General features: G+C 72.8%; 119 protein-coding genes, 1 pseudogene and 1 riboswitch (2 of these 121 only partly in view). Of the genes and pseudogenes, 57 read left to right on the top strand and 63 right to left on the bottom strand.

Annotation, left to right across the window (positions count from 1 at the left end; all coding sequences use genetic code 11):
* Window positions 1-629, top strand: partial view of a PucR family transcriptional regulator gene (locus AC07AW_RS16340; RefSeq protein WP_478816098.1) — the 3' portion only. It extends 523 nt beyond the left edge of the window; only the last 629 of its 1,152 coding nucleotides appear in the window; its start codon lies beyond the left edge, outside the window; its stop codon occupies window positions 627-629.
* A gap of 1 nt (window position 630) precedes the next feature.
* On the opposite strand, the gene AC07AW_RS16335 is transcribed toward AC07AW_RS16340, so the two are convergent.
* The 3 genes from AC07AW_RS16335 to AC07AW_RS16325 all read right to left on the bottom strand — a co-directional run bounded on the left by AC07AW_RS16335 (window position 631) and on the right by AC07AW_RS16325 (window position 2,030).
* Window positions 631-1,083, bottom strand: coding sequence for a DUF5709 domain-containing protein (locus AC07AW_RS16335; RefSeq protein WP_478816097.1), 453 nt, complete (start codon window positions 1,081-1,083; stop codon window positions 631-633).
* A gap of 46 nt (window positions 1,084-1,129) precedes the next feature.
* On the bottom strand, window positions 1,130-1,297 hold the full coding sequence (locus AC07AW_RS16330; protein ID WP_478816096.1) for a hypothetical protein: 168 nt from the start codon (window positions 1,295-1,297) through the stop codon (window positions 1,130-1,132).
* A 205-nt stretch (window positions 1,298-1,502) separates the two neighbouring features.
* A complete protein-coding gene (locus AC07AW_RS16325) occupies window positions 1,503-2,030 on the bottom strand; it encodes a hypothetical protein (RefSeq protein ID WP_478816095.1) in 528 nt (175 codons plus the stop codon).
* Window positions 2,031-2,291: 261 nt separating this feature from the next.
* On the opposite strand from AC07AW_RS16325, the gene AC07AW_RS16320 reads away from it, so the two are divergent.
* Window positions 2,292-2,891, top strand: a complete 600-nt coding sequence (locus AC07AW_RS16320) for a TetR/AcrR family transcriptional regulator (protein WP_478816094.1) — start codon at window positions 2,292-2,294, stop codon at window positions 2,889-2,891.
* A 41-nt stretch (window positions 2,892-2,932) separates the two neighbouring features.
* Complete coding sequence (locus AC07AW_RS16315) at window positions 2,933-4,045, top strand: ABC transporter substrate-binding protein (RefSeq protein ID WP_478816093.1); 1,113 nt, start codon at window positions 2,933-2,935, stop codon at window positions 4,043-4,045.
* Between the two features lie 118 nt (window positions 4,046-4,163).
* Here the strand turns inward: AC07AW_RS16315 and AC07AW_RS16310 are convergent, their stop codons facing one another.
* The gene (locus AC07AW_RS16310; protein WP_478816092.1) at window positions 4,164-4,730 is read right to left on the bottom strand and encodes a GNAT family N-acetyltransferase; all 567 of its coding nucleotides are present in this window, start codon (window positions 4,728-4,730) and stop codon (window positions 4,164-4,166) included.
* A 53-nt stretch (window positions 4,731-4,783) separates the two neighbouring features.
* Window positions 4,784-5,167 carry a VOC family protein gene (locus AC07AW_RS16305; RefSeq protein ID WP_478816091.1) on the bottom strand — a complete coding sequence of 128 codons (384 nt, stop codon included), beginning with the start codon at window positions 5,165-5,167 and terminating at the stop codon, window positions 4,784-4,786.
* A gap of 403 nt (window positions 5,168-5,570) precedes the next feature.
* Here AC07AW_RS16305 and AC07AW_RS16300 point away from each other — a divergent pair, with 403 nt between their 5' ends.
* The 6 genes from AC07AW_RS16300 (at window position 5,571) to AC07AW_RS16275 (ending at window position 11,345) form a co-directional block, all read left to right on the top strand.
* Complete coding sequence (locus tag AC07AW_RS16300; protein WP_478816090.1) at window positions 5,571-7,064, top strand: IMP dehydrogenase; 1,494 nt, start codon at window positions 5,571-5,573, stop codon at window positions 7,062-7,064.
* A 99-nt stretch (window positions 7,065-7,163) separates the two neighbouring features.
* The gene (locus tag AC07AW_RS16295; protein ID WP_478816089.1) at window positions 7,164-7,667 is read left to right on the top strand and encodes a hypothetical protein; all 504 of its coding nucleotides are present in this window, start codon (window positions 7,164-7,166) and stop codon (window positions 7,665-7,667) included.
* Between the two features lie 10 nt (window positions 7,668-7,677).
* Window positions 7,678-8,253 carry an N-acetyltransferase family protein gene (locus tag AC07AW_RS16290; protein WP_478816088.1) on the top strand — a complete coding sequence of 192 codons (576 nt, stop codon included), beginning with the start codon at window positions 7,678-7,680 and terminating at the stop codon, window positions 8,251-8,253.
* Window positions 8,254-8,338: 85 nt separating this feature from the next.
* Window positions 8,339-8,884: a hypothetical protein gene (locus AC07AW_RS16285; protein ID WP_478816087.1), complete on the top strand. Its 546-nt coding sequence runs from the start codon at window positions 8,339-8,341 to the stop codon at window positions 8,882-8,884.
* Window positions 8,885-9,088: 204 nt separating this feature from the next.
* The gene (locus AC07AW_RS16280; RefSeq protein WP_478816086.1) at window positions 9,089-9,679 is read left to right on the top strand and encodes a hypothetical protein; all 591 of its coding nucleotides are present in this window, start codon (window positions 9,089-9,091) and stop codon (window positions 9,677-9,679) included.
* Window positions 9,680-10,094: 415 nt separating this feature from the next.
* Window positions 10,095-11,345, top strand: coding sequence for an MFS transporter (locus AC07AW_RS16275; protein ID WP_478816085.1), 1,251 nt, complete (start codon window positions 10,095-10,097; stop codon window positions 11,343-11,345).
* A gap of 52 nt (window positions 11,346-11,397) precedes the next feature.
* On the opposite strand, the pseudogene AC07AW_RS16270 reads toward AC07AW_RS16275, so the two are convergent.
* The 5 genes and pseudogenes from AC07AW_RS16270 to AC07AW_RS16250 form a co-directional block, all read right to left on the bottom strand.
* Window positions 11,398-11,796 (bottom strand): annotated as a pseudogene (locus tag AC07AW_RS16270) (Tn3 family transposase); the annotation flags it as partial.
* A gap of 32 nt (window positions 11,797-11,828) precedes the next feature.
* Complete coding sequence (locus AC07AW_RS16265; protein ID WP_478816084.1) at window positions 11,829-12,203, bottom strand: hypothetical protein; 375 nt, start codon at window positions 12,201-12,203, stop codon at window positions 11,829-11,831.
* On the bottom strand, window positions 12,130-12,783 hold the full coding sequence (locus tag AC07AW_RS16260; protein WP_478816083.1) for a DUF4158 domain-containing protein: 654 nt from the start codon (window positions 12,781-12,783) through the stop codon (window positions 12,130-12,132). Before AC07AW_RS16260 ends, AC07AW_RS16265 begins: the two co-directional genes overlap by 74 nt.
* Window positions 12,726-12,881 (bottom strand): hypothetical protein, encoded by a 156-nt coding sequence (locus AC07AW_RS16255; RefSeq protein ID WP_478816082.1) that lies wholly within the window; start codon window positions 12,879-12,881, stop codon window positions 12,726-12,728. The genes AC07AW_RS16260 and AC07AW_RS16255 overlap by 58 nt, the downstream gene beginning before the upstream one ends.
* Window positions 12,882-13,026: 145 nt before the next feature.
* Window positions 13,027-14,004: a quinone oxidoreductase family protein gene (locus AC07AW_RS16250; RefSeq protein ID WP_478816081.1), complete on the bottom strand. Its 978-nt coding sequence runs from the start codon at window positions 14,002-14,004 to the stop codon at window positions 13,027-13,029.
* A gap of 134 nt (window positions 14,005-14,138) precedes the next feature.
* Between AC07AW_RS16250 and AC07AW_RS16245 the strand changes: the two genes are divergently transcribed.
* Window positions 14,139-14,483, top strand: a complete 345-nt coding sequence (locus AC07AW_RS16245; protein WP_478816080.1) for an ArsR/SmtB family transcription factor — start codon at window positions 14,139-14,141, stop codon at window positions 14,481-14,483.
* A gap of 12 nt (window positions 14,484-14,495) precedes the next feature.
* Here the strand turns inward: AC07AW_RS16245 and AC07AW_RS16240 are convergent, their stop codons facing one another.
* The gene (locus tag AC07AW_RS16240) at window positions 14,496-15,377 is read right to left on the bottom strand and encodes a hypothetical protein (protein WP_478816079.1); all 882 of its coding nucleotides are present in this window, start codon (window positions 15,375-15,377) and stop codon (window positions 14,496-14,498) included.
* A gap of 359 nt (window positions 15,378-15,736) precedes the next feature.
* Between AC07AW_RS16240 and AC07AW_RS16235 the strand changes: the two genes are divergently transcribed.
* The gene (locus tag AC07AW_RS16235; protein ID WP_478816078.1) at window positions 15,737-16,930 is read left to right on the top strand and encodes an MFS transporter; all 1,194 of its coding nucleotides are present in this window, start codon (window positions 15,737-15,739) and stop codon (window positions 16,928-16,930) included.
* A 20-nt stretch (window positions 16,931-16,950) separates the two neighbouring features.
* On the opposite strand, the gene AC07AW_RS16230 is transcribed toward AC07AW_RS16235, so the two are convergent.
* The 4 genes from AC07AW_RS16230 to AC07AW_RS16215 all read right to left on the bottom strand — a co-directional run bounded on the left by AC07AW_RS16230 (window position 16,951) and on the right by AC07AW_RS16215 (window position 20,041).
* Window positions 16,951-18,030: a sensor histidine kinase gene (locus tag AC07AW_RS16230; protein WP_478816077.1), complete on the bottom strand. Its 1,080-nt coding sequence runs from the start codon at window positions 18,028-18,030 to the stop codon at window positions 16,951-16,953.
* Complete coding sequence (locus AC07AW_RS16225; RefSeq protein WP_478816076.1) at window positions 18,023-18,694, bottom strand: response regulator transcription factor; 672 nt, start codon at window positions 18,692-18,694, stop codon at window positions 18,023-18,025. The genes AC07AW_RS16230 and AC07AW_RS16225 overlap by 8 nt, the downstream gene beginning before the upstream one ends.
* A gap of 9 nt (window positions 18,695-18,703) precedes the next feature.
* Complete coding sequence (locus AC07AW_RS16220) at window positions 18,704-19,414, bottom strand: VanZ family protein (protein WP_478816075.1); 711 nt, start codon at window positions 19,412-19,414, stop codon at window positions 18,704-18,706.
* Window positions 19,415-19,507: 93 nt separating this feature from the next.
* The gene (locus AC07AW_RS16215; RefSeq protein WP_478816074.1) at window positions 19,508-20,041 is read right to left on the bottom strand and encodes a GNAT family N-acetyltransferase; all 534 of its coding nucleotides are present in this window, start codon (window positions 20,039-20,041) and stop codon (window positions 19,508-19,510) included.
* Between the two features lie 150 nt (window positions 20,042-20,191).
* Between AC07AW_RS16215 and AC07AW_RS16210 the strand changes: the two genes are divergently transcribed.
* Complete coding sequence (locus AC07AW_RS16210) at window positions 20,192-21,418, top strand: PP2C family protein-serine/threonine phosphatase (protein ID WP_478816073.1); 1,227 nt, start codon at window positions 20,192-20,194, stop codon at window positions 21,416-21,418.
* A 5-nt stretch (window positions 21,419-21,423) separates the two neighbouring features.
* On the opposite strand, the gene AC07AW_RS16205 is transcribed toward AC07AW_RS16210, so the two are convergent.
* Entirely contained in the window at window positions 21,424-22,389 is a 966-nt protein-coding gene (locus AC07AW_RS16205) for a restriction endonuclease (protein ID WP_478816072.1), read from the bottom strand.
* Window positions 22,390-22,520: 131 nt separating this feature from the next.
* Between AC07AW_RS16205 and AC07AW_RS16200 the strand changes: the two genes are divergently transcribed.
* The 3 genes from AC07AW_RS16200 to AC07AW_RS16190 all read left to right on the top strand — a co-directional run bounded on the left by AC07AW_RS16200 (window position 22,521) and on the right by AC07AW_RS16190 (window position 24,249).
* On the top strand, window positions 22,521-23,144 hold the full coding sequence (locus AC07AW_RS16200; protein ID WP_478816071.1) for a histidine phosphatase family protein: 624 nt from the start codon (window positions 22,521-22,523) through the stop codon (window positions 23,142-23,144).
* A 140-nt stretch (window positions 23,145-23,284) separates the two neighbouring features.
* Window positions 23,285-23,671: a VOC family protein gene (locus tag AC07AW_RS16195; RefSeq protein ID WP_478816070.1), complete on the top strand. Its 387-nt coding sequence runs from the start codon at window positions 23,285-23,287 to the stop codon at window positions 23,669-23,671.
* Between the two features lie 86 nt (window positions 23,672-23,757).
* Window positions 23,758-24,249: an SRPBCC family protein gene (locus AC07AW_RS16190; protein ID WP_478816069.1), complete on the top strand. Its 492-nt coding sequence runs from the start codon at window positions 23,758-23,760 to the stop codon at window positions 24,247-24,249.
* 24 nt (window positions 24,250-24,273) lie between these two features.
* Here the strand turns inward: AC07AW_RS16190 and AC07AW_RS16185 are convergent, their stop codons facing one another.
* Entirely contained in the window at window positions 24,274-24,828 is a 555-nt protein-coding gene (locus AC07AW_RS16185; RefSeq protein WP_478816068.1) for a GNAT family N-acetyltransferase, read from the bottom strand.
* Window positions 24,829-24,932: 104 nt separating this feature from the next.
* Here AC07AW_RS16185 and AC07AW_RS16180 point away from each other — a divergent pair, with 104 nt between their 5' ends.
* Together AC07AW_RS16180 and AC07AW_RS16175 are read left to right on the top strand one after the other, a co-directional pair.
* On the top strand, window positions 24,933-25,391 hold the full coding sequence (locus tag AC07AW_RS16180) for a PaaI family thioesterase (RefSeq protein ID WP_478816067.1): 459 nt from the start codon (window positions 24,933-24,935) through the stop codon (window positions 25,389-25,391).
* A 160-nt stretch (window positions 25,392-25,551) separates the two neighbouring features.
* Window positions 25,552-26,415: an MBL fold metallo-hydrolase gene (locus tag AC07AW_RS16175; protein ID WP_478816066.1), complete on the top strand. Its 864-nt coding sequence runs from the start codon at window positions 25,552-25,554 to the stop codon at window positions 26,413-26,415.
* Window positions 26,416-26,434: 19 nt separating this feature from the next.
* On the opposite strand, the gene AC07AW_RS16170 is transcribed toward AC07AW_RS16175, so the two are convergent.
* Window positions 26,435-27,397, bottom strand: a complete 963-nt coding sequence (locus AC07AW_RS16170) for an SMP-30/gluconolactonase/LRE family protein (protein WP_478816065.1) — start codon at window positions 27,395-27,397, stop codon at window positions 26,435-26,437.
* Window positions 27,398-27,526: 129 nt separating this feature from the next.
* On the opposite strand from AC07AW_RS16170, the gene AC07AW_RS16165 reads away from it, so the two are divergent.
* Window positions 27,527-28,561: an ArsR/SmtB family transcription factor gene (locus AC07AW_RS16165; RefSeq protein ID WP_478816064.1), complete on the top strand. Its 1,035-nt coding sequence runs from the start codon at window positions 27,527-27,529 to the stop codon at window positions 28,559-28,561.
* Between the two features lie 16 nt (window positions 28,562-28,577).
* Here the strand turns inward: AC07AW_RS16165 and AC07AW_RS16160 are convergent, their stop codons facing one another.
* The gene (locus AC07AW_RS16160) at window positions 28,578-29,252 is read right to left on the bottom strand and encodes a hypothetical protein (RefSeq protein WP_478816063.1); all 675 of its coding nucleotides are present in this window, start codon (window positions 29,250-29,252) and stop codon (window positions 28,578-28,580) included.
* Between the two features lie 61 nt (window positions 29,253-29,313).
* Window positions 29,314-29,745: a hypothetical protein gene (locus AC07AW_RS16155; RefSeq protein WP_478816062.1), complete on the bottom strand. Its 432-nt coding sequence runs from the start codon at window positions 29,743-29,745 to the stop codon at window positions 29,314-29,316.
* Between the two features lie 196 nt (window positions 29,746-29,941).
* Here AC07AW_RS16155 and sigJ point away from each other — a divergent pair, with 196 nt between their 5' ends.
* Window positions 29,942-30,895, top strand: a complete 954-nt coding sequence (sigJ, locus tag AC07AW_RS16150; RefSeq protein ID WP_478816061.1) for an RNA polymerase sigma factor SigJ — start codon at window positions 29,942-29,944, stop codon at window positions 30,893-30,895.
* Between the two features lie 4 nt (window positions 30,896-30,899).
* Here the strand turns inward: sigJ and AC07AW_RS16145 are convergent, their stop codons facing one another.
* The 4 genes from AC07AW_RS16145 to AC07AW_RS16130 all read right to left on the bottom strand — a co-directional run bounded on the left by AC07AW_RS16145 (window position 30,900) and on the right by AC07AW_RS16130 (window position 33,560).
* Complete coding sequence (locus tag AC07AW_RS16145) at window positions 30,900-31,337, bottom strand: glutaredoxin domain-containing protein (RefSeq protein WP_478816060.1); 438 nt, start codon at window positions 31,335-31,337, stop codon at window positions 30,900-30,902.
* 57 nt (window positions 31,338-31,394) lie between these two features.
* Window positions 31,395-32,255 carry a maleylpyruvate isomerase N-terminal domain-containing protein gene (locus tag AC07AW_RS16140; RefSeq protein ID WP_478816059.1) on the bottom strand — a complete coding sequence of 287 codons (861 nt, stop codon included), beginning with the start codon at window positions 32,253-32,255 and terminating at the stop codon, window positions 31,395-31,397.
* Between the two features lie 78 nt (window positions 32,256-32,333).
* The gene (locus tag AC07AW_RS16135) at window positions 32,334-32,927 is read right to left on the bottom strand and encodes an ankyrin repeat domain-containing protein (RefSeq protein ID WP_478816058.1); all 594 of its coding nucleotides are present in this window, start codon (window positions 32,925-32,927) and stop codon (window positions 32,334-32,336) included.
* A gap of 78 nt (window positions 32,928-33,005) precedes the next feature.
* The gene (locus AC07AW_RS16130; RefSeq protein ID WP_478816057.1) at window positions 33,006-33,560 is read right to left on the bottom strand and encodes a GlcG/HbpS family heme-binding protein; all 555 of its coding nucleotides are present in this window, start codon (window positions 33,558-33,560) and stop codon (window positions 33,006-33,008) included.
* Window positions 33,561-33,796: 236 nt separating this feature from the next.
* Here AC07AW_RS16130 and AC07AW_RS16125 point away from each other — a divergent pair, with 236 nt between their 5' ends.
* From AC07AW_RS16125 to AC07AW_RS16115, 3 genes are all read left to right on the top strand, one after another.
* Window positions 33,797-35,020, top strand: a complete 1,224-nt coding sequence (locus AC07AW_RS16125; protein ID WP_478816262.1) for a sensor histidine kinase — start codon at window positions 33,797-33,799, stop codon at window positions 35,018-35,020.
* A gap of 165 nt (window positions 35,021-35,185) precedes the next feature.
* Complete coding sequence (locus AC07AW_RS16120; RefSeq protein WP_478816056.1) at window positions 35,186-36,376, top strand: cytochrome P450; 1,191 nt, start codon at window positions 35,186-35,188, stop codon at window positions 36,374-36,376.
* Between the two features lie 14 nt (window positions 36,377-36,390).
* Window positions 36,391-36,600 (top strand): ferredoxin, encoded by a 210-nt coding sequence (locus AC07AW_RS16115; RefSeq protein WP_478816055.1) that lies wholly within the window; start codon window positions 36,391-36,393, stop codon window positions 36,598-36,600.
* 92 nt (window positions 36,601-36,692) lie between these two features.
* Here AC07AW_RS16115 and AC07AW_RS16110 read toward each other — a convergent pair whose 3' ends face one another.
* Window positions 36,693-37,706 carry a metallophosphoesterase family protein gene (locus AC07AW_RS16110; RefSeq protein ID WP_478816054.1) on the bottom strand — a complete coding sequence of 338 codons (1,014 nt, stop codon included), beginning with the start codon at window positions 37,704-37,706 and terminating at the stop codon, window positions 36,693-36,695.
* Window positions 37,707-38,181: 475 nt separating this feature from the next.
* On the opposite strand from AC07AW_RS16110, the gene AC07AW_RS16105 reads away from it, so the two are divergent.
* The 3 genes from AC07AW_RS16105 (at window position 38,182) to AC07AW_RS16095 (ending at window position 40,315) form a co-directional block, all read left to right on the top strand.
* Window positions 38,182-38,877, top strand: coding sequence for a type 1 glutamine amidotransferase domain-containing protein (locus tag AC07AW_RS16105; protein WP_478816053.1), 696 nt, complete (start codon window positions 38,182-38,184; stop codon window positions 38,875-38,877).
* 151 nt (window positions 38,878-39,028) lie between these two features.
* Window positions 39,029-39,439 (top strand): nuclear transport factor 2 family protein, encoded by a 411-nt coding sequence (locus AC07AW_RS16100; RefSeq protein ID WP_478816052.1) that lies wholly within the window; start codon window positions 39,029-39,031, stop codon window positions 39,437-39,439.
* 81 nt (window positions 39,440-39,520) lie between these two features.
* Complete coding sequence (locus AC07AW_RS16095; protein ID WP_478816051.1) at window positions 39,521-40,315, top strand: YqjF family protein; 795 nt, start codon at window positions 39,521-39,523, stop codon at window positions 40,313-40,315.
* Between the two features lie 46 nt (window positions 40,316-40,361).
* Here AC07AW_RS16095 and ligA read toward each other — a convergent pair whose 3' ends face one another.
* From ligA to AC07AW_RS16060, 7 genes are all read right to left on the bottom strand, one after another.
* Window positions 40,362-42,428 (bottom strand): NAD-dependent DNA ligase LigA, encoded by a 2,067-nt coding sequence (ligA, locus tag AC07AW_RS16090; protein ID WP_478816050.1) that lies wholly within the window; start codon window positions 42,426-42,428, stop codon window positions 40,362-40,364.
* 44 nt (window positions 42,429-42,472) lie between these two features.
* Entirely contained in the window at window positions 42,473-43,474 is a 1,002-nt protein-coding gene (locus AC07AW_RS16085; RefSeq protein ID WP_478816049.1) for a YwqG family protein, read from the bottom strand.
* A 34-nt stretch (window positions 43,475-43,508) separates the two neighbouring features.
* Complete coding sequence (locus AC07AW_RS16080; RefSeq protein WP_478816048.1) at window positions 43,509-44,075, bottom strand: DUF4291 domain-containing protein; 567 nt, start codon at window positions 44,073-44,075, stop codon at window positions 43,509-43,511.
* Window positions 44,076-44,267: 192 nt separating this feature from the next.
* Window positions 44,268-45,266, bottom strand: coding sequence for a type I glyceraldehyde-3-phosphate dehydrogenase (gap, locus tag AC07AW_RS16075; RefSeq protein WP_478816047.1), 999 nt, complete (start codon window positions 45,264-45,266; stop codon window positions 44,268-44,270).
* 133 nt (window positions 45,267-45,399) lie between these two features.
* Window positions 45,400-46,356: a GlxA family transcriptional regulator gene (locus AC07AW_RS16070; RefSeq protein WP_478816046.1), complete on the bottom strand. Its 957-nt coding sequence runs from the start codon at window positions 46,354-46,356 to the stop codon at window positions 45,400-45,402.
* A gap of 63 nt (window positions 46,357-46,419) precedes the next feature.
* Entirely contained in the window at window positions 46,420-47,769 is a 1,350-nt protein-coding gene (locus AC07AW_RS16065; RefSeq protein WP_478816045.1) for an FAD-dependent oxidoreductase, read from the bottom strand.
* 95 nt (window positions 47,770-47,864) lie between these two features.
* Entirely contained in the window at window positions 47,865-48,734 is an 870-nt protein-coding gene (locus AC07AW_RS16060; protein ID WP_478816044.1) for a poly(ethylene terephthalate) hydrolase family protein, read from the bottom strand.
* A gap of 327 nt (window positions 48,735-49,061) precedes the next feature.
* Here AC07AW_RS16060 and AC07AW_RS16055 point away from each other — a divergent pair, with 327 nt between their 5' ends.
* On the top strand, window positions 49,062-50,345 hold the full coding sequence (locus AC07AW_RS16055; protein WP_478816043.1) for a serine hydrolase domain-containing protein: 1,284 nt from the start codon (window positions 49,062-49,064) through the stop codon (window positions 50,343-50,345).
* A gap of 57 nt (window positions 50,346-50,402) precedes the next feature.
* On the opposite strand, the gene AC07AW_RS16050 is transcribed toward AC07AW_RS16055, so the two are convergent.
* The 3 genes from AC07AW_RS16050 to AC07AW_RS16040 form a co-directional block, all read right to left on the bottom strand.
* On the bottom strand, window positions 50,403-50,936 hold the full coding sequence (locus AC07AW_RS16050; RefSeq protein ID WP_478816042.1) for a GNAT family N-acetyltransferase: 534 nt from the start codon (window positions 50,934-50,936) through the stop codon (window positions 50,403-50,405).
* A gap of 64 nt (window positions 50,937-51,000) precedes the next feature.
* Window positions 51,001-51,429 carry a nucleoside deaminase gene (locus AC07AW_RS16045; protein WP_478816041.1) on the bottom strand — a complete coding sequence of 143 codons (429 nt, stop codon included), beginning with the start codon at window positions 51,427-51,429 and terminating at the stop codon, window positions 51,001-51,003.
* Window positions 51,426-52,289 carry an LLM class flavin-dependent oxidoreductase gene (locus tag AC07AW_RS16040; protein ID WP_478816040.1) on the bottom strand — a complete coding sequence of 288 codons (864 nt, stop codon included), beginning with the start codon at window positions 52,287-52,289 and terminating at the stop codon, window positions 51,426-51,428. Before AC07AW_RS16040 ends, AC07AW_RS16045 begins: the two co-directional genes overlap by 4 nt.
* A 94-nt stretch (window positions 52,290-52,383) precedes the next feature.
* On the opposite strand from AC07AW_RS16040, the gene AC07AW_RS16035 reads away from it, so the two are divergent.
* Entirely contained in the window at window positions 52,384-52,839 is a 456-nt protein-coding gene (locus tag AC07AW_RS16035; protein ID WP_478816039.1) for an Lrp/AsnC family transcriptional regulator, read from the top strand.
* Between the two features lie 77 nt (window positions 52,840-52,916).
* Here AC07AW_RS16035 and AC07AW_RS16030 read toward each other — a convergent pair whose 3' ends face one another.
* Together AC07AW_RS16030 and AC07AW_RS16025 are read right to left on the bottom strand one after the other, a co-directional pair.
* The gene (locus tag AC07AW_RS16030) at window positions 52,917-53,156 is read right to left on the bottom strand and encodes a hypothetical protein (RefSeq protein WP_478816038.1); all 240 of its coding nucleotides are present in this window, start codon (window positions 53,154-53,156) and stop codon (window positions 52,917-52,919) included.
* 76 nt (window positions 53,157-53,232) lie between these two features.
* Window positions 53,233-54,027, bottom strand: a complete 795-nt coding sequence (locus AC07AW_RS16025) for an alpha/beta fold hydrolase (RefSeq protein ID WP_478816037.1) — start codon at window positions 54,025-54,027, stop codon at window positions 53,233-53,235.
* A gap of 169 nt (window positions 54,028-54,196) precedes the next feature.
* Here AC07AW_RS16025 and AC07AW_RS16020 point away from each other — a divergent pair, with 169 nt between their 5' ends.
* Window positions 54,197-54,634 carry a nitroreductase family deazaflavin-dependent oxidoreductase gene (locus tag AC07AW_RS16020; RefSeq protein WP_478816036.1) on the top strand — a complete coding sequence of 146 codons (438 nt, stop codon included), beginning with the start codon at window positions 54,197-54,199 and terminating at the stop codon, window positions 54,632-54,634.
* 106 nt (window positions 54,635-54,740) lie between these two features.
* On the opposite strand, the gene AC07AW_RS16015 is transcribed toward AC07AW_RS16020, so the two are convergent.
* Both AC07AW_RS16015 and AC07AW_RS16010 read right to left on the bottom strand, forming a co-directional pair.
* On the bottom strand, window positions 54,741-55,574 hold the full coding sequence (locus AC07AW_RS16015) for a class II fructose-bisphosphate aldolase (protein ID WP_478816035.1): 834 nt from the start codon (window positions 55,572-55,574) through the stop codon (window positions 54,741-54,743).
* A 39-nt stretch (window positions 55,575-55,613) separates the two neighbouring features.
* Window positions 55,614-56,537: an SIS domain-containing protein gene (locus AC07AW_RS16010; RefSeq protein ID WP_478816034.1), complete on the bottom strand. Its 924-nt coding sequence runs from the start codon at window positions 56,535-56,537 to the stop codon at window positions 55,614-55,616.
* Between the two features lie 175 nt (window positions 56,538-56,712).
* Between AC07AW_RS16010 and AC07AW_RS16005 the strand changes: the two genes are divergently transcribed.
* Together AC07AW_RS16005 and AC07AW_RS16000 are read left to right on the top strand one after the other, a co-directional pair.
* Window positions 56,713-57,519, top strand: a complete 807-nt coding sequence (locus AC07AW_RS16005; protein WP_478816033.1) for a DeoR/GlpR family DNA-binding transcription regulator — start codon at window positions 56,713-56,715, stop codon at window positions 57,517-57,519.
* 166 nt (window positions 57,520-57,685) lie between these two features.
* On the top strand, window positions 57,686-59,710 hold the full coding sequence (locus AC07AW_RS16000) for a phosphocholine-specific phospholipase C (protein ID WP_478816032.1): 2,025 nt from the start codon (window positions 57,686-57,688) through the stop codon (window positions 59,708-59,710).
* A gap of 158 nt (window positions 59,711-59,868) precedes the next feature.
* Here AC07AW_RS16000 and AC07AW_RS15995 read toward each other — a convergent pair whose 3' ends face one another.
* Complete coding sequence (locus tag AC07AW_RS15995; protein ID WP_478816031.1) at window positions 59,869-60,471, bottom strand: DUF6197 family protein; 603 nt, start codon at window positions 60,469-60,471, stop codon at window positions 59,869-59,871.
* Between the two features lie 382 nt (window positions 60,472-60,853).
* Window positions 60,854-61,010, top strand: a riboswitch (cyclic di-AMP (ydaO/yuaA leader).
* A gap of 5 nt (window positions 61,011-61,015) precedes the next feature.
* On the opposite strand from AC07AW_RS15995, the gene AC07AW_RS15990 reads away from it, so the two are divergent.
* A complete protein-coding gene (locus tag AC07AW_RS15990; protein WP_478816030.1) occupies window positions 61,016-61,867 on the top strand; it encodes a LysM peptidoglycan-binding domain-containing protein in 852 nt (283 codons plus the stop codon).
* On the opposite strand, the gene AC07AW_RS15985 is transcribed toward AC07AW_RS15990, so the two are convergent.
* From AC07AW_RS15985 to AC07AW_RS15975, 3 genes are all read right to left on the bottom strand, one after another.
* The gene (locus AC07AW_RS15985) at window positions 61,851-63,155 is read right to left on the bottom strand and encodes a phosphoribosyltransferase family protein (RefSeq protein ID WP_478816029.1); all 1,305 of its coding nucleotides are present in this window, start codon (window positions 63,153-63,155) and stop codon (window positions 61,851-61,853) included. The two genes, AC07AW_RS15990 and AC07AW_RS15985, sit on opposite strands and share 17 nt — an antisense overlap.
* Window positions 63,156-63,289: 134 nt before the next feature.
* Window positions 63,290-63,886, bottom strand: a complete 597-nt coding sequence (locus AC07AW_RS15980) for an LURP-one-related family protein (protein ID WP_478816028.1) — start codon at window positions 63,884-63,886, stop codon at window positions 63,290-63,292.
* Window positions 63,887-64,054: 168 nt separating this feature from the next.
* A complete protein-coding gene (locus AC07AW_RS15975) occupies window positions 64,055-64,819 on the bottom strand; it encodes an alpha/beta fold hydrolase (protein ID WP_478816027.1) in 765 nt (254 codons plus the stop codon).
* Window positions 64,820-65,032: 213 nt separating this feature from the next.
* On the opposite strand from AC07AW_RS15975, the gene AC07AW_RS15970 reads away from it, so the two are divergent.
* The 3 genes from AC07AW_RS15970 (at window position 65,033) to AC07AW_RS15960 (ending at window position 68,950) form a co-directional block, all read left to right on the top strand.
* A complete protein-coding gene (locus AC07AW_RS15970) occupies window positions 65,033-67,612 on the top strand; it encodes a SpoIIE family protein phosphatase (protein WP_478816026.1) in 2,580 nt (859 codons plus the stop codon).
* A gap of 123 nt (window positions 67,613-67,735) precedes the next feature.
* Entirely contained in the window at window positions 67,736-67,984 is a 249-nt protein-coding gene (locus AC07AW_RS15965) for a type B 50S ribosomal protein L31 (protein ID WP_392151502.1), read from the top strand.
* 129 nt (window positions 67,985-68,113) lie between these two features.
* The gene (locus tag AC07AW_RS15960) at window positions 68,114-68,950 is read left to right on the top strand and encodes an NAD(P)H-binding protein (protein ID WP_478816025.1); all 837 of its coding nucleotides are present in this window, start codon (window positions 68,114-68,116) and stop codon (window positions 68,948-68,950) included.
* Window positions 68,951-69,064: 114 nt separating this feature from the next.
* Here AC07AW_RS15960 and AC07AW_RS15955 read toward each other — a convergent pair whose 3' ends face one another.
* The 3 genes from AC07AW_RS15955 to AC07AW_RS15945 all read right to left on the bottom strand — a co-directional run bounded on the left by AC07AW_RS15955 (window position 69,065) and on the right by AC07AW_RS15945 (window position 70,582).
* Window positions 69,065-69,568, bottom strand: coding sequence for a peptidylprolyl isomerase (locus AC07AW_RS15955; RefSeq protein ID WP_478816024.1), 504 nt, complete (start codon window positions 69,566-69,568; stop codon window positions 69,065-69,067).
* A gap of 123 nt (window positions 69,569-69,691) precedes the next feature.
* The gene (locus AC07AW_RS15950; RefSeq protein ID WP_478816023.1) at window positions 69,692-69,889 is read right to left on the bottom strand and encodes a hypothetical protein; all 198 of its coding nucleotides are present in this window, start codon (window positions 69,887-69,889) and stop codon (window positions 69,692-69,694) included.
* 45 nt (window positions 69,890-69,934) lie between these two features.
* On the bottom strand, window positions 69,935-70,582 hold the full coding sequence (locus AC07AW_RS15945) for a DUF6629 family protein (protein ID WP_478816022.1): 648 nt from the start codon (window positions 70,580-70,582) through the stop codon (window positions 69,935-69,937).
* Window positions 70,583-70,700: 118 nt separating this feature from the next.
* Between AC07AW_RS15945 and AC07AW_RS15940 the strand changes: the two genes are divergently transcribed.
* A complete protein-coding gene (locus AC07AW_RS15940; RefSeq protein WP_478816261.1) occupies window positions 70,701-71,222 on the top strand; it encodes an AMIN-like domain-containing (lipo)protein in 522 nt (173 codons plus the stop codon).
* 51 nt (window positions 71,223-71,273) lie between these two features.
* On the opposite strand, the gene AC07AW_RS15935 is transcribed toward AC07AW_RS15940, so the two are convergent.
* The 3 genes from AC07AW_RS15935 to AC07AW_RS15925 form a co-directional block, all read right to left on the bottom strand.
* A complete protein-coding gene (locus AC07AW_RS15935) occupies window positions 71,274-71,777 on the bottom strand; it encodes an NUDIX domain-containing protein (protein ID WP_478816021.1) in 504 nt (167 codons plus the stop codon).
* A gap of 131 nt (window positions 71,778-71,908) precedes the next feature.
* Window positions 71,909-72,589: a response regulator gene (locus AC07AW_RS15930; protein WP_478816020.1), complete on the bottom strand. Its 681-nt coding sequence runs from the start codon at window positions 72,587-72,589 to the stop codon at window positions 71,909-71,911.
* On the bottom strand, window positions 72,586-74,130 hold the full coding sequence (locus tag AC07AW_RS15925; RefSeq protein ID WP_478816019.1) for a sensor histidine kinase: 1,545 nt from the start codon (window positions 74,128-74,130) through the stop codon (window positions 72,586-72,588). Before AC07AW_RS15925 ends, AC07AW_RS15930 begins: the two co-directional genes overlap by 4 nt.
* Before the next feature lie 134 nt (window positions 74,131-74,264).
* Between AC07AW_RS15925 and AC07AW_RS15920 the strand changes: the two genes are divergently transcribed.
* Window positions 74,265-75,173 carry an ABC transporter ATP-binding protein gene (locus tag AC07AW_RS15920; protein WP_478816018.1) on the top strand — a complete coding sequence of 303 codons (909 nt, stop codon included), beginning with the start codon at window positions 74,265-74,267 and terminating at the stop codon, window positions 75,171-75,173.
* Window positions 75,170-76,021: an ABC transporter permease gene (locus AC07AW_RS15915; protein WP_478816017.1), complete on the top strand. Its 852-nt coding sequence runs from the start codon at window positions 75,170-75,172 to the stop codon at window positions 76,019-76,021. Before AC07AW_RS15920 ends, AC07AW_RS15915 begins: the two co-directional genes overlap by 4 nt.
* Before the next feature lie 3 nt (window positions 76,022-76,024).
* Here AC07AW_RS15915 and AC07AW_RS15910 read toward each other — a convergent pair whose 3' ends face one another.
* Window positions 76,025-76,882, bottom strand: coding sequence for a YhjD/YihY/BrkB family envelope integrity protein (locus tag AC07AW_RS15910; protein ID WP_478816016.1), 858 nt, complete (start codon window positions 76,880-76,882; stop codon window positions 76,025-76,027).
* A gap of 182 nt (window positions 76,883-77,064) precedes the next feature.
* Here AC07AW_RS15910 and AC07AW_RS15905 point away from each other — a divergent pair, with 182 nt between their 5' ends.
* Window positions 77,065-77,385: a hypothetical protein gene (locus tag AC07AW_RS15905; RefSeq protein ID WP_478816015.1), complete on the top strand. Its 321-nt coding sequence runs from the start codon at window positions 77,065-77,067 to the stop codon at window positions 77,383-77,385.
* Window positions 77,386-77,401: 16 nt separating this feature from the next.
* On the opposite strand, the gene AC07AW_RS15900 is transcribed toward AC07AW_RS15905, so the two are convergent.
* Complete coding sequence (locus tag AC07AW_RS15900; protein WP_478816014.1) at window positions 77,402-77,878, bottom strand: winged helix-turn-helix transcriptional regulator; 477 nt, start codon at window positions 77,876-77,878, stop codon at window positions 77,402-77,404.
* Window positions 77,879-77,985: 107 nt separating this feature from the next.
* Between AC07AW_RS15900 and AC07AW_RS15895 the strand changes: the two genes are divergently transcribed.
* Complete coding sequence (locus tag AC07AW_RS15895) at window positions 77,986-78,477, top strand: PaaI family thioesterase (protein ID WP_478816013.1); 492 nt, start codon at window positions 77,986-77,988, stop codon at window positions 78,475-78,477.
* A 21-nt stretch (window positions 78,478-78,498) separates the two neighbouring features.
* Here the strand turns inward: AC07AW_RS15895 and AC07AW_RS15890 are convergent, their stop codons facing one another.
* Window positions 78,499-78,864 carry a luciferase domain-containing protein gene (locus AC07AW_RS15890; protein WP_245727810.1) on the bottom strand — a complete coding sequence of 122 codons (366 nt, stop codon included), beginning with the start codon at window positions 78,862-78,864 and terminating at the stop codon, window positions 78,499-78,501.
* A gap of 136 nt (window positions 78,865-79,000) precedes the next feature.
* A complete protein-coding gene (locus tag AC07AW_RS15885; protein WP_478816012.1) occupies window positions 79,001-80,110 on the bottom strand; it encodes a PP2C family protein-serine/threonine phosphatase in 1,110 nt (369 codons plus the stop codon).
* A gap of 180 nt (window positions 80,111-80,290) precedes the next feature.
* On the opposite strand from AC07AW_RS15885, the gene AC07AW_RS15880 reads away from it, so the two are divergent.
* The 4 genes from AC07AW_RS15880 to AC07AW_RS15865 are packed head-to-tail and all read left to right on the top strand — an operon-like array spanning window position 80,291 to window position 83,473.
* Complete coding sequence (locus tag AC07AW_RS15880; RefSeq protein WP_478816011.1) at window positions 80,291-81,178, top strand: AAA family ATPase; 888 nt, start codon at window positions 80,291-80,293, stop codon at window positions 81,176-81,178.
* Window positions 81,175-82,581 carry a VWA domain-containing protein gene (locus AC07AW_RS15875; protein ID WP_478816010.1) on the top strand — a complete coding sequence of 469 codons (1,407 nt, stop codon included), beginning with the start codon at window positions 81,175-81,177 and terminating at the stop codon, window positions 82,579-82,581. The genes AC07AW_RS15880 and AC07AW_RS15875 overlap by 4 nt, the downstream gene beginning before the upstream one ends.
* A gap of 48 nt (window positions 82,582-82,629) precedes the next feature.
* On the top strand, window positions 82,630-82,839 hold the full coding sequence (locus tag AC07AW_RS15870) for a helix-hairpin-helix domain-containing protein (protein WP_478816009.1): 210 nt from the start codon (window positions 82,630-82,632) through the stop codon (window positions 82,837-82,839).
* 49 nt (window positions 82,840-82,888) lie between these two features.
* Complete coding sequence (locus AC07AW_RS15865; RefSeq protein WP_478816008.1) at window positions 82,889-83,473, top strand: nucleosidase; 585 nt, start codon at window positions 82,889-82,891, stop codon at window positions 83,471-83,473.
* Window positions 83,474-83,489: 16 nt separating this feature from the next.
* Here AC07AW_RS15865 and AC07AW_RS15860 read toward each other — a convergent pair whose 3' ends face one another.
* Window positions 83,490-84,662, bottom strand: coding sequence for an alpha/beta hydrolase family protein (locus AC07AW_RS15860; protein WP_478816007.1), 1,173 nt, complete (start codon window positions 84,660-84,662; stop codon window positions 83,490-83,492).
* Between the two features lie 456 nt (window positions 84,663-85,118).
* Here AC07AW_RS15860 and AC07AW_RS15855 point away from each other — a divergent pair, with 456 nt between their 5' ends.
* On the top strand, window positions 85,119-86,246 hold the full coding sequence (locus tag AC07AW_RS15855) for an LLM class flavin-dependent oxidoreductase (RefSeq protein ID WP_478816006.1): 1,128 nt from the start codon (window positions 85,119-85,121) through the stop codon (window positions 86,244-86,246).
* The gene (locus AC07AW_RS15850) at window positions 86,243-87,607 is read left to right on the top strand and encodes an NtaA/DmoA family FMN-dependent monooxygenase (RefSeq protein ID WP_478816005.1); all 1,365 of its coding nucleotides are present in this window, start codon (window positions 86,243-86,245) and stop codon (window positions 87,605-87,607) included. Before AC07AW_RS15855 ends, AC07AW_RS15850 begins: the two co-directional genes overlap by 4 nt.
* A 50-nt stretch (window positions 87,608-87,657) precedes the next feature.
* Here the strand turns inward: AC07AW_RS15850 and AC07AW_RS15845 are convergent, their stop codons facing one another.
* Together AC07AW_RS15845 and AC07AW_RS15840 are read right to left on the bottom strand one after the other, a co-directional pair.
* Window positions 87,658-89,538, bottom strand: a complete 1,881-nt coding sequence (locus AC07AW_RS15845) for an alpha/beta fold hydrolase (RefSeq protein ID WP_478816004.1) — start codon at window positions 89,536-89,538, stop codon at window positions 87,658-87,660.
* A 165-nt stretch (window positions 89,539-89,703) separates the two neighbouring features.
* Window positions 89,704-90,306, bottom strand: a complete 603-nt coding sequence (locus AC07AW_RS15840; RefSeq protein ID WP_478816003.1) for a TetR/AcrR family transcriptional regulator — start codon at window positions 90,304-90,306, stop codon at window positions 89,704-89,706.
* A gap of 136 nt (window positions 90,307-90,442) precedes the next feature.
* Here AC07AW_RS15840 and AC07AW_RS15835 point away from each other — a divergent pair, with 136 nt between their 5' ends.
* Both AC07AW_RS15835 and AC07AW_RS15830 read left to right on the top strand, forming a co-directional pair.
* Window positions 90,443-91,936, top strand: coding sequence for an APC family permease (locus AC07AW_RS15835; protein ID WP_478816002.1), 1,494 nt, complete (start codon window positions 90,443-90,445; stop codon window positions 91,934-91,936).
* A 5-nt stretch (window positions 91,937-91,941) separates the two neighbouring features.
* Window positions 91,942-92,811, top strand: a complete 870-nt coding sequence (locus AC07AW_RS15830) for a carbon-nitrogen hydrolase family protein (protein WP_478816001.1) — start codon at window positions 91,942-91,944, stop codon at window positions 92,809-92,811.
* On the opposite strand, the gene AC07AW_RS15825 is transcribed toward AC07AW_RS15830, so the two are convergent.
* Genes AC07AW_RS15825 through AC07AW_RS15815 form a run of 3 tightly spaced genes read right to left on the bottom strand, consistent with a single transcriptional unit; the run spans window position 92,808 to window position 96,035 of the window.
* The gene (locus tag AC07AW_RS15825) at window positions 92,808-93,920 is read right to left on the bottom strand and encodes a PP2C family protein-serine/threonine phosphatase (RefSeq protein WP_478816000.1); all 1,113 of its coding nucleotides are present in this window, start codon (window positions 93,918-93,920) and stop codon (window positions 92,808-92,810) included. The genes AC07AW_RS15830 and AC07AW_RS15825 overlap by 4 nt on opposite strands.
* Before the next feature lies 1 nt (window position 93,921).
* Window positions 93,922-95,433, bottom strand: coding sequence for an MFS transporter (locus tag AC07AW_RS15820; RefSeq protein ID WP_478815999.1), 1,512 nt, complete (start codon window positions 95,431-95,433; stop codon window positions 93,922-93,924).
* Window positions 95,430-96,035, bottom strand: a complete 606-nt coding sequence (locus AC07AW_RS15815; protein ID WP_478815998.1) for a TetR/AcrR family transcriptional regulator — start codon at window positions 96,033-96,035, stop codon at window positions 95,430-95,432. Before AC07AW_RS15815 ends, AC07AW_RS15820 begins: the two co-directional genes overlap by 4 nt.
* 298 nt (window positions 96,036-96,333) lie before the next feature.
* Between AC07AW_RS15815 and AC07AW_RS15810 the strand changes: the two genes are divergently transcribed.
* The 6 genes from AC07AW_RS15810 to AC07AW_RS15785 all read left to right on the top strand — a co-directional run bounded on the left by AC07AW_RS15810 (window position 96,334) and on the right by AC07AW_RS15785 (window position 101,875).
* The gene (locus AC07AW_RS15810) at window positions 96,334-96,918 is read left to right on the top strand and encodes a TMEM165/GDT1 family protein (protein ID WP_478815997.1); all 585 of its coding nucleotides are present in this window, start codon (window positions 96,334-96,336) and stop codon (window positions 96,916-96,918) included.
* Window positions 96,919-97,001: 83 nt separating this feature from the next.
* Complete coding sequence (locus AC07AW_RS15805) at window positions 97,002-97,520, top strand: hemerythrin domain-containing protein (protein WP_478815996.1); 519 nt, start codon at window positions 97,002-97,004, stop codon at window positions 97,518-97,520.
* 73 nt (window positions 97,521-97,593) lie between these two features.
* On the top strand, window positions 97,594-98,211 hold the full coding sequence (locus tag AC07AW_RS15800) for a TetR family transcriptional regulator (protein ID WP_478815995.1): 618 nt from the start codon (window positions 97,594-97,596) through the stop codon (window positions 98,209-98,211).
* On the top strand, window positions 98,195-99,853 hold the full coding sequence (locus AC07AW_RS15795; protein WP_478815994.1) for an acyl-CoA dehydrogenase family protein: 1,659 nt from the start codon (window positions 98,195-98,197) through the stop codon (window positions 99,851-99,853). Before AC07AW_RS15800 ends, AC07AW_RS15795 begins: the two co-directional genes overlap by 17 nt.
* 85 nt (window positions 99,854-99,938) lie before the next feature.
* Complete coding sequence (locus tag AC07AW_RS15790; RefSeq protein ID WP_478815993.1) at window positions 99,939-100,472, top strand: VOC family protein; 534 nt, start codon at window positions 99,939-99,941, stop codon at window positions 100,470-100,472.
* 92 nt (window positions 100,473-100,564) lie between these two features.
* Window positions 100,565-101,875 (top strand): M20 metallopeptidase family protein, encoded by a 1,311-nt coding sequence (locus AC07AW_RS15785; RefSeq protein ID WP_478815992.1) that lies wholly within the window; start codon window positions 100,565-100,567, stop codon window positions 101,873-101,875.
* Here the strand turns inward: AC07AW_RS15785 and AC07AW_RS15780 are convergent.
* Window positions 101,808-102,755, bottom strand: coding sequence for a LysR family transcriptional regulator (locus AC07AW_RS15780; RefSeq protein WP_478815991.1), 948 nt, complete (start codon window positions 102,753-102,755; stop codon window positions 101,808-101,810). The genes AC07AW_RS15785 and AC07AW_RS15780 overlap by 68 nt on opposite strands.
* Window positions 102,756-102,884: 129 nt before the next feature.
* Between AC07AW_RS15780 and AC07AW_RS15775 the strand changes: the two genes are divergently transcribed.
* From AC07AW_RS15775 to AC07AW_RS15765, 3 genes are read left to right on the top strand one after another with little or no spacing between them, the layout of a single operon-like run.
* Window positions 102,885-104,147: an MFS transporter gene (locus AC07AW_RS15775; protein ID WP_478815990.1), complete on the top strand. Its 1,263-nt coding sequence runs from the start codon at window positions 102,885-102,887 to the stop codon at window positions 104,145-104,147.
* Complete coding sequence (locus AC07AW_RS15770; RefSeq protein WP_086829565.1) at window positions 104,144-104,464, top strand: cupin domain-containing protein; 321 nt, start codon at window positions 104,144-104,146, stop codon at window positions 104,462-104,464. Before AC07AW_RS15775 ends, AC07AW_RS15770 begins: the two co-directional genes overlap by 4 nt.
* A gap of 51 nt (window positions 104,465-104,515) precedes the next feature.
* Complete coding sequence (locus AC07AW_RS15765) at window positions 104,516-105,136, top strand: TOPRIM nucleotidyl transferase/hydrolase domain-containing protein (RefSeq protein WP_478815989.1); 621 nt, start codon at window positions 104,516-104,518, stop codon at window positions 105,134-105,136.
* A 48-nt stretch (window positions 105,137-105,184) separates the two neighbouring features.
* Here AC07AW_RS15765 and AC07AW_RS15760 read toward each other — a convergent pair whose 3' ends face one another.
* The 3 genes from AC07AW_RS15760 to AC07AW_RS15750 are packed head-to-tail and all read right to left on the bottom strand — an operon-like array spanning window position 105,185 to window position 107,304.
* Window positions 105,185-105,688, bottom strand: a complete 504-nt coding sequence (locus AC07AW_RS15760; RefSeq protein ID WP_478815988.1) for a tetratricopeptide repeat protein — start codon at window positions 105,686-105,688, stop codon at window positions 105,185-105,187.
* 25 nt (window positions 105,689-105,713) lie between these two features.
* Window positions 105,714-106,499 (bottom strand): cache domain-containing protein, encoded by a 786-nt coding sequence (locus tag AC07AW_RS15755; protein WP_478815987.1) that lies wholly within the window; start codon window positions 106,497-106,499, stop codon window positions 105,714-105,716.
* Window positions 106,453-107,304 carry a FadR/GntR family transcriptional regulator gene (locus AC07AW_RS15750; RefSeq protein WP_478815986.1) on the bottom strand — a complete coding sequence of 284 codons (852 nt, stop codon included), beginning with the start codon at window positions 107,302-107,304 and terminating at the stop codon, window positions 106,453-106,455. The genes AC07AW_RS15755 and AC07AW_RS15750 overlap by 47 nt, the downstream gene beginning before the upstream one ends.
* Window positions 107,305-107,435: 131 nt before the next feature.
* Here AC07AW_RS15750 and AC07AW_RS15745 point away from each other — a divergent pair, with 131 nt between their 5' ends.
* On the top strand, window positions 107,436-107,570 hold the beginning of the coding sequence (locus AC07AW_RS15745; RefSeq protein WP_478815985.1) for an ABC transporter ATP-binding protein. Its footprint extends 903 nt past the window's final position; 135 of the gene's 1,038 nt are visible here — the first part of the coding sequence; the start codon lies at window positions 107,436-107,438; its stop codon lies beyond the right edge, outside the window.

Below are 107,570 nucleotides of genomic sequence, written 5' to 3'. Positions count from 1 at the left end.
CCGAGCACGGGCCCTACGCGGTCGCCGCGGCGAAGGCCGGCACTCCCGGCGAGGAACCGCTCACCGGGGCGGAGGCGGCGCTGCGCCAGGCGAACCTCCCGTCCGCCTGGAGGCTTCTGCCGGACCAGCAGCTCGCCCTGATCGCCCTGCCCACTCCGGCGGCGGAGGCCATCTGTCTGCGCATCCTGCGCCGGACGCGCGCCCGCGTGGGCTTCAGTCCGCGCTTCCAGTCGTTGCGGGACACGCCTCAGGCCCTGCGCTTCGCGCGTCTCGCCCTGGCCGGGCTCGAAGGCACCGGCCCCGGTGTGGCCCGCTTCGACGACAATCCGCTCGCCATGGTCGTCGCCGCGGCTCCGGCCGAGGCCGCGCACCTGATGGAGGTGGTGCTCCGGCCGGTGCTCGACCTTCCGGCCGCGGAACGATCCCGGCTGCTGCGCACCCTGGAGCACTGGTTCGCCGCCGCCGGCTCGGCCGCCGCCGCGGCCCGAAGCCTCTTCGTCCACCCCAACACCGTGCGCTACCGCCTGCGGCGCGTGGAGGAACTGACGGGCCGCTCCCTCTCCGACCCGCGCGCTGCCGCGGACTTCGGCGCGGCACTCCTCGCGGTCCGCGATCCGAAGGCCGGTTGAGTCACTCCACGTCGATGATGTGCATCGCGGCTTCCTCCGCGGACGCGGCGCCGCCGTCAATGCCGAGGTCCCGGGCGTTCAGCTCCGAGCTGATGGAGTGCGTGCCCTCGTCCTCGGACATCAGGCGGCCCGCGCGCGTGCCGCCGACCTGGTCGTCCAGGAGCTCCCCGTCGGTGTCCGTCGCGTCGCCGAGGCCGTCGCCGTCGAGGAGAGCCGGCTCCGGCTCCTCCTCCGCCAGGCGCTCGTCGAGGGACTCGCCCTGCTGCCGTTCGGCCGCGGTCACGCCCGTGTGCTCGGCCCCGAGAGGCCGCTCCGGTGGCGAGTACCCCGCGTCGAGCGGGTCGCCGGCCGGTCCCTCAAGGGTGTCCTCGTAGTCCAGGACACCTGCGTCGTCCTGGACTTCGCTGCCGTCGGGCTGGTAGACGTCATCGCCCCACGTTTCCGTATCGGTCATGTGGAACTCCGTTCCTCACCAGATCCACGACGGCTCTCGCCCGGCTTCACTCCTCCCGCTGGAAGTCGGCCTCCGCCCGCTCGTCGTCGAGATCGGACTGGGCCTGTGCGTACAGGTCGTGCACGAAACTCCGAGCGGCCTCGGGCGAGATGCCGACGCCGAGCCGGAGCAACCGACCCATCCACTGGCCGAGTGGGTCGTCGGGTTCGGTCATGACGCCTCCTGAAGGGGAGTGCGGTCGATTCCGGCTGCCGTATCGGATGCGTGGCGGGTCAGGACGAGGACCGGTGGGGCACATTCGACGGGCGTCGAATCCCTGTTCTCCCTTCCATGGTCCCCGCCTCGGGTGCAAACGCAACCCGATGCGGGGGCCTGTCCGGCGATCCCCGTCGGGTCCGACGGGAATCGCCGGACAGGTCCTAGTCGACCCACCGCCGCAGCAGCTCCTCGCGCTGCGCGGCGCGCGGCGACCCGCCTTCCCAGGCACGCCCCCACTCCGACATCGCCGCCAGCGTCGTGGCCATCGTCGCGGCGCCGTCCGTGAGGCGGGACAGGAGGACGCGGGAGAGCTCGACCTCGGTCGGCGAGTAACCGACGGCCGCGGCCACGTAGGCCTTCAGCTCGTACGCGCCGTCACCCGACTCCAGGCCCAGCGTCATCATCGGCGGGGCCTCGCCCGTGCGGCCCGGACCCAAGGTCATGGCCAGATTCATCACCACGTCCAGGGCCACGTCCGTGACGACGCCGACCTGCCGCTTCAAGGACTTCACGGGAACGTCCGCCACCGTGAGGGCGCGCACGTCCTCCCACAGGTGGAGGCCGGACTGTCCGTCGCCGAGGGCCACCACACCGTCGGGGGTCAGGCGGACCCCGGGGGCCAGTCCGGACGGCTTCGCGCCCACGTACACGTCGCCCTCGGCGATCCAGAACAGGCCCACCATGGCCATGGCTTGCTCACTTCCCCCGACGGCGCGCCCCGCCGCCGTGTCCCACGTCAAATGATCAGGTCGCCTTCCGGAACGCGTACGAAGACCGGGAAGTTCCCGCCTTACCGGCTCGTGGAGAGCCAGGTGAGGTAGCCGCGCAGGGCAGCGGTGAGAACAGCTCGCCGGTCATCTCGGTTTCCTCTTGCTTCTCCCCCGCCTACAATGTATGCATCACAAACATTGAGTTTCGATGCAAGCAGCACACACACAAGAGCGTCAGCTATGCCGCAAACCCGTACGTATCACCACGGCGATCTGCGCGCCGCCTGCCTGCGCGCCGCGCGTGAGCTCCTGGAGGAGGACGGCAGCGCGGGCCTTTCGCTGCGCGCGGTCGCCCGACGGGCGGGCGTGTCGGCCACGGCTCCCTACCGTCACTACGCCGACCGGGACGCGCTCGTCTCCGCGGTCGCCGCGGACGGTTACCGCGAACTCGCCCAGCACCTGACCGCGGCCCGCCCCGCGCCCTCGACGCCCGACGACCTGGCAGCCGTCGCCGTGGCCTACGTGCGGTTCGCCCTCGACCACCCCGCCCTGTTCCGAGCGATGTTCGCGGAGCCCTGCGATCCGACGAGCGAGGAGCGGGTCGCCGCGACCGCCGTCCTCACGGAGTACGTCCGCGGCATGGTCCGCGATGCGTTCCCCGGCGCGGACGAGACGGGCCCCCTCCCGACCACCGTGTGGGCCCTCGTCCACGGCCTGGCGTTCCTGCACCTCGACGGCAAGCTGGACACCTCTTCGCCCGAGGTGGTCGCCGGACAGGTACGGGCCGCCGTGTCCGCCCTGTTCACCGCCTCACCGGCCCTGCGGGCGGCGCAGGAATAAGGGCTTGCCGCGGGGCCGTGCGCATGGTTCCAATGACCGCCATGAACACGCCACCGTCTCCGTCCGAGGCCCGGCACACGGACGGCTCGCCCGTCCGCCTGGGCGCCCTCGTACCGCTCACGCGGCCCGGCTGGGTCGAGGCGGGCCGGCACCTGCTCGCCGGGCTCGACCTGGCCGTGCGCGAGGTCAACGACACGGGCGGGATCGACGGCCGTCCGCTGGAGCTCGTGGTCCGGGACACCGCGGCCGATCCCGAACGGGCCGCGGCGACCGTGGACGAACTGGCAGGCCTCGGCGTGGCCGCCGTGGTGGGCGAGTACCACAGCGTCGTCGCCCGCGCAGTCGCCGCCCGGGCCGACGCCCTCGGCGTGCCGTTCCTGTGTTCGTCGGCGGTGCTCGACGCTCTCACTGAGGAGCCCACGGAGTGGGTCGCACGCCTGGCCCCGGCCCAGTCGCGCGGCTGGCGGATCTACGCGGAGTTCCTCCTCGCCGCGGGCCGGCCCCGGATCGCCGTGGCGACCCAGCCGAGCGTCTACTGGGCGACCGGCACCCGCGTCCTGCGGGACCACCTCGCCTCCCGGGGCGGCAGCGTCGTCGAACTCGACACGACCGCGCTCACCCCCGACGCCCTGTGCGACGCACTCGTCGACCACGGCGCCACGGCACTGCTCCTGCTGGTGGGCAGCCCGGAGCCGGCGGTGCCGCTCGTCCGGGCCGTACGGGGCGACCGTCGGCTCGCGGAGCTGCTGATCGGCGCTCCGGCCGGGCAGCCGGAGTTCGCGGAATGGGCCGCGGCGCTCGGCGCGGACGGTGCCGGGATCCCGTTCCTGCGCTACCTGCCCGAGCACTTCGGGCCGCTGGGCGACCGCGTCGGGAAGGAGCTCGCCGAGCGGCTGGGCGAGGCGCCCTCCTTCGTCGCCTTCGAGGGCTGGGACACCATCACCGTCCTCGCCGAGGCCCTGCGCTCCCACGGCACGGACCGGTCGGCCGTCGCCGGATCCTGGCCGCGCGTGACCGTCGAGGGCACACGCGGGCCGATCCGCTTCTCCCGCGCGCCGGGCATCGGCGTCTGGCAGTGGACGTGGGCACCGATCCAGGTCGTCGACCGCGACCCCGCACACCCCGACCGCTTCCGGGTCCTCCACGCCGGCTGAACGAGCACGGAGCCGGCCGCAGCGGCAGGTCGAAGGCGCGGCCCGCGGTGCGCCAGCCCTGTGGGTGGGCGGCGCGCATGAACGCGTGGGCGGTCGATCGCCGAAAGCCGGGAGGACCTCAGGCGCTCGCGCGCCGTATGTGCAGGTGGCCGTCGTGGGGGAAGGCAGGCGGCGACGCGGGCAGGATGCTGTCGAAGTCGTACGCACTCTTCTGCGCGACCCGACACGACGCCGGGTTGTCCACCTGATGCAGGAGTTCGAGACGCTCAAGCCCGCCGGCTCCGAAGGTGTCGAAGGCCCAGCCGGTGAGGGCCTCCAGAGAGCGGGAGGCCACTCCCCGGCCGCGAGCGCGCGCGGCGGTCCAGTAACCCACCTCCGCCGCCTGGCTGCCGGCGGCGGCTTCCTTGAGGACCACGCTGCCCACCAACTGTCCGTCGGCTGCACCCGATTGTTCCTCGAGGACGGCGAAGCCCAACCGGGCTCCCCCTGCCCAGCCCTGCTGCTGGGTCCGCACCCACTGCGCCCCGTGGGCCTCGTCGTCCACGACGGAACTCGCCCACAGGCGCAGTCCGGGATCCCGGCTCACCTCGACCAGTGCGGCCACGTCCTCCATGCGCCAGGGCCGGAGGACGAGAGCGGGAGAGGCCGGCGCCGCGGCCACGTGAAGTACGACGGGAGCAGTCATGAACTGATCATATGCAGCGGCCTTTTCACCCGCCCCGTGTCGGCTCGGGAGCGTCAGGACGCGACGGCCGCCCGGTCGGAGTCGCTGCGCAGGACGCAGAACTCGTTGCCCTCGGGATCGGCGAGGACGGCCCAGCCCGAGCCGTCGGGATTCCGGTGGTCGCCGACGAACGTCGCCCCGAGGCCGAGGAGTCGCTCGACCTCCTGATCGCGCGAGGTCTCGGGGCGCAGGCACAGGTGGAGCCGGTTCTTCACCGTCTTCGGCTCGGGCACCTGGTTGAAGTACAGCACCGGGCCCTCCGCGAGGAGCACCTGCGTCTCCCGGGCGCCCGGCCTGTCCTCCGGATCCAGCGGACGGCCCGTCACGGCGCTCCAGAACTGCGCGAGCCCGTAGGCATCCGCACAGTCGATCGCCACGTTCTGCACTACCGAAACCATGGGTGGACCCTTCCTGATCTTCGCTCCGATCGCCACAGGATGCCTGATCGCGCACCGCCCGCACGCCGCTGTGCGCCACCCGTCCGGAGCGGATCGCCCGCACCTCCTCCGCGGACGCGTTCGTCGCCCTGCGCCGACGGGGTGCACACGGGCAGTGCGCTAAGATCACGTATGGCGTAATGGAAGTCAACGCCTGTGCCTCGCGCGGGACTCGGGTCTGTCGTGTCTCAACCGTCGATTCGGCCGCGTGTGTCTGCACTGCCCTCGCCGGGCGCGCCCGCTCTCGGGTTTCCGGAGCGCTTTCTTCCGTCAGTGCGCTCCCGGTCGGCATCAATCCGCAGTGCCCGTACGAGCCACGCCGTTCCTTCGCTGACCGGCATACAGGCTCCTTGCTGGAGACGATGTGAAAATCCTTCCCGAGATCTCTCGTACGCTGAGTGAGTACCTCCTCATCCCCGGCCTGACCACAGAAGACTGCACACCGGACAATGTGGATCTCGGGGCGCCCCTGGTGCGTCACCGGGTCGGCGAGGAGCCGGGAATCCGGATCGCCACCCCCATGGTGAGCGCCATCATGCAGGCCGTGTCGTCACCGACGCTCGCGGTGGCGCTCGCGCAGGCCGGCGGGCTGTCGTTCGTCCATCAGAACCAGCAGATCGAGGAACAGGCCGCGGACGTGCGGGCCGTGAAGCGGCACAAGGCCGGCTTCCGGACCAGCGAGGTCACCGTGGCGCCGACGACGCCGCTCGGAGAGGTCGCCCAGCAGCTGGCCGACACCGAGCAGGGCGTGGCCGTGGTCACGCGGAGCGGTGACGCGGACGGCGAGTTCCTCGGGATCATCAGCCTCGACGACTTCCACCTGGAGCGTCACGGGGCGACCGAGACGGCCGGCAACCGGATGCGGGGCCGTGACGGCCTGGTCACCGCGCCGGCCACGGTCTCCCTGTCCGAGGCGAACGAGCTGATCTGGCAGCACCACCTGGACGTCCTTCCGGTACTGGAGGACGGCCGGATCGTCTCCCTCGTCCTCAAGCGGGACTACCAGGCCCACAAGACGTTCCACCGGGCGACCGTGGACGGCGAGAAGCGGCTCCGCGTGGGAGCCGGCATCAACTCCCGGGACTTCAAGGACCGCATCCCCGCCCTGGTGGAGGCCGGTGCGGACGTGCTGTGCCTGGACTCCTCCGACGGCTACTCCGTGTACCAGGCGAAGACCGTCGAGTTCGCGCGGGAGACGTACGGGGACGACGTCCACGTCGGCGCGGGGAACGTCGTGGACGGGCGGGCCTTCCGGTACCTGGCCGACGCGGGCGCGGCGTTCGTGAAGGTCGGGATCGGCGGCGGCGCCATCTGTACCACCCGGGCGCAGAAGGGCATCGGCCGCGGCCAGGCCTCCGCGCTGCTCGACGTGGTCGAGGCGCGTGACGCCTACGCCCAGGAGACCGGGGTGTACGTGCCGCTGTGCTGCGACGGCGGTCTGCTCAACGACTCGCACATGGCGATGGCGCTGGCGATGGGCGCGGACTTCATCATGCTCGGACGCTACTTCGCCCGACTCGACGAGAGCCCGTCCCGGAAGCTGCAGATCGGCGGCCAGTGGTACAAGGAGTACTGGGGTGAGGGCTCGCGGCGCGCGCAGAACGCGGCCCGCTACGGCCAGCGCGGCCAGATGGTCTTCGAGGAGGGCGTCGACGGCTACGTGCCGTACGCCGGCAGCCTGTACGACAACGTGGAGCGGACCCGGGCGAAGCTCACGTCGACGATGATCAGCTGCGGGTCGACGAACCTGCGGGACTTCCACCGCGACGCGGTACTCGTTCCGGTGTCCGCCGAATCCTTCAAGCAGACCGGTGCCGAGGTGCAGCTGCGCCGGCCGACCGTCGACTCCGGCGAGTGATCCGACCGGCCGGGGCGGCGGCCCGCCCCGGCCGGTGTCCCGTCGAAGCGGGATGAAATGGCGGGCATTGTCGGCGTCCGGCCGTGCAGGATGCTCTCCGTGAGCTCCTTCTTCGATGCGCCGACACCTCGTCAGGTCCTGCCGGGCGAGTACCCGCTCTGGGACCGGGCCCTCGCCCTAGTCAACCGGGATCTCGCGGCGACCTTGCCGGACCAAGGGCCTCTGCGGCTCCTCGGAGTTCCCGGGTACGACGGGGGCGAGGCCGAGAACGTCTACGTGGCCCTGGCCCCTGGCGAATGGCACGGCACCTTCCTGGATCCGGAGTCGGCGGACGATCCTGTGCGCGCCCTGACGGCCGTCGTCGACGCCGGGCAGGAGACGGTCACCGAGCGTCTCTGGCAGGCATGGCCCCTGTGCGGGGAACATGACCTCGGCATGCATCCACGTCTGACGGACGGGCGGCCGTCCTGGTGGTGCGCGGGCGGGCACATCCCGCGCGAGCCCGCGCACATCCGCGCGGCTGTGGGCGGTCTCGACACTCTCGTCCGCCCGCGCCGGCCGAACCGCAAGCGCCGGCGTCGGACCGGCCTTGGGGATGGCTAGGCTGTCGATCATGAAGCCCGCCCTGCCCCACGACGCGACCACCCAGCCCGCCGTCCTCGATGCCGGGGAGCTGGCCTCCGATCCCGATCTGCGGGAGCGGTTCACGGAGTCGGCCCATCGGATCCTGGCGGACCTGGTCCGTGGAGGGGCCGCGCTGGGCTGGGTCGAACCGCCCTCGCCGGACGAGGTGGCGGAGCTCCTTGACCACGTCCTCGCCGCCGTACGGGCCGGGGACGCGGCCCTCCGGGTCGCCTACGTCGACCGTCGGCTCGTCGGACTGGGGTACTGGCTCCGCTACGCCCGGCCGACCCATCGGCCGCACGCCGACCTCGAGAAGATCGCGGTGGACACCGCCGCCCAGGGCCTCGGCGTCGGCCGGGCGCTGACCACCGCCCTGATCGCCGACGCCCGGGAGGCGGGGATCGAGGTCCTCACCCTGGACGCCCGCGGCGACAACGCCAACGCCCTGCACCTCTACCGGACGCTGGGCTTCACCGAGTACGGCCGTCTGCCCGACTTCGTCGCGGTCGGCGAACGCCGCTACGACAAGGTCTTCTCCATGCTGGACTTCCGCCGACAGGGCTGAACGCTGACGCGGAGCGGGTACTCACGCCGTTTCTGAGTACGGAAGCGGTGCCGTCGCTTCCGGGCCTGCTGCTGGAATGAGCCCCATGACGACGACGCCCGTTCCCGCCCCGCACGCCTCCGGTCCCGCTCCGCGGCATCGAGGCCGCGCCGTGGCGCTGATCGCGGGCGGGGCGGTACCGGTGCTTCTCCTCACGGGACTCGCCGTGGGCTGCGCGTCACCGGCGGGCGGTTCGGTACTGTCCGAGGCGGCGTTCCACGAACACCTGCGCCACACCCAGGAATCCGGCGAGGACGCGGTGCGGCGGCTGGGCGTCGACCCGGACTCCGCGATCAAGCGGAAGGAGACGGCCGACGCCTCCTGCAAGGACGACCTGGGCATGGACGCGGACGGCGTCACACGTGACCAACCGACCGTGACGTGGACGCCCGACTTCGCGAGCGACGCCGCGTACCGGGCCGCGGTCGACACCCTGCGGAAGGAGTGGTCCGCGCGGGGGCTGACCGTGGACGACGTCCCCGCCCCGGCACAGGGCGAACCGGGAGCCGGCCTGCCGGGCGTCCGGGCGACGGACGACCGCGGCATCGAACTGTCGCTGCGCCCCGACGGTACGACGGCGAGCCGACCCTGACGGCCGACGGCGGTTGCGTACGACACCGGGGCTACCTGACGGAGTGGGAGTAGGTGGTGACCCGGCCGGGTCGACCGCGCCGCCCCACCCCCCTACTCGGGTACGACGGCGCCTTGGCACCGTGGTGTGACGTGGTCGACGATGACTTCCCCCTAGCCTCCGGGCGTCGGCAGCGGCCGACGCTCACGAGAACGGGGACGGGTCATGTCATTCCTTGCCGCTCGGCGCGCTCGCAACTCGCGGTCTTCGGGCTCCGGTTCGCCTGCGCTCCCGGCACGATTCGCGCGCCGGGTCGGGTATGCCGCAGCCCTGCTTCCGGCCTCGCTGGCGACGCTCGGGGCGGTCGCGGCCGGACGTTCGGACCAGGCGCGCGCCTGGTGGGCGCGGGTCGACGAGCAGGATCCGGCAGTACGGTCGTCGACCCGGCATCCCGGCGCGGGGCGCCTGCTCGCGCACGCGCTGGTGTGCGTGCCGCTGGGGCTGCTCGCGCTCATCCCCGTCGGCATCGAGGTGCTGTTCATCCTGCGCGGTGTGCTCTACGGTCTCGTCGACCAGGGCCCGTACGACCATTCCTGGGGCGGCCCGAGCATGGCAGGGGCGTGGCTCGTGCACTTCCTCGTCGCCCTGCCGTTCGCGGCTGCCGGCCTGGGCGCCCTCTGGCTCCTCGACCGCCTGCGCTCGCGGCTGGCGGGCTGGATGTGGGGGCGCAGGGTGGGAGCGGCTCCCGTGCTCGCCCTTCTGGCTTCGTCGGCTGCCGGTGTCGTGCTGGTCATCGCCTGGATCCACCAGCTGTGAAATCCGCTCTGCGGGGCCGCCGGTGGAGCTGGGGGTGGCCCCGCCGTATCGACACGCCGGAGGCCACGGCAGCAGCCCTGAGGGCCGCTCTCGGCGACCTCGTCGGCGACGCGGAGGTGGCCCGCCGCTCGGCGCGCTGCGCGCGGCCACCCGGGCCGAGGGCGGAACTCCGCGCGCCGCCGATCTCATCGAGGACATGCTGGCCTGAGTGGCGGCCGGAACAGCCGGGGAATGACCCAGATACGCCAGAAACCCGCCACGGGATGGTCTTGCAGACCGGAGGACTCGCTACAGGGTATTGCTCGCGAGGGCGGCGACGCGGTTCTCGTACTCGCGGCGCGCCTTGCGCTGGGCTGGGATCGCTGGGGCGCCCGGGGACTGCGGCGGGTTCTGCGGCGCTGTTAGCCTGCGGTCCATGATCAAGGGCGGTTTGGCAAGTCGAATAGGCCGGATGGCGGGGGACAGTGGGCCGGAGCGCGTGCTGGTCGCCGCCAGTTTCGTCAACCGGGTCGGCAATGGTCTGTTCAACGCGGCGTCGGCGCTCTATTTCACCTTGGTCGTGGGCCTGCCTGCGGTGCAGGTCGGCGCCGCGCTCACCATCGCCGGAGTGATCGGCTTGTGCGCGGGGATACCTGGGGGTCATCTCGCTGACCGGCGCGGCGCACGCGTGATCATGATGCTGGCCCTCGCGGTCCAGGCGGTATCGATGGCGGCCCTCGTCCTCGTCGAGAGCTGGGCCGCGCTCACGATCATCGCGACGTTCGACCAGGTCGCCGCAGCGGTCGGAGGGGCGGCGTGGGGGGCTCTGGTGGCCCGGGTCGGGGGTGAGCGACCGGCCATGTTCCGGGCGAAGCTGCGCACCTTCGTCAACCTGGGCGTCATCCTGGGAACGGTGGGTGCCGGGCTGGCGCTGGCCGCGGACACCCGTGGCGCCTATGTCACGCTGATTCTCGGCAACGCGGCGAGCTTCGCCCTGTGCTCGGCGCTTCTGCTTCTGCTGCCCCGCTATCCGGTGCTGGCGGCGCCGCCGCGGCAGCGGCGCTGGCTCGTCTTCGCGGACCGTCCGTTCCTGACGTTCACCGCCCTCTACGGGGCCATGGGACTGCAGTACCCGGTGGTCTCCCTGCTCCTGCCGATCTGGATCTCCGAGCACACCGAAACGCCGCGTTGGACGGTGGCCGCGCTGTTCGGAGTCAATTCCGCCTTCTGCGTACTGATGCAGACCAGGATCGGCTCCCGTATCGAGACCCCGTACGACGGCGGCAGGGCGTTTCGCACTGCGGGACTACTCTTCCTCGTCAGCTGCCCGATGATGGCGCTGGCGGCGTACACCCCGGTCTGGGCGGCAGTAGGACTGGTCCTGGCGGCGATCTTCGTCCATAGCCTGGCAGAGGTCTGGGAGTCCTCGGCGTGCTTCGCCCTGGGTTTCGGTCTTGCCCCCGACCATGCCCAGGGCCAGTACCAAGGTGTCCTCGGCCTCGGCTTCAACGCGGGCCAGGCTCTTGCCCCTGCGATCCTCACCACGGTGGTGCTAGGCCTCGGCACGGCGGGCTGGCTGCTGCTGGCGTTGTTCTTCGCACTGCTGGGTGCTGCTGGCCCGTCTCTTGCCCGCTGGGGTATGCGGACCCGGCCGCAGCCGGGCGTTGCTGCGGAAGCGACGAGATGACGTAGCCCTCCTCCTGGAGCCGGCGCACGATCTCGACGATGTCCAGGGCGTTGTGGAAGGTCACCGCGTTCGTTAGCAGCGCGTTGAACCTCGCGGTCTTCTCCTGCTCGACGGGGTCGTTGTCGGTGATGACGCCGCCGTTGCCGAAGCCGATCCACTGGGAGAAGCCGTTGAACGCCTCGACCGTGTTCGTCGCGGCGGTCACCCACCGGCGCAGCGGGGCGTCCGAGAGGGAGCGCAGCAGCTGGACGACGCGGCCGACTTCGCGGAACGCGGTGTAGGTGGCGTTCTTGTGGGAGCCGGCCCGCAGGCGCCGCAGCAGCAGCGTGGAGGAGATGGCGCCCTCGCGCACGGAGACGGCCACCCGCATCAGGTGCCGGAACTGGGACTCGATCAGGTCGAAGTCGATGACGTTGCGGCCGCTCTCCCCGAACAGGGCGTCGATGTGCACGTACTCGGTCCGCTTCGTGGGCCGTTAGAAGGTCAGGTCCTTCCAGTTCCCGATCCTGGGCATCGGGTCGAAGCCCAGCAGGTGGGCGAGCGCGAAGACAGGAGCACCGTGCGGTAGTTCCCGATCAACGCCTCGACGATGGCCTGCTGCCGCTCCCGGATCTGCTCCAGTTCCGCCTTGGCCCGCTTGACCTGCAACGCGATCCGCTTGCAGAACATCGTCGTCAGATCGTCCCGGGCCCGCATCCGCGCCTTGTGGACCAGGCACACCAGCAGCGCGAGCCGCTTCACCAGGCTGTAGTCCCGCAGACCCGGCGCGTCCGCTGCGTCCGCCTCACCGGCGAAGTCCGTGATCTTCCCCGAGGCGGCGCCGGCGAGCCACACGCCGGTCTCGCCCAGCTCGTCCACCCACCCGAGGTGCTCGGCCTGGGCACGGACGTGCGACCACGTCGGGGCCTTCGCCGACTGCTTCAGCCTGTTGTACTTCGTGGTGCCGGAAGTGTCCTTCTCCGACAGCAGCGCCAGCAGTTGTTCCCGGTGGGGCCTCGCCGAGCTGGCCGTAGAAGCCCATGCAGATCGCGGCGTTCACCTCGGTGCGGACCTTCGCCGCGAGCGCGTCCAGCGTGGTGAAGCCCGGCAGCTCCAGCCCGGCCTCCACGGCCTTCTCCAGCGCGATGTTGATCAGGTCCGCCGGGCGGTTCTTCGACACGGCCTCGCTCCGCATGACCGCCTCGGCGATCTTCCGGGCCTTCGCCTTGTCGTACGACAAGCCCGTCCGCTGACGTACGGCGGTTCGCTGCCGCTCCGCCGTACGGTTCGCGGACTTCGGCACCGTGCCCTCTGGCAGGTCCATCGCGCGGCGGACGAAGTCGACCACCGTCTCCGGGATCTCGTCCGGCTTCGGGAAGCACCCCTTGCGCTGGTACGACTTCAGCGCGAGCAGCTGGGCCAGAGGTGCTCGTCGCAGTCGGTCCGGCCGGCGGCCCACTCGACCTCGTCACGGCTCGGCGCGAAGAACAGATGCAGCTCATGCGCGGTGATCAGCCGCTTGAACCGCGGATACGCGGTCCTCTCGATCGAGGTCACAGCCCACCCCGGCGCCCCTGGCGGAATCCAACATCACCACCAACGACACCGGGCTGTACGGGTGACGGGGCAAGGCCCTCAACAACGCACGATCATCCCGTGGCGGGTTTCTGGCGTATCTGGGTCATGTCCCAGCCGGGCGCGGTCAGTCCTTCACGCGGAGCAGAAGCTTGCCCGTGGAGGTGCGGCCGCCCAGGAGCCTGTGGGCTTCGGCCGCTTCGGTCAGGGGGAACTCGGCGGTGACGGGGAGGGTCACCGCCCCTTCCGAGACCGCGCGCAGGGCCCGCTCGGTCAGGGCGCGGGCGGCGGCGGGCGCCGTCTGCGCGAGTGACAGGACGGAGAAGCCCGCGACGGCGTGCCCCTGGCCGTACAGCTCGGGCTGGCCGACCTGCCAGGGCGCGCCGCCGCCGGCGTTGCCGAAGGAGACGAGGCGTCCGAAGGGGGCCAGGGCGCTCAGGCCACGGCGCAGGGTGTCCCCGCCCACCGGGTCGAGGACGAGGTCGACTCCCCTGCCGCCGGTGGCCCGCCGGACGTCCTCGGCGAAGGTGTCGGGTCGGAAGACCTCGTCATAGCCGTACTTCAGGGCGTACGCGGCCTTCGCCTCGGTGGAGGCCACGCCGTACACGGCCCCGGCGCCCGCCGCCCGGGCCAGTTGGCCGACGGCCGTACCGATGCCGCCCGCCGCGCCGTGCACCAGCACGCTCTCCCCGGTGCGGAGCCGCCCCACCTCATGGATCAGGGCGTGCGCGGTCGGCAGGACCGTGGGGAGCGTCGCCGCGGTCCTCAGATCGAGGCCCTCGGGGAGCGGGAAGACGGACTCGGCCTGGGCGAGGACCACTTCGGCGTATCCGCCCCCGCCGACGAGGGCGGCGACTTCCTGCCCGACCTCCAGGCCGTCGACTCCCTCCCCGACGGCCAGGACGTGGCCGGAGACCTCCAGGCCGGGGCGGTAGGGCAGTGCGTCGACGCGGTATCCCTCCGCGCGTGCCTTGACGTCGGCGAAGTTCACCCCCGCCCAGGCGACGTCGATGGCCACCTGGCCCGGTCCCGGCCGGGGTGTCGTGGCCTCGACGACTCGCAGGACCTCGGGACCGCCGTACTCGTGGAACTCGATCGCGCGCATGGACGAACCACCCTTCAGGAAAAGCTCGGACGGAGAGCTCGGACGGAGTGTTCAACGAGAAGCGAACACCCGCACTGTATGATGGTCATCGAACATTGGGCAAGCGAGTAGGTCGCGACGAAGGGGTGAGCGGGATGGCGGAGCATGAGGGAAGCGCAAGCCACCGTGCGGCGCCCGTGCACACACACCCCGATGACGTCGCCCTCCTCACCGCGCTGTCCGCGCTCGCGGACCCCGTACGCCTCCAGCTGATCCGCGAACTGGCCTCCCAGCCCGACTGGACGCTCAGTTGCAGCAACTTCGACGTCCCCGTGGGCCGGGCCGCCAAGAGCCACCACTTCACCGTCCTGCGCGGCGCCGGTCTCGTCGAGCAGCGCGACCAGGGCCCGAAGCGGCTCAACCGCCTCCGCCGCGAGGAATTCGACGCCCGCTTCCCCGGCCTACTCGAACTCACCCTGCGCGCCGACGACTTGGGCTGAAATCCTGGCGCGTCACCATCCGCCTTCGAAGAAGGCCAGCAGCGCCGGACGAGGGTCGGCCGCTGTGGTCGTGTTCGCCACCGCGACCAGCACCACGAACAGTGCCGCGAGCACCGAGAAGACGCCGAGCGACGCGACGGTACGCCTCGTTCGCCGGTCGGCCGGCCCCGTCCTCCTGAACCTCTTCCAGGACAGCACGCCCATGACGACGAGGCCGACCGCGACGGTGGCGGCGATCACCGCCATCGCCTCGTGGTAGCGGGCGAAGTCGCCGATCATCACGTCAAGAGCGGGCGGGTCCTGGTGGCCCGCGCCCGGGGCGACGGCCAGCCGCTGCCCGACCTGAGCGAGTACGCCCCCGAGTTCACCGTCGGTCGCGCCGGTGGGCAGCATCGGCAGGAGGGAGGCGAAAGGTGCCGTCGCACCCTGGATGTTGGCCATCACCGCGGCCAGCGAGAGCAGCGCGAGCAGCGTGGTGAGCACGCCGGCCGCAGCAAGGGAGAACCTCTTCGCCGCCCCGAGGCCGTCGGCCTTCACGAAGGCTTTCCACAGCAGCACGCCGAGTGCGACCAACGCAGCCAGCAGCATGGCGGCGATCACGCCCTTGGCGACGTGATAGCGGGACCAGTAGTCGACGATCCTCTCCAAGTCCGGTGGGTAGCGCCGCTCGCCCGCGCTCCAGTACGCGACGAACGCCTCGCGGAAGGCCCCGGCGAGGTGCCCCGGCTCTCCGAAGTCGTCCCCCGGGCCGGTCGCCGCCAGCGTGCGCGGGGCGAGGACGAAGGCGGCGGCGAGAGCCAGGACGGCGCCCGCGAGGACGGCGAGTCCGCGACCGTGGAGGGTCGCCGATCGCGACGGAGCTGTGGAGCCCGTCCGCGGTGTTGCTGCTGTCATACCGACCACGGTCCCGCATGAACGCCTACGAGTCACCGGAGCAGGCCGGAGTCCGGAAGGTGGGGACAACCCCACCCCCGAGGGCGGCGAGCCCGCCGGAGGGCGCTCTCGGAGGCCGTCCGCTTCGCGTCAGCCGACCCGGTCGGACGCCGCGACCCGGTGGGCCTCGACGCGCAGGCGTCCGTACCGGGCGGGACCGGGTTCACTTTCACTGCCCGATCGGATCCATCCGTCCCTGGGCACAGTCTGGCTCGTAGGTCCCCCTGAGGCGGGCGCGCTTTGGTCCAGCACGGTCGATGACCCGATCGCGGGCGTCGCGTTGCCGGGGTGGCGGCGCGGGCGGGGTTACGGTCGGCCGCATGGTTGGTGATCGTCAAGGGTGGCTCCGGTGTCTGCTCGCCGGGGCCGTGTTCGTCGTGGGGATGACCGGCACCACGCTGCCGACTCCGCTCTACCCGCTCTACCAGGAGAAGTTCGGCTTCTCCGAGCTGACGGTGACCGTCGTGTACGCGGTGTACGCCTTCGGGGTCATCGGCGTGCTGCTGCTCGCGGGCAACGCCTCGGACACGGTCGGCAGACGGCCGACGCTGCTGTGGGGGCTCGGGTTCGCGGGGGCGAGCGCCGTCTGCTTCCTGAGCGCCGACGGGCTGGGCTGGCTGTACGCGGGCCGGCTGCTCTCGGGCTTCTCGGCCGGCCTGTTCACCGGGGCGGCCACCGCGTACGTCATGGATCTCGCCCCGCCCGGCGGCCAGTCCCGGGCGACGCTCGTGGCGACGGCCGCCAACATGGGCGGACTGGGCTGCGGGCCCCTGCTCGCCGGCCTGCTCGCGGAGTACGCCCCCGAGCCGCTGCTGCTCCCCTTCGCCGTGCACCTCGCCCTGGTGGCCGTGTCGGTCGTCGTCCTCCTGCGGCTGCCGGAGACGGTGCGGGCCCCCCGGCCGCTGACCGCCGTACGGCCGCAGCGGCCGGCTCTGCCCCCGCAGGTCCGCCCGGTGTTCGTGCCGGCGGCCATCGCGTCCTTCGCGGGCTTCGCCCTCTTCGGGGTGTTCACCTCGGTCAGCCCCGCCTTCCTGGCCCGCTACCTGCACGTGGACAACCACGCCGTGAGCGGTCTGATCGTCGCGCTGGCCTTCTTCGCCTCCACCGCCGGTCAGCTCGCCGTCGGCCGCATCGGGGTGCCCCGGTCCCTGCCGTTGGGCTGCGTCGTGCTCTTCGCCGGCCTGGCGTTCCTGGCGGGGGCGCTCTCCGTGGAGCTGCTCGCGCTCGTGGTCCTCGCCGCCGTCGTCGGCGGCGTCGGCCAGGGGCTCTCCTTCCGGGCGGCGCTGTCCGCCGTCGCGGCCGCCGCGCCGGTGGAGCAGCGAGCTGCGGTGATCTCGACGCTGTTCGTCGTCGCGTACACGGGAATCTCGATCCCCGTCATCGGAGTCGGCCTCCTGGCCGAACCGCTCGGCCTGGAACAGGCGGGCCTGGTGTTCACCGGCTGCATGCTGCTCCTCGTCACCTCGGCGGCCGCGTACCTGTTGCGCCGGCCGGTCCGCACGGGAGCAGCGTGAGGGCGGGGCGCCACCGTGGTCTACGGCGTGCGAGGAAGCCGGACCGTGACGAGGAGACCGCCGGCGGGGCGAGGCGCGAGGTCGAGGGTCCCGTCGTGGGCGCGGACGACGCTGTGCACGATGGCGAGGCCCAGGCCGACGCCCGGGTGCTCGTCGGTGCGGACGCGTTCCGTTCCGCGCCGGAAGGGTTCGGTGAGGGTCGGCACCAGTTCCGGTGGCAGCGGATGCCCGGTGTTCTCGACCCGCACCACGGCGGCGTCGTCCTGCGTCTCGGTGTGGATCGTCACGGTGCCGCCGGCGGGGACGTTGTGGACGATGGCGTTCTGGACGAGGTTCATGACCATCCTCAGCAGGAGCTCGGCGGAGCCGCTGGCGCGGGTGGCCCCGCCGGTGACGTCGAGGGTGATCCGGCGCTTCTCGGCGAGCGGAAGCAGGGTTTCAGCGGCCTCCTCGGCGACGAGGGAGAGGTCGACGCTCTCGCGGGTGACGTTCCCGCGGTCGCTCCGGCTGAGCAGGAGGAGCGCCTCGGTGAGGTCGATCGCCCGGTTGTTGACGGCCTGCAGACGTGCGACGAGTTCGTCCCGGTCGCGTGTGGGGTCCTTGCGGGCGACGTCGAGGAGCGTGCGCGAGACGGCGAGCGGGGTGCGCAGTTCGTGGGAGGCGTTCGCGGCGAAGCGCTGCTGCTCGGCGACGTGGGACTCGAGTTGTTCGAGCATCGAGTCGAAGGCGTCGGACAGTTCACGGAACTCGTCCTGGCGGCCTTTCATATGGATGCGATGGGACAGCGATCCGCTGCCGGCGGTCCGTGCCGCGGCCGTGATCCGGGTGAGCGGTGCGAGCATCCGGCCGGCGAGGATCCAACCCCCGACGAGGCCGAACACGAGCAGGAAGGCCATCGCCACGGCCGCGGCGGGGGCGAAGGTGTGCACGAGGAGGTAGCGGTTGGGCGAGATCCCGAGAAGGCCCTGCGAGTTGTCCGGTACGTAGCGCAGCAGGAACCCCCACACCACGGCCAGCATGAGGGCGCCGGCGACGGCGAGGAACCCGGCGTAGCTGAGGGTGAGTTTCAGCCGGGCGCTGAGCCCTGGGCGCCTATCCATGCGCACCGGAGTCGATCCTGTACCCGACGCCGGGCACGGTGGCGATGATCCAGGGTTCGCCGAGCCGTTTGCGCAGGGCGGAGACGGTGATGCGCACGGCGTTGGTGAGGGGGTCGGCGTTCTCGTCCCAGGCCCGTTCGAGGAGCTCTTCGGCGCTGACGACACCGCCCTCGGCGGCGACGAGGACTTCGAGGACGGCGAACTGTTTACGGGTCAGCGCGACGTAGCGTCCGTCGCGGAAGACCTCGCGGCGGAAGGGGTCGAGCCGCAGGCCCGCGATCTCGCGGACCGGGGGCCGGGCGTGGGCGCGCCTGCGATCGAGGGCCCTCAGCCGCAGGACGAGCTCGCGCAGGTCGAACGGTTTGGTGAGGTAGTCGTCGGCGCCGAGCTCGAACCCGGAGGCCTTGTCGTCGATCCGGTCGGCGGCGGTGAGCATGAGGATCGGGATGCCGCTGCCGGAGGCGACGATGCGCCGGGCGACCTCGTCGCCTGAGGGGCCGGGGATGTCGCGGTCCAGGACGGCGAGGTCGTAGGTGTGGACGCCGAGCAGTTCCAGTGCGGTGTCGCCGTCGCCGGCGATGTCGGCGGCGATCGCTTCCAGGCGGAGCCCGTCACGGACTGCTTCGGCCAGGTAGGGCTCGTCCTCCACGATCAGTACGCGCATGGCTCCAGCCTAAGCAGCACCGTTGAGTGCCGGTGCGGGGCGAGGGGTGTCCGACGGCGCTTCTCCCGGAGTGCGCCACCAGCGGCGCGAGGCGAGCGCCGCCAGGACGGCGCCGGTGGTGTTGACCAGGACGTCGTCGACGGAGGACACCCGGTCGAGCCGCAGGACGTACTGTGCGATCTCGACCAGGGCCGAGCAGCCCGCCGCGAGCGCGAGGATCCGCGGCACGGACGTCAGCGCGGTCCACCGCATCGGGGCGAAGAACCCGAGCGACGCGAAGACCAGCAGGTTGCCGGTGATCCCGAGCGACCCCATCGTGACCAGGTCCCGCAGCGGGACCAGGCTCACCCGGCCGGGGACGACACCGGCACCGGAGCCCGGCATCATGGTCAGCCACAGGAACGGCACCGTCCCGTGGACCATGCCCACCTCGGCCAGCGACAGCCGCCACGCCGACGCGACGCCGGCGGCACGCCGCCGGTACGCCAGCCCCCACACCACCAGGGCGGCCAGGGGCACCGCGACCAAGGTCATGAGCACCACACCGTTGAACGTGTCGAAGCATCCGTGCCACCGCCCGGCCATGCACCGCGGAGCGGCCATCAGGAGCGGCCCTCGCAACGCGAACAAGGCTCCGGCCAGGCCGAGCACCGCGAGACTCAGGAACACGATCCGGCGGACACGGCGGGGCGGTACGGACAGAGAGGTGTGGTCGTTCATACCCCCATTGCAGCCGGGAGCCCGTTGCCCTGACGTATCCGATTTTCGATATGCCCGCGATACACGGGGGCGGGCCCTGGGCCACGCGGTCGGTCACATGGGGAGCGAGAGCAGCCGGACCTCTCCGGGCGCCCAGGTCGCGTCGCCGTGCAGCGGTGTCCACATCGTTCGGAGCGGCATGATCACGGGCCCCTCGGGTTGTTCGACATGGACGGGCTGTTCGAGGAGGTGCCAGCCGAGTCGCCGGTAGAGCGCGACGAGTGGTGGTCGGCAGAAGAGAAGCCCGTACCGGGGTCCCAGCGTCCGGGCGTGTTCCAGGGCCGCCGAGACGACCGCACGGGCCAGTCCGTGGCCCCGCAGGTCGGAGGCGACGGCCACGCCGCCGACACCCACGACCTGGGTGTCGGCGCCGTCGATCGACAGGGGGAGCCGCAGCAGGCCCGCGTGGGCGACGAGGCGGCCCTGCTGTCTGATGCCGAAGTGTTCCTTCTTGGGCAGCCAGGTCAGTCCCGCGTCCGCGACGCCGAAGGGGTCGGCACCGTCGCCGAGGATCTCGGTCTGGTCGGTCTTCGTGTACTCCGCCAGCCGCACCACGGTCGGCGACGCGGAGGAGTGGTGATCTGCCATCCCGACATGATCTCTTCCTTGCCGCCGGGCAAGGAGGCCGGGGGCGGACGACGGCCCCGGACGGACGCGGTCCGGAGGCCGTACGCGCAGGTCGCGCCTATCGTGGGGGCAGTCTGATGGCCGGACCCGCGGCGGACGGGCAGGTGAAGGGTGAACGGACCCGGGATCGATTACGAGGCGGTGTTCCTGGCCCTGCCGGGCCCCGTCGCGCTGCTCACCCCCGGGCTGGTCTACGCGGACGTCAACGAGGCGTTCCTGTCGATGTCCGGCCGGACGCGCGAGCAGGTCGTCGGCCGCTACCTCTTCGACGTCTTCCCCGACAACCCGGACGACCCGTCCGCGACCGGCATGCAGAACCTGCGCACCTCCCTGGAGCGGGTCCTCGCCACCGGGGAACCCGACACCATGGCGCTGCAGCGCTACGACGTCGAGTCCCCCGACCGGCCCGGGCACTGGCAGGAGCGGTACTGGAGTCCGATCAACGCCCCCGTCCTCGCGCCCGACGGCTCCGTGGCTCTCCTTGTGCACCGCGTGGAGGAGGTCACCGAACTGATCCAGGCCCGCGGCGGCGGCAGTGCCGGGGAGCGCGCCCAGGTCCTGGAGTCCGAGCTCTACAGCCGCGCCAGGGAACTGCAGAAGGTCAACGAGCGCCTGCGCCGGGCGCACGCCCGCGAGCGCGAGGTGGCCCTCCACCTCCAGGAGGCGATGCTGCCCGCGCCGCGCCCCCTCGGCCACCACCACGCCGCCGTGCGCTACCGGCCCGCCACCGGAGCGCTCAACGTCTGCGGCGACTGGTACGACCTGGTCGAGCTGCCCGGCCGCACCGCGATCGCCGTGGGCGACGTCGTCGGCCACGGTCTGCGCGCCGCCGGTGTGATGGGGCTCCTCCGCAGTGCCCTGTCGGCGGCCTCACGCGTCGCCGACGGCCCCGCCCGCGCCCTCGAAGTCCTCGATCTGTACTCGCGTGACGTCCACGGCGCCGAGTCCACGACCGCCGTGTCCGTGGTGATCGACTGGACGAACCGTGTCCTCACGTACAGCAGCGCCGGCCATCCCCCGCCCGTCCTCTGCCACCCCGACGGCACGGTCGAGTTCCTCGACCGGGCCACCGACCCCCCGCTCGGCGCCCTCCCCGAACACGCGCCCCGGCCGCAGGCCCGCACCGTCTTCACCGACGGCGCGGTCCTCGCGGTCTACACCGACGGTCTCGTCGAACGCCGCCGCGAGGACATCGACACCGGCCTGACCAGGCTCGCCGACGCGCTCACCCGGCACCGGGCCGTCCCGCCCGAGGACCTCGCCGACATCCTGCTCACCGAGCTCACCCCGCCCACCGGTGTCACCGACGACACGGCTCTGGTCCTCCTCCGGCTCTGACGCCCTCAGGCGACATCGAGCACGAGGGGTTTTCCGAAGGTCGCCCATGCGCGCAGCGCTCCCCTGTCCATCAGGGTGATCCCGTATCTCGCCGCGGCTGCCTCCGCCTGGGCGGTGAAGCGGACGTTCGTCACCATGAGGGGATGGGTCGCCCGGTGGTCGGGCCGTGCCGTGCCGTTGAACGTCTGCACGTCCGACACCCCGATCGCCGCTCCCGCCTTCCTCCGCAGCTTGCACTGCACGACGATCCGCTCCCCGTTCCCGCCTATGGCGATGACGTCCGCTCCCCCGTCCCCCGCGCCGCCATGCGTGCGCCGTACCTCGCAGCCGTCGCGTTCGAGGAGCGAGGCGATCAGCTCCTCGAAGCCGCGGGCGGACAGGTCCCGTATCTCCTCCAGGGAGATGCTGTCGTCGCTCCGCAGGAACTCCTGGCGCCGCTCTTCCTCCAGGGACAGCTCGCGCGTCTCCTCCCGGTACGTCTCCAGAGCGCGGTCGAGGTCCGCCCGTACCCGCGTCGACTCCTCGAGCAACTCCCCCAGGGGCGCCGCCTTGGCCGAGGGGAACTCGGTGCGCCGCTCCCTCACCAGCCGGCCGAGGTCCGCCATCACCTCGTCACGGGCCTGCTCGCACCACGCCACGGCCTTCTCCGTACGTGCCACCAGCTCCCGCAGTTCTCCCGCAAGGATCGTCTCCACCGCGCAACGGCCGTACCGCACGGTGTCCTGTGGGGTCCTCGCGTTCCTGAGGCCGCGAAGGGCCGTCCGGCAGCGGTCGAGCTCCGCTTTCGCCTCCTCGTCCAGACCGCGCCAGTCGGCCAGCAGGTCGTGCGCGAGCCGTCCCTCCGTCACCCAGGCGAAGGCGGCCTCCAGGTCCACCTGTGTCGCCTGCTCACGTGCCGAGTCCAGGAGACGCCGCACCGTGCGCTCCGGTGCGGGGCGGACCTCGTCCGCGGAAGGTTCCCTCACGTTCATGCATGCACCCTAGGGACAGGCACTGACACCGCCCCTCGTGCGGCAACACCCCTGGTCGCGGAACCACATGCCGCCGCAGCACGTCTGTCCACACATTCACATGATCACGAACCTTGCCGAAGGAGTCGCACGTGACGGAGACAGCCGCCCGCTATCTGTATCTGGCCCGGCACGGTGAAGCGTCCGAGGACGAGAGCACGTTGACGGACAGGGGTCGCCGCCAGGCCGTCCTGCTCGGCGAGCGGCTGCGGAAGGCCCCGCTCATGGCGATCCATCACGGCCCGCTGGCCCGCGCCGAGCAGACGGCTCGGCTGGTCGGCGACCAGCTCGACGGGGTACCCGTGCGGATGTCCGCGCCCGCCGGCGACTACATCCCCTACATTCCGCGGCGCGAGGAACTGCCCTCGGAGTCGGCCGACGCGATGCTCGGTTTCCTGGCCGGGTTCCCGGCGCGGGAGCGTGAGGAGGGGCCCGGACTGGCCGCGGAGGCCGTCACCCGGTTCACCGGCCCCGTCGACGGCGACCAGCCGCGCCACGAACTCGTCGTCACGCACAACTTCCTCATCGCCTGGCTCGTCCGGGAGGCCCTCGACGCGCCGAAGGCGCGGTGGATGGGCATCAACCACGCGAACGCGGCTCTGACCGTCATCCGGTACGCGCCCGGCCGGGCCCCTGCCGTCCTCTTCTTCAACGACACGGGGCACCTCCCCGCCGAGCTGCGGTGGACCGGCTTCCCTCCCGAGCTGCACATCTGACGGCGCGGAGGACCGCCCGGGAAGCCGGGGCCGGAGGCGCGCGGTCCGGATCGTGGACCTCCGGGGCACTTGATCGCGGCCTCCGCAGTCACCATGATCATCAAGACGAGACGCAACCCCGGAGAGGCAGGGAGCCCCTCATGCGAGTCAAAGCCTTCGATCACCTGGTGCTCAACGTCACCGACGTCGACAGGTCCCTCGAGTTCTACACCGGCGCCCTGGGCCTCGCGCCCGAGCGCGTCGAGGAGTGGCGGGCCGGCAAGGTGTCGTTCCCGTCGGTACGCATAAACGAGAGCACCGTCATCGACCTGTTCTCCCGCCCGCGCGGCGAATCCAACGTCGACCACATCTGTCTGGTCGTGGACCCCCTGGACTGGCAGGAGGTCATCGACTCCGGCACGTTCGAGGTCCTGGAGGGCCCGGTCCCGCGCTGGGGCGCACGCGGCTCGGCCCAGTCGGTCTACGTGAAGGACCCCGACGGCAACACGGTCGAACTGCGCTGGTACCCGCAGGACGTCGAGAACTGAGCGAGACAGGCCGCTCCCGCGCCCGCTAACGTACCGGCGAGTAGGCAGTGGGGGCGGTCTCCCCCACCGTGCGAGGGGAGCGGGCCATGACCATGGATCGGCAGTGGAGCCTGGAGGAGAGCACGGTCGTCGACGCGCCGCCGGAGGTCGTCTACCGGCTGGTGTCGGACCTGCGGAACATGGGGCGGTGGAGCCCGGAGTGCCGCTCCGTGTGGGTCCTGCGGCCTCCGGCACGGACCGGAACCCGGTTCGTCGGGTTCAACCGGCGCGGGCCGTTCCTCTGGCCGACCCAGGGTCGGGTGACCCGGATGCGTCCGGACAGCGAGTTCGTCTTCGACATCAGCGCCTTCGGGCTGCCGATCGCCCGCTGGGGCTACCGCTTCGAACCGGAGGGCTCGGGGACCCGGCTCACCGAGTTCTGGCAGGACCTGCGGACGGACGGGTCCCGGGCCAGGGTCGCCGAGCTGCTCGGCACGGTCTTCGCCGGATCGAACCCCGCCCGCCGCATCGCGCTCAACCGTGCCGGAATGCGCACCACCCTCGAACGCATCGCGCGGACCGCGACCGCCGGGGCCTGAGGTCACGGCCTACCGGAGAGCGCGTCACGTGCCCCGGTAGGCCGTACGCAGCTCCGCCGGGGTCCGGTACAGCACACACCGGCGCAGCGGTCCCTCGGGGACGCTCGGGTCCTCGAAGTCGTCGGCCGGCTCCCGGGTCATGCCGATCCGGTGCATCACCGCCTGGGAGCGAAGGTTGTTCACGGTCGTCGACGCGAGCACCTCCGGCAGCCCGAGGACCTCGAAGCCGAAGGCCAGGCAGGCCCGGGCGGCCTCGGTGGCGTAGCCGTGGCCCCATGCCGTACGGGTCAGGCGCCATCCGACGTCCACCCCCGTGAAGGGCATGTCCTCGCCCACCACGTCCAGGCCCGCACGGCCGACGAATGCACCGGTCGCCCGTGATTCGAGCGCCCACCAGCCGAAACCCCGCTCGTCGAAGTCGGCCCGCATGAGGGCGACCACGGCGTCGCTCTGTTCCCGCGTCAGGAGGTCCCCGAGGTGTTCCCGAACCTCGGGATCGGCGTTCATGGCCGCCCAGGGTTCCAGGTCGGATTCCCGCCAGCGGCGGAGCAGCAGTCGATCGGTTCGCAGTTCTGGCATGCCACCCAGCCAACCCGGCCGGGACCGGGGTGTCGACCGGTTATACGACCGCCTACCCGTACGATCCCTTGATCGTGATGTCCGTCGCAGCCGGAGGAGAGCACGTGGAAGACCCGACGCAGCGGGAACAGGCGAGCCCGGAGGTACGCGAGCGCGTCCAGGCGAGTTTCGACCGCCAGGGGCTGATGGCCCACCTCGGCGCGCGCCTCTCGCACATCGGCCCCGGTCGGGTGCACATCGTGCTCCCGGCCCGGCCCGAAGTGACCCAGCAGCACGGCTACTTCCACGCCGGGGGCACCGGCGCCATCGCGGACAGCGCCGGTGGTTACGCCGCCCTCACCCTGTTTCCCGAGGGCTCCGAGGTGCTCACCGTCGAGTACAAGCTCAATCTTGTGGCGCCGGCCGTCGGCGCACACATAGAGGCGGTCGGTACCGTTCTGAAGTCCGGCCGGACGCTGACCGTGTGCCGCCTCGACGTGTTCGGTGTCCGGGCCGACGGCGAGCGGAAGCTCGTCGCCGCCGGGCAGCAGACGCTGATCCGCGTGGACGGAGCCGAGCAGTGAGCCCCCGGGCCGGGACGGTGAGCCCGCGGCCGCCGACGTTGCCGTCCTGGGCCACCTGGTGGCAGCGGCCGTTCCCCGACGCCAACACACTGCTGCTCCACGGGAAGCAACCGGCCCTGGTCGACTCCGGGTTCGTCGGCCACGCCGAGGAGACCGCCGAGTGGGCCCGCGCCCGGGCCGGACGGGTCGGTCTGGTCGTGAACACGCTCCCCCAGACTCCGTCCGGGGGTGCCCCCAGCACTCCGACCACGTCGGCGGCAACGCCCTCCTCCAGGCACACGGCGCCGCCGTCGCCGCCGGGGCCCCCGAAGCCGAGGCGCTCGCCCGCCGGGACCCGGGCTGTTGCGCGGCGGAGTACCTCGACCAGCCGGTCGCCCCGTACTCCGTGGACCTGTCCCTCGACGACGGGCAGATCCTCCGCCTCGGCGACACGGACTGGGAGGTCGTCCGCACCCCCGGTCACACGCCGGGCCACCTGGCCCTGTGGCAGCCGGAGGAGCGGCTGCTCGTGGTCGGCGACGCGCTGTCGGACTACGACGTCGGCTGGGTCAACCTCGCTCTCGACGGGCCCGACGCCGCGACGACGGCGCTCGCCTCCCTCCAGCGGATGGCCGACCTCGATCCGCGGGTGATCCTGCCCTCCCACGGCCCGGTGCCCGTCGACACGGGGGCCGCGTTCGCCGCCGCCCTGCGCCGGGGCCGGCGGCTCGTCGACGACCCCGACGGAGCCGTCTGGTACGGAGTCCGCCGGATCTTCGCCTTCGCCCTCATGATCCGCGACGGCATCCCGTCCGAGGAGGTCGAACCGTACCTCCACGCGCGTGCGTGGCTGACGGACGCCGCACGCCTCCTGCGTCTCACTCCCGAGGCTCTGGCCACCGACCTGGTGACGTCCATGCTCTCCGCCGGCGGGATCGTCCTGCGCGACGGGCGACTGCACGCGGCGGCCGGCCACACCCCCGTGGCGGCCGAGTCGCTGCGTGTGCCCTACCCGCGCGCGTGGCCCGCGTCCGAGCCGAGCTGAGCCGCGCTGACGCAGGGAGTCACGGTCTGTCCTCGCACATCGGGTCGTCGATCGCGCTCACGGTGTACGGGGGCCGGCCCGGCGGCTCGTCGAGCTGGCTGTTGACCACGTAGAGGCGGCAGCCGTGCCGCGCCAGGGTGGTCGGCAGGTCGAAGGGGCCGTCCGTGAGGCGATGGGTCACCGTGCCCGTCCGCAGCTCCTCGTCGAGCCGGGCGAGGTAGACGCCGTGCGGGGCACCGTAGTTGAGCACGGCGTACAGCGTCCGGCCGTGCAGCACCATGCCGTCGGCGCCGAAGGACTGGTCGCCGAGGTCGAGCCTGCTGACGTCCTTGTCGGCGGTGCCGATCCGCCAGACGGCCTCGGTGCCGTTGGACGCCACCAGGAGGGTGGAGCCGGACTCGTCGGCCACGATGCCGTTCAGCAGCCAGTACTGGGCGGGGAACTGCGGGAAGGCGGCACGGATGTCGAGCCAGGGTTCGAGGGGGCCGATCGTGGAGCCCCGGATCTCCGCCCGGTGGACGACGGGGTTGGCCCAGTCCGTCACGTACACCGCGTCCTCCGTCACGACCAGGTCGTTGAGGTGGGGCGCGCCGAGCGGTCCGCCGCGTGCCGTCCGGGTGGCGAGGAGTCGTCCGTGGCGGTCGTGGACGGTCAGGCTCGCGCCGCCCACGGACAGGACACGGCCGCGCCGGTCGGTGTGCACGCCCAGGGTGCTGGGCCGGTCCTCCAGGCCGCGCGCGGGGAACGGCTTCAGGTCCGGGTCGCCGACGCGGCCCCGGTAGAGGGTTCCCCGGCCGTCCGAGGAGACGTACAGGGTGCCGTCCGGGGTGACCGTGATCCCTTCGGGAAGCACGCCCGGGTCCCGGGAGACGACATAGGTGTCGGGCAGGTCCCGGGCGCTCGCGGGGCCGGGGGCGCCGGCGAGGGCGGTGAGGAGAAGTGTGGCTGCGAGGCAGGCTGTTCGGGCGGGGATGCGGCGCATCGGCACGACCTCCGGCGTGGGTATCGGCGGGTGGTGAGGGGGACAACGGGAGCCTCCTGCGTCCTCGCCGGGAACGCACTGCCTTTCACCCCTGGGTGAAAGGGTCCGCCGGGCCGATAATCGGTCGACATGATCCGCCTTCACTTCACGGCCGCCGACCTCGGCCGGATCACCCTCGCCCCGGCGGCCGACGCGCTCTCGGAGACCGCCCTGAGCCTGCGGCTGAGTCTGCGCCTGAGCCGTGCGCGCGAGATCCGTGGCCGCGCACAGCCGTACCGTCCGCGGCCCGCGGCCCGGCAGTGGCACCACTCCCTGCGGGGAGGCGCGGCCGCCCGCGCCGGTGTCCTCGCCGAACTGGTCGCGGAGGACGGCTTCGTACCGGACTTCCTGCTGCAGCCCTCGGCACACGACTTCGCCGACGCCCTCGACGCGGCCGCGTCGACGCCCGCGGAGCGCCTCGCACGGGATCTCGGGATCCCGGAGGTCTCCGGCTGGAACGGCGGTCTGGCCCGGCCCGGCCGGTGGGCCCACGAGCTCGCCCAGGGCTCGCCCGCGGCGTCCCGCGTCCTGCTCGACGACACGCGGCGCTACTTCGAGACCTCCGTCGAACCGCTCTGGCCCCGGATCCGCCGCGACACCCTCACCGACCGCGCGCTACGGGCCGAGATGCTGCTGCGCGGGGGTGTCGACGCCCTGCTGACCACGCTCGGGACGACCTGGCGGTGGCAGGCACCGACCCTGCACCTGCCCTCCGCGTCGGCGTACGACGTCCCGCTCTGCGGGCGCGGACTGCTGCTGGTCCCCTCGTGGTTCGCGACCGGCCCGATGGTGATGTACCGGCCCGAGTCGGCGACCGTCCTCGTCTACCCGATGTACGACGGTGACGACGCGGTCGGCGCCGGGGCGGGGGCGGCCGGCTCGGCCGAGGACCGCCCGGAGGTCCTCGCGGCGCTCCTCGGCCGCACGCGGGCCCAGGTGCTGGCGCTCCTGCGCTCCCCCGCCACCACCACGGCCCTCGCCGAACGCGCCCGTGTGTCCCTGGCGGCGGCCAGCGGACACGCAAGCGTCCTGCGGGGCGCGGGACTTGTGGACACGGTGCGCACCGGGACGGCGGTGCTCCACAGCCTCACCCCCCTCGGCCACTCGCTGCTGGCCGGGATCTGAGCGCCCGGGGGGCGGGTCACCAGTCGATGTGCGCGGCGATCCACTCGGCCAGGTCGTCCTCGGCGTCGGCGGGCGGAAGTGCGGGAGCGCAGTCGAGGGGGGTGCAGGACAGTTGCAGGTGGGTGAGGTAGCCGTACGGGCCGTTGTCGGCCGCCGGTCCGAGCACGAGGGCGTGCGTGGCGGTGCGCCAGATCCGGTGCGTCAGGGCCGGCCCGGTGACGAGGCTTTCGGCGGACAGGACCGTCCGCTCGGGCGGCGTGCCGAGGTGGTCGGTCACCGCCCGCGCGGCCCGCGCCAGCACCGCCTCGCAGGCGTCGACGGTGCTGGGCCTGCTTCCGCTCCAGCCGGGCTGCTCCCGCCAGCGGTCCACGAGGCCGTACAGCCAGGAGGCGTTGGCCATGTCCTCGTCGTGCGGGTCGACGGGGTACACCTCTCCGAACACCAGGAACGTCCGGGCTTCGGGGCATCCGAACGGGCTGACCACATCCGTGCAGAGCACATGGCCGTGCGCGGTGCGGAAGGACTCGCAGACGAGCGCGTCCTCCCGGACCCAGCCCCGGAGTCGTAGTTCCGCGTCGACGGCGGCCTCGTCGTCGTCCGGGACGGGTGGCACGGCGGGCAGTGCCACCAGTTCGGCGACGGCCTCGGCCGTCAACGGCCGGTGGGCGAGGGCATGCACGGGAACGGACATGTCGATCACAGTAGAACGGCTCCGCGATCACGCCGATCACCGGGTGGCGGCCCGGTGGTGACTACCGCCGTCCCGTGGCGGAGCGGCCCTTCCACTGGGCGGTGAGGATCTGGCCGAGGGCCAGCACGCTGAGGCCGAACATCAGGACGCCCAGGGGGACATGGAGGGCCGGCTTGTGCGCGATCCCCAGCACCACCTGTATCGAGGAGAGCACGAGGAAGCCGGTCGAGTAGAGGATGGGCCGGGGCGAACCGCCGCCCGGCTTCCAGGCCAGGACCGCCGCAAGGACGTACAGCATGGTCGCGCCGTACGTCACGCGCGCCCCGACGCCGTGGATCAGCTCGCCGGTGGCCCCGGACAGCAACAGCCCGGCCGTGGCCGCCTGGAAGAACAGGGTGAGGGTCTGCAGGGCGATCGAGACCTGCAGGAAGATGCGGCTGCCGCTGCCCTGCACTGCCGTGGTCTCCGCAGTGGTCTGCACAGTCGTGGCCATGACGTGATCCTTTTCTTCTGCCTCGCGGCGGTTGCCTCGCGGCGGTGGCTCGGTAGTGTCTCGACTGTCCGACGACGCAGGCCCCTGAAATGTGAGGCCGCTGCCGAACTTCATTTCCGGGGGCTTCTCCGTCACACGGACACGGGACCGACAGCGTCATCGCACGAGACGAACGAACCAGGGAGCACTCGCGATCATGAGCACCTCCATCGAGCCGGGACTCGACCGGTCCGAGCCGGACCTGAGCGTGGTCGTCGGCGAGCGGCGCCACCTGCTCAACCTCGGCTACCGGCTGCTCGGTTCGCTCGCCGAGGCCGAGGACGCCGTGCAGGAGACGTACGCCCGCTGGTACGCGCTGTCGCCACGCCAGCGCGAGGCGGTCGACTCTCCCGGGGCCTGGCTGACGACGGTGGCCGGCCGTGTCTGTCTGGACATGCTCGGCTCGGCTCGGGTCCGCCGCGAGCGCTACGTCGGGTCGTGGCTGCCCGAACCGCTGCCCGACCGTGTGGAGTGGTCCAGTGTGCGGGCGGACGCCGACCGGGCCGAGCCCGTCGACCCCGCCGACCGGATCACCCTGGACGAGTCGGTGAACATGGCGTTCCTCGTCGTGCTGGAGTCGATGACGCCGGCCGAACGCGTGGCGTTCATCCTCCACGACGTCTTCCGGTACCCGTTCTCCGAGATCGCCGACATCGTCGGCCGGTCCCCCGCGGCCTGCCGGCAGCTGGCGTCCTCGGCCCGTCGGCGCGTCCGGGCGGCGCAGCCCCCGGCCGCGCCGGTGGCCGGACAGGCCGCTCTGGTACGGCACTTCAAGGAGGCGTGGGAGGCCAGGAACATCAAGGCCCTCGTCGATCTGCTCGACCCCGAGGCCACGATGACGGCAGACGGCGGCGGCCTGGTCGGCGCCGTACTGCGTCCCGTCGAGGGCAGCCGGCTCATCGCCCAGTACCTCATCCACATCGCCGACAAGGCTCCCGGGCTGACGCTCCTGGAACGGACCGTCAACGGTCAGCCCGGGCTCGTCGCGCAGAACGCCGGTGTCACCGTGACCGTGGCGGCGTTCGACCTGGCCGACGGCCGTGTCACCCGCATCTGGGCGGTCCGCAACCCGGAGAAGCTCCGCCCGTGGACGGAGGAGGGCGAGAGCTGACCCGTCAGGCGGAGGGCGAGAGCTGCTCGCGTACCCACGCGGGGTCGGGGTTGGTGAACGGCCGGCCCGCCACGACGACCGTCGGCACGGTCTCGTTGCCGTCGTTCGCCGCCCTCACGTCCGCGGCTCCGTCCGGGTCGCGCCAGATGTTCACCCAGTGCAGCCGGCGGGCACGGCGGCCCAGGCGCATGCGCAGCCGCAGACAGTACGGACATCCCGGCCGCCAGTAGACGATCGGCCGGCCGTCGGCCGCGCTGCGACGCCGGGCTTCCTCCGCGCCGATCGACCTCGGGTAGATCAGCGGCGAGTTCGCCACCGCGAGCAGCAGGAAAACCAGGAGGAGCACGGTGCCTTGGCCGGGGTTGCCCCGGGTGATCGGCCCGGCCGCGACGAGTGCGCCGCTGATGACCAGTAATGTCGGCAGGATCCAGGCACGTGTCATGACGACGCAGCCTACCGACGGGAGCATGGCGTGCGCGGTCCGGGCTCGTGCTTCGGGTCAGGGCGTGGTGACGAGGCGGCCGAGTTGCGGGGCGAGCCAGGGCCTGCGGCCGCCGGCGCGCATCCGGCCCAGGGCGATCGCCTTCCAGATCGGCATGCGCCGGAAGGACACCAGCAGGAAAGCGGTGGGTGAGACCGTGAGCCTGCAGTCGTAGGCGCGCGGCGGGGCGTCGCGGGTGACCGTCATCGTGCCGTCGTCGACGAGGACGGCGAGCCGGAGACCGCCCTTGACCACGAGGTCGAACGCGATGCTGACGCCCCGCGCCTTCTCCGTGTCCAGGGCCGCCGCCATCATCGTCGGCATCGACTGACCGAGCACCAGCCGGGCTTCGTCCGCGCCGATGGGCCACGGCAGTCCGGAGCCGCGCGCGATGTCGAGGCCGTGGACGAGGGTCTCGCTCAGCATCAGGCCGGTCACCGTCGCCAGGGTGAGGGGAACGTCCTCCCCGTACCAGGGGGCTTCGAGCGGGGTGTCGTGGGAGAGGCCTGCGGTGACCCGCAGGAAGGTCTCGCCGCGCTCGGCGAGGAAGTCGCCCAGGTGGGCGCGCTCTTCACCGGTGACGAGACCGATGGACGTGGCGTTCATGGCGGTGATGCGGTCGACGAACGAAGCGTCGCCCGGCGGGAGGACGCCGTCCAGGTCCAGGGTCTCGTCGGCGGAGGCTGTGGCGGTGTACGCGAGGTAGACGGCCGCGAGGTGGGCGCCGACGTCGCCGACCGACCACACCGGGACACCGGAGGCCGCGTCGAGGTCGGGTGCGTTGCGCAGGAGCCGGGCGAGCCGCGGAACCGCCGCGCCCAGGGCGGCGCGTGTCCTCGCGTGCTCGGTGACGGGATCGAAACTCGTGACGGTGCCCATACCACTCCCCCATGCTGCGGACGGGCCCGCAGATTACCGCCCGGTAGGACGGTCACGGTAGGGCTCTTCAGCGGCCTTTCAGCGGGCCTTCAGCAGGCCGGCGATCCTGTCGAAGCCTCGTCGTTCCGCGTGCCGCAGGGGGCTGACGCCGTCCGCGTCCGCGAGGTTGGGGTCGGCGCCGGCGGCGAGGAGGAGCTCCACGACCTCCTGGTGCGGCCGCTCTCCGTCGCCGAGGATCACCGCTTCCAGGAGGGCCGTCCAGCCGAAGTCGTTGACGTGGTCGACGTCGGTGTCGGTCTCGTCGAGGACCGCTCGTACGTAGGCGACGTGGCCGTGTTCGCTCGCGGGGATCAGCGAGATTCCGCCGAAGCGGTTGCGCAGCGTCGTGTCCGGGCCGGCCGGCAGCAGCGTACGCATCATCTGGACGCTGCCGGTCACGCCGGTGACCAGCCATGCGCTGTCCTGGCGGCGGTCCTGGGCGTTCGGGTCGGCGCCGGCCTCGACGAGGACCCGGGCGGCGGCCACGTGGTTGCCGAGCGAGGCGAGCAGCAGCGGGGAGCGCAGCTCCTCGTCGCGGGCCTCCACGGCGGCGCCCGCCGCCAGGGCGGTGCGGACCGCGTCGGCGTCGCCCTGGCGGGCGGCCGTGAGGAGCCGGCTGTTGCGGTCGTCCATCCCTGTCCTCCATGTCCGTGACGAGAAGACCGGCGGCACCCGGACGGGGGGCCGGGTACCGCCGGGGTCTGCGGGGTGTTACTTCGCGAGGGCGGCGACGCCGGCCTGGGCGAACTTCTCGTCGAGGTCGCCCGAGGGAGCACCCGCGACGCCGATGCCCGCGATCGGGGCGCCCTTGGCGGTGACGGGGGCGCCGCCGGCGAGGAAGAGGGTGCCGGGGATGTCCTTCAGGGTCGGGGCGTTGGTGAGGCGCTTGGCGAGCTCGGAGGTCGGGGCGTTCCAGGAGACGGCGGTGTACGCCTTCTTGACGGCCGACTCGTAGGACTGCGGGCCCGCGCCGTCGCCGCGCAGGGTGACGATGGTGGTGCCGTTGCGGTCGACGACCGCGACGGAGACGCGCTGGTTCTCCTTCTCGGCGGCGTCCAGGGTCGCCTGCGCGGCCTTCGTGGCCGCCGCGATCGTCAGGTGCGTCGTCTCCATGGTGTTGCCGTTGTCCGCGTCGGCCATGACGGCGGCGGGAGCGGCGGCCGGGGCGGCGGCGTTCGCGGAGACGGTGCCGAACAGGCCCGCGGCGAGGGCGCCGGCGGCGACGGTACCGGTCAGGACACGGGTGCGCAGGGTCATCTTCTTCACGATCATCAGCTCCTTGGGCATCAACCCCCTCGGGGGGCTCGGGAAGCTCTGCGTTCCCGCTCTGACATCCATCCTGGTGGCGCTCGGGGCCCTGTCCGGTCGGCCTACGGGCTCGGTCCGGCGCGCCCGGCGGACGACACGGGGGTCAACCGATCGATCGATGCGGAACAGGATCGTCCGGATAGCCTGGGGCTCGGGAGAACGGTCGGCAGCAGGGCAAGGAGTGGACGGTGCGGATGGACAGGCGGTCGCCGATCGACACGGAGGCGGCCGACCCGGACGCCGGCTGGCTCGCGACCGTGATGCACGTGGCGTTCTTCGTCCTGCTGTGCTCCTCGCTGACCCGGTACCTGATCGTCCACCCCGGCGCTCCCGGGACCCCCTGGGTCATCGTCCTGGCCATCGTGCTGGCCCTGCTGTACGTCCTGGGTCCGGTCCTCGGCCCTCAGCAGGCCGACGGACGCGGGGCTCCTCCCGCCACGGCCTCCAGACTCTGGCTGGCGGCCGTCATCGGGGTGTGGTCCATCCTCGTGTTCCTGGCACCCAGTTTCGGCTGGTGCGTCGTGCCGCTCCTCTACACCAGCCTGCGCTCCCTGCGGACCCGGTCCGCGATCATCCTGGTCGCGCTGATCACCCTGTGCGTCGTGGCCGCCCAGCTGAAACTGCGGCTGCGTTTCGGCTTCGACCCGAACCTGATGTTCGCCCCGTTCGCCGGGGCCGCCGTCGCCACCGCCGTCTTCATCTACTCCCAGCGCCAGGCGGACCGGCTGCGGACCGTCATCGTCGACCTCGTCCGCACCCGCCGGGAACTGGCCGCGACCGAGCGCCGCGAGGGCACCCTCGCCGAGCGCCAGCGGCTGTCCATGGAGATCCACGACACCCTCGCGCAGGGCCTGTCGAGCCAGCAGATGCTGCTCCAGGCCGCCGACCGGCTCTGGGACACCGACCCGGCCGCCGCCCGCCGCCACATCCGTACGGCCGCGTCCATCGCCGAGCACAACCTCGCCGAGGCCCGCCGCTTCGTCCACGACCTCGCGCCCGCCGACCTCGCCGGGGGCGGCGGCCTCGACGCAGCGCTGCGCACGCTCGCCGAGCGGGAGTCCTCCGACACCCTCCAGGTCCGTTTCCACCAGGACGGCACGCCGACCGCCGCCCTCCCCGACCGCGTACAGGCGGCGCTGCTGCGGATCGCCCAGGGCGCGCTGGCCAACATCCGCGAGCACGCCGACGCCGGCACCGCGGCCCTGACCCTCAGCCATCTGGACGATCAGGTCGTCCTGGACATCGCCGACGACGGCCGGGGCTTCGACCCCGTCGAGAGGCCCGGCGGGGTGCGCGGCCACGGCCTGCCCGCCATGCGCGCGCGTGTCCGGCAGCTCGGCGGCGCCCTGACCATCGAGTCGGCACCGGGCGAGGGGACGGTCCTGACCGCCGTCATCCCGCTGTCGCCACGGCCCTGACACCGGGCGGGCTCCTCCAGGTCCTCATCGGGCGCACCTGCCCATATGGGCGGCCCCCGTTCCGGTGGAATGGCCGAACTGTGCGTAGACCAGATAGGTGCCTGAGGCATGTAGTGGAGACGGCACCACAGCCCCTGCCGCCGATCCGCCCCTAGCGAGGCCCCCGTGACCCAAGCCGTGGCGTTCCCCCAGGACCGGACCTGCCCCTACCACCCGCCCACCGCCTATCCCCGGACCGAGGAGGATCGCCCGCTGTCGCGGGTCTCCCTGTGGGACGGGAGGCAGGTGTGGCTCGTCACCGGACACACGGCCGCCCGCACGCTCCTCGCGGATCAGCGCCTGTCCACCGACTCCACCCGTGGCGACTTCCCGCTGCCGACGGAGCGCGCGACGGCCGTCCGCAGGCGGCGGCGAACGGCGCTGCTCGGCTGGGACGACCCCGAGCACAACGCCCAGCGGCGGCTGCTGATCCCGAGCTTCACCCTCAAGCGCGCCGAGGGCCTGCGGCCCCGCATCCAGGAGACCGTGGACCGGCTCCTGGACGCGATGGAGGCACAGGGGCCGCCGGCCGAGCTGGTGAGCGCCTTCGCGCTGCCGGTGCCGTCGATCGTCATCTGTGACCTGCTGGGCGTGCCGTACGCGGACCACGACTTCTTCGAGGAGCAGTCGCGCCGGCTGCTGCGCGGCCCGACGGTGGCGGACACCGAGGACGCGCTGGCCCGGCTGGAGGGCTACCTGGGCGACTTGATCGACCGCAAGCGCCTGAAGCCCGGCGACGGCGTTCTGGACGACCTGGTGGCGCGCGGGTCGGGAGACGGCGGTCCCGACCGCGAGGAGCTGGTGCAGCTCGCCACGATCCTGCTGGTGGCCGGGCACGAGACCACGGCCAACATGATCTCGCTGGGTACGTACACCCTGCTGCGCCACCCCGAGCGGCTGGCCGAGCTGCGCGCCGATCCCGGGCTCGTACCCGCCGCCGTGGAGGAGCTGCTGCGGTTCCTGTCGATCGCCGACGGACTGCTGCGGGTCGCGCGCGAGGACATCGATGTCGCCGGGACGGTGGTCCGCGCGGGCGAGGGCGTGGTCTTCTCGACCTCGGTCATCAACAGGGACGCCGCCGCCTACGCCGATCCGGACACCCTCGACTGGGCCCGGTCCGCCCGCCACCACGTGGCGTTCGGTTTCGGCATCCACCAGTGCCTCGGGCAGAACCTCGCGCGGGCGGAACTGGAGATCGCCCTCGGGACCTTGCTGCGCCGGCTGCCGGGGCTGCGGCTGGCCGTCCCCGCCGAGGAGATCCCGTTCAAACCGGGCGACACGATCCAGGGGATGCTCGAACTCCCCGTCACATGGTGAGAGGAGCGGTGCGGATGCGGGTCTCGATCGACGCGAACGTCTGTATCGGCGCGGGGCAGTGTGCGCTGACGTCACCGGACGACTTCACCCAGGACGACGACGGCTTCGGGACGGTCGTCCCCGGCAGGGAGGACGGCACCGGAACGCTGGTCCGCGAGGCGGTCCGCGCCTGCCCCGTACAGGCGATCACGCTCCATGACCCGGCCGACGAGGCGCGTGCGTGACGGGGGCCTGAAAGCGGTGAGGACTCGGCACCGCCGTGGCGGCGGTGCCGAGTCCCGGGCCCGGACGGACGACTCGGGCCGGGCCCGCCGGTTCAGATCCGTGTCGAGAGCGGGACCGTGATCTGCTTCAGCCAGCTGCCGGCGGCGAAGTCGCGGGCCTTGACGACGACGCGGTCACGGAAGACCTCCACCTGGAGCCCCTGGTTGAAGGTCCCCGGGACGGAGACCTCGCCGCCCATGCCGTCGTCCGTGTAACCCGTCTGCACGGCACCGGTGTTGATCACCGAGAAGCCGTCCAGGTTCGCGGTGCCGGGAACGACCCTGCGGACGTACCAGTCCGAGAGGCCGAGGTCCCAGTGCGTGTGCCCGCAGAAGAGGAAGACGTCACGGTGGCGGCCGAGGATCGCGAGGAGCCGGTCGGCCTGGAGGTAGTCGCGCGAGTACAGCCGATTGTGGCTGCCGGAGACGGTGTTGGGCAGCGGGTGGTGCGTGACGACCATGACGGGCTTGCGCCGGCGGGCCCAGTACGCGAGGCGCTCCTCCAGCCAGGTGAACTGGTCCTCGCTGAGCCACACCTCGTCCCAGAGCTTGGGGTCGTGGTAGTGCATGTACTTCTCGGTGCCGAGGCTCAGCACCGGGATGCCGCCGAACGAGTCCTCCGCGTACACCGAGTTGCGGCCGGCGAACCGGTAGAAGCTCCTGAACAGCGAGTCCTCGGTGGTGCCGTTGGGCCAGGTGTCCTGCGCGAGGGTCGACGGGTCCCGCCACTTGGGGACGTAGAACTCGTGGTTGCCGATGGCCCAGGCGACGGTGCTCGTGTGGGTGTGGCGCGCGAGTTCGGCCGCGACCGCCGCGTACTCGGCGTCGTACCCGCGCGGTGTGATGTCACCGGCGACGGCGAGGCCGGAACTCGCGGGGTTGGTCCGGTTCATGTCCTCCAGGGCGACGCCGAGGTCCTGGAGGTCGCCCTGGATGTCGCTGATGACGTTGAACGTGGTGACCGGTGGGCCGGATTGCGGGAGGGGCGCCGCGCCCGCCGGTATCTGGGCGGCGGCGACGGCGCCCACCGCCCCTGTCGCGACGGTGAGCAGAGACCTGCGATCCACGGAGAGTTCCTCTCGGGTACGGCGGCGCCCGGGGACGAGTCCTCACCTTCACGCCCCGCACGCTCAGGCTCTCGCGTCCCGGATCACCGCGCTTCGATCCAGACCCGTTATGCATACGCAATCCGACCGACCTGGCGCCCGGCCCCGGCATGTCTGCAGCATGAACGTATTCCGACGTGTTGAGCGTCAGGCGTGGAGACGAGACCGGAGGGCCTCCGGCGCGTCGACGGCCCGCGACGATGACTCGCAGTTGCCTCTCTCAGGCCTTCCGCCCCGCTCGTATTCCCTCCGGGACATCGGGATCCCTATGGGAGGCATTGGTTTCCTCATTGGAAACCAATGGATGGTCGACCTAGTGTCGACGACATCGCCGCACTGACGATCTCGCCGCGGAACGTCACCCGGACCAGAGTGTCAGTGTGCGCATCCCCGCCTCCGGGCCCCGACCGGGCCCGCCATCCCCTGGAGCTCCCTCATGTCGAAGATCCTTTTCGTGATGACCGGTGTCGACCACTGGACGCTGGCCGACGGCACCAAGCACCCGACCGGCTTCTGGGCCGAGGAGGCCGTCGCCCCCTACCAGGCGTTCAAGGCCGCCGGCCACGAGGTCGTCATCGCCACGCCGGGCGGTGTCGTCCCGACCGTCGACGCGGGGAGCCTCGCCCCGGAGGTCAACGGCGGCCAGGAGGGCGCGGACAGGGTCGCCGCGGCGCTCGCCTCCATCGACGAGATCAGGAAGCCGGTCAAGCTGGAGGACGCCCGCCTGGCCGATTACGACGCCGTTTTCTACCCCGGCGGCCACGGCCCCATGGAGGACCTCGCCGTGAACGCGACCTCCGGCAAGCTGCTGATCGACGCCCTCGCGTCGGGCAAGCCGCTGGGCGTCGTCTGCCACGGTCCGGCTGCGCTCCTCGCCGCCACGAACGCCGACGGCTCGAACGCCTTCGCCGGCCGCAAGGTCGCCGCCTTCACCAACGCCGAGGAGACCCAGGCCGGCCTCGCCGACCGGGCGAAGTGGCTGCTGGAGAGCCGGCTCGTCGAGGCCGGCGTGGACGTCCAGGTCGCCGAGCCGTGGGTGCCGCACGTCGTCGTCGACGGCAACCTGGTCACCGGCCAGAACCCGTCCTCCTCCGCCCCGCTCGCCGCGGAGCTGCTCAAGAAGCTGGCCTGACCGTCTCGGTACGGACCGGCCCGACGAGGCCCTCGCGCGGCCCCGCCCCGGAGCTTGCCGGGGCGGGGGCCCTCCGGGCCTGGACACGGCTGTCCCGCGTCACTAGCCTCTCCTCAATTACTCACTTAGTTGACTAGCTGCGGAGATGCATATGAAGCCCTTCCGTCAGGCCGTCGAGGCGAACGATCACGCGGCCATCGAGGCACTGCTCGCCGAGGATGTCGTCTTCACCAGCCCCGTGGCGTTCAAGCCCTACCGCGGCAGGGCCATCACCGCGGCCATCCTGCGCGGGGTCTCCCGTGTCTTCACCGACTTCCGTTACGTCCGGGAGATCACCGGCGAGGACGGTCGCGACCACGCCCTCGTCTTCGAGGCCCGGGTCGGCGACCGCGCGATCACCGGCTGCGACTTCCTCCACCTCGACGAGCAGGGCCTCATCGACGACTTCATGGTCATGGTCCGGCCGCTCTCCGCCGCACAGGCCCTGGCCGAGGCGATGGGCGCGCAGTTCGATCGCATCGCGGCCGAGGCCTCCGGCGCGGCGCAGGCCGACGGGGCGTGAGCGACGCCCCCGACGGAACGCAGGCCTGAGCGCGGCCCCACCCCGCGGCAGGCGGGGGTGCGGACCCTGGATACTGGCGCGATGCCGCAGACCCCGCCCGCCGTGGAGCCCGAGCCCATATCGGCCGACCCGCCGCACCGCGCGGCCCGCACCCTGCTCACCCAGTCCTGGCTGGACCTGGCGTTTCTGCACTGGCCCGTGGATCCCGCCGAGGTGGCCCCGCTCCTTCCCGCCGGGACCGTGCCCGACACCCTCGACGGCGTCACCTACGTCGGCCTCGTCGCCTTCCGGATGCACCGGGTCGGCTGGTTCCGCCTGCCGGGGATCCCGTACCTCGGAAGCTTTCCGGAGACGAACGTCCGCCTGTACTCGGTGGACGGTCACGGGCGCCGCGGTGTGGTGTTCCGCTCGCTCGACGCGTCCCGTCTCGTCCCCGTGGCCGTCGGGCGATGGGCCTTCCGCATCCCGTACGTGTGGTCGAAGATGACCGTCGGGGCCGACGCCTCCACCGTCACGTACACCAGCAGGCGCCGGTGGCCTGGGCCGCGCGGGGCACACAGCGCGATCAGCCTGGACATCGGCGAGCGGGTCGTCGAGCCCACCGCGCTCGAACACTTCCTGACCGCCCGCTGGGGCATGCACAGCTCCTTCCGCGGGCGCCCCCTCTACCTCCCGAACACGCACCCCCGCTGGCCACTGCACCGCGCCCGCCTCCTCACCTGCGACGAGACCCTCCTCTCGGCGGCCGGCCTGCGCCGCCCGCTCGGGGAGCCCGTGAGCGTGCTGTACTCACCGGGCGTTCCCGTCCGCTTCGGCGCCCCGCCCAGGCTCCCCCGCACCGTGACCGTTCCGCGCCCGAGGAACGGCGGCGACTGACGCCGCCGTCGTACTCCGCCCGTACCGTCACCGGCAGGCCTGCCGCTCAGGCCAGGTACGCGGCCACCAGCGTGGCGAAGGCCTCGGGAGCGAGGACCTCGACGCCCAGTTCCTGGGCCTTGACGGCCTTCGAGCTCGGCTTGCCGTTCGCGGACGGCGCCGCCACCAGATACGTGGTCCTGGAATTGACACCGCTGCCCACGCGCCCGCCGGCCTTCTCGATGAGCGCACCCATCTCGGAGCGGCCCCAGCCGTCCAGCGGACCGGTCATCTTCCCCGTGACCACGACCGTCTTCCCGCTCAGCGGCCCCTCGACCGCGTCCTCGGCCTTCTCCTGTCGCGGCTCGGTCATGCCGACGCCCGCCGCGATCAGCTTGTCGATCACCGGGGCGAGCGCGGCGACCTGCTCCACGATGACCGGCGCCTTCTCCGGGCCAATGCCCTCGACCTCCTGCAGCGCGTCGGCGTCGGCCGCCCGGATGGCCTCCATCGTGCCGAAGTGCGCGGCGATGCGCCGGGACATGCTGCGGCCGGTGCCCGGCACGCCGAGCGCGCAGAAGACCCGGCTGAGGGGGCGGGACTTGGCGAGCCGGATCTGCTCGGCCAGCTTCGTGCCCCGCTTGGCGCTGCCGGAGGCGGTGGTGAGCTGCTCCTCGGTGAGGGTGAACAGGTCGGCGACGTCTCCGACGACCCCGGCGCCGATCAGGGCGTCGACGTACTTCCTGCCGAGGCCGTCGATGTCGAGGATGTCGCGCCCGGCGACGTACTCGATCAGCGGCGCGAGCGCGCAGGCGGTGCCCTTGGCGCAGCGCCACCGCTCTTGGCTCTTGTCGATCTCCCCGCCGCAGTTCGGGCACTCCTCGGGCAGCGGTACGGGCAGGGCGCCCTGCGGGCGCAGCTCGACGACGGCGGCCTGGACGCGCGGGATGATGTCGCCGGCCTTGTGGACGGTCACGGTGTCGCCGATGTGGAGGTCGCGCCGGAGGATGTCGGCAGGGTTGTGCAGGGTGGCGCGGGTGACGGTGGATCCGTCGAGCTCCACGGCGGCGAGCACGGCCGTCGGGGCGAGCACACCCGTTCGGCCTACCTCCCAGAACACGTCCTCGAGGACGGTCTGCCGCTCGACGGCCGGAAGCTTGTACGCGATCGCCCAGTACGGGAAGCGGCTGCCGAAGCCCGCCGTCGCCTGCTCGGTGGCGCTGTCGGCCTTGATGACGACTCCGTCGATGCCGAACGGCAGGGTCGCGCGCATCGCGGCGATCGCGTCGACCCTGTGCTGAGCCTCGGCGAGGGTGGCGACGACGTGCAGTCCGGCGGGGGTCGCCGCCGTGGTCTGCACGCCGGCTGCCGCCACCGCGGCCAGTGTCTCGGCGTGACCGGCCCCGGAGGGCAGGAATGCCACGTCGTCCAGGTCGACCGCGCCGTACGCCCAGAACGTCATGGCCAGTCGGTAGGGCCGGTCCTTCGCCCGCAGGGTGCCGGCGGCGCCGTTGCGGGGATTCGCGAAGACGTCTCCGCCGTGCGCGATCCGTGTCTCGTTCGCGGCCTCGAACTGCTCCTGGGTGAAGAGGACTTCACCGCGCGCCTCGAAGGTGGCGGGTACGGGCAGCTGCTCGGGGAGGCCCACGATCGTCCCTATGACGTGGCTGACGTCCTCTCCCTGCGTGCCGTCGCCGCGGGTGATGATCTGCACCAGGCGTCCGTCGCGGTAGCGGGCGGCGACGGCGGCGCCGTCCATCTTCGGCTCGACGGTGAACCCTCCCGCCGGCTCGTGCCCGAGCCGCCGCTGGAGCGAGGTGCCCCAGGCGAGGAGCTCTTCCGGCGCGAAGACGTTGTCGAGGCTGAGCAGCCGCGTGGTGTGCGTGACGTCGCCGGCCGGGGCGGCTCCGTCGGCGACCTGATCGGCGGGCGAGTCCGGCGCGACGTCCTCCGGGTGCACCGCCTCCCAGGCCTTCACGGCGAGCCGCAGCCGGTCGTACGTGGCGTCGTCCATGACGCTGTAGCCCGCGCCGAAGTAGGTGCGGGAGGCGTCGCGCAGACGCTCGATGGCGGCCTCGTACGCGGCACGGCTGGACAGGCTGAAGTGCGCCTCAACGGCGGGCATTGTCGTCATGTCGAACATCTTGTCGCAGGGCACTGACAACGCCCGTCGGCGTCCTACTGCACGCTCATCCGGTGGGGGTGCGCCGGATCGGCCGGGCAGACGAAGGCCCGGTACTCGTGGCGGCCCGCCGCGACGCCGGTGGGGCAGCCGGGTTCGGGGAAGGGCCCCCAACTGGCCTGGGATTCACATGAGTCCATGGTCAGCAGCAGACGCATCTCGGCTCCGCAGGCTTCGCAGAGGACCCGCATCAGGTCGGTCCTGTGCCAGGATTCCCAGCCGCCGATCTTCCAGCCGGGCGCGAGGGAGAGGTCGTACTGGTAGGTGGGTGCCGCCCGGCCCACCCGCGCCTCGAAGGCGTCCTCCCAGGCGTAGATCCGGTCCACGAGGTCCGGCGGCAGGTAGTCGGCCCACGGGTATTCGACGATCCGCTCCGGATGCAGCGCGCAGGGCACCGGCACGTACCGCGCGTGCTCCGCGAGCGGCGGTTCGGGCTGTACGGACAGCGGGTTCGTCACGTCCACCGCGCGGCGCCAGAAGAGGCGCGTCGACGGCCCGAAGTCGCTGTACGAGCCGTCCTCGTGCCCGTCGAACGGGCACCACAGCATCTGGAGCAGGTCCTTCCCCGGCGGGGCGAAGGCCGCCAGATCGGGCACGTCGCGCGCGTGGAACTGGGCGAGAGCGAGGAGCGGCAGAGGGCCGCCGTCGTGACGGTCCGGCTGATGTCCGGCGTCGGCCATTGCCTGGACCTCGGCCCGTTCGGCGTCCGTGTACGCCCACCCGCCGGCACCAGCCGGGCGGGGCCGTGCCCGGGCAGCCCTGAGGATCTCCTCGTAGCGGCGGGCCCGTTGCGGCGACACGCCCCGGACCCTGCCGTGCTCCCGGCACTCCGGCCACGCCTCGTCCACCGGCCACAGCAGCGGCCCGCCCACGGAACTGTCGGCGGCCGTGGGCGCGCCGGGACGCGGATGCAGCCGCGTCGCGGTGCGCGCGAACGGCTTCAGTTCGGGAAAGGGGAGGGTGATGTCGAGGGGACGGTAGGGGGTGGTGGGCTTCACCGCGCAACGGTATCCAGTCGGCATGCGACGCCCGTCATCCCCGCGGACACAGAAGGGTCTCCAGTGTCCGGGACAGCGGGTAGGCACGCTCGGCGGGGAACAGGGCCTGCGCCTTGGCCGCACGTCCCGACTGGATCAGCGTCGCGGCCTTGCGGACCTGGGGAGTGAGGTCGGTGAGACCCACGATCCAGTCGTCGTTGAACGTACGGATCAGCTGGCGGCTGATCCCGACCTGGATGCTGTAGTGGTTCAGCGCCGCCCCGCGCACCGAGCGCTCCGGGTCCCACTGCACGTGCACGGCTGCCCGCGCCACGGCCTCCGGGTCCGAGGTCGTCAGCACGGCCCGGGACAGGGCCTCCTCCCACCCCTCGCGGGTCATCCGCACTGCGAGAATCCGCTCCTGGCCGGACTTCCGGGCCCAGTTGCTGCGGTGCATCAGCCACAGGAACGAGGGCTTGATCCACGTCATCCGGTGGAACGAGAACGGGGTGACGAAGCGCCCGGCGCGCAGCGCCGCGTCGGCGATGGCGGGCGAGTAGGCCTGGTAGACCACGATGGTGCGTGCGTCGTGGTCGGCACGGATCTGGTACTGGGGTGCCATGCCCCGCACCCTGTCACCCGGCCCGCCGGCGGGGCGAACGGTTTTCGAGGTGCGGGTGTGCGTGCCGCCCGACGAACGCCCGCTCCCCGCCGGTCCGAAAACGCGTCACACGCCGACTCCGTGCGGCCCGAGTCGGCGTGTGACCATGTCTGCTCCCGCCGTTGCGGCGGGAGCAGGCCGTTCGGCTTCTCGTCAGCGCGTGGCGAGGAGCTGCAGGCTGTCGATGACGCGGTTCGAGAAGCCCCACTCGTTGTCGTACCAGGCGACGACCTTGACGTGGCGTCCCTCGACGCGGGTGAGGGCCGAGTCGAAGATGGACGAGTGCGGGTTGCCCACGATGTCGGCGGAGACCAGCGGGTCGTCCGAGTACTCGAGGACACCGGCCAGCGGGCCCTCGGCGGCGGTGCGGTAGGCCGCCAGGACGTCGTCGAGGGTCACGTCGCGGGCGACGGTCGTGTTGAGCTCGACGATCGAGCCGACCGGGACGGGCACGCGGATCGAGTCGCCGGACAGCTTGCCGTCGAGGTTCGGCAGGACGAGACCGATGGCCTTCGCGGCGCCCGTGGAGGTCGGCACGATGTTGACGCCGGCGGCGCGGGCGCGGCGCGGGTCGCGGTGCGGGCCGTCCTGCAGGTTCTGCTCCTGCGTGTAGGCGTGGACGGTCGTCATGAAGCCGTGCTCGATGCCGGCGAGGTCGTCGAGGACCTTCGCGAGGGGCGCGAGCGCGTTGGTGGTGCAGGAGGCGTTCGAGACGATCGTGTGCAGATCGGCGTCGTACGCGTCGGTGTTCACGCCGTACGCGAGGGTGACGTCGGCGCCGTCCGCGGGCGCGCTGACGAGCACCTTCTTCGCCCCGGCGTCGAGGTGCGCGCGGGCGGCCTTGGCCGAGGTGAAGCGGCCGGTCGACTCCAGGACGATGTCCACGCCGAGTTCGGCCCACGGCAGGTCCGCCGGCTCGCGCTCGGCGAGCACCTTGATGCGGCGGCCGTCGACGACGAGGGTGTCGCCGTCCACGGTGACCGGGCGGCCGAGACGGCCCGACGTCGAGTCGAAGGCGAGCAGCCGCGCGAGGGCGGTGGGCTCCGTGAGGTCGTTGACGGCGACGACCTCGAGGTCGGTGTCGCGCTCCAGGAGCGCGCGCAGCACGTTGCGTCCGATGCGACCGAAACCATTGATGGCGATGCGAGTCATGAGCGGTGGTGTCCCTTCCGACCTTCCGATTCGCCACCCAGGTTCGCGCGGATCACCGGTCTCAACCAGCGGCGTGATCGCCATGGTCCGCAAGTATCGCGCCAAGGTCACGCCACGGCGCCCTCAAGGCCTTCTACTCGCCCTGTGCGAACGTGCGCCGGTACTCGCTCGGCGTGGTGCCGAGGATGTGCTGGAAGTGCAGGCGCAGATTCGCCCCGGTGCCCAGGCCGACGTCGGCGGCGATCTGCTCGACGCCCCGCTCGGAGCGTTCGAGCAGTTCACGGGCCATGTCGATGCGGGCCCGCATGACCCACTGCATCGGCGTGTAGCCGGTGTCCTCGGCGAACCGGCGCGAGAACGTGCGCGGTGACACCGCCGCGTTCCGGGCGAGTATCTCCAGGGTGAGGGGCTCGCCGAGCCGGTGCAGTGCCCATTCACGGGTGGCGGCGAACCGCTCGCCGAGCGGCTCCGGCACGCTGCGCGGTACGTACTGTGCCTGGCCGCCGCTGCGGTACGGGGCGGCGACCAGGCGCCGGGCGGCGTGGTTCGAGGCGGCCACGCCGAGGTCGCGGCGCAGGATGTGGAGGCACAGGTCGATGCCGGAGGCGGCGCCGGCGGACGTCAGCATGCTGCCCTCGTCGACGAAGAGGACGTTCTCGTCGACCTGGATCAGGGGGCGCTTCGCCGCGAGCGCCCGCGCGTAGTGCCAGTGCGTCGTGGCGCGTTTGCCGTCGAGGAGACCGGTGGCGGCGAGGGCGAAGGCCCCCGTCGAGATGGCGGCGAGCCGGGCCCCGCGGTCGTGGGCGGCGATCAGCGCGTCGACCACGGCGCGCGGCGGGTCCTCACGGTCCGGGTGGCGGTAGCCGGGGACGAAGACGATGTCGGCCCACGCGAGCGCCTCCAGGCCGTGGGCGACCTGGTACGCGAGGCCGTCGCCGCCGGCCACGACCCCGGGTTCCGCGCCGCAGACCCGTACCTCGTACGGCATGCTCGCCCGGGTCGTGAAGACCTGCGCGGGGATTCCGACATCGAGGGGTTTCGCCCCTTCGAGTACGAGGACGGCGACGCGGTGGAGACCTGAAGCAGACACGTCCACGAGGGTACGCGTACGCGTGTCCTCGCTGGTCAGCGGCGGTCCCGAGCGCCTGCCCCGTCACCCCCGCCAGAGGACGCGCGCGGTGCGCGCGAGGACGCGGGGGCCGGTGAGGGCCTTCGGGTGCCTCCGCATGTGGACGACGTCCATGTACGTCTGATTGACCCGCGCGTCCCTGACCGAGGCGGTCGTGATGTGGTCGCCCGCCCAGCGCAGGAACCGGTAGCCGCGCGGGTACGGTCCGGTGACGTGCGGCTGGGCGAGGTCCGCGGTCGTCGAGAGCTGCCACGCGGCGTCGACGACCACCGCGGCCCGGCGGAAGTAGTCCCAGGCCGGGTCGTGCGGCGAGGCGCCGGACCTCAGGTGGACGTGGAGCGAGGAGGCCTGGAGGGCGGCGAGGGTCAGCCCTTGGCCGTAGACGGGGTTCACGGTCGCCAGGGCGTCTCCGAGGACGACGAGCCCACCGGGGAAGTTCGTCAGGTCGGTGAACCGGCGCCGGCGGCTCTCCCTGAAGTAGAAGGGCTCCACCTCGCCGATCATCTCGCACCGCTCGGCCACCTCGCGGAGGGGTGCGACGCAGCGCCTCATCCGCGCGAGGAACTCCGTCCGGTCGCGTCCCGGGCGGTGGTCGGCGTATCCGGCGAGGACGACGGACCAGGCGTCGTCCTCGACAGCGGTCAGGGCCCCGGGTTCGCACACGGCCGGCTGGTAGTCGCTCGCCGGGCCCGGTGTGGAGTGGGCGATCACGGTGTCCGGGAGCTCGCTCCCGCGGGCGAAGCGGGCGGTGGCGTAGCCGAGGTCGACGCGCATGCGGTCGACCGGTGCCTGGCCCCAGCCCTCCGCGGCGAGCCAGGTGCCGAGCCGGCTGGAGCGTCCCATGGCGTCGACGACGAGGTCCGCCCGCAGGTCGTACACCTCGGCCCCAGTCTCTTCGGTCGGCTCCGCCGCGGCGCCGTCCACCGCCGCCAGTCGCGCGCCGACGACCCGTCCACCCCGGAGGATCAGCCCCTTGCCGGTGGCGGGCTCGAGCCTGACGTTGTCGAGGGCCGTCACGCGGCGCCGTATGTGCGTCTCGACGAACGGACGGGTCGCGCCGAGCATCCGCGTGTCGGCGACGGGTGCCTTGAGCGCTCCGTCGACGTAGAACCGGACCTCGTCGCCCTGTCCGAGGCGGGCCCCGCCGCTCACCATCTCGTGGGTGATGCCCGGGAAGAAGCGTTCGATCTGGGTGTGGCCCATCGCGAGCAGGGCATGCAGCTGACCCCGGTGCGGCGCGCCGGGACCCGTGCCGTTCCGCTCGCCGTCGAGGAGGTCGGGTTCGACGACCACGACCTCCTCGGCGAAGTCGCTCAGGACCCGGGCGGCGAGCAGCCCGGCGAAGCTTCCTCCCAGGACAACGGCGCGCTTCACGTTTCCCCCTCCGTACCGGGTCCGTCCCCCGGTCGTCTCGAAGATCATCGCGACGGCCGGGAGCCTACCGTGCCGGAGTACGGCGGGGTCGACCGTCAGACCGCGGGGCCCGGGATCTGGAGTGCCCGGGTGTTGCGCTCCCAGCCGGACCACACGTCGGTGTCCGTGCAGTAGGCGCAGCCGGGCCCGAAGAACATCCCGCGGGCGTTCTCGTCGCCCATCAGCCAGAACCGCAGCCAGGCCGTGGTCGGGGCGCGGAAGTCGCCGCCGTCCCCGATGGAGCTGAGGTGGCCGGCGCCGCGGACCTCTCCGTAGACGGCGGGGACGTGGGACGAGTCCCGGTACAGCGCCTGCACGAGGGCCGGCCACACCGTCAGGTCGCGCTCGCCGGCCAGGTAGAAGACGGGCTCGTCCATCAGGTCGGGATCGGTGAGCGGTCCCGGCTGGATGGGGACGGCGGTGTCGACCCGAGGATCGACGGCGGCGTTGACCGCGGCCGCGCCGCCCTGCGAGTGGCCGGCGGAGCCGATGTGTTCGAGGTCGACCTTCCGGTAGAAGGGGCTGGAGCTGCCGGCGTTCCGGTGCTCCAGTACGTCGATCCCGGCGCGCATGCTGAGCGCGAAGTTGGAGGTGGGGGTGTTGGCCGCGGCCACGATGAAGCCGTGGCTCGCCCAGTGGCGAAGGAGGGAGCTGTAGATCCCGGGCACGGCGCCGGTGCCGTTGCCCCAGATCACGACCGGGTGGAGCTCTCCTCGCTGCCCCATGTCCTTCGGGTGGTAGAAGGTGTGCACCGCCTCGATGTCGACGGTCACCTCGTACGGGCCCGGCTGGTCCCAGGCGGTGCCGACCGACGGGATCCGGCCGGTCGCCGGCTCCGTCGCGCCGGCGGTCCCCGGCCCGGTGTACGCCACCGTCAGGAAGGCGAGCAGCAGGCCGCCGAGTGCGCGGCCCCAACTCCGTGACATGTGAACTCCTTTGCGGATGCGGCCCGTTGCGCGTCCTCGCAAGCGTGACCAGCGCAATGATCGAGCTGTCCGGGGCCGTTGTCTGTCGGCAGGAGCCCAGTCCTGCCGGGGACCGGCTGGGCAGTCGCCCAACGGCGGTCGCCCGCGGTCCGGGACGGAACTACGCCGTCCGGATCTTGTCCCCCCATATCAGGAACCGTTCTCGCACGACGGCCCTCCTGATCCGTGGACACAGGGGGTCACGCGCGACACCGGCGCGGTCCCTCGCCCGCGGCCCGATCCTGCCGGTGCCGGGCCCCACGATCCGGAAGAAGCCGAGGAATCACCGTGCCCCTGTCTTCGCACCGCCGCCTGGCCGTGAGTGCCACTGTGCTCGCCGCCCTCGCGACGGGTGTCGCCCCAGCCACCAGCGCGTTCGCCGCTCCCCTCGCCCCCGACGCGAGGACCGCCCCCGTCGCGAGCGCCGCCCCCGCGGTTCCCGCCCCGGACATGGAGGGCGTGGTCGCGGCGCTCGACTCGGCGATGGCCAACGGCGCGCCGGGGGCGATGGCCCGGTTCACCGGCCCCGAGGGGGTCGAGAGCCGGACCGCCGGGGTCCGGGACCGGGTGTCGGGGGCGCCGATGGACATCCACGCGCGGTTCCGGATCGGCAGCGTCAGCAAGACGTTCTCCACGGTCGTGCTCCTGCAGCTGGTCGAGGAGGGCCGGCTGGAACTCGACGCGCCCGTCAACCGCTACCTGCCCGGGCTGCTCCCCGACGACCGCATCACGGTCCGGCACCTCCTCACCCACCGCAGCGGGCTCGCCGACTACACGAACGCGATGTTCAACGACACCGTGCCGGGCTTCGAGGCCGTACGGAACCGGGTGTTCAGCTACCAGGAGCTCGTCGACCTGTCCCTGAGCGAGCCCCGCACCACCGAGCCCGGCGTGGCGTACAAGTACTCCAACGCGAACTTCGTGGTCGTCGGCATGCTCATCGAGAAGCTCACGGGCCGGCCGGTGTCCGACGCGTACGAGCGGCGCATCTTCAAGCCGCTGAAGCTGCGCGGGACGTCGTACGTCCACCCCGACACACGCATCAAGGGCCTGCACGTCCAGGGCTATCTGCACCCGGACGCGGCCGGGGAACCGCTCGTGGACTCCACGGAGCAGACCGTGTCCTGGGCGCAGTCCGCCGGTGCCGTCATCTCCACCCCGGCCGACCTGAACACCTTCACCAGCGCGCTGATGCGGGGCCGGCTGCTGTCCCCGGCGATGCTGGAGGCGATGACGACGGTCACGCCGACGGACACCACCAACACCCGGTTCTACGGTCTCGGCCTGCGCCGTTACGACCTGTCGTGCGGCACCCGGGTGTACGGGCACACGGGCACCGTGCAGGGCTTCTACACGTACGCCTTCTCGACCCGCGACGGCCGGCGCAGCCTGTCGGCGATGGCGAACACCTCGAACCACGGCGAGGCCAACACGGCGCTCGGCGGGACCCTGGAGGCGGCCTTCTGCGGCAAGAAGCCGGCGGTGGCGCCGTCCTCGCGCGCCGCCTCCTCGGCCGCGGCGGGCGACTTCTCGCCGCTGCCGGCGGAGCGGGACCTGCCGGAGCGCCACTGACCGTGGAGCAGGACCTGCCGGAGCGCCACTGACGGCGCCTCGGCAGGGTTCCGGTGATCAGGCCCGGTACTCGGTGAGATCGATGGCGTAGACCCGCAGGGGAACGCCGAGGACCGGGTGGCTCGTCTCCCGCTCCGGCACCATGCCGAGCTTGCGCATGACGTTCTCGGAGGCGCGGTTGCCGGTGTGGGCGATGGCGACGACCCGGTCGAGCCCGCGGTCCTGGAGGGCGAACTCCAGGACCGCGTGCGCGGCCTCGGAGGCGTACCCCTGGCCCCAGAACTGTCGGCCCAGACGCCAGCCGATCTCCACGTCGGGGAGCACCTCCGGCAGGAACTCCGGCACGGAGAGTCCGGCGAAGCCGATGAGCTCGCCGGAGCCGAGGAGCTCGACGGCGAAGATCCCGAAGCCCTCCTCGTCCCACTCCTCCTCGTACCGCTCGATGGCTTCCGCGGTCTCTTCCAGGTCCCGGACCGAGCCGTCGCCGATCCACCGCATGACCTCGGGGTCGGCGTTGATCTCCGCCATGGGGACGAGGTCGTCGTCGCTCCAGCGGCGGAGGAGGAGTCGGGGGGTGAGGATCTCGGTCATGACCCCATCCTGACGTATGCGGAGCCCGGTCTCACGAGGGAGGGCGGGGGCCGCCGCGAGCGGGTCAGCGGTAGTACGGCTCGACCACGGCCCGTACCTCGTCGAGCAGCGCGGGGCCGTCCTGCGGTACGGGCGGGCGGCCGCTGCCGGGGCGGATGGCGAGGAGCTGTTCGTTGGAGAGGGCGTACACGACGCGGCGCAGGCCCGCCTGCCGGACGGCCGCTTCGCACATGCCGCAGGGCTGGCAGCTGGTGTACATCGTGGTCCTGGCCGCCGTGGCCGGGTCGAGTTCCCGGGCCGCCCACCGGGCGAGCTTGAGTTCGGGGTGGGCGGTGATGTCCCGCTCGGTGAGGGTGGTGTTGTGCTCCTCGGCCAGGACCGTCCCGTCGGATGCCGCGAGGAGCGAGCCGAACGGCGGGTTGCCCGACTCCCGTGCCGTGGCGGCGAGGGCGATGGCGCGGCGGAGGAGGGTGTGGTCGTCGGCTGTCGTCATGACGGCTCCGTTCGGGTGCGGTACGTGGAGAGGTGCGCGGCCACGGTGGCGAGCGCCTGCCAGGCGGCCTGCGGGTGCATGGTGTCGCGGGGGTCGCCGCTGTACGGATCGAGGACGACGGCCTCGGTGCCCATGTGTCGCAGCTGGTCGAGGTCGTCCATGATCTGTTCGATCGTGCCCTCCCCCGCGAGGCGGTCCGGTCCGGCGACCGGGGCGGTGGTGAGCCTGAGCGCGATGCGAGGGGCCAGGGCGGGTTCCGGACGGTGCAGCTCGTCCGCGTACTCCTTCAACCTTGCGGCGCCTTCGCGCAGCTGCGGCAGGGTACGGCGCAGGGGGTGCCAGGCGTCCCCGAACCGTACGGCGCGGCGCAGGCCCGGGTCGCTGTGGCCGCCGATCCAGACCGGGATCCGGCGCTCTCCGTGGGCGGCGGTGTCGGCCCAGGCCTCGCGCAGGGCCCGGAGGTGTTCGTCGGTGATCCGTCCCCGGCGTTCGAAGGGGATCCCGAGGGCGGCGAACTCCTGCCGTGCCCAGCCCACCCCCACGCCGAGGACGAGCCGGCCGCCGCTCAGGGCGTCGAGGTTGGCCGCCATGCGGGCGGTGAGCATCGGGTGCCGGTAGGGGGCGATGAGGGCGGTCGTGCCGAGTCGGACGCGGGTGGTGACGCCGGCCAGCCAGGACAGGGTGGTGAACGGCTCGTAGAAGGGGGCCGGGTAGCGCTCGGCCACGTCGGGTGTGATGGCGATGTGGTCCGAGACCATCAGCAGGTCGTAGCCGAGGCCTTCCACGGTCTGGGCCCAGCTGCGCAGCATTCCGGGGTCGGCGCCGGGGCCGAAGTTGAGGATGTTGACTCCGATCTTCACGCGGCAGAGGCTAGCCAGGCGCGAGGGGTGATCTGAAGTGATTCCCGCCTGTTCAGGGGCCGTTCGGCCGTGGATTCGCCGGTAATCTGATCGGATGACCGAGAGTCTTGATGCGACGGACTGGGCGATCCTGACGGAGGTTCAGCGGGACGGCCGGATCGCGTACACGGAGCCGGCACGGCGGGTGAACCTGAGCGCCTCGGCGACGAAGGAGCGGGTGCGGCGCCTGGAGGAGTCCCGGGTGATCACGGGCTACCGGGCGGAGGTGGATCTGGAGCGCATCGGGTACGCGGTCCTCGCGGTCGTCCGGCTCAAGTACCCGGGGACCCGGCACGAGCCGCTGCGCCGGCTGCTCGGCGAGCGCTCGGAGATTCTGGAGTGTCTCCGTACGACGGGGGACGACTGCTACGTCCTCAAGGTCGCCGCCACGTCGATGGCGCACCTGGAGGAGATCGTGGACGCCCTCGCGGAGTTCGGCAGCACGACCACCGATCTCGTCTTCAGCCGCCCCCTGCCGCTGCGCGGTCCGAGCGAGCCCGGGTTCCCGTGACGACCCGGCAGTCCGCCGTGGACGAAGGAAACGCCCCGGAGGCGGCGGCTGCCTCCGGGGCGTTTCCGTGTCGCTGACTACTGGACGATCCTCAGGAGGCGGTTCGGGGAGCCGCTGCCCGGGCTGGTCACCTTGTTGGGCGTGGCGCCGTTGATCAGGGCGGTGGCGACCTGGGCCGGGGTGGCGGAGGTATGGCCCGAAGGGGTGGGGCGGGCGCGACTGTGGGGGAGTGCACGTGGGGCCACGTACACGGTCGGGACCGGTGTGTCCGGTCCCGGCGTGATCAGCAGCCTGGCCGCTCCACGGGCGTGCCTCAAGGGAGTTGGGGTCTTGTCATGCATCCGCCATACGCCTGCAATCGAACCCCCGTCGAACCCGGTTCACCTGGCTGAATCAGGCGCTCCGGTGGCCGGGAACCGGGCCCGCCGTGCCGTCCGCGAGCGCGTCGGCGAGGGCCGCCGCGAAGCCGTCCGGGTTGTCCAGCATCAGGTTGTGCCCCGCGCCGGACACCTCGGTCACCGGAATGCCGAGCGCGGCCACCTTCTCCGCGTCGGCGTCCGGCAGGCTCAACTCCCCCACCAGGAAGGTCCTGGGCACTCCGAGACCGGCCAGCAGGTCGCCCGGCGCGGGCACGCTTCCCTCCACCAGGGCGACCGCGCTGCGATGGACGGCCCTCGGGTCGGCCAGCCGCAGCCGGGCGGCGTAGTCCGGGCGGTCGGTGTCGGCGAGCATCCGGGCGAAGCCCTCCGCGACGAACGCGTCCTCGTCCTGGGCGGCCACGGGCGAGCTGAACGCCCCACCGCCCGCGTACAGGTTCGGCTCCGCCACCACGAGTCGCGCGACCAGATCGGGGCGGGCCGCCGCCAGGTGGATGACCACGGCACCGCCCATCGAGTGCCCGACGAGGTCCACGCCCGAGACACCGAGGTGGTCCAGGACGGCGGCCACCGCCGCCGCCTGGGACTCCATGCGGTAGTCGAAGTCCGCGGGCCGGTCGCTCAGCCCGTAGCCGAGCAGATCGACCAGCACCGCCCGGCCGCCGCCGAGCGCGGGATGGGCGGCGATGTGGGCGAAGTCGGAGGCCGCCGTGCACCCGAGCCCGTGGACGAAGACCCGCACGGGGCCCTCCCCCGGCAGGTCGATCCACCGGATGTACGCCCGCTCAGCCGCCAGGAACAACTCCCGCATGCCGCTCTCTCCCCTGTGTCGCGCCGCTGTCCTACTGTCAGGAGCCACCCTACGAGCGGGTACTGACAACGCCCTCCGGAACGGCTGCCGCCGCGGGCGCGCGGTGTCGGATAGCGTCGGCGACAAGCAGGCCGGCGCCGCCGGACGCCCTCCGAAAGGACGCACACCGATGCCCCTCGAAGGCGAGTACGAGCCCAGCACGACGACGTGGGTGCGCGAGCAGGTCGAGCTGTACGAATCGTCCGGCGGCACCGACGGCACGACGATGCGGGGCCTTCCCGTCGTCCTGGTCACGAGCCTCGGCGCCAGGAGCGGCAAGCTCCGCAAGACCCCGCTCATGCGGGTCGAGCACGAGGGCGCGTACGCGCTGGTCGCCTCCAACGGCGGCGCGGTCAAGCACCCCGTCTGGTACCACAACCTGGTCGCCGCGCCCCTGATCGAACTGCGCGACGGCACGCGCGCGTGGGACATGAAGACCCGTCTGGTGACCGGCGAGGAGCGCCGGGCCTGGTGGGAGCGGGCGGTCGCGGCGTTCCCCGACTACGCCGACTACCAGCGCAAGACCGACCGCGAGATCCCCGTCTTCGTCGCCGAGCGGACCGAGTAGGGGGTGCTGTGCGGGACCTGCCCGACACCCCTGGCTCGCGCCGTGTCGGTCCTGCCCTCCGTGCGGGGCCTCCTGAGTGTGCTTCAGGAGGCCCGGCCGGACGGGGTCACGGTGCCAGGACCGCCAGGAGGTGGGCGACCTCGCGGGCCACGGCCGCGCGGGCCGGGGTCAGGTAGTGGCGCGGGTCGACCGTGGCGGGGTGCTCGGCGAGGTGGGTGCGGACGGCCTCGGTGAAGGCCTTGTTCAGATGGGTGGAGACGTTCACCTTGGTCATGCCCGCCGTGACCGCCTCGGTGAGGTGCGGGTCCGCGACGCCCGAGGAGCCGTGCAGGACGAGCGGGACGTCCACCGCCGCGCGCAGCCGGGCGATCAGGTCGAGATCGAGTACGGCGTCCCGGGTCACCATCTGGTGGGAGCTGCCGACCGCGACTGCGAGGGCGTCGACTCCCGTGGCCGCGACGAAGGCGCGGGCCTCCTCGGGGTCCGTGCGCACCCCGGGGGTGTGGGCGCCGCCCTTGCCGCCGACCTCTCCGAGTTCGGCCTCGACCCAGACGCCGTGGCTGTGGCAGTACTCCACGACCTCGCGGGTCGCGGCGACGTTCTCCGCGTACGGCAGCTTCGAGGCGTCGAACATGACCGAGCCCAGGCCGAGCGCGACGGCCTCGCGGACGAGGTCGGGGTTCTCGGCGTGGTCGAGGTGGACGGCCACGGGGGTCTTGGCGGCGCGGGCGACGGCCAGGGAGGCGAGCGCGACCGGTTCCAGGGCTCCGTGGTAGCGGACGGTGTTCTCGCTGATCTGGAGGACGACCGGCCGGTCGGCGTTCTCGGCGCCGGCCACGATGGCCTGGGCGTGTTCGAGCTGGAGGACGTTGAACGCCCCCACCCCGGTGCCCGCGGCGCGGGCGCGGCGGACGATCTCGTCGGTGGGCGTCAGCGGCATGGTGCGTCTCCGGGGTGGCGGGCGGGTGCGGGGCGGCGGTCAGGCATGGACGTCGGTGAGGACGACGGAGCGGGTCAGGTTCCGGGGGGTGTCCGGGTTCAGGCCCTGGGCCTCGGCGACGGCGACGGCGAGGCGCTGGGCGCGGACGAGGTCGGCGAGCGGGTCGAGGTCGCTCTCGGCGAGGGTGCCGCCCACCTTGCGCACCTCGTCCGCGAGTCCGGCGGGCAGGGCGCCGAAGCCCCAGGTCACCCGGCCGGGGCCGGTGATGCTGATCGGGCCGTGGCGGTACTCCATCGCCGGGTACGCCTCGGTCCAGGCGCCGGCCGCCTCGCGCATCTTCAGGCCCGCCTCCAGGGCGAGTCCGTAGGTCCAGCCGGTGCCGAGGAAGGTGAACTGCTCGGCCGTGCGCACGCTCTCGTCGAGCGGGGACGTGACGGCCCCCTCGGCGTCCCGGGCGGCGTCCTCGATGGTGCCGAGCCCCTCCGGGAGGGCGTCCTCGGACTCCAGGTGCGCGCGGAAGAGGGCGAGCACGGTGGTCGCGAAGCGGGTCTGGACGACGGACTCCTCGTCGGCGAAGTCGAGGACGGCGACCTCGTCGGCGAGGTCCATCACCGGGGTCGTGGGGTCGGCCGTGATCGCGCCGGTGGGGACCGTGCCGCGCAGCCGGGACAGGACGGCGAGGACCTCGCTGGTGGTGCCGGAGCGGGTGATGGCCACGACGCGGTCGTAGCGGCGGCCGTAGGGGAACTCGGAGGCGGCGAAGGCGTCGGTCTCGCCGTGGCCGCCGGACTCGCGCAGCTCCGCGTAGGCGAGGGCCATGAACCAGGAGGTGCCGCAGCCGATCACCGCGACCCGCTCGCCGCGTCGGGGCAGGGCCGCGACGTGCTGGGACAGGGTGCGGGCCGCCTGGCGCCAGGTCGCCGGCTGGGAGGCGATCTCCACGGCGGTGCGGGTGGTGGTCATGCCGATCTCCTTGCAAGAAGAGTGCGCGATGATGATGGAAGTTGCTTGAAGACGCCTCCATTCAAGCAGAAACATGCATCCTCTTTCCAGATCCCGCGCCCCGCGGCGGCTAGAATCGGACGCGCGCACGAGCGGGGTGATCATGCGGGCGCGGCCCCGGTGGAGGGAGGGACCCATGTCCAAGCACGAGCGGTGGAACACGCTTCTGGAGCTGCTCGCGGCCTCGGGGAAGCTGGAGGTGGAGGAGGCGGCGACCGCGCTCGACGTCTCCGCCGCGACGATCCGCCGGGACCTCGACGAGCTGGCCGAGCAGCAGCTGCTCGTACGGACGCGGGGCGGGGCGGTCGTGCACGGCGTCTCGTACGAGCTGCCCCTGCGGTACAAGTCGACGCGGCACGCGCCGGAGAAGCGGCGGATCGCGGAGGCGGTGGCGGATCTGGTCGCGCCCGGCGAGGTCGTCGGGCTCAACGGGGGTACGACGACGACGGAGGTCGCGCGGGCGCTCGCGCTGCGGTTCGCGAGCGGCCGGACCGAGGCTCCGGGAGCGGCGGTGGCGGCCGGACCCGCGCTGACCGTGGTCACCAATGCGCTCAACATCGCCGGCGAGCTGGCGGTGCGTCCGCAGATCAAGATCGTCACCACGGGAGGTGTCGCGCGCCCCCAGACCTATGAGCTGGTGGGTCCGCTGACGGTCGGGGTGCTCAACGAGGTCGTGCTCGATGTGGTGGTGCTCGGCGTCGACGGGGTCGACGCCGAACTGGGCGTGATGGCGCACCAGGAGGACGAGGCGAGCATCAGCAGGCTCTTCGCCGAGCGGGCCAGCCGGGTCGTCGTGGTGACCGACTCCTCGAAGATGGGCCGCAGGGCGTTCGCACGGATCTGTGGTCTGGACCGGATCGACCTGCTGGTGACCGACACCGGCATCGCGCAGGAGACGGTCGCCCAGCTCACCGAGGCCGGGGTGAAGGTCCTCACCGTCTGAACCATCTGGCTCATTGGTCTGAAGATGAACCAATCGAGAGGCTCTGCCTCCAAGGCCTCTGTGTATTCATGCAGTAATTACCGCACGGCTGTATACCTTTAAGCTCCCCTCCCTCATCATGTCTCCGACGTGCCGCTGGGGCACACCGTGACAGGAGAGGCGGGGCATGATTCCCATCAGCCGCAGAGGGTTCGTCGGGATCGGCGCGGGGCTCATGGCGGGGGCCGCGCTGCCGCCGGTCCAGGCGTCCGCCGCCGCGAGCGCCGCGACCGGCACCCTCACGGACGTGAAGCACGTGGTGATCCTCATGCAGGAGAACCGCAGCTTCGACCACTACTTCGGCACCCTCAAGGGTGTGCGGGGCTTCGGCGACGGCGCCGCGGGCAACCTGCCCGGCGGCTGGGGCATGTTCAACCAGCCCAACTGGGGCGGCCGCCAGTACCCCTGGAAGCTCAGCGACACGCCGCCCGCCGGCGGCGTCGACGGCGAGACCCTCGCGCAGTGCAACGGCGACCTGCCGCACAGCTGGACCTCGCAGCACGCCGCCTGGAACAAGGGACGCCTCGACAACTGGGTCACGGGCGTGGGCAACACCCGGACGCTCGGCCACCTCGACCGCGGGGACATCCCCTTCCACTACGCGCTCGCCGACAACTACACGATCTGCGACGCGTACTTCTGCTCGACGCTGAGCGCCACGGGCCCCAACCGCACCTTCCTGTGGAGCGGGAAGATCGACGGCTCCAGCAAGGACGGGGGCGACGAGTCGGGCCTCACCTGGGAGTCGTACGCCGAGGCGCTCCAGCGCGCCGGGGTGAGCTGGAAGGTCTACCAGAACGCCCAGGACAACTACGGCGACAACGGCCTCGCGTACTTCAAGAAGTTCACCGACGCGCGGCCCGGGGACCCGCTGTACGACCGGGGCATGGCCTCGGTCCCGAAGGTGACCGGCTCGACCCCGGACGACATCGCCGCGGCGATCCGCGCCGACGTCGTCGCGGGCACCCTGCCGCAGGTGTCCTGGGTCGTCGCGAGCGAGGCCTTCTCCGAGCACCCGTACGCCCCTCCGGGGGACGGCGCCCACTTCGTCGACCTCGTCTACCGCGCGCTGGCGGCGAACGCCGAGGTGTTCGACTCGACGGTGCTGTTCCTCAACTACGACGAGAACGACGGCTTCTTCGACCACGTGCCGCCGCCGGTCGCCCCTCCGGGCACCGCGGGCGAGTACCTGGACGGTGTGCCGATCGGTCTGGGCTTCCGCGTCCCGATGATTGTCATGTCCCCGTGGACCCGGGGCGGCTGGGTGAGCTCGGAGGTCTTCGACCACACCTCGGTGCTGCGCTTCATGGAGACCTGGACGACGGCGCTCGGCACCCCGGCCACCTGCCCCAACATCAGCGCCTGGCGGCGGAAGGTGACGGGCGATCTGACCGGCGTCTTCGACTTCGCCCACCCGGTGTACGGAGTGCCCGCCGGTCTCCCCTCGACGGCGAAGGTCATCGGGCAGGCCACCTGCGGCCCGCTGCCGAATCCGGCGCCCCAGAACAACGCGCTGCCCGCCCAGGAGTCCGGCACCCGTCCGGCGCGCGCTCTGCCCTACCAGGTGAACGGCAACCTCGACCGCTTCGAGTTCGGCGCCGCGGGCAAGATCCTGGCCTGGTTCTCGATGACCAACCAGGGCGCGGAGGCCAAGCGGTCGGCGCACTTCTCGATCCACCCGCACCAGTACCGGGACACGGCCGCCTGGCAGTACACCGTCGACCCCGGCGGCACGGCCACCGACTACTTCAACATCGGACTCGGCTCGGGCTCGGGGAAGTACGACATCTCGATGATGGGCCCCAACCGCTTCCTGCGCCGGTTCATCGGGGACGCGTCCAAGGCGGGCAAGGCCGTCGAGGTGGCCGCCCGGTTCGCGCCCGAAGCCGGGACGGGCAAGACGGCCCTGTGGTTCAAGATGACGAACACCTCGGCCGGTCCCGTCACCTTCACGATCCGCTCGAACGCCTACCGCTCCGACGGCCCGTGGACGTACACGGTGCCGGCGAACTCCAGCCGCGAGGACTTCTTCAACGCGGTGGCGTACAACGGCGGCTGGTACGACTTCACGATCTTCGCCGACATCGACGGCACCTGGTCGCGCCGGTACACCGGGCACATCGAGACCGGCGCCGCGAGCGTCAGCGGCTGATCTCTCCCCGGGATGCGGGCGGCGGCTATATGGTCGCCGCCCGCATCCCGGGCATGGTGTCAGCGGTCGGCGTGCGCGGCGCGAGCGTGGAGTCAGCGGTCGGCGTGCGCGGCGCGAGCGTGGAGTCAGCGGTCGGCGTGCGCGGCGCGAGCGTGGAGTCAGCGGCCGGCGAGCGCGGCCCGGCGGACCGTGGCGTCGAGGAGGGCCACCGCGTCGGCGGCCGTACGGCCGGGGGCCCGGTTCCACGGCCCGATCAGCCCCTGCCATCCGCGCGAGCGCAGCTCGGTCATGATCCAGGCGGCCGCCTCGTTCATGGTGTCCGCGCCGCCGTAGCCCAGCCGGTGGGCGGCGAGCAGAGCGCCGCAGAGACACCGTGCGCCGCGTGCGTCCCGCAGCTTGTACGGGGCGTTCTGCCAGCCCCACTCCGTCAGCACCAGGCGCGCGTAGCCGAGGTGGACCGAGGGGCGCAGCTCGGCCTGACCGATGCGGCGCCAGGCATGCAGCCGGTCCGGGAGGACGGCTCCGAGGCGCCCCGGAAGCCGGCGCTCGACCGGCAGCGTCGGCGGCAGGGCGGCGAGCGCGTCGGCGACGAGCCGGTCCACCGGCACGCTGAGCAGCTCGCGCCAGCCCTCCTCCGCCGGCGGTGACGGCTCCGGGGCGGTCCAGTCGGTGACGATCCGCTGCCAGGTGGCGCTCTCGAAGAGGGCGGCCGCCTCGCGGTCGAGGGTGTCGGGGCTGAGCTGAACAGTGGAAGGCGGCATGGGGGTGGCTCCTGGGTCGACTCCCTCCATCTTTCAAGACGAATGTCGGTTTTGCGACTTTTGCGCGCGCCCGGAGAGTCGCCCGACCGAACACCCCATCGCGGGGATTTCCCCCCTAATTACCCACCCCGGAATTACGCCCCAAATTCGGACATTGCACTCCGGGTGACGCGACTCACTTATACGACCCGGCCGCTCGACGATGCCCTCCCCCACCCCGTACCGGGCAAGGAAGTTCGACACCCCGGGGACTGCATCGATCTTGAATTCCCCGAATTCATTGATCCATTTCCCGGCACCCGGCATCCACTCCTCTTGTTATCCGTCGCATTACTGGCCTACGGTCACCTCCATTCGAGCGGAACGCCCAATCCTGCCGCCGCTCGGTAAACCTCCCTTTTCACCCGACGGCAGGAGCGGGGGACCCACGAATACGCCGGTCCGGAATCCGGAACGGCTCGGGGTGAAGCCGCGTGCGCGCGGCCGGACATCTCCCGTCCGAACCCGACAGCTCACCCCGCAGGCGCCGGAGAGGACACCCGTCATGCCTGCTCACGGTAAGCACCGCCGCCCCCGCCGCGTCCGCGTCCCCCGCGGCCTCGCCCTGGTCGGCACCGGTGGCGCCGCCCTGACCCTGCCCCTCGTCGCCCCGGCCGTCGCCGGCGCGGCACCCGTCTCCGGCGCGCCGCAGATCGCCGCCCAGTCTTTCGCCGCCCCCGCCGCGCCGGTCGCGGCCAAGGCGCCCGCCGCCCCGGCCGCCGCGCACACGTACACCGTCGTGAGCGGCGACTCGCTTTCCCTGATCGCCCACAAGAAGGGAATTCAGGGCGGCTGGAAGAGCCTTTACCGTGCCAACAAGAGCGTCGTGGGTGACAATCCGTCACTCATTCGCCCCGGTCTCGAACTGACGATTCGTCGGGATTCCGCGAAGGCGGCCTCCACGAAGGCGAAGAAGTCCGCCACGACCGAGCGCGCGAGCCGCTCCGAGCACCGGTCGGCCACCCCCGCCGGCGCCTCCGCCGCCGCGGCCGCCCCGGCCGCCGTCAAGGCCGCCCCGGTCGCCGCCACCAACTACGCCGACAACCTCGACGGCTGGATCCGGGAGTCGCTGGCCATCATGGGCCAGCACGGCATCCCCGGTACCTACGACGGGATCCTCCGCAACGTCATGCGCGAGTCCTCCGGCAACCCCCAGGCCATCAACCTCTGGGACTCCAACGCCGCCGCCGGCACCCCGTCGAAGGGCCTGCTCCAGGTCATCGAGCCGACCTTCCTCGCCTACCACGTGCCCGGCACGTCCATGGACCTGTTCGACCCGGTCGCCAACATCACCGCCGCCTGCAACTACGCGGCCGACCGCTACGGCTCCATCGACAACGTCAACTCGGCGTACTGACCGCCTGCCGCCGGAAGTGCTCCTGGAACCAGGAGGTGGCGAGGTCCGCCACCTCCTCCAGGGCACCCGGCTCCTCGAAGAGGTGACCGGCGCCGCCCACGACGGAGAGCCGGTTCTCACAGCGCAGCAGGGCCAGCGCCCGCCGGTTGAGGTCCAGGACCAGCGCGTCCGCGCCGCCCACCACCAGGAGCGTCGGGGCGCGCACCCGGGCCAGGTGCTCGGCGGCGAGGTCCGGCCGCCCGCCGCGTGAGACGACGGCGCTCACCGGGGACGCGGGATCTCCCGCCGCCCACAGCGCCGCGGCCGCGCCCGTGCTGGCGCCGAAATACCCGAACGGCAGTCCCGTGCTCTCGGGCCGCGCGGCCAGCCACTCCGTGGCCCCGGCGAGCCGCCCGGCCAGGAGCGGGGTGTCGAAGACATGCGCCCGGTCGGTCGCCTCCGACTCGGTCAGCAGGTCGAAGAGCAGCGTCCCCAGGCCCGCCCGGTTGAGCGCCGCGGCGACGGCCCGGTTCCGCGGGCTGTGGCGGCTGCTGCCGCTGCCGTGGGCGAACAGGACGATGCCGCCCGCGTCCTCGGGCACCGCGAGGCGCCCACTCAGGGTGACCCCGCCGACCGGGATCCGGACGTCCGTGTCCCGCACGACAGGGGCCCGCGTGGCCCTGTTCCGGTCCAGGCAGGCGATGACCTCGGCGTCCGGGGTCTGCGAGAAGTCCCGGTAGAACTGCCCGATCGCGAAGAACAGCTCCGGCGCGTGCACGCTGACGGTCTCGTCGGCCTCGCCGCCGAGGCGAGCCGTCCAGCCACGCGGCGCCACCGGGACCGCGAGGACGATCCGGGCCGCGCCCCGGGCCCGTACCACCCGGCAGGCCGCCAGCGCCGTGGCCCCGGTGGCCAGCCCGTCGTCGACCACGACGACCGTCCGCCCTTCGAGGGGCACCGACGGCCGGCTCCCCCGGTAACGCAGGCCGCGCTGCTCCAGCTCGGCGTGCTCCCGCTCCTCCACGGCGGCGAGATCACGCTCGCCCACCCGGGTCTCCCGGAGCACCCGCTCGTTGAGCACCCGCACACCGCCCTCCCCCAGCGCCCCCATCGCGAGCTCCGGCTGGTGCGGCACCCCGAGCTTCCGCACGAGACAGATGTCGAGCGGCGCGTCGAGGGCGTCGGCGACCTCCGCCGCCACCGGGACGCCACCCCGTGGAAGCCCGAGGACCACGACGTCCTGGCCCTTGAGGTGGTCGAGGACGGCGGCCAGCTGCCGCCCCGCGTCCGTCCGATCGCTGAAGAACATGGTCCGCCGCCCTTCCGCCTGCGCGGCTCGGGCCCGGGGAGGAACGGTGTGCCCGTCCCCTGCCCGTCTCTCCAGAGTAGTCGGGCCGCCCCGGTCGGCGGCGCCGCTCGGCCGGGCGGCCGGCGCCGGACCGGTCAGCGGGACTGCAGGGCGTCGAGGGCCACGGCCTGGGCTATCGCAAGGCGCCGGTCGAGCTCCGGGTCGGCTATGTCGAGCACGTACCGGTCCCGGATCCCGAACAGCTTGTCGACCGACATGACGGAGCGCCCGCCCTCGGCGAAGTCGAAGTGGTACGGCACGACGAACGGAACGAGGTCCGTGAAGGGCAGGAACTCCCAGGCCCGCCGCAGCAGCGCCACCGTCTCGTTCCGCTCCTGTCCTGTGGCCTCCTGTCCCTCGCCCTCCCGGCTCAGGTGCCAGGTGCTGCGCAGCAGGGACGCCCCGAAGTTCTTCCGGAAGCCGCCCAGTCGGATGCCGGACGCCGCGAACACGTCGTACGTCGCGCCCAGGTCGATGACCTGACGCGCCTTGAAGGTGAAGAGGACCTGGCGCTGCGAGTCGTCCGTGTAGAAGGTGACGTGCTCCTTGAGCGCCATCCTCTTCTGGTGGGCGAAGGCGACGAGTTCGGCCTCCTCGCCGTCCGGGCCCATGGTGTGCACCATGTAGCGGTTGGCCATCGGCGTCACCTTCTGGCGTACGAGGAAGCGCTGCTGTGACTGTGCGAGGCCCATCGGTCGTGCTCCTGGCGGTCGTGGACGGTCCATGGAGGACCATCCCCTGAGGTCGTGAGCACGATGTTCCTTTGCCGAGGGGCCCCGCCGCTGTCCTCGAAAGTCGTCGGTTCCGTCGACGTTCGGATGAGAGTCGGCGTGGGGCCGGGAGAGGCCGGACCCGCGGCCTCAGGCGCCCAGGAAGGCCTCGATCGCCTCGGCGAGGGCCTGCGGGGTCTCCTCCGGGGCGTAGTGCCCGGCGTCCTTGAGCACTTCGAGACGCGCGTTCGGGTACCAGCGCAGCCAGGTGGCCTCCATCGCCTCGGTGCCGAGCGCGGGGTCGTGGGCACCGACGACGAGCAGGACGGGGACGGGGTTGTCGCGGACGCGCTCGTGGAAGTCGGTGCGGGACCAGGAGTCCAGGTAGGCGCGGAAGGCCGTCGCGGAGGAGCGGGTGACGGAGCGGTCGACGAGTGCGCTCAGCCAGGCTTCGTCGTAGCGGCCGCCGGTGGTGTTGTCGATGATCGCGCGGCGGTTGGCAGGTTCCTCGGCGGCTCCGGCGAAGAGCTCCCAGGTCTCGCCGTCGAGCGGGAAGCCGGCGGCGGAGACCGGTGACACGCCGATGATCGAGCGGATCCGGTCGGGGGCGTCGAGGAGCATCAGCTGGGCCGCCTTGCCGCCCATCGAGTGGCCGATGACGGAGAAGGAGTCCCAGCCGAGGTCGTCGGCGACCGCCAGGGCGTCGGCCGCGACCTCCTCCATCGTGTAGGCGCCCGCGTGGTCGAGGGCCTCGCCGTAGCCCCGGCAGTCCACGAAGGCGTATGTGCCGCGGGTGTCGTCGAGGTGGTCGCGCAGGGGCGCGAAGCTGGTGCGGTCACCGAACCAGTTGTGCAGCACGAGGGCCCTCCCCGGGCCTTCGCCGTGTACGTCGTACGGAAGAACCTGGCCCGTCATCGTGCCCCCTGCTCGCGAGGTCTCGCCGCCGCACACGGACGGCGGCGGTCGACGACCGAGTGTGACGGGGCGGGCGCGTGGGGTCAACACCGTAGGCCGGGGCGCGCGGGAGCGTGTCGGGCCCTCGGTCCGAAAGGCACGTCTGGTGGTGATTCCCGGCGCCCACCCGGGTCCGGGATGCGGGTGCTTTCGCCTGGGGCGCATCCTGGCTGTGTGACCTCGCACGGCGCGTCCGGCCCCGGCCCGGCGGGCGGCACCGGGCGTCCGTCCGGGAACGGCACTGCCGACGGGCCTGCTTCCGGCGCGCTGACGTGGGCCCTCGCGGAGGCGGCGCTCGCGGCGGTGGAGGAGGTCGGCGGTTACGCGGGCGGGGTGTACCTGCGCTCCGGCACCCCCGGCCTGCTGCGGCTCGCGGTCCTGGTGGGGCTGCCGGGGCCCTTGTTCCGCCCCTGGTGGCGCATGCACGCGAACCGTCCGTTCCCCGTCGCCGAGGTGCACCGCTCCGGGCAGTCCGTCCACCTCTCGGACGTCGACGACGCCATGCGGCGCTTCCCTCAGCTGGTGGCGAGCCTGCCGTTCCCGTTCGCCTCGCTGTACGCGCCGGTGGTCGCGGGCCGTGAGCGCTTCGGTGTGCTCGTGGCGCTGCGTCCACCGACCCCGGGAGTGCCGGTGAACGCGCGGGACCGGAACCGCATGACGCAGGACGCGCTCCGTCTCGGCGGGGCCCTGGCCGAGCTGGACCGGCAGGGGACGGAGGTCGAGTGGCCCGGCGACCCGGTGTGCGTGCAGCTGCCCACCGGTTCGGGTCCGCCGGTCCGGTTCGGCTCCTTCTCCTGGGACCTGGACACGGGCACGGTCACGCTGGACGACGGGCTTCTCGCCATCCTCGGGACGGGGATCGGCTCGCCCTGCTCGATCGAGGGACTGACGGCGCTCCTCGATCCCGAGGACGGGTACGCGTTGTGGGCGGCGGCCCGGCAGGCGACGGGCGCGGACGGACGGCCGCCGGTCCGCAGGATCCGGCTGAAGGGTCCGGACGGCGGCCTGCACCTCCTCGAGGTGTCCGCGCGGGCGCGGCGGACTGCGTCGGGGACGGGGCCTCCGGGCGGCGGGCGGCTGGAGGGCACGCTCGTGGACCTCGGTACGGGTCTGGTGGGCTCGGACGCCACGGACCGGCTGCCTCGGGCGATTCTGGCCGTCGACCGGCTGGGCCGCGTCACGTACGTCAACGAGCGCACGGAGCGCCTCCTCGGCCGGCCGCGCACGGCACTGGCGGGGCGGACGCTGTGGGAGGTGCTGCCCTGGTTCGCCAACCCCCTCCACGAGGAACAGCTGCGCGCCGCCCTGCTCTCCGGCGAGCCGGTGCGCTTCCTGGCCCACCCGGGCCGGGGACGTTGGTTGTCGGTCTCGCTCCACCCGGGCCGGGACGGGCTGACGATGGTGCTGGTCCCCGAGGAGGATCCGGCGCCACCCGCGGCGGCATCGCGGGTCGAGCGGCGGACGGGCGAGCGGCGCTCGGACAAGGCCGTGTCCGCGAGCGAGCGGCGGACGGATGACGTGCTGTCGGCTCCCGGCGACCGAGCGGCGGCGCTCTACCGGCCGGTGGCCCTGGCGATCGCGCTCTCCGAGGCGGTGACGGCCCGCCAGGTCTCCGCGGTGGTGACGGAAGAACTCCTTCCGGCGTTCGGCGGACGCCAGCTGGCGATCTATCTGCTCAGCGACCGCCGCCTCTACCTGGCCTGGGAGACGGGTTTCCCGCCGGGATTCCTCGAACCCTTCGACGGGGTGGCCCTCGACGCCCGGGTGCCGGGTGTGGAGACGCTGACGACCGGCAGGCCGCTCTTCTTCGAGTCCATGGAGCAGCTGGGTCTGGCGTATCCGGACCTCCCGATGGACGCGAACTCGGGCGCGCGGGCCTTCCTGCCCCTGATCGCCTCGGGCCGGCCGGTGGGCTCCTGCATCCTCGGCTTCGAAACGCCGCGCGGCTTCAGTGCGGAGGAGCGGACCGTGCTGACGGCGCTCGCGGGGCTGATCGCGCAGGCCCTGGAGCGGGCGCAGAGGTACGACACGGAGTCGGCGGTCGCGCGGGGGCTGCAGGACGCGCTGCTCCCGCACCGGCTGCCGGTCCGGGACGGGGTGGACACGGTGGGCCGCTACCTGCCGGGCACCCAGGGCATGGACGTGGGCGGCGACTGGTACGACGTGATCGAGACCGGGCATGGGCGGCTCGCCCTGGTGATCGGCGACGTGCAGGGGCACGGGGTGGCCGCGGCGGCCACCATGGGGCAGCTGCGCAGCGCCGTCCGGGCGTTCGCGCTGGGGGGCCATCGGCCGCAGGACGTGATGCGGGGCACCAACCGGCTGCTGATCGACCTGGACCCAGGCCAGTTCGCGAGCTGCTGCTACGTACTGCTCGACCCGGACACGGGGGACGCGCGCGCGGTGCGGGCCGGGCATCCGCAACCGCTGCTGCGGCGGCCGGACGGGACGACGGAGCAGGTGGACCTGGCGGGTGGGATGGTTCTGGGGGTCGACACCCGGGCCTCGTACCCTGTGACGCGGCTGCAGCTGGCGCCGGGGGCCGTCCTCGCGCTGTTCACGGACGGTCTGGTGGAGCAGCCGGGCAAGGACATCGACGAGGGGATCGAGCGGCTGAGCAGCGCCTTCGCCGCGACGGGTGCGCTGCCGCTGGCGGAGACGGCCGACCGGCTGATCCGGGAGGCACGGGCCGCCACGTCCCGGCCGGACGACATCGCGCTGCTGCTCGCGGCGCGGTGGGCGGAGAGCGGCTGAGCCTTCCCGGTCCGTCACCCGGTCGGGCCCGTGGCGCTGGTCGGGGGCCGGGGGCGCGGGGAGGCTGGGTGGTGCCGCGCCGATCAGGCCGGCCGAGCCAGGGCGGCAGCCCGAGGAGGACACGTGCAGCAGGACAAGCAGCCCGAGTACGGCCCCGTGGTGTTCCGTGACCGCTCGGCGGGGTACGCGTTTCTGACCCGGTCCACCGCGACCAGCGACCGGACCATCGAGTGGGACGACGGCAACACGTACCCGGTGATCGACGTCGAGATCTCCTCCGAGAGCCACCCGTTCTACACGGGCACGGCACGGACCGTGGACTCCGAAGGCCGGATCGCCAAGTTCCAGCGCCGTTTCGGCGAGGAGGAGTGACCTCGGGAGGACCCCGAGAAAGTCGCTTCTGAAACTGGCCGGAAGGTGGCCAGTTTCCCTTCCAGGATGAGGTCACGAAGACGGCGGGGCGCTCGCGCTCCGCCACCGACTCCCTGGAGGGGAACAGCTGTGATCGTGGTGACCGGAGCGACCGGAAACGTCGGGCGACCGCTGGTGGAGCTGCTGGCCGCGGCCGGCGAGGAGGTCACGGCGGTGAGCCGCCGACCTGCCGGGGCGCTGCCCGCCGGCATGACGCACCGGCAGGGCGACCTGGCCGATGTCGAGGGCCTCAAGGGGCTGTTCGAGGGTGCCAAGGCCGTGTATCTGCTCGTCGCGGGGCTCGGGGACGAGCTGCGTCCGCGCGAGATCGTGGCGGCGGCGGTGACCTGCGGGGTACGGCGGATCGTGTTCCAGTCCTCGCAGTTGGTGGGGACGCGGACGGATTCGGTGTCGCACGAGATCCTGCGCGCGTTCGAGACGGCGGTACGGGAGTCGGGCGTCGAGTGGACGGTGCTGCGGCCCGGCGGCTTCGCGTCCAACGCCTTCCTCTGGGCCGAGCCGGTGCGTTCCGCCCGTACCGTCATGGCCCCGTTCGCGGACGTGGCGCTGCCGGTGGTGGACCCTGCGGACATCGCCGAGGTCGCGGCCGCCGCGCTGCGCGAGCCGGCGCACGCCGGGCGGACGTACGTCCTGACCGGCCCGGTCGCGGTCTCGCCGCGCGAGCAGGTGCGGGCTCTGGCCGGCGCGCTGGGTGCTCCGGTGGAGTTCGTGCCGCAGAGCGCGGGTGAGGCGCGGGCGCAGCTGGTGCGGTTCCTGCCGGAGGACGCCGTCGACGGGATGCTGTCGGTGATGGGCGAGCCCCGTGCGGAGGAGCAGCAGGTGAGCCCCGACGTGGAGCGGGTGCTCGGGCGGCCGCCGCGGCCGTTCTCGGCGTGGGCGGAACGGAACGCGCACGCGTTCGCCTGAGGCGGAGAACGGGGGAACGGCGAAGGCGGGGACGCGGGTCCGATGGACCGCGTCCCCGCCTCGGCCGGGTGGGTGAGCGAAGGCGCCGGGCCGTCACTCAGATCCCGAACGAGATCAGGCGTCGGCCTTGACGATGCCGGACTCGGCGACCTTGATGGCGACCTTGGTGGCGCCGGAGGCGGAACCGAGGGACTCGATCTTCTTGACCAGGTCCTGGCCCTCGACGACCTCACCGAAGACGACGTGCTTGCCGTCGAGCCAGTCGGTGACGATCGTGGTGATGAAGAACTGCGAGCCGTTGGTGTTGCGGCCGGCGTTCGCCATCGAGAGCAGGAACGGGCGGTCGTGCTTCAGCTTGAAGTTCTCGTCCTCGAACTTCTCGCCGTAGATGCTCTTGCCGCCGGTGCCGTTGCCCCGGGTGAAGTCGCCGCCCTGCAGCATGAAGTTCGGGATGACGCGGTGGAACGGGGAACCGGCGTAACCGAAGCCGTGCACACCGGTGGCGAGCTCGCGGAAGTTCTGCGCCGTCTTGGGGACGACCTCGTCGAACAGCTTGAAGGTGATGCGGCCCGCGGGCTTGCCGTCGATGGTGATGTCGAAGTAAACGTTGTCGCTCATGGGGACATCCTGTCATTAGTCACACACGGCGCGCGCACGGGCTGCCTCCTAGTGGGTCACGGCGTGCCGGTGCCCCGCGTTCCACGGGGAAGGCGGGGCACCGGCCGTCACGTGGGAGGTGGGTCAGAGCAGTCCGCCGCCCTGCTGGTTCTGGAGGGCTCCCTCGGCGCCCTCGACGGTCTCGTGGAGGACGGTCGCGGTCTGGTCCTCCTGGAGGAGGCCCGTGGTGCCGGCCAAGGGGTTCTCCGCGGCGCTGGCCTGCGGCGGCGGGGTGACGATGGCGGTGACGACGCCTGCGGCGAGGGATGCGATGGCGAGCATGCTGCGCTTCTTCATGCCCTGGTCAACTACTGAGACGCCGTCGGGTTACGGTCGGCCGGGCTCGGATCCGCGCACGGGGATCGATCGCGGTCGCCCTCTGACCCAGGCGAACAGCAGCAGCGAGGCGACCGCCGCGAGCGCGCACCAGGTGGAGACGAACGCGGTGCGCCAGAGAAGGGCGCAGACGAGCGCTCCGGCGCCGGTGAGCAGTCCGAGGGCCCGAAGGAGCCGGTCGCGGGCGAGGAGGAGGGCGCCGACGGTGGCGAGCAGGTATCCGGCGAGGACCACCGGCGCGTACGGCAGGTCGACCGCGTAACCGAGGGTGTGGCCGCGGATCCCGGCCGAGACGGGGCGGGTGACGAGGCGGTACGCGAGGACGGCGGCGGTTGCGAGGCCGACGCAGAGCGGTACGAGCAGGCGCGGCCGGTCGGCGGGGCGGGCGGCCGTCAGGACGCCGAGCGGCACCCAGACGGGCAGCAGGGGAAGGGCGATCACGGCCCAGGCGAGGGTGGCGGGCCCGGTGCCGCCGTCGGCGTGCCAGACGGCGGCCTCCACGATCTGGTGGGCGCCGAGGAGCAGTGGCAGGGCCGCGAGCGGCGCGTCGCCGGGGCGGCGTACGGAGGCCAGGGAGGCGACGCCGACGGCGCCGATCCCGAGGCCCGCCCAGAGATCGGCGGTCGCACTCCAGCACATGACGAACTTTTACCCCATAACCGCCATATACCCCATACCAGGCGGAACCGTATGGTGGTGAGGGATGTCTCTGCCAGTGACACCTCTGTCCCCGGAACAGCAGAAATTGGGGGACGTCATGCAGCACCGCCACACCCTCGCGGCCGTCGCCGCGGGAATCCTGCTGACCGCCGGAATCGGCGCCACGATGCCGGCGGGCGCGGCCAACGCCCCGACCCTGAGCACCACGACCCCGACCACGGCCCTGGTCGTCAACGCCCGCTGGGGCGGCCACGCCACCTTCGACCGGCTCGTGATCGACGTCCGCGGCGCCATGCCCCCGGTCACCGTCCACCAGACCCGCGCGCTGTACTACGACGGATCGGGAGAAAGGGTCCCGCTGGCGGGGAAGCACTTCCTGGAGATCAAGCTCTCTCCCGCCGCCGCCCACGACGACTCCGGCCGGTCCGTCTACAAGGGCCCCCGGCTGGTGAAGATCTACCTGCCCACGCTCAAGGGGGTCGCGCTCACCGGCGACTTCGAGGGTGTGGTCACCATCGGAGCCGCCTTCGACACCAAGCCCGTGTACAAGACCTTCCGGCTGCACTCGCCGGAGCGGTTCGTCGTCGACATCGCCCACACCATGGGCTGCCGGGCCTGACCGGCCGGCTGAGGGGCCCGTCCTCCCGGACGGGCCCCTCACCCGCACCGCTCACGCTCCGGTGGCGCCCGTCTCCACGTACACGGTCGACCCGGTCCTTCGTGCCCGGTCGATCTCGGCGAGGCGGGCGAACTCGCGGGGCTTCATCTCCCGCTGCCACTCGTCCAGGGTCCGCAGGCGGTACTCGCTGTGCTCCTCCGGGTCGAGGACGACGGCGGCGATCTGCGCGTCCGTCAGCTCGCCCCCGTCGAAGATGAAGCCGATGTGGTTGGCCGGCCAGTCCTCGCCCCGGTCCGTGACGAAGTGGGCGGCGAGGAGGCGCGGCTCGCCGGTGAAGACGAGCCCGGTCTCCTCGTGGCACTCGCGCACGGCGGTCTCCCAGGGCGTCTCCCCCGGGTCCATGTTGCCGCCGGGCCACTGCCACAGCTCGGTCTGATAGGTGGCCCGGAGCTGGAAGGGGCGGCCGGCGGTGTCGGTGAAGTAGAGGCAGGCGTACGCGGTCGCTCTCGGCAGCGTGTCGACGTACTGGGCGGGCGGCAGCCAGGTGTTCGCCATGGGCGGCTCTCTCTCGACGGACCGAATGGGTCCCCTCCATCCAAGCGGTCCGGGGCGGGCCGGCCGGCGGCTCGCGAGTGGATCACCGGATCGTGTGAGCGCCCCGCCGGATCGGTCGGGCGGTGGAACGCTCAGGCGGCGGAGACCAGGCCCGCCTCGTACGCGATGATCACGAGCTGTACGCGGTCGCGGGCGTCCAGCTTGGCGAGCAGCCGGGTGACGTAGGTCTTCGCGGTGGCGATGCTGATGTGCAGTGCGTCGCCCACCTCGGCGTTGGACAGGCCGCGTCCGACGAGGGTGAGGACCTCGTGCTCCCGGTCGGTGATGCCCTCGACGCGGCGGCGCGGCGGCGCGGGCGTGGTCCTGGGGCGGTCGGTGAACTCCTTGATGAGGCGTCGGGTGACGCTGGGTGCGATGAGTGCGTCGCCCGAGGCGACGACACGGACGGCGGCGAGGATGTCGTCCAGGGCCATGTCCTTGACCAGGAATCCGGACGCGCCCGCGTGGAGCGCCGCGTACACGTGGTCGTCGTCGTCGAAGGTGGTGAGGACCACCACCCGGGCGCCGGTCGGGCCCTCGGTGATGATCCGGGTGGCCTCGATGCCGTCCGTGCCGGGCATCCTCAGGTCCATGACGACGACGTCGGCGCCGGTCTCCTCGACGAGACGGACGGCCTCGGCGCCGTTCGCGGCCTCGCCGACCACGACGAGGTCCGTGGTGTCGGTGACGACCATCCGGAGCGCGGTGCGCACCAGGGGCTGGTCGTCGGCGAGGACGACACGGACCGGCTGCTCCGCGGTGGTCTGGTTCATCGGGTCGTGGCTCCTGTGGGCAGGGGAAGGCGGGCGGTGACACGGAAGCCGCCGCCGGGGCGGGGTCCCGCGCTGAACTCTCCGTGCAGCACCGCGACGCGCTCCCGCATCCCGGTGAGGCCGAAGCCGGACCCCGGGCCGGTGCTCACGCGCGCGTGGCCGGGGACGGGGCCGCGGTCCTCGACGGTGACGGCGAGGGACTCGGGGTCGCGGTGGTCGACGGTGACCGTGCAGGACTCGGCACCCGAGTGCCGTACGACGTTGGTGACGGACTCCTGGACGATCCGGAAGGCGGAGAGGTCGAGGTCCGGCGGCAGCGGGCACGGGGCTCCCATGCGGCGCACGGCGACCCGGACGCCGGCGTTCCCGGTGAGCTCGGCAAGCCGTTCGAGGGCGGCGAGCCCGGGCATCTCGGGGAGCCCGGGGAGATCGACGGAGGGCGCGGTACGGCTGGTGGGTGCCGGCGTAAGGCTGGTGGCGGTCGCCGTACGGCCGATGGCGGTCGCCGTATCGTCCTTGGCTCCCGTCGTACGGCCGATGCTGGTCGCCGTACCGCCCTTGGCCCCCGTCGTACGACCGGTGGCGGTCGAGGTACCGCCTTTGGCCCCCGCCGTACAACCAGTGCCGGTCGCCGTACCGCCCTTCGCTCCCGTCGTACGGCCGGTGGCGCTCGGGTGATCCGCCTCCGACCCGGTCTCCGCTTCCGTCTCCGGGTCCGTCTCCGGGTCCGTCTCCGGGTCCGTCTCCGGGTCCGTCTCCGGGTCCGTCGTGCGCAAAGCGCCGACCATCCGGCGCAGGCCCGCGAGGGTCTCCCGGCTCGCCGTCTCGATCTCGGTGAGGGCCTGCCGGGCCCCCTCCGGCTGGGTGTCGATGACCCGGCGGGCCGCGCCGGCCTGGAGGGCGACGATGCCGATGCTGTGGGCGACGGTGTCGTGCATCTCGCGGGCGATCCGGAGGCGTTCGGCGGTGACGGCCTGCTCGGCGACGCGGGCACGGGTCTCTTCGGCGTGCGTGCGGGCCTGTCGTTCGGAGCGGCCGAGGAGCCAGGCCACGAGGGCGGTCAGGGCGACGGCCAGGGTGCCCGTGGTGCCGGCGGGCCAGCCGGCGAGCAGACGGACGGCCAGGTAGACGATGAGCAGGCCTTGGGCGAGCAGGAGCGCCCGCCAGGCCTCGCGGCCGGGGCGGGCGGCGGCGATGGCGTAGAGCGCGACGTCGACCGCGAGGTACTGGGCGAAGGGGATGGCGGTGACGCCGAGAGGGGTGGAGGCGATGACCGTGGCGACGAGGAGGTGATTGAGGGCGGCGGTCGGACGCCGGGCGAGGAGCACGCCGCCGCGCAGGGTGAGGAGGGTGCCGACGGTCAGCATGAGGAGGCCGTCCCAGCGCAGGATGACGAAGCCGGGCAGTACGTCCGGCCCTTCCTGACCGGGCACACGGATCCGGAGGAGGGCGGTGAAGACGATGCCCGCGACCCAGGCGACGGCGGCCCACCCGCCGGGCGTGACCCTCTTGAAGAACGGTGCTGACGGAGTGGCGGACATGCGGTGATCGTAAACGGCGGTCCTGGCAGGGGGCATCGGACCGAGGGTGTACGACCTGGGGTGACAGGGGCCGCCGCCGATTGTCCGTACTGGTCCGATGCCCCGCGCGGGGTCCGGACGGCACGGTGGTGCACATGATCGAAGTCAGGGAACTCACCAAGCGCTACGGCGCCACGACCGCTGTCGACGCGCTCACGTTCACCGTCCGGCCGGGCCGGGTCACCGGCTTCCTCGGCCCCAACGGCTCGGGGAAGAGCACCACCTTGCGGATGATCCTCGGCCTGCACGGGCCGACGAGCGGGTCGGTGACGGTCGACGGCCGGCCGTTCGCGGACCGGCCGCGCGGTCTGCGGCACGTCGGCGCGCTCCTCGACGCCGGGGACGTGCACGGGGGCCGGACGGCGCGGGCGCATCTGGCGGTCCTGGCGCGCAGCAACCGCATCCCGTCGTCCCGGGTCGACGAGGTCCTGGAGGAGGTCGGGCTCGCAGCGGCGGCAAAGCGCCGGATCGGCGGGTACTCGCTGGGCATGCGGCAGCGGCTGGGCATCGCCGGCGCGCTGCTCGGCGACCCGCCGGTGCTGCTGTTCGACGAGCCGCTGAACGGCCTCGACCCGGAGGGCGTGAAGTGGGTGCGGGGGCTGTTCCGGCGGCTCGCGGAGGAGGGCCGCACGGTCTTCGTGTCGAGCCATCTGATGACGGAGATGGAGCACACGGCGGACGAGCTGGTGGTCATCGGCCGGGGCGCGCTGATCGCGGCGGAGAGCCTGGCGGAGTTCGCCGCGCGGGGCAGGCGGCTGAGCGTGACGGTCGGGACGCCGGACCGGGCGGGCCTGACGGCGCTGCTGCTCGGGGAAGGGGCGGAGGTCGAGGAGGAGGCCGGTCTGCTGACGGTGACCGGGCTCTCGGCGTCCCGCATCGGCGAACTGGCCCTGGAGCACCGGGTGCTGCTGGACCAGCTGACCACCCGTACGGCCTCCCTGGAGGAGGCCTTCATGGAACTGACCGCCGACAGCGTGGAGTACCTGGCAGGAGACGCCCGATGACGACCCTCGATCTTCCTGTGGTTCCCGTGGCCTCCGCGGTGGAGCCCCGTGCCCGTTTCCGCGACCTGGTGGGGTCGGAGTGGCTGAAGCTGTGGTCGCTGCGCTCGACGGGCTGGTCGCTGCTGCTCGGCGCGCTCGCCGTGGTCGCCTTCAACTTCGGCACCGCCTGGGACCACTACCGCTACTGGCTGCAGTACGACGCGGCGAGCCGGGCCGAGTTCGTGGCGAACGACATGGCGTTGTGGGACGCCTTCACGTACAACGCGGCGCTGGTCCTGATCCTCGCGTCGGCCGCCATGGGGGCGGTCGCGGTGGTCGGCGAGTACAGCAGCGGGCTGATCCGTACGACGTTCACGGCGGTGCCGGCGCGGGGTGCGCTCATGGCCGCGAAGGTACTGGTCGTGACGGTGGTGCAGGTCCTCTTCGGGGCGGTGGTCGCGGGCGGTTCGTTCTGGTCGACGCAGGCGATGCTGTCGGCCCGGGACATCGGGCTGCCGATCACCCACCCGGGGGCTCTGCGCATCGTCGCGGCCTCGGCGCTGCTCGCCCCGGTGTGCGCGGTGGCCGGGATGGCGGTCGGCGCGCTGCTGCGGAAGAGCGCGGTCTCGATCGTCGGCGCGTTCGTCCTGCTCCTGCTGCTGCCGGCGGTGCTCACGGAGCGGCGTCACCTGAGCGCGGTCCTGGCGCACGCGACCCCGCTGCACGCCTGGCAGCGGCTCGCGGACGCGGGACCGCCCGCCGAGGAGCTGTTCCCCTGGTCGGCGGGCGGTGCGTGGCTGGTGTACGCGCTGTGGGCGCTGGGCGGGGCGGTGGTGACGGTCCTCGCGGTGCGAGGCCGGGACCAGTAGGGGTCACTGGGGACGCCGCAGTCGGCGGCGGACGAGGTGTTCGTGGACGAGGCGTCCGACGAGGGCGCCTCCGTACACGACGAAGCCGACGCCGACGAGCCAGGACTGGAGGACGAGGACGGTGCCGAACTGGCCGTACGTCACGGCGTTCGAGGCGATCAGCGGGGAGAAGACGAGCTGCGAGAAGATCCGCAGCCCGAGGAGACCGAGCGCGGTGAGGACGGCGCCGGGGGCGAGGGCGCGCCAGCGGATGCGGCCGCAGAGCAGGAAGCGCTGCGACCACCAGAAGAAGACGAAGGTGCCGAGGACGTCGCCGAGGGCGACGACCGTGGTGACGCCCGCCGGGGCTTTGTCGGGTGCGGGGAAGGCGACGAAGAGCAGCAGGGCCGCGACGAGGACCGCGAGCCAGACGACGTGCCGCCACATGGTGTGCCAGCGGGCGGTGGGGAGGTCCCAGACTCGCTCGTAGCCGGTCTGTACGGCTGATCCGAAGGTGACGCCGAAGGCGGCGAGGGCGGCGAGGCCGAAGGCGGTGGTGCGTTGCAGGGCCTGTCCCGGCTGGCCGAAGAGCCGCTCGACCTGCTCCTCGGAGACGTCGGACACGCCGAGGCCCTGCACCAGCCAGCGGGCGAAGCCCTTGCCGCTGGCGAGGTCGGCGGCCGCGACGACGATGAGCAGGGGGACGAGGGTGAGCAGGCTGAGCGCCGCGAAGCCCATGGCCCGGTGCATGAGTTCCATGGCCCGGCCGCGGCTCCAGGCGAGGCCGACGGACGAGGCGAGGACGCGGGCGTGGAGCCGTGCGAACCAGTGGCCGTGTTCGGCGGGGGCACCGTCGCGCGGCGGACCGGGTGTGGAGGGCATGCCTGGTGAGGTACCCGGCCGGACGCCGGGACATCGCAGGGGTACGGCCGAACGGGTGGGGTCGGCGGAGTGCGGTGACCGTCTGGTCTTCTGTCTTCCGCACGGCGGACCGGCACCGGTCGAGCGGGGGCATGATCGGGGCCGTAGCGCGCGTTCATGGGTTTCAGGAGTTGAATCGGTCGATGGACATGTCTCACCGGGAGGTCCGCCTTCCCCTCGACGAGGTCGTCTCCGTCCTGCGGGACCTGAACGAGTTCGTGGTCTCGCTCGACCGGATTGGATCCCGTATGGCGTCCGGAACCGCCGATGCCCACACCCTCGGCACGTTCGTCCTCGACTGGGACGTCGCCCGGCGCCTTTCCCGTGCCCGGCACGTCATCGGCGTCGCGTTGGACGGGCAGTTGAGCGAGGAGGAGAACGCCGAGATCGACGCCCTGTGCGAAGAGGGGCGCTTCTACGGTACGGACAGCACCCCCGACACCCGCGCGGACCGGTCCGGCTGACGCGGTCCGGCTCGGTTCAACGGGCCGGGCGCGGGCGGGCCGCCGGGCCCGGGCGGACGGTGACGTCGCGGGCCGTGAGGGTGGCCCGTTCCTCGTCCTCGCACTGGACGACGACGCGGACGGGGGCGCCGCAGTCGGTGTGCCGGATGTCGAGGACGGGGCCCTCGGGCTCGGCTGCGTGGGTGTCTCCCCACTGCTTGAGGGCGAGGAGTACGGGCCAGAGGTCGACGCCCTTGCGGGTGAGGCGGTACTCGTGGCGGGTGCGGGTGCCCGGTTCGCGGTAGGGCTCACTGCGCAGCACGCCGGCGGCGACGAGTTTGCGGAGGCGGTCGGCGAGGACGGCTTCCGAGAGGCCGAGGTGCTGGCGGAACTCGTCGTACCGGCGGACGCCGTTGAAGGCCTCGCGCAGGATGAGCAGGCTCCACTTCTCGCCCACGACGTCCAGGGCACGGCGGACGGGGCAGTTCTCCGTATCCGTATCCAGCCAGTTCATGCGCCCACTGTAGCCACCTGGCTCTGTCGTTGACAGTCAGCCGAGCTCACGGCTAGCTTCGCCATACAGAGCCAGATCGGCAGGGCAGTGAGCGGAGTGGAGTGGTGATGGGGCGGTCACGCACGGTCGAGTGGGAGGACGCCGGGGCCACCGCGCGGGCCGCGATGTCGATGGCGGGCATCGACTTCCTGCGGGAGATGGTGGCGGGCCGGCTGCCCGCGCCGCCGCTCGCCGCCCTCCTCGGATTCAGCCTGGAGGAGGTCGAGCCGGGGCGCGCGGTGTTCGCGCTCGAACCGGGCGAGGAGCACTACAACCCGATCGGCAGTGTGCACGGCGGTGTGTACGCGACGCTGCTCGACTCGGCCGCCGGCTGCGCGGTCCACAGCACGCTGCCGCAGGGCATGGCGTACACCTCGCTCGACCTGTCGACCCGCTTCCTCCGCCCGATCACGATGGACACGGGCAAGATCCGGGCCGTCGGCACGGTGCTGTCGCAGGGGCGCCGCACGGCGCTGGCGGAGGCGAGTCTGTACGACGGGGAGGACCGTCTCCTCGGCCACGCGACCAGCACCTGCATGCTGTTCCCGGTTCCGTCCTAGGACCCGGCGGACCCGGCGGGTTCAGCGGGTGCCGGGGACCGGACGGGTGCGGGTGCAGCCGTCCGGGGCGACGTCCGGGACACCGTTGGCCTGGAGGGCGGCGCTCACCAGGGTGGCGAGCAGGTCGATGTCCGAGCCCATGTCCAGACGGACCGTCACCCAGCCGGATCCGGCCCGCAACCGGACCGCGCTCGACCCCAGGAGCGCCGGGCGCAGCTTCGCGACCATGGCGCGGGTGAGGTGGACGTCCGCCTCGTGTTCGCCGTGGAAGTGGACGATCTCCTGCGTCCCGGTGCCCAGTCCGAGCTCGGCGCCGCAATGGGCGCGGCCGGGGGTCAGCGAGGGCCAGCTCATCAGACGTTCACTGGCATGCCTGGCCGTGTTCATACGAGGAGCGTGCCGGGCCCCGGGGCCGTGCACAAGCGTCCTGCGGCAACAATCCCGCCGCGACGCGAAACACGTCGTCGGCGGGGGTGGTGTGACCGTGCGTCACGGCGCCGCGTGGGGAGGATGTGACCCTGTGTCACGATGCCGGGCGGGCGCGGATGCGGGCCGCGAGGACGGCCACGTCGTCCTCCGCCCGGTGGGCGTCGAGCCGGTGGAGCACCTCCTCGACGACCTGCTCGGGGCCGGAGTCCGCGGGGAGCCGGAGGGCGGCGAGGCGGGCGAGCGAGACGTCGACGTCCTCCCCGCGGCGCTCGACGAGGCCGTCGGTGAACATCAGCAGGGTCTCCCCCGGGCCGAGCGGGCGCGTGGTGGGTTCGTAACCCCCGACGCCGGTGCCCAGCGGCGGTCCCACCGGGAGGTCGACGATCTCCGCGGAGCCGTCCGCGCCGAACACGGCGGGCGGGAGGTGTCCGGCGCTGGCGAAGGTGGCGGCGCCACGGGCCGGGTCCATCCGGACGAGCAGACAGGTGGCGGGCCGGCGGGCGTCGTCCTCGGCGACCACGGAGTCGAGGTGGCGCAGCACCCGGTGCGGCGGCAGATCGGTCCCCGCGACCTCGCGGAGCAGCGCGCGGTAGGCGTTCATGTCCACGGCGGCGTCGAGCCCGTGGCCCATCACGTCGCCGACGACGAGGAGGCTGCGGCCGAAGTGGAGCCGTACGGTCTCGAACCAGTCGCCGCCCACGAGGGCGCGCGGGCCCGCCGGGAGGTAACTGCCCGCGATCTCCAGGTTGGGGTGCGGCAGACCGGGTTCGGCGACGAGGGCCCGCTGGAGATGGAGGGCGGTCTCCTCGGTCTCGACGAGCCGGCGGGCATGGCCGAGGTGGCGGGCGGCCAGCCGGACCGCGTGCCGGAGGACCGCGACCTCGTCGGCGGTGAAACCGGGGCCGCCGCGGCGCGTGACGATCACTGCCCCGAGGGGGCGCTCGTCGTGGACGGCGAGGGGCACGGCGAGGCTGGGGGCACGATCGCCGGCGCCGGCGTCCGCCGCTCCCGCCGAGGCCGCGCGCCGGATCGGGCCTCCCGGCTCGTCGAGCAGATCGACCGTGACGGCGCCCCGCAGATGACGCGCGAGGAAGGCCGCGAGTTCGCGGCAGGTGGTCGTCGCGTCGAGCGTCGTGCCGATCTCGCCGATCGCCAGCTCCAGAGCCCGTGCCCTGGTCAGAGCGGCCTCGTCCTGTTCCGCCACGACACCTCCACCGCCGTGCGGGCCTCCGGGTGGTGCACCCTGTCCCCCCATTGCACCAGCGGCCGCCGCCCCGCGCGCGGCACGGAGCTCTCGCGGGACGGTTGTGCGGTGGTGCCCGATCTGATCAAGTACACCTGAGGCTACTGGCCAGTAAGAGCTTTCGCTTCCCTGGGGGACAGCATGACGACCGGATCAGCCACCACGACCGGGTTCTTCAGCTCCGTCGACGACGTCGCCGAGAGGCTCGCCACGACCGGCTACCTGGCGTCGCCGGCCGTCGCCACCACCGTCTTCCTCGCCGACCGGCTGGGCAAACCGCTGCTCGTCGAGGGCCCCGCCGGCGTCGGCAAGACGGAGCTCGCCAAGGCCGTCACCGAGGTCACGGGAGCACGCCTGGTCCGGCTGCAGTGCTACGAGGGCGTCGACGAGTCCCGCGCGCTGTACGAGTGGAACCACGCCAAGCAGCTGCTGCGGATCACCGCCGGCCGGGGCGAGTCCTGGGACGAGACACGCACGGACATCTTCGGCGAGGAGTTCCTGCTCCCCCGGCCGCTGCTCACCGCCATCCGGTCCGAGGAGCCCACGGTGCTGCTCATCGACGAGACCGACAAGGCCGACGTCGAGGTGGAGGGGCTGCTCCTGGAGGTCCTCAGCGACTTCCAGGTGACCGTGCCCGAGCTCGGCACCATCACCGCGACGCGGCGGCCGTTCACCGTCCTCACCTCCAACGCGAGCCGCGAGCTGTCCGAGGCGCTGCGCCGCCGCTGTCTCTTCCTGCACATCGGCTTCCCCGAGGAGGAGCTGGAGCGCCGGATCGTGACCCTCAAGGTGCCGGGTCTCGACGCCGCGCTCGCCGCGGCCGTCGTGCGGGTCGTGGGGGCGCTGCGGGCGATGGACCTGCGGAAGGTGCCTTCCGTGTCGGAGACGATCGACTGGGCCCGTACGCTGCTCGCGCTCGGCGCGGAGCGGCTGGACGAGCGGGTCGTACGGGAGACCCTCGGCGTCCTCCTCAAGCACCAGGAGGACATCGTGAAGGCGGCGGCCAAGCTCGACCTGGACGCGGTGTGACCGGGGCGGCGGGGCCGGGAGCGGATGCGGGGCCCGCCGGGGCGGTGGGCCGGCTGACCGGGCTCGTCGCGGCGCTGCGCGCGCACGGGTTCGGGATCGGCACCGGAGAGACCGTGGACGCGGGGCAGGCGCTCGAAGCGGTCGGGTTCACCGACCGGGAGCGGGTCCGGGAGGCGCTGGCGGCGACGCTGCTCCACGGCGAGGGTCAGCGGACAGTGTTCGACCAGGTCTTCGACCTGTACTTTCCGCTCGGTGGCGCTCCCGGAGCGGCCGAGACGTACGAGAACACCGCCGCGGACCTGGCGGCGCTCCGGGACCGGCTCGCGGAGGCCCTCACCGCCGGTGACGGCGCCGCGCTCGACCGGCTGGCCGCGGAGGCGGTGGGCGGGTTCGGCGGCTACGGCTCCGGTCCGGAGTCGGACGGCTGGTCCTCCTACCAGACGCTCTCCCGGCTGCGCCCCGAGACGCTGCTCGCCCGGGTGCGCGACCGGTTGCGGGCGGCGGCCACGGACGAGGACCCCGCATTCACCGAGCGGCTCCTCGACGACGAGATCCGGCGGCGGATCGAGGCCTTCCGGGAGCGCGTGCGGACCGAGGCCCGCAGGCGCGTCGCCGAGCGGCAGGGCCGTGACCGGGTCGCGCGGCGGGCGGTCGCGGGGACGGCGGACAGCGTGGACTTCCTGCTGGCCGGGCGGGCGCAGCTGGACGAGTTGCGGCGTACGGTACGGCCGCTGGCGCGGAAGCTGGCCACCCGGCTCGCGGCGCGGCGGCGCCGGGCGGCGCGCGGGGAGATCGATCTGCGGCGGACGCTGCGCGGCTCGCTGTCGACCGGCGGCGTGCCGGTGCGCCCGGTCCTGCGACGCCGCCGTCCCCGGCGTCCCGAGCTGGTCCTGCTGTGCGACGTGTCGGGGTCGGTGGCCGGATTCGCGCAGTTCACGATGCTCCTTGTGCAGGCCTTGCACGACCAGTTCAGCCGGGTGCGGGTCTTCGCCTTCGTCAATCGCGTCGACGAGGTCACCGGGCTGATCGCGCGGGGCGCGGCGGATCCCGCCGGGCTCGGCGACCGGATCCTCGCGGAGGCGGAGCTCACGGGGTGGCACGGGCAGAGCGACTACGGGACGGCGCTCGGGGAGTTCGCCGAGCGGTACGCGGAGGCGATCGGCCCGCGCACGGTGGTCTTCGTCCTCGGCGACGCCCGCACCAACGGCGCCGACCCGAACCTCGCGGCACTCCGGCTCGTCGCGGACCGCGCGCGCCGGGTCCACTGGCTCAACCCCGAGCAGCCCTCGCTCTGGGGCACGGGCGACTCCGTGGCCCCGGCCTACGCCGAGCTCGTGGAGATGCGCCCGTGCCGCAACGCCCGCCAGCTGGGGGCGCTGATCGGCCGGCTGCTGCCGGTGTGAGGACGGGCGCGACGTCCCTTCTGTCCCTCCTCGTGGCACGATCGGTCCATGGCAGAGGGAACGGAACGACCCGAGACGGACCTCCCGCGCGGGATCGGGGCGCCCGCGACGCGTGCGCTCGTCGCCGCCGGGTACACACGGCTCGCCCAGCTCGCGGACGTGCCCGCAGCCGAGCTCGCCGCCCTGCACGGCGTCGGGCCGAAGGCCCTGCGGGTGCTCGGCGAGGCGCTCGCGGAGCAGGGAAAGTCGCTGGGCTGACACCCGCCCGGTTGTACGGCGGGCGGGCCCTCGAACTAGCGTGGCCCCCATGGAACTCTTGGGAGAGATCACCGCCGACCGGCCCCTGCTCGTGCTCGCCGTCAAGGAGGAGGCGCAGTTCCTCGACACGGAGCTGCCCGTTCTGCTCACCGGCATGGGCAAGGTGAACGCGGCCACCGCGCTCGCGACCGTGCTCGGCCGGGGGCCGCGGCCGTCCGGGATCGTGAACCTGGGGACGGCCGGGGCGCTGCGGCCCGGCTGGACCGGGACGCACGTCGTCGGCACCGTGGTGCAGCACGACCTCGACGGGCAGCTGCTCGCCACGCTGACCGGCGAGACGTACGGCGAGCCGCTGGCGCTGCCGGACGGCGGTGACGTGGTCCTCGCCACCGGCGACGCGTTCATCTCGGACGAGGCGGCCCGTGCCCGGCTCGCGGAGCGGGCGCCGCTGGTCGACATGGAGGGGTACGCGCTCGCGGCGGCCGCGGAGCTCGCCGGGGTGCCGCTGCGCATCGTGAAGCACGTCAGCGACGAGGCCGGTGACGGTGCCGCGCGCACCTGGCGGGAATCGGTCGCCGAGTGCGCGCGGGCGCTGGCCGACTGGGCGGAGGCGAACACCCCGTACCGCTCCTGACCTCCGCCCGCACGGCTCATCCGTGCTGGAAGTGGACCTCCGGGTTCGCGGGCGTGGGGCCGTCGAGGACCGGGCGCGGGATTCCGCGCAGATGCCGGTCGAAGAAGGCCGCGACATAGGTCCGGGTGACGGCGACGGCCCGGTCGGCGGGCAGCTCGGGCTGGGGCAGCCCGAAGTGACCCTGGATCACGGGGCCGTCGGAGAAGCTGAAGTGCTCGGATCCGGCGACCGTGATCCAGCGCTTCCAGCCGTCGAGCGCGGCCCACGCCCGGTCCCAGCTGGCGTCCTGCCCGCCGGGCAGGTGCATGCTGTCGTGGGTCCCGAGCATCAGGAACGGGCGGCCCCGCAGTCCCTCCGCCGGGAGGTCCTCCCAGAAGGAGCCGTCCATGTTGACGCCGGCGTCGATCCGCGGATCGGCAACCATCGCGGTGGCCGCGCTCGCCCCGCCGATGGAGTGGCCGGCCATGCCGACGCGGCGCGCGTCGATCACGTCGGCGTACCGCCAGACGGGCTCGGGCCCGGTGAGCCGGTCCAGGACGTATTTCATGTCGGCGGCGCGCGTCGAGGTGACGACACTGCCGTGCACCCCGCCCTCGTCGAGGGCCGTGCAGGCGACGCAGGTGAGGGTGCGGCCGCCGGGGAGGCTGATCCCGTACGACTCGTAGGCGTGGTCGACGGAGGCGACGACGTAGCCCCGCGAGGCCAGGTCCTCGGCGAGGTTCGTGAGCGTCCAGCGGGAGACGCTGAAGCCCGGTGAGAGCAGCACCAGGGGGTGCCGGCCCGGCGCGGGCCGGACGTCGGTCCTGCTGTGGGTACGCGTGCGGGCGAGGACGTCGCCGGAGACGCCGGGCCCGAGCTGCTCGGCGAGCAGCCGCGCCTCGTCCCTGGTGGCGTACGGGGCGGGGCGGCCGCCGCCGGGGTGGGCGGCCGGGTAGTGGAGCGTGACCATGAGGGCGCGGCCGTCGGCGGTGGGCACCCATGGGTCGGTACGGGAGCGGTCGACGAGCGGCAGGACCGAGCTGCCGACGGAGTACGGCCCGGTGGGGTCCGGCAGTGTGGCGGGGCGCGCGACCCGCGTCGGGGCTTCGGTGACAGGCCTGTCCGTGTCGGCCGCCGTGGCGACGCCGGCGGGTAAGGCGAGGGAGCAGGCGAGCACGGCGGCCGCGGCCGCCCTGGTGAATCGGATCATGCGGGCACGCTAGGCGCCGGGGCCGGACCGGCGCGTCCGTCCGTGGGCCGACCTTCGATCAGACCAGGGTCTGACACGGGATCCGGTCGGGGGTGGCCGGCCGGACTCGGCCGTCCTGACGCCCGGCGTTCGAGAGGATCTTGACAGTGCCGAAGGCGGGCTGCCTATGGTGAGGAGTCGCCGTCCGCACCCCGGACGGGACCGGAACCGGGGGGAGGGAACGTGCTCGCGATAATCACCGCCGTGCACTTCTCCGCCCGCTCGCGTACGTGCCTCGTCTGCCGTCGGCACGTCGACTACTGCCGTACCTCCTCGGCCATCTGTCCTTCCCTTCGCGCCTGACCCCGCCCCGCGTGGGTCCGCGCGTCCCGTGACGTCCCGTCGCCCGGCCCCGGGCAGCCGTGCTCCGCACCGCTGCCGTGCCGTCGCGCGTCCCTGTCGTTCGGAAGGACTCCCATGCCCCGCCCTGCCCTGCACCTGGCCGTCGAGATCGACGGCGACGGCGCCCATCCGGCCGCGTGGCGCCGTGCCGCGCACTCCCCCGGCGAGCTGCTGACCCCGCGTCGGCTCGCCCGGGTCGCGGCCGCCGCCGAGAACGCCGGGTTCACCCTGGTCACCCTTGAGGACTCGATCCTGCCGCCCGGCAACGGGTCCGCCACCGAGTCCGGTCCCGTGGGACGGATCGGCTCGGTGGAGCGGGCGGCGTTCGCGGCCGCGTCGACGAGCGTCCTCGGCATCGCGCCGGTCGTGGCGACCACGTACGCCGAGCCGTTCCACATCTCCTCGCAGCTCTCCACGCTCGACCACGTCTCGGCCGGCCGGGCCGGCTGGGTGGTCGGGGTCGAGGAGGACCCCGCCGCCGCCCGCGCCTGGGGGCGCCCGCTCGTCGAGGGCGCCGACGCGCGCGCCCGCGAGGCCCGTGACGGTCTCCGTGTCGTACGGGACCTGTGGGACTCGTGGGAGGACGACGCGGTGATCCGGTCGGTGGCCACCAGCCGCTACCTCGACCGCTCGCGGCTCCACGCCGTCGACTTCACGGGCGAGACGTACTCCGTGAAGGGCCCGTCGATCGTGCCGCGCCCGCCGCAGGGCCGGCCCGTGGTCCTCGCCCGCGCGGGTCTCGTCCCGGCCGGTCTCGCCGATGTGGCGCTGGTCGGCGGCGCGACACCGGCCGCGGTGGGCGAGGCGGCCGCGGCGGCCGGCACGCCGCTCGCCTTCGCGGAGCTCGAGGTCGCCCTCGACACCCCGGGCGCGACGGCGCGGGAGCGGATCGCCGACCTGGAGCGGTACGCCCCGTGGGACGGCGGCCCGGACCGGCTGCGGTACTCCGGCTCCGCCGCCGGTCTGGTGGACCTCCTGACGGAGCTCGGCGGCCATGTGGACGGGGTGCGGCTGCATCCGCTCGTCCACGACGAGGACCTGGCGGTGCTCTCCCGTCTCGTCCTGCCCGAGCTGTTCGTCCGGCGGATCGCCGCCCGCCCGCTGCCGGGCACCACCCTGCGCACCTCCCTGGGCCTCCCCCGGCCCCTCAGCCGCTTCACGACCGACGGCGCCGCCGCGCTCGTCCGGGAGGAGACCCGATGACCCGCGCCGACCACGACGACGTTCCGCGCCCGGACGCCCGGCTGCACTTCGGTGTCTTCGTCCAGGGCGTCAACCACTGGACGATCTGGTCGGATCCGACCAGCGGTTCCCAGATCGACCCGGCGATCTTCCTGCGGGTGGCCAGGACCGCCGAACGCGGACTCTTCGACGCCTTCTTCCTCGGCGACGGACTACGGCTGCGCGAGTCGGAGGGCGGCATCCACGAGCTGGACGTCGCCGGCCGGCCGGACTCGATCACCCAGCTGTCGGCGCTCGCCGCGGCGACCGAGCGGATCGGTCTCGTCTCCACCTCCAACACCACCTTCAACGAGCCCGGAGACCTCGCCCGGCGGCTCGCCGGGCTCGACCTGCTCTCCGGCGGCCGGGCCGGCTGGAACATGGTGACCACCCACAACGCCTGGACCGGCGAGAACTTCCGGCGGGGCGGCTTCCTCGACCACGCCGACCGCTACCGGCGCGCCGAGGAGTTCCTCTCCGTCGCGCGCGCCGTGTGGAACGGCTGGGCCGAGGGCACGGTCGCCGGTTCCGCCGACGCCCGGTCCTGGTCGGTACCGGGCGCGGTGGGACGCGTACGGACGCGGACCGACCACTTCGATGTCGATCTGGCGCCGACGCTGCCGCGCAGCGCGCAGGGGCATCCGGTGATCTTCCAGGCGGGCGACTCCGGCGAGGGCCGCGACTTCGCGGCCCGCAACGCGGACGTGATCTTCTCCGCGCACGGTGACGACTTCGACGACGCGCTCGCCTTCGCCGAGGACGTGCGGCGCCGGCTGCGGGCGGCCGGGCGGCCCGACGACGCCCTGCGGATCCTGCCGGGCACGGAGATCGTCATCGGGGCCACCGAGAAGGAGGCGGAGGAGAAGGCCCGCTGGGTCCGCCTCCAGCAGGTCACCCCCGCGGTGGCGCTGGGCATCGCGAGCCGGCTGTGGGGATTCGACCTGTCCGGGCGGGACGCGGACGGTCCGCTGCCCGCCGAGGATCCGGTGGTCGCCACGTACGACGGGAAGTTCGGCACGCGCCAGCTGGGCGACACCCTGGACGTGGTGGCCGAGTGGCGGGCGAAGGCCGACGCCAACGGCTGGTCGCTGCGCGAGACGGTCATCGAGCTCGGTCCGCAGCACGGTCACGTCGGCACCCCGGCCGGGCTCGCGGAGAAGTTCGCCCGGTTCGCGCGCCACGGGGCCGTCGACGGCTTCAACATCTCGCCGTACCTGGTGCCGGACGGACTCGACGACATCGTCGAGCTGCTCGTGCCGGAGCTGCAGGAGCGGGGCCTGTACCGGACGGCGTACACGGGGACGACGCTCCGGGAGCATCTGGGGCTCGCGCCGGTGGCGTGACCCGCGGTGGCGGGTGCCCGGAATCCCGGGCATCCGCCACCACCGTCGCCTCAGCCCAGCGGCAGTTCCAGGAAGGCCGGTGCGCCCTCCGGGGAGCTGACGAGGGTCTGCGTCCAGGTGACGGAGGCGTCCCCGTACAGCGGGTCCTTGCTGTCGACGACCAGCATCAGCCGGTGTCCGGCGGCGATGTCGTACGCGGCGGCCTGGAGCCGCCAGGTCACGGTGCGGGCCTCGTCGGGCGTCAGCCCGTACACGTTGAGCGGCTCGTGGGTGATGATCCGGGCCGTGCCGTCCTCGGCGACGTCGAAGAGGTGGGCGATCAGGCAGGCGGAGGCGGCGGTGGAGCGGACGGTGAGGCGCAGGCGCGGAATGCCACGGACGCGACGGCCGGCCGCGCCCTCCCCTGCGGGGGCGAGCGGTGCGGTGGTCCAGACGAGGGCGTGCCGCCGGTCGATCTTGCGGGTGTCGTAGGTCTTGGGGTTCCCGGACCGTTCCGCCTGGCCCGTCTTCATGAGGGCGTCCATGACGGTGGCCTCGGTGTCCACGCCCGCGAGGAACGCGCGGCGCCACCCGGTGACCTCCGAGGGGGCCGTCGTCTCCCCGGCGGGGAGGAGCCGGCCGTCGGTGCCGCCCGCGCCGTCGCCGGTGAGGCCGAACACCTCGACGCCGGTGGTGACCCGGCTCCAGTCGGCGCGGCGCTCCCGGGCGGCCTCTTCGACGATCCGGTTCTCGCCGGTCGGCTCGCCGGTGCCGGGGCCGAGGACCGGTTCGGTGACGTACGTGAACATGACCTGGTTGCAGACCTGCTCCCAGTCCTCCACCCCGTTTCGCTCACCCTTGAGGTGGTGGTCGAGCCAGGCGTACGCCTCGGCCATGGGGACGTTGGTCCTGCCGGGCTCCGTGCCGATGAGCCCCGGCCCCTCGGGGGCTGCGTGGTCGCCGATCCAGAGGTTGAGCCGCTTGGGGACGTCGAGCCCGTCGAAGGTCTCCAGGAGCTGGTTGACGGCGAACAGGCCCTCGTGCCAGGTGTTCGAGAAGAGGGTGGGGGTCTCGTTGTCGTTGGTGAGGTGGAGGTACGACTCGGGGGCGCGCAGCCGGCCCCACTCGACGACCCGGTCGAGGTTCCGGCCTGCGAGGAAGTCGGCGAGGATCTCCCGGTTCGCCTCGTCGAACTTGGTCTCCACCGGGCCTCCGGTGAGCGCGAGGAGGGCCTTCACGGCCGCGAGGTGACGGGTGTCGTGGTCGTGGAGGCTGGTGGCGAGGTTCCCCCAGGTGCTGAGCGCGACGACGGCGGCGACGCGGTCGTCGTGGGCGGCGACGAGCTGGCTGATGCCGGAGCCGTAGGACTCGCCGAGGAAGCCGATCACGCTCGGGGCGAGGTGCTCGACCGCGAAGTCGACGACGGCGGAGCCGTCGGCCCAGTCGTGGGGTCCGGCGACGTCGACGAGGCCCTCGGAGGTGGAAGGCAGTCCGGGGATGCCGAGGCCGCGGGGTGTGTAGGCGAGGACGTGGTAGCCCCTGCGGGCGAGGGCGAGGTAGGACCAGAGGAACAGCGGCCAGCCGAACGGGGTCCAGCCGGCCGGGACGACGACCAGCGGGTGCGGCCCGGGGCCCAGCTGCCGCAGGCTGAAGGCGGAGAGCCGGATGCCGTCCGTGGCCTCGATGCGGTGGTACGCGGGCAGGGCGAGGCCCCGTACCTCCTCGATGTCCGCGGCGAGTTCGGCGGGGAGTTCGCTGTCGCTTCCGCTCAGGAGGGCGGTGGTGAGGGTCTGGCCGAGCCGGACGGCGTCGGGGTCGACCGTTCCGTCGGCGGCCCAGAGGCCGCGGCCGGTCATGCGGGAGGCCTCGGCGGCGGTGAGGCCGGCCGTGATGCCCGGGAAGCCGGGGAATTCCTCGGACGAACCGTTGGCGAAGGGGGTGTCCTGGGGCACGTGCACCCGTTCCTCTCGACTGGGCTGCTGGCTGTCCGCTGCGCGGATGCTCGCAAGCCTCACGTACCGGGAACGGGGCGACCAGAGCGCACGAACGGCGCACAGGACGCGCAACCGGGCGGCAACGACACAAGCCGCCCCGGAGCCCATGTTTGCCAGGGGGCCCTAGGGCGCGTCCGGGAGGTAGCCCGTCGCGGCGCGGGCGTAGGAGTGCAGGGCGGTGATCACTTCCCTGGGTGAACGGCGGCCGGCGAGCACGTCCATCTGGTAGCCGTCCTCCATCGCCACGAAGTTGGCGGCGATCAGGCGGGCCGGGTCCGTCAGGGTGAAGTGGCCCTGGGCCTCGCCGAGCACCAGGATCCCCTGGTAGACGCCGATCTGGCGCTCGGTCAGGACGCTGTCGAGGGCGGCGGCCTTCGGGTCGCGCAGGGCGCGGGGCCAGTACTCGAAGAGCAGCCGGGGCAGCCGGTCCTGGGGACCCGACGCCACTCCGGACGCGATGCAGCTGCGCAGCCTCCCCCGTGCGTCCGCCTCCCGCTCCGCCGCCGCCTCGCGCTCCCGGCAGAACCGTTCGATGGCCTGCTGGAAGGTCTCGTACATGAGGGCGTCGAGGTCCTCGTAGTAGTACAGGACCGCCGCCGGTGTGACCCCGGCCTCGGCGGCGACGTCCTTGAGCCGGAGCCCTTCGAGTCCCCGGCTGAGGAGGGCGCGTGCCGCGGCCTCGCCCAGCTGGGCACGCCGGGCCTCCTGGTCCTTGTTCCGCGCCACCGGGCCCCTCCACCGTCTCGTGAACTAAATCGAAACCAAAAGATACAGCGCCAGGTCTTGACCGCACCACGGCCGATTCCTTAAATCTCCGTTTAACGAATCCGGTGCGTCCGTACGCTTTCCTCAGGAGGCCCTCATGACCAGCGCATCCGACACCCCACCCGCCGCGGCACCACCCGTGGGGAAGGGCCTGCGGGGCGACTCCGTCGGCCTTCTCGCGACGATCGCCCTCGGGCTCGCCTCCGTCGCCCCCGCCTACAGCATCGCGATCACCCTGGGCCTCGTGACCCTCGTGGTGGGCGACCTGGCCCCCGCGGCCCTGCTCCTCGGCTTCGTGCCGATCCTCCTCACGGCCTTCGCCTTCCGGGAGCTCAACAAGCGGATGCCGGACTGCGGCACGACCTTCGTGTGGAACACGAGGGCGTTCGGCCCGGCCGTCGGCTGGGTGGCGGGCGGCTGGACGGTGCTGGTCGCCACCGTCCTCGCGATGACCGCGCTCGCCCAGGTCGGGGCCTCCGCGATCCTCGCCTTCCTCGGGCTCGACGCGGCGGCCGGCAACACCCTCGCCGTGACGGCCCTCGCCGTGGCCCTGATCGCCCTGGTCGCCACCGTCGCCTACCGGGGCATCCAGCTCGCCGCCCACGTGCAGTACGCGATGCTCGGCCTCCAGCTCCTCGCGATGCTCGCCTTCGGCGTCGCCGCGTTCGCCCGGGACGGCGCCGCCGCCCCGTCCCTGGGCTGGGTCTCCCCCTTCGCCTTCGACGACTTCGGCTCCTTCGCCGAGGCGGTGCTCCTCTGCCTCTTCATCTACTGGGGCTGGGACGCCCTGATCACCTTCAACGAGGAGACCGTCGACAGTGACCGCACCCCCGGCAGGGCCGCGGTCGCCTCGACCCTGATCCTGCTCGTCACCTACCTCTTCACCGCGTTCGCCGCGATCTCCTTCGCCGGGACCGGCACCGCAGGCCTCGGACTCGGCAACGAGGAGACCGCCGCCGACGTCCTCACCCACCTCGCCCCCACCGTCCTCGGCGGCGCCGCGAGCCGGGTCGTCACGCTCGCCATCGCCGTCTCGGCCGTGGGCGCCCTGCTGACCTGTGCGGGCTCCAGCCCTCGGAGCACGCTCTCGATGAGCGCGCACGGCGCCCTGCCCGCCGCCTTCGGACGCATGCACCCCCGCTTCCGCACGCCCGCCTTCGGCACGGTGTTCTTCGGCGTCGCGGCCGCCGTCACCCTGGTCCTGCTCACCCTCGTCTCCGCCGACTTCCTCGGCGACGCCATCCTGTCGATCGGCCTTCTGATCGCCTTCTACTACGGCGTCACCGGCTTCGCCTGCGCCTGGCACTTCCGCCGGCAGCTGCGGAACTCCCCGCGCGACCTGCTGGTCAAGGGCGTCCTCCCGGCGACCGGCGGTCTGATGATGCTGGCGGCGTTCGTCCGCAGCGCCTACGACATGGCCGACCCGGACTACGGCTCCACGTCCGTCGGCGGAGTCGGCGGGGTCTTCCTCCTCGGCGTCGGCTCGATCGTCCTCGGAGGCCTCGTGATGCTGCTCGTCCGCACCCGCCACCGCCGCTTCTTCCAGGACGGCCGCGCGGCCGTCACCACCCTGTCCGTCACGGAGAACTGAGCCCCATGCGCACCCTCGCCATCGCCGCCGTCCAGACCACCCCCGTCGCCCATGACCCGAAGGCCAGCTGGGAACGGTTCGCCGACCAGGTCCGCGCGGTACGCGGTACCTTCCCGCACGTCCAGCTCGTCGTCGTCCCGGAGCTGCTCCTCTCCGCGGAGGCACCGCTGCTCCAGGCCCGGGTGGAGTGGATGCGGGAGGCCGCCGTACCGGTCCCCGGACCGCTGACGGACCGGCTCTGCGCCCTGGCCCGCGAGACCGGCCTCTGGCTGGTCCCGGGAAGCGTCTACGAGCAGGGCGACGACGGCCACGTCTACAACACCGCCCTCGCCGTCTCCCCCGAGGGCGAGATCGCCGCCCGCTACCGCAAGGTCTTCCCCTGGCAGCCGTACGAGCAGACGCGCCCCGGCAGCGAGTTCGTCGTCTTCGACCTGCCCGGTATCGGCCGCGCGGGCCTCGCGATCTGCTACGACGGTTCGTTCCCGGAGACGGCGCGACAGCTGGCCTGGCTGGGCGCCGAGGTGATCATCCAGCCGACGCTGACCACCACCCGCGACCGCGAGATGGAGCTCGTCTGCGCCCGGGCCAACGCCTGGACGAACCAGCTCTACGTCGTCAACGTCAACGCCGCCGACCCGGCCGGGGTCGGCGCCAGCGTCATCGTCGACCCGGAGGGAACGATCCGCCAGCAGGCGGGCACCGGCGAGGAGGTCCTCGTCGACGTCCTCGACCTCGACACCGTCACGCGCGTGCGTACGTACGGCTCCGCCGGCATCAACCGGCCCTGGGACCAGCTCGCCCGCTACGGCGACCGGATCGCACTGCCCATGTACGGCGGTACGTTCCGGCCGGTGCCGGCACGCGACAGGGCCTAGGGAGTTCGGGGCGGGCGGACCACGACGACGGCGGCGACGTCGTCGTCGAGGCCGTCCGCTCCGTACGCGGCGAGGTCGCGGTGGAGGAGCGCGGGCAGCTCCGCGGCCGGCTCCCTGGCCCAGCCGCGCAGGCGCAGCTCCAGCGGGTAGAAGGTGCCGGCCCGGTCGCGGGTCTCGCTGACGCCGTCGGTGTAGAGGAGCAGCCGGTCCCCGGGCCCGAAGGGCACCTCCTCGATCCGGTGGTGGTTCTCGGCGAGGCCCGCGAGGTTGACGGGCAGTGAGGGGTCGGCGAAGTGGACGGGCTCGACGCCGGTCGCGCGCTGGAGCAGCGGGGCGGGGTGGCCGCAGCTGAGGAGCCGTGCGATGTCCCGGCCGTCGGGGAGTTCCACGAGGAGGACGGTGGCGAAGCGTTCGGCGGCATCGGAGTCCGGGTCCCAGGCCCCGTAGCGGGCGAGGCCCTCGTCGAGCTGGTCGGCGAGGGCCGCCAGGTCAGGGGCGTCGTTGACGGCGGCACGGAACGAGCCGAGCAGCACGGACGCGGTCTCGACGGCGCCGAGGCCCTTGCCCTGGACGTCGCCGAGCATGACTCGCACGGCGCCGGGGACCTTGACGGCCTCGTAGAAGTCGCCGCCGATCCTCGCCTTGGCCGCGGCGGCGACGTACAGCAGGTGCAGTTCGAAGCGGCCGAGGTGCTCGGGCAGCGGGCGCAGGACGACCCGCTGGACGACCTCGGCGACGGCGGTGACCTCGCGCAGGTCCCGCTCGTAGCGGGTCCGCACCCGGCTGACCCACGCGGAGGCGGCGGTCACGACGGCGATGACGGCCTCGCTGGCGAGGAGCTCGGAGGCGAATCCCTCGCCCCTGCTGAAGCTGAGGAGTGCGCGGACGCCCATCGCGGTCAGTCCGATGGCGATGGTCTCGCGCACGTTCCAGGTGACGGCGGCGAGCGCGGGTGCGGCGACGAGGAGACGGTCGAAACGCTCCCGGTCCGGGGTGACGAGGTCGGCGACGACCGTCAGGACCAGGACCAGGAAGGGCAGGGCGCGACCGAGGTTGAACTGGGTGCGCGCCGCCGTGCCGGGAGGGCGGCGGCGACCGGCTGCGGGCATCTCATGATCGTACGCAGGGCGGTGAGCCGGGCTCCGGTAGCGACGCCTCCGGGCGTGTTCCCCGGCGGGGCGCGGCGCGGGGCAGGGCGAGGGCGGCCGGGATTGCGAGCGCGGCGATCGCCGCCAGGGCCGGGAGGGCGGCTCCCCGAGCGGGTACGAAGCCGCCGTCCGGGACCAGGGCGAGTAGGAGGGTCGCGGTGGCGACGCCGAGCGCCGGGCCGACGTTCATCGCGGTCTGCTGGAGGCCGCCGGCGACCCCCGCGTGTCCCTCGGGGGCGCGGTGCACGACGACGGAGGTCGCGGTGACCATGAGGGTGACGAACCCGGCCCCGAGGAGTGCGGAGGCGATACCGACGGAGGCCGCGCCGGCCGTCGCGTCGAGCCGGGCGAGCCCCAGGACCCCGAGTGCGAGCAGCGCGGCGCCCGCCGTCGCCGTCCGCCGGGGTCCGAAGCGTCGCTGGAGCCGCGGGCAGAGCGGCGCGCCGAGGACCATGAGGGCGGCGAGGGGCAGGACGCGCAGCGCGCAGCCGAGGGGGTCGATGCCCTGGACGTCCTGGAGGAAGTACGTCGTGACGAAGAGCGCGCCGAAGAGGGCCGCCGAGGCCGCGAGGAGCGCGGCGAGCCCCGCGACGACCGGAACGCTCCGGAGGAGCGCCGGGGGCAGCAGGGGGTGCGCGGCGCGCCGCTCGTGCCGTGCGAAGACCGCCCCGGCGCCGAGAGCCGCGGCGCAGGCGAGGACGGCGGCGCCGGTGCCGCCGGGCCGGGAGGCCGCGTCGAGCCCGTGCACGAGCAGTCCGAGCGTGGCGGCGAGCAGGAGGGCGCCGAGGGGGTCGAGCGCGGCGAGGCGGGAGGGGGTGGCGGGGCCGGATGCCGGGCGGTCGGGGAAATCCGTCGGTCGGTGGTCCGGTGAGACGCGGTGGTCCTGCGCGGCCGGGTGGTCCGGTGAGACGGGGTGGTCCTGCGCGGCCGCCGGGTGGTCCGGTGACTTCAGGGCCAGCAGGCCGATCGCGAGGGTCGGGGGGACGCCCAGCAGGAAGACCGCGCGCCAGCCGTACGAGGAGACGAGGGCGCCGCCGACGAGGGGGCCGGCCGCGGCGGCGAGGCCGATGGCGGCGGTGCGCACGGCGATCGGGGTCGCGAGCCGTTCGGGCGGGTAAGCGGTGCGCAGCATGCCGAGGGTGGCGGGCTGGAGAAGAGCCCCGCAGACGCCCTGGAGCACGCGCAGCGCGATGACGGTGCCGATGCCGGGGGCCAGGGCGATCCCGGTGGAGGCGGCGGCGAAGCCGAGGGCGCCGACGGCGAACACCCTGCGGTGGCCGTGACGGTCGCCGAGACGGCCCGCGAAGACCAGGAGGCTCGCGACGGCGACGAGGTAGCCGGTGCTGGTCCACTGCACCTGCCCCACGCGGGCGTGCAGGTCGTGCTGGAGGGCGGGCTGGGCGACGGTCAGGACCGTGCCGTCGAGGGCGACGACGGCGGCACCGACGACGCTGCAGACGAGGGTGCGGTTCACGGGGCGGGCTCCTCGGGGCCGAGATGGGCGTCGAGCGCGGCCGACAGGAGGGGGCCCGGGTCGTCGCCGCCGGTGGCGAGCCGGAGGCTGCCCCAGTGCCAGAGCTGGGCGATGCCGTGCAGGTTGGCCCAGAGGGCGCCGGCGAGGAGGACGGGGTCGGCGTCCGGGCGGACCCGGGCGACGAGTGCGGTGAGGTGGGCGAAGAGCGGCAGGCTGGTCTCGCGCAGCCCGAGCCGGCCGCTCTCCAGGAGGTCGTGCCGGAACATCAGCTCGTACATGCCGCGCCGGGTGCCGGCGTAGTCGAGGTAGACGTGGGCGAGGGCCTCGATCCGCTCGCGGGCCGGGGCTCCTTCGGGGTCCTCCTCGGCGACGCGCGCGGCCAGTTCGGCGAAGCCCTGGCGGGCGATCGCGGACAGCAGGTCCAGGTGGGCCGGGAAGTACCGCCGGGGGGCTCCGTGGGAGACGCCGGCGCGGCGCGCGATCTCGCGCAGGGAGAGGGCCTGGGCGCCCTCGGTGTTCACCAGCTCGACGCCGACCCGGACGAGCCGGTCGCGCAGCCCGTCCGCGGTCTCGGCCTCGGGGCCGTTCTCATGCAGGGTCATAGACACTGTCTACCAAGATCGAGTAGACAGTGTCTACCCATCCGTGCGCCCTGATCCGTTACACTCGGCGGCAGCGAAGGGGAGTAGCCCCGCGAACCGGTCGTCGACACACTGGAACCCCCGGGTTCCCGGTGACCGGGTCCGCGTACGACGCGGACGGGCGAGACCTTCGGCCAGGCAACAGCCACGTCCGCGTTCCCGTGGGCGTGGTCCGTCATGCCGGGCCGAGTGGTCCTCCCGTCGCCCACCGAGGTGTCGTGCGGAGCCACGGGGCCCGGACCGAGCAGAGAGCCCCGGTATGCACCTCGACCCCTTGGCGATCCTCACCGCCTTCGGGCTGATCTTCCTCGCCGAGCTTCCCGACAAGACGATGTTCGCGTCCCTCGCCATGGGCACGCGCATGCGTCCGCTGTACGTGTGGATCGGCACCTCCACCGCCTTCCTGGCCCACGTCGCCATCGCGGTGGGCGCCGGCAGCCTGCTCGGGCTGCTGCCGGGCTGGACGGTCAAGCTGGTCTCGGCCCTGATGTTCGGCTTCGGCGCGTTCATGCTGCTGCGTGGCGGGGGCGACGACGACGAGGCCGACGAGGGCGGCCGCACGGTCAGCGGCTTCTGGCCCGTCTTCTCGACCGCCTTCATGGCCGTCTTCATCAGCGAGTGGGGCGACCTGACCCAGATCACCACCGCCAACCTGGCCGCCACCAACGGCACCTGGTCGACGGCGATCGGCTCCTTCGCCGCTCTGACGACCGTCTCCGCCCTCGCCCTGATCGCGGGCCGCTTCATCGCCAAGCGCGTCCCCCTCAAGACCGTGCAGCGCATCGGCGGCATCTGCATGGCGGGGCTCGCGATCTGGTCCCTGACCGAGGTCTTCACCGGCTGAGCACACCGCCGCTCCGGCGCACGCCCCCTCCCGCTCCGGGAGGGGGCGTGCGCCGTTCCGGGCCCGGTGGAATCATGCGCAGCATGGCCACCACCTCCGAACCGGCCGACCGCCTCGCGGCGTTCGGGAACCAACTCGTCGACGTGCACCTCTGGCTCCGCGAGGAGCTCGCCCGCCTCCGCGAGGAGCTGGACTCCTTCCTCTCCGGCGGCGGCGCCCGCCCCCGCAACCTGCGCGCGCACTGCCTCGCCTTCTGCTCCGCGCTCACCCGCCACCACACCGCCGAGGACCGGGGCGTCTTCCCCGTCCTCGCCGAGACGTATCCGGCGCTGCGGCCCGTGCTCGACGAACTGGCCCGCGACCACGTGCAGGTGGAGGAGATCCTGGTCCGCCTCCAGGAACTCCTCGACACCCTCCCGGCCGAGCCGGGGACCGACCCGGACCCGGCGGAGGTACGGCGGGTGCGCGGCGAGCTGGACGGTCTCGTCGCGCTGGTGGAGTCGCACTTCACGTACGAGGAGAAGAAGCTCGTCACGGCGCTCAACGAGCTCGGCACCCCGCTGCCGGACGACTTCGCGCTCCGCGACCTGACCGGCGGCTGACACGCGGCGTCCCCGGGCGGGCGCCCCCGCCCGGCCTCTTGATGAAGCAGTGAATCACTGCTTCACTCCTTCCATGCCCTACCGACGCACCCCCGCCGTCCAGGCCCGGCTCGACGCCCAGCGCGTCTCGGTCGTCGACGCGGCCCTCGGGCTGCTCGCCGAGCAGGGGTACGCGGGCTGCACGATGGCCGCCGTCGCCGCGCGCGCCGGGATCGCCACGGGCAGCGTGTACCGCCACTTCCCGAGCAAGGCGGAACTCGCCGTCGAGCTGTTCAGGACCGTGGTGAGCCGGGAGGTCGCGGCCGTCTCCGAGGCGGCCGGGCACCCCGGGCACGGTTCGGCGGCCGAGCGGGTGGTCGCCGTGATCGAGACCTTCGCCCAGCGCGCCCTGAAGTCGCCGCGCCTCGCCTACGCCCTGCTCGCCGAACCGGTCGACCCGGCCGTGGACGCGGAGCGGCTCGTCTTCCGGCGCGCGTTCCGGGACGTGTTCGCCGCGCGCGTCGAGGAGGGCGTGCGCTCGGGCGAGCTGCCACCCCAGGACCCGGCCCTGACGGCCTCGGCGCTGGTCGGCGCGGGCGCCGAGGCGCTCGTCGGGCCGCTGGCGGAAGGGGCCGTCGGGCCCGAGACCGTACCCGCACTCGTCACCTTCACCCTGCGAGCACTGGGAGTTCACGATGCCGACCACGCATGAGGTCACCAACCAGGCACCACCGCTGACCGGTTACGACGTCTCCGCCGACCCCGCGCTCCTGGAGGCGCTGCGCCGCGAGGGCGCGGGCTGGGCCGAGGCCGAGGTCCGCGAGCTCGGGGCGCGGGCGGGCGGCGAGGAGGCCCAGGAGTGGGGGCGGCTCGCCGAGCGCCACTCCCCCGTCCTGCACACCCACGACCGGTACGGCCACCGGATCGACGAGGTCGAGTTCCACCCGCACTGGCACGAGCTGATGGACACGGCCGTCCGGCACGGTCTGCACGGCGCGCCTTGGCGGGACGAGCGGCCGGGCGCGCATGTGGCGCGCGCGGCCAAGGTGTTCGTGTGGGGTCAGGCCGACGCGGGGCACCTGTGCCCGGTCTCCATGACGTACGCGGCGGTGCCCGCGCTGCGCGTCCAGCCGGAGCTCGCCGAGGTGTACGAGCCGCTGCTCACCTCCTCCTCGTACGACTTCGGGCTGCGGGTGCCGACGGAGAAGCGCGGGATCATCGCCGGGATGTCGATGACCGAGAAGCAGGGCGGTTCGGACGTCCGGGCGAACACGACCCGGGCGGTGCCCACGGGCGAGCCAGGTATGTACGCGCTGACCGGCCACAAGTGGTTCACCTCGGCGCCGATGTCGGACGTCTTCCTCACCCTGGCGCAGGCCCCCGGCGGCCTGTCCTGCTTCCTGGTGCCCCGGGTGCTGCCCGACGGCAGCCGCAACGCGATCCGGCTCCAGCGCCTCAAGGACAAGCTGGGCAACCGGTCCAACGCCTCCTCCGAGATCGAGTACGAGGGCGCCCTCGGCCGGCTGGTCGGTGAGGAGGGGCGCGGGGTGGCCACCATCATCCGGATGGTCAACATGACGCGGCTCGACTGCGCCATCAGCTCGGCCTCCGGCATGCGTCTCGGGCTCGTGCAGGCCGTGCACCACGCCACGCACCGCGCGGCGTTCGGGGCGAGGCTCGTGGACCAGCCCCTGATGCGGAACGTCCTCGCCGACCTGGCCGTGGAGGCGGAGGCCGCGACGGTCGCGTCGCTGCGCCTCGCGGGCGCGGTGGACCGGGCGGTGCGCGGTGACGCGGAGGAGGAGCAGCTGCGGCGGCTCGGTCTCGCGGTGACCAAGTACTGGGTGTGCAAGCGGGCCCCCGCGCACGCGGCGGAGGCCCTGGAGTGCCTGGGCGGCAACGGCTACGTCGAGGACTCGGGCCTGCCGAGGCTCTACCGGGAGTCGCCGCTGCCGTCCATCTGGGAGGGCTCAGGGAACGTCGCCGCGCTCGACGTGCTGCGGGCGATGGCCCGTCAGCCGGAGGCGGTGGAGGCGTACTTCGCGGAGGTCGACCGGGGTGCGGGCGCCGACCGGCGGCTCGACACGGCGGTCGCGGGCCTGCGGAAGGACCTCGCGGGGCTCGGCGACCCGGACGCGGTGGCGTACGGGGCACGGCGGCTCGTCGAGCGCCTCGCGCTGGTGCTCCAGGGTTCGCTGCTCGTCCGGCACGGTCACCCGGCGATCGCCGACGCGTTCTGCGCCTCGCGTCTCGACGGCGACCGTGGCCTCGCCTTCGGCACGCTGCCGGCGGGCGTGGACACGGCGGCCATTATCGCGCGCAGTGGCCCGGACGCGGTGGTCGCGCCCGCCTGACCGGTCATGTCGGACAGCCCCCGACCTACTTCGCGCCTAGCGTGACTCCCGTAGGGAAACGAGGGGCACAGGCGAAGGGATCAGGATGTCCGCGCACACCGGCACCACTCCGCAGGGGTACACGACCGTGGCGCCCTGGGTCGTCACCGACGACACGGGGGCCTTCCTCGACTTCGTCACCCAGGCGTTCGGGGGTGAGGAGCTGGCCCGGGTGGCCACCGAGGACGGGGCGATCGGTCACGGTGAGATCCGGGTCGGCGACACCGTCGTGCTGGCCTTCGACCGGCGTGCGGACTGGCCCGTCCTGCCGAGCCTGCTGCGGGTGTTCGTCGCCGACGCGGACGAGGCGTTCGCCCGGGCCACCGCCGCCGGCGCCCATGTCGTGACCCCGCTCGCCGACGACGCCTTCGGGCAGCGTGGCGGGCGGGTCCGCGACCCGTTCGGAAACATCTGGTGGGTGAGCAGCCTCGTCGAGGAGGTCGCCGAGGACGAGATGTGGCGGCGGCTCAAGGACCCGGTGTACGCCGAGACGATGCGGGTGGCCCAGGAGACGCTCGACGCCGAGCTCAGCGGGAGGGACCGGGGGCGCAGCAGTGCCCCGGTGGGTCCGACCGACTGACCGGGCCGGCGCCGTGGGCCGTCCCGGGTGGCAGTCTGGTCGGGCACGGTTCCCAGGGCCAGGGCGTCAGCCGGTACGAGAGGGAGTCCCCGTTGGGCAGCGAGGCGATCCACGGTGAACTGGACGAGCGGGCGGCGAAGGTGTCGGAGCAGGTGGTCGCCTGGCGGCGGCATCTGCACCGGCATCCGGAGCTGTCCAACCGGGAGGTGAACACGGCCCGTCTGGTGGCGGACCATCTGCGGGCCCTGGGCCTCGACGAGGTCCGTACGGGCATCGCGGGGCACGGCGTCGTGGGCGTCCTGCGCGGATCGGCGCCGGGCGGCGAGCGGGTGGCGTCCGGCGGTGGGCGGGTCGTGGCGCTGCGCGCGGACATGGACGCGCTTCCGGTCAAGGACCTCTGCGGGGCGGAGTTCGCCTCCGAGGTGGTGGACGCCGGCTACCCGGGCGGCCCGTTCCCCGTGTCGCATGCCTGTGGGCACGACTGCCACACGGCGATGCTGATCGGTGCGGCCACCGTGCTCGCGGGTGTCCGCGAGCGGCTTCCCGGCACCGTCCTCTTCGTCTTCCAGCCCGCCGAGGAGGGCCCGCCGGTGACGGAGGAGGGCGGGGCGCGGGCGATGGTCGAGGCGGGCGCCTTCGCCGATCCGGTACCGACGATGGCCTTCGGCTTGCATGTGACGCCGTACCCGAAGGGGTACGTGGGGTACAGGGTCGGCAATCAGTACGGTGCGTCCGTCCTGGTCCGCATCGTCGTCACCGGCAGGCAGGTCCACGGCTCCACGCCGTGGGAGGGGATCGACCCGATGCCGGCGGTCGGCGCGGTCCTCACCGGCATCGGCCAGCTGTACCGGCAGGTCTCGGCCTTCGACCCGGTCACGGTGACGATCGGGCACGTCGAGGACGTGGGCCGGTTCAACATCATCGGCCAGACGGTGACCCTGTGGGGGACGGTCCGCTGCGCCGTGGAGTCCGACATGGCCGAGGTCCAGCGGCGGCTGACGACCCTGGCCGAGCACTCGGCTGCGGCGTACGGCGCGACGGCGACGGTGGAGTATCTGCAGCCCGTGCCGCCCGTGCACAACAGCGGGCCGTGGGTGGCGGCCGGGCTGCCGACCCTCCGCCGGGTGGCCGGCACAGAACGCGTGGTGGAGACGGGTGCGACGCTCGGGTACGACGACGTCTCCGAGCTGGTCGGCCGGTTCGGCGGCCTGTACGTGATGCTCGGCGTCCAGGACGCGACGCTGGACGCCTCCGGCCGGCCGGTTCCGGTGGAGGGCGGTCGCGGTCTTGTCACCAACCACAACCCGTCCTTCTACGCGGACGACGACACCCTCGTCACCGGTGTCCGTCTCCACGCGCATGTGGCGTACGACCATCTGACGGGCGACCTGGCCGTTCCGTAGCGAGAGCTTCGACCGCCGCGACGAAGGCCCTGAGCAGGGCGGATTCGGAGGCGGTGGGCCAGACGAGGCCGTATTCGAGGGGCGGGGTGCCGTGCAGGGGGACGTAGGCGACGCCGGGACGGGGGTGGTACCGGGCGCCCCGGCCCGCCCCCGGGGAGGCGCCCCGGCCGGCGGTCACATGGGAGAGGACCTCCTGCCAGGTGCCTGCGACCGGTCCCCGGCCGACGGGGGCGCCGGACGGGGTGCTGCGCGGGTAGTGGTGGTCGGTCCAGTAGCGGGGTACGGCTCCGCCGGGAGCGATCAGGTCGAGGCCCGCGAGGTCTTCCGGGCCGAGGGAGTCGCGGCGGGCCAGCGGGTGTCCGGCGGGCAGGAGCAGGACCCGTTCGTCGGTGACGACGACGGGGCCGGTGGTGAGGTCCGGCTCGTGGACCGGGAAGGCGGCGCACTGGACATCGAGCGTGCCGTCCTGGAGGGAGCGGACCCCGCCGTCGAGCGGCACCTCGCGGACGGTGATCTCGCAGTCGGGATACGAGGCGAGCAGGGCGTCGGCGGCGGCCGTGAGCAGTTCGCCGCCCCAGGGGGTGCCGAAGCCGACGCGCAGCCTCCCGTGGACTCCGCGCCCCGCGGCGGTGGCCCGTTCGAGGGCGGCCCTCATCTGTCGGTAGGCGGGCAGCAGGTCCTCGTACAGGGCCTGGCCGACGGGGGTGAGGCGGACGCTGCGGCTGGTGCGGGCGAAGAGCGGGGTGCCGACGCGGCGCTCCAGCTTCTTGACGGTCTGACTGATCCTGCCGGTGGAGACGCCGAGGAGCTCGGCGGTGCGCCCGAAGTGGAGTTCCTCGGCGAGCGTGAGGAACGCCTCCAGTTCGTATCGTTCGAGCATCGGTTCCGTCCTCGACGTCAGCTGATCGTTGAGTGTGGCTCAACGCCGGTTTCATGATGGCACCTTGATCGGCCGGGGCGGCGGCCGGGAGCCTGGAGGCGTCCCCCTCGCCCGTACGGAAGGCCCTCCGTGGTCCCACGCCCCCTCGCCCCCGCCACCCCCGCCCGGCCCGTGAACGTCCTGCTCCTCGCCGTCGCAGGGGCGGCCACCGTCGCCAACATCTACTTCCCACAGCCGCTGCTCGCCGCCGTGGCGCACGGCCTCCAGGTGTCGGAGCGGACGGCGGGACTGATCGCCTCGGCCGCCCAGATCGGCTACGCGCTCGGCATCCTGCTGCTCGTGCCGCTCGCCGACTCCGCGCGACTGCGCCGCCTCACCTCGGTGCTGCTCGCCCTGACCAGTGCCGCCCTGCTCGTCGCCGCGGCGGCGCCCGACATCGTCACCCTCACCCTCGCGACGCTCGCGCTGTCCACCACGACGGTGCTGCCGCAGATCCTCACCCCGGTGGCGGCGGTGCTCGCGGGCCCCGGGCGGCAGGGACGGGTCGTGGGCCTGGTGGGCCTCGGCCTGACGCTCGGCTCGACGCTGTCCCGTACGGTCTCCGGCGCCGTGGCCGACGCGAGCGGCAGCTGGCGGGTCGCCTATGTGGTGGCGGCCGCGGCGACGGCCACGCTGCTCCTCGTCCTGCCCCGCCGGCTGCCCGAGCGGCTCGGTTCGCGGGGACACACCTCGTACGCCCGTCTCCTGGCCGGGCTCCCCCGGCTCCTCTCGGCCCACCGGGAGCTGCGGATCTCGGCGCTGCTCGGGGCGTGCGTCTTCGCCGCCTTCAGCGTCTTCTGGTCCGTGCTCGCCTTCCATCTGGCGGCGCCGCCGCTCGGGTACGGCCCGGGGGCCGCGGGCCTCTTCGGGGTGCTGACCCTGCCCGCGGCGCTGCTGTCCGCCACGGCCGGGCCGCTGACCGACCGGTACGGGGCGTCCGCGGTGAACGCCGGGGGGCTGGCCTGCGCGGGGCTCGGCCTCGCGGTGGCCGGGCTCGCCCCGTACTCCCCGGCGGCCCTGGTGGCCGGGGCGAACCTGCTGGTGATCGGGGTGAGCTCGTGCCAGGTCGCCAATCAGGCGCGGATCTTCGGGATCGGCCGGGCGGTGGCGGCCCGGGTCAACACGGTCTTCATGCTGGCCACCTTCGGCGGCGGGGCCCTCGGCTCCCTCGCCGGGTCCTGGCTGTACGCGGCGTACGGCTGGCCGGCCGCCCTGCTCGCCGCGGGGGCGTGCGTCACCGTGGGCGGGCTCGTGGTGACGGTCGCGGCGCGACCGGCGGCCCCGAGTTGCGTCCCGGACGTCACACGGGAGGCTGGGGGTATCCGCCCGCGCATCCCGCAGGGAGAGTCATGAAGCTGGACCTCACCGCCCTCGCCGACGAACACCTGGCCGCGGCCCGTACGGCACCGCACGGGCGCAGCGCCCACCGGATCATGCACGACGGGGTGCTGCGGCAGACCGTCATCGCCCTCACCTCGGGCACCTCCCTCGACGAGCACAACGCGCCGCCGGCCGCGAGTCTCCAGGTGCTGCGGGGCCGGGTGAACCTGACCGCCGCCGGGTGGGCGGAGGAACTGCCGGCGGGCACGCTGCGGATGATCCCCAAGGAGCGGCACGGGCTGACGGCCCTGGAGGACGCGGTGGTGCTGCTGACGGCCGTGAACGACTGAGCGCCGAATATTTCGGTGCCATGCGGGCGCGCGGCCGTGCAGACTCGCCCCATGGCAGACATGAGGGCGTTCCAGGACGAGGTGGGCCGCTGGGCGGCCGGTGGTTCCGGCGGAGACACGGCGAGGGACCTGGCCGTCGGCCTGGGGCTGCGGACGGCGGTGCTCCTGGAAGGGCCGAGCGACTTCGCGGCGGTCGAGACGCTGGCCGCGCGGCGCGGCCGGGACCTCGCCGCGGACGGCGTGTGCGTGGTGTCGATGGGCGGGGCGATGAGCGTGGCCCGCTACGCCGAACTGCTCGGACCGCCCGGTCTCGACCTGCGTCTGACAGGCCTGTGCGACGAACGCGAGCGCGGCTTCTACGAGCGGGGGCTGCGGCGGGCCGGAGCGCCGCTGAAGGACTTCTTCGTCTGTGTGGCGGACCTGGAGGACGAACTCATCCGCGCGCTCGGCCCGGCGAGGGTCGAGGAGATCATCCGGGCGGAGGGCGACCTGCGCCCCTGGCAGACCTTCCTCAGCCAGCCCGCCCAGCACGGCCGGCCCCGCGACCAGCAGCTGCGGCGCTTCCTCGGCACGAAGAAGGGCCGCAAGATCCGCTACGGCACCCTCCTGGTGGAGGCCCTCGACACCGACCGGGTACCGATACCGCTCGACGACCTCCTGGCGAGCCTCTGACCACCCCGTACGGTCCGGTGGGCCCCGGCCTCCCGCGCCCAGGGCCCGTCAGAGCGAGGCGTCCAGGTCCTCCGCGTAGTGCTCGATGGCCCGGCGGTACTCGCGTACCGACGGGTCCTCGCTGGTGGCGGCGAGGAGGCGCAGCAGGAGTCGGACCGATGCGTGGTGGTCGCCGGTGTTGTACAGGGCCATCGCGAGGAAGGCGCGGAGCGCTCCGTCCTCGGGGAACTCGTCGGCGGCCCGGGTCAGGAGGGCGACCGCGTCCTCGTGCCGGCCGAGGACCCGGTAGGTGCTCCCGAGGCCGAGGAGGGCGCCGCGCCGGTCGTCCGGGGTGAGCCCGGTGGCGTCGAGGGCGTGCTCGTAGTAGGGCACGGCCTCCGCCTCCAGGCCGAGGACGTCGTGCGCCCAGGCCGTCTGGTACGCGACCTCGGCATCGTCAGGCCACCGAGCGGCGAGCGCGACGAGCCGTTCGCGGGCCTCTTCCTTCCGGCCCTGTTCGCGCAGTGCGACGGCTTCGGCCAGCGGGCCGTTCTTCTCCTCGGGGTAGGTCATGGCGACATCGTCGCAGCTCGCCGGCTCAGTCGTCCGCCATGACCAGGACGAGCGGGGTATCGCCGCAGGGGCGCAGGAGCAGTCCGTCGGTGCGGTGTTCGGCCGGAGGGCCGGCGAGGACGGCGCCGAAGTCCGGGCCCTTGGTGAGGGATCCGGCAAGATGCGCCGGGTCGGTGGAGGCGGCGACCCGGCCCCGCGCGTTGACGAGCCGGGCCGGTGCGGGCAGCCGCTGGAGCACGGGCAGTACGGCCGCCTCGAAGTGCCGCAGGTAGACGTCGGCGGCCGCCACGCCCATGAACCGGCCGCCGAGCTCGACCGGCGCGGAGAGCGTGAGGCTGTACTCGTCGGAGCAGAGGTAGTCCACGTACGGCCCGGCGACGGCCCGGCGGCCGGTCTCGCGGGGCAGCGTGTACCAGTCCCAGTGCGTGTAGTCGGAGTACGCGGAGTGCTGCGGGTCGAGGTCGAGCAGCAGCGGGCGTACGGCTCCGTCGGGGCCGCGCTGCCACCACTCCAGCCAGCCCGGTACGTCGGCCAGGAGGCCCGGCGCGGCGACGAAGCCCACACCGGAGACGAGCGGGTGGCCGGCGAGCCGGGCCCGCAGTCCGGGGCGCAGGCCGGCCAGGTCGGCGGCGACGGGTTCACGCCCGGGTCGGGAGGCCTCGGCGAGCAGGGTGCCGGTGTCGCGGCCGGTCTCGGCGACGACGGCGAAGACCTCTTCGAGGGTGCCCCGGACGCGGCGGACGACCGCGTCGACCGCCTCCGTGTCAGTGGTGACCCCCGCGGGGCCCGCGAGCCCGGTGCTCCTGCCCATGCGTGTCCTCCTCGGGACGAGGCTCGGGTGCGCGGCCGGGGCTGCCGAGGCGCAGCGCGATCAGCCGCCCCACTGACTCCCGTACGCACGTCTCGGCGAGCGTTCTGGCCCGCTCGTCGGCCTCATCCTGCACGGCGGAGATCACGGCGCGGTGACGATCCGACACATTGCCGAGATGGACGGGGTCGTCGAGGACGAGACAGAGGAGCGCGCCCAGGTCCGTCTGGAGGGCGATCTCCTCGCGGGTGAGCCGGGCGGACTGTGCCGCGGCGGCCAGTTCGACGTGGAAGCGCCCGTAGAGCCGGCTGCGGGTCGCCGGGTCTCCGGCCGCGGCGAGTTCCTCGACCGTGCGGGTCAGGGGCCGCAGGTCTCCGGGCTGGGTGCGGCGGGCGGCGAGCAGGGCGGCGGCGCCGGAGACGGCGGCCCAGTGGTCACCGAGGTCGCGGAGTTCCTCGGTGGACCAGTCGGCGAGGCGGGCGCGCAGCCGCTCCTCCGGCGGGTTGTCGGGCAGGGTGACGAAGCTGCCGCCGCCGCGGCCCCTGCGGGTGGTGACGAGGCCCTGCTGCCGCAGGGCCATGAGGGCCTCGCGCAGGGTGACGGTGGAGACGCCGAGCTGTCCGGCGAGTTCGGTCTCGCCGGGCAACTGCTCCCCGTCGGCGAGGAGTCCGAGCTCGATGGCGTCGCCGATGCGGCGGACGACGGTGTCGACCCGCGCCCGGGTGTCGACGGGCGTGAAGACGGCCCTGCGGGCCGCGCCCGTCCCGGCCGCGCCGCCGCCGTCGTCCGGCCTGCCGTTCGGTCTCACGGTTAACCACCTCGCGCGTCGAGCGTTGACTCAGGCTTTACCTTAAAGGGGTCTTGAGATTTGAACTATGACTTCATATGTTTACGCCCACGCCCGAACAACGCTCCACCGCACCAGAAAGGTTCCCGCCCATGGAGGGAATGGCGATCCGGCTGACGGGACTGCGCAAGGCCTACGGCCGGACCGAGGCCGTGGCCGGGGTGGACCTGGAGATCGCGGACGGCGAGTTCTTCTCGATGCTCGGCCCCTCCGGTTCCGGGAAGACG

The sequence above is a fragment of the Streptomyces sp. NPDC044003 genome (assembly GCF_056435185.1).
The sequence above is the reverse complement of the archived record's forward strand: the minus strand, read 5'-3'. Positions and strand labels throughout refer to the sequence as shown.

Coding starts and splice junctions, on each gene's coding strand:
- AC07AW_RS15940 (WP_478816261.1), top strand. CDS start 70,701: ATGCAGCACCGCCACACCCTCGCGGCCGTCGCCGCGGGAATCCTGCTG.
- AC07AW_RS16025 (WP_478816037.1), bottom strand. CDS start 54,027: ATGCGGGAGTTGTTCCTGGCGGCTGAGCGGGCGTACATCCGGTGGATC.
- gap (WP_478816047.1), bottom strand. CDS start 45,266: ATGACTCGCATCGCCATCAATGGTTTCGGTCGCATCGGACGCAACGTG.
- AC07AW_RS16245 (WP_478816080.1), top strand. CDS start 14,139: ATGGCGGAGCATGAGGGAAGCGCAAGCCACCGTGCGGCGCCCGTGCAC.
- AC07AW_RS15935 (WP_478816021.1), bottom strand. CDS start 71,777: ATGGCGAACACCTGGCTGCCGCCCGCCCAGTACGTCGACACGCTGCCG.
- AC07AW_RS16315 (WP_478816093.1), top strand. CDS start 2,933: ATGAACACGCCACCGTCTCCGTCCGAGGCCCGGCACACGGACGGCTCG.
- AC07AW_RS15895 (WP_478816013.1), top strand. CDS start 77,986: ATGGGGCGGTCACGCACGGTCGAGTGGGAGGACGCCGGGGCCACCGCG.
- AC07AW_RS16250 (WP_478816081.1), bottom strand. CDS start 14,004: ATGCGCGCGATCGAGTTCCACGAGTACGGCGGTCCCGAGGTCCTGCGA.
- AC07AW_RS15930 (WP_478816020.1), bottom strand. CDS start 72,589: ATGAACCAGACCACCGCGGAGCAGCCGGTCCGTGTCGTCCTCGCCGAC.
- AC07AW_RS16100 (WP_478816052.1), top strand. CDS start 39,029: ATGAAGCCCTTCCGTCAGGCCGTCGAGGCGAACGATCACGCGGCCATC.
- AC07AW_RS16015 (WP_478816035.1), bottom strand. CDS start 55,574: ATGCCGCTGACGCCCACCGACGAGATCGTCCGCCGCGCCCGCGCCGCG.
- AC07AW_RS15815 (WP_478815998.1), bottom strand. CDS start 96,035: ATGACCCTGCATGAGAACGGCCCCGAGGCCGAGACCGCGGACGGGCTG.
- AC07AW_RS16275 (WP_478816085.1), top strand. CDS start 10,095: ATGATCAAGGGCGGTTTGGCAAGTCGAATAGGCCGGATGGCGGGGGAC.
- AC07AW_RS15835 (WP_478816002.1), top strand. CDS start 90,443: ATGACCAGCGCATCCGACACCCCACCCGCCGCGGCACCACCCGTGGGG.
- AC07AW_RS16280 (WP_478816086.1), top strand. CDS start 9,089: ATGTCATTCCTTGCCGCTCGGCGCGCTCGCAACTCGCGGTCTTCGGGC.
- AC07AW_RS15760 (WP_478815988.1), bottom strand. CDS start 105,688: ATGACCTACCCCGAGGAGAAGAACGGCCCGCTGGCCGAAGCCGTCGCA.
- AC07AW_RS16170 (WP_478816065.1), bottom strand. CDS start 27,397: ATGCGCCGCATCCCCGCCCGAACAGCCTGCCTCGCAGCCACACTTCTC.
- AC07AW_RS16185 (WP_478816068.1), bottom strand. CDS start 24,828: ATGCCAGAACTGCGAACCGATCGACTGCTGCTCCGCCGCTGGCGGGAA.
- AC07AW_RS16145 (WP_478816060.1), bottom strand. CDS start 31,337: ATGACACGTGCCTGGATCCTGCCGACATTACTGGTCATCAGCGGCGCA.
- AC07AW_RS15865 (WP_478816008.1), top strand. CDS start 82,889: ATGGAACTCTTGGGAGAGATCACCGCCGACCGGCCCCTGCTCGTGCTC.
- AC07AW_RS16190 (WP_478816069.1), top strand. CDS start 23,758: ATGACCATGGATCGGCAGTGGAGCCTGGAGGAGAGCACGGTCGTCGAC.
- AC07AW_RS16080 (WP_478816048.1), bottom strand. CDS start 44,075: ATGGCACCCCAGTACCAGATCCGTGCCGACCACGACGCACGCACCATC.
- AC07AW_RS16285 (WP_478816087.1), top strand. CDS start 8,339: ATGACGACGACGCCCGTTCCCGCCCCGCACGCCTCCGGTCCCGCTCCG.
- AC07AW_RS15905 (WP_478816015.1), top strand. CDS start 77,065: ATGGACATGTCTCACCGGGAGGTCCGCCTTCCCCTCGACGAGGTCGTC.
- AC07AW_RS16205 (WP_478816072.1), bottom strand. CDS start 22,389: ATGAACGTGAGGGAACCTTCCGCGGACGAGGTCCGCCCCGCACCGGAG.
- AC07AW_RS16320 (WP_478816094.1), top strand. CDS start 2,292: ATGCCGCAAACCCGTACGTATCACCACGGCGATCTGCGCGCCGCCTGC.
- AC07AW_RS15770 (WP_086829565.1), top strand. CDS start 104,144: ATGAAGCTGGACCTCACCGCCCTCGCCGACGAACACCTGGCCGCGGCC.
- AC07AW_RS15985 (WP_478816029.1), bottom strand. CDS start 63,155: ATGTTCTTCAGCGATCGGACGGACGCGGGGCGGCAGCTGGCCGCCGTC.
- AC07AW_RS16010 (WP_478816034.1), bottom strand. CDS start 56,537: ATGACCACCACCCGCACCGCCGTGGAGATCGCCTCCCAGCCGGCGACC.
- AC07AW_RS16335 (WP_478816097.1), bottom strand. CDS start 1,083: ATGACCGATACGGAAACGTGGGGCGATGACGTCTACCAGCCCGACGGC.
- AC07AW_RS15915 (WP_478816017.1), top strand. CDS start 75,170: ATGACGACCCTCGATCTTCCTGTGGTTCCCGTGGCCTCCGCGGTGGAG.
- AC07AW_RS16225 (WP_478816076.1), bottom strand. CDS start 18,694: ATGCGCGTACTGATCGTGGAGGACGAGCCCTACCTGGCCGAAGCAGTC.
- AC07AW_RS15925 (WP_478816019.1), bottom strand. CDS start 74,130: ATGTCCGCCACTCCGTCAGCACCGTTCTTCAAGAGGGTCACGCCCGGC.
- AC07AW_RS15860 (WP_478816007.1), bottom strand. CDS start 84,662: ATGATCCGATTCACCAGGGCGGCCGCGGCCGCCGTGCTCGCCTGCTCC.
- AC07AW_RS15890 (WP_245727810.1), bottom strand. CDS start 78,864: ATGAACACGGCCAGGCATGCCAGTGAACGTCTGATGAGCTGGCCCTCG.
- AC07AW_RS16165 (WP_478816064.1), top strand. CDS start 27,527: ATGATCCGCCTTCACTTCACGGCCGCCGACCTCGGCCGGATCACCCTC.
- ligA (WP_478816050.1), bottom strand. CDS start 42,428: ATGACGACAATGCCCGCCGTTGAGGCGCACTTCAGCCTGTCCAGCCGT.
- AC07AW_RS15850 (WP_478816005.1), top strand. CDS start 86,243: ATGACCCGCGCCGACCACGACGACGTTCCGCGCCCGGACGCCCGGCTG.
- AC07AW_RS16230 (WP_478816077.1), bottom strand. CDS start 18,030: ATGGATAGGCGCCCAGGGCTCAGCGCCCGGCTGAAACTCACCCTCAGC.
- AC07AW_RS16000 (WP_478816032.1), top strand. CDS start 57,686: ATGATTCCCATCAGCCGCAGAGGGTTCGTCGGGATCGGCGCGGGGCTC.
- AC07AW_RS16125 (WP_478816262.1), top strand. CDS start 33,797: ATGGACAGGCGGTCGCCGATCGACACGGAGGCGGCCGACCCGGACGCC.
- AC07AW_RS15900 (WP_478816014.1), bottom strand. CDS start 77,878: ATGAACTGGCTGGATACGGATACGGAGAACTGCCCCGTCCGCCGTGCC.
- AC07AW_RS15955 (WP_478816024.1), bottom strand. CDS start 69,568: ATGAGCGACAACGTTTACTTCGACATCACCATCGACGGCAAGCCCGCG.
- AC07AW_RS15975 (WP_478816027.1), bottom strand. CDS start 64,819: ATGACGGGCCAGGTTCTTCCGTACGACGTACACGGCGAAGGCCCGGGG.
- AC07AW_RS16215 (WP_478816074.1), bottom strand. CDS start 20,041: ATGGCAGATCACCACTCCTCCGCGTCGCCGACCGTGGTGCGGCTGGCG.
- AC07AW_RS16310 (WP_478816092.1), bottom strand. CDS start 4,730: ATGACTGCTCCCGTCGTACTTCACGTGGCCGCGGCGCCGGCCTCTCCC.
- AC07AW_RS16240 (WP_478816079.1), bottom strand. CDS start 15,377: ATGACAGCAGCAACACCGCGGACGGGCTCCACAGCTCCGTCGCGATCG.
- AC07AW_RS15910 (WP_478816016.1), bottom strand. CDS start 76,882: ATGCCCTCCACACCCGGTCCGCCGCGCGACGGTGCCCCCGCCGAACAC.
- AC07AW_RS15800 (WP_478815995.1), top strand. CDS start 97,594: ATGCCCTACCGACGCACCCCCGCCGTCCAGGCCCGGCTCGACGCCCAG.
- AC07AW_RS15825 (WP_478816000.1), bottom strand. CDS start 93,920: ATGCCCGCAGCCGGTCGCCGCCGCCCTCCCGGCACGGCGGCGCGCACC.
- AC07AW_RS15950 (WP_478816023.1), bottom strand. CDS start 69,889: ATGCTCGCCATCGCATCCCTCGCCGCAGGCGTCGTCACCGCCATCGTC.
- AC07AW_RS16020 (WP_478816036.1), top strand. CDS start 54,197: ATGCCCCTCGAAGGCGAGTACGAGCCCAGCACGACGACGTGGGTGCGC.
- AC07AW_RS16220 (WP_478816075.1), bottom strand. CDS start 19,414: ATGAACGACCACACCTCTCTGTCCGTACCGCCCCGCCGTGTCCGCCGG.
- AC07AW_RS15945 (WP_478816022.1), bottom strand. CDS start 70,582: ATGTGCTGGAGTGCGACCGCCGATCTCTGGGCGGGCCTCGGGATCGGC.
- AC07AW_RS16095 (WP_478816051.1), top strand. CDS start 39,521: ATGCCGCAGACCCCGCCCGCCGTGGAGCCCGAGCCCATATCGGCCGAC.
- AC07AW_RS16035 (WP_478816039.1), top strand. CDS start 52,384: ATGACCGAGAGTCTTGATGCGACGGACTGGGCGATCCTGACGGAGGTT.
- AC07AW_RS16115 (WP_478816055.1), top strand. CDS start 36,391: ATGCGGGTCTCGATCGACGCGAACGTCTGTATCGGCGCGGGGCAGTGT.
- AC07AW_RS16105 (WP_478816053.1), top strand. CDS start 38,182: ATGTCGAAGATCCTTTTCGTGATGACCGGTGTCGACCACTGGACGCTG.
- AC07AW_RS16330 (WP_478816096.1), bottom strand. CDS start 1,297: ATGACCGAACCCGACGACCCACTCGGCCAGTGGATGGGTCGGTTGCTC.
- AC07AW_RS16045 (WP_478816041.1), bottom strand. CDS start 51,429: ATGACGACAGCCGACGACCACACCCTCCTCCGCCGCGCCATCGCCCTC.
- AC07AW_RS16135 (WP_478816058.1), bottom strand. CDS start 32,927: ATGGACGACCGCAACAGCCGGCTCCTCACGGCCGCCCGCCAGGGCGAC.
- AC07AW_RS15990 (WP_478816030.1), top strand. CDS start 61,016: ATGCCTGCTCACGGTAAGCACCGCCGCCCCCGCCGCGTCCGCGTCCCC.
- AC07AW_RS16235 (WP_478816078.1), top strand. CDS start 15,737: ATGGTTGGTGATCGTCAAGGGTGGCTCCGGTGTCTGCTCGCCGGGGCC.
- AC07AW_RS15980 (WP_478816028.1), bottom strand. CDS start 63,886: ATGGGCCTCGCACAGTCACAGCAGCGCTTCCTCGTACGCCAGAAGGTG.
- AC07AW_RS16160 (WP_478816063.1), bottom strand. CDS start 29,252: ATGTCCGTTCCCGTGCATGCCCTCGCCCACCGGCCGTTGACGGCCGAG.
- AC07AW_RS15920 (WP_478816018.1), top strand. CDS start 74,265: ATGATCGAAGTCAGGGAACTCACCAAGCGCTACGGCGCCACGACCGCT.
- AC07AW_RS15880 (WP_478816011.1), top strand. CDS start 80,291: ATGACGACCGGATCAGCCACCACGACCGGGTTCTTCAGCTCCGTCGAC.
- AC07AW_RS15805 (WP_478815996.1), top strand. CDS start 97,002: ATGGCCACCACCTCCGAACCGGCCGACCGCCTCGCGGCGTTCGGGAAC.
- AC07AW_RS16060 (WP_478816044.1), bottom strand. CDS start 48,734: ATGTCACGGAGTTGGGGCCGCGCACTCGGCGGCCTGCTGCTCGCCTTC.
- AC07AW_RS16005 (WP_478816033.1), top strand. CDS start 56,713: ATGTCCAAGCACGAGCGGTGGAACACGCTTCTGGAGCTGCTCGCGGCC.
- AC07AW_RS15795 (WP_478815994.1), top strand. CDS start 98,195: ATGCCGACCACGCATGAGGTCACCAACCAGGCACCACCGCTGACCGGT.
- AC07AW_RS15870 (WP_478816009.1), top strand. CDS start 82,630: ATGGCAGAGGGAACGGAACGACCCGAGACGGACCTCCCGCGCGGGATC.
- AC07AW_RS15790 (WP_478815993.1), top strand. CDS start 99,939: ATGTCCGCGCACACCGGCACCACTCCGCAGGGGTACACGACCGTGGCG.
- AC07AW_RS16305 (WP_478816091.1), bottom strand. CDS start 5,167: ATGGTTTCGGTAGTGCAGAACGTGGCGATCGACTGTGCGGATGCCTAC.
- AC07AW_RS16140 (WP_478816059.1), bottom strand. CDS start 32,255: ATGGGCACCGTCACGAGTTTCGATCCCGTCACCGAGCACGCGAGGACA.
- AC07AW_RS15755 (WP_478815987.1), bottom strand. CDS start 106,499: ATGGGCAGGAGCACCGGGCTCGCGGGCCCCGCGGGGGTCACCACTGAC.
- AC07AW_RS16325 (WP_478816095.1), bottom strand. CDS start 2,030: ATGGCCATGGTGGGCCTGTTCTGGATCGCCGAGGGCGACGTGTACGTG.
- AC07AW_RS15810 (WP_478815997.1), top strand. CDS start 96,334: ATGCACCTCGACCCCTTGGCGATCCTCACCGCCTTCGGGCTGATCTTC.
- AC07AW_RS15780 (WP_478815991.1), bottom strand. CDS start 102,755: ATGCTCGAACGATACGAACTGGAGGCGTTCCTCACGCTCGCCGAGGAA.
- AC07AW_RS16050 (WP_478816042.1), bottom strand. CDS start 50,936: ATGACCGAGATCCTCACCCCCCGACTCCTCCTCCGCCGCTGGAGCGAC.
- AC07AW_RS15765 (WP_478815989.1), top strand. CDS start 104,516: ATGGCAGACATGAGGGCGTTCCAGGACGAGGTGGGCCGCTGGGCGGCC.
- AC07AW_RS16155 (WP_478816062.1), bottom strand. CDS start 29,745: ATGGCCACGACTGTGCAGACCACTGCGGAGACCACGGCAGTGCAGGGC.
- AC07AW_RS16195 (WP_478816070.1), top strand. CDS start 23,285: ATGCGAGTCAAAGCCTTCGATCACCTGGTGCTCAACGTCACCGACGTC.
- AC07AW_RS15830 (WP_478816001.1), top strand. CDS start 91,942: ATGCGCACCCTCGCCATCGCCGCCGTCCAGACCACCCCCGTCGCCCAT.
- AC07AW_RS15995 (WP_478816031.1), bottom strand. CDS start 60,471: ATGCCGCCTTCCACTGTTCAGCTCAGCCCCGACACCCTCGACCGCGAG.
- AC07AW_RS15855 (WP_478816006.1), top strand. CDS start 85,119: ATGCCCCGCCCTGCCCTGCACCTGGCCGTCGAGATCGACGGCGACGGC.
- AC07AW_RS16290 (WP_478816088.1), top strand. CDS start 7,678: ATGAAGCCCGCCCTGCCCCACGACGCGACCACCCAGCCCGCCGTCCTC.
- sigJ (WP_478816061.1), top strand. CDS start 29,942: ATGAGCACCTCCATCGAGCCGGGACTCGACCGGTCCGAGCCGGACCTG.